Below are 113,459 nucleotides of genomic sequence, written 5' to 3'. Positions count from 1 at the left end.
TTCACCACGCCTTGCTGGTGTGCCGCAACCAGTTGGTGCAGCCGCCGGATCTTCATCTGGTGGACATGCGATCCTCGGGTATTCGCCAGGAAGAGGCTACCCATACTCCAGCCGCCCTCAGCGGTCCCGTGGACTTGGAAACGGCCCTCAATGCGTTATTCGAACAGAATATTCCCGACCTTTACGAGCATATTGAAGAGACGATCTTTCGTGCTGCTTACCGGTACTGCCATGGCAACCAATTGCAAACTGGGCGCCTGCTCAATATCAGCCGCAACATTGTCCGGGCGCGACTGGAAAAGATTGGTGAGTTGGGAGCGTCAGCGAGAATTTAACTGATCTATCCGCAACTAAAGCAATGGTTGTTTTTGATCGTTCATGCGAGTAGGCGATTGGTTGTACCTGACGCCTCAGTCGCTATGGTGCAAGGTTATATCCTCATGTTTTTTTAATATTTATTGTTATATGGCGCGAGCAGTAAAGTACTGTTAATTCCTTCATGGCCGCCATTGGAAATTGTCTATGAACATCCCGCGCGGACACCCCAGCCCGATTTTGACATTGCCTCAGGGCGATAAAGATCCTCTTTCAATCCGAGCGAAAGCGCTGGTATTTGCCGACCCCCGGTCTCGGCAGTTGCTGGAGTATCTGCAGCGGGTGGCGCCCAGTGACGCGCCAGTGTTGATCAATGGAGAGACGGGCACCGGTAAGGAGTTGGTGGCGCGCTACATCCATTCGAGCAGTGGCCGCACTGGCGCTTTTATTGCGGTCAATTGCGGTGCGATCAGTGAGACCCTGGCTGAAAGCGAGTTTTTTGGCCATGAGGCCGGTTCGTTTTCCGGAGCTGTCGGTCGGCGAGCCGGCTGGTTCGAGGAGGCAGATGGAGGGACACTGTTTCTCGATGAGATTGGTGATCTGCCGCTGCCTTTGCAAGTTAAATTGCTGCGTGTCCTACAGGAACAGGAAGTGGTTCGGGTCGGCTCGCGCAAACCGATCAAGATCAACATCCGATTGGTGACGGCTACCAACGTCAATTTGGAACAGGCCATTGAAGCTGGCAATTTTCGGCTCGATCTGTTCTATCGAATAAACGTCGCCCAAGTGGAAGTTCTGCCGTTAAGGGCACGTCCCTTGGACATTCTGCCGTTGGTGGAACACTTCAGGAAACTCTACAGCGCCCGCCTTAAAATCAATGAGCCTATGCTTTCGGAGTCGGCTACTCAGGCGCTGCTCGATTATCCCTGGCCGGGGAATATCCGAGAGCTCGAGAACGTTGTTCACTTGGCTTTACTGGTGGCCGGCGACAGACCGGTCCGCCCCGAGCACTTGAAGTTCTCGGCAGGCCTTAGTGCATTGCAAGGCGCAAGTTCCAACGGGGTGCAAAAGCTTCCTCAGGAAGTGCTTCGCGAACAGTTTTTGCGATTGTTCGACGTTCCAGGTGATTCGCTCTTGCACGATATTGAGGAGCTGATGGTTCGCGAGGCTTTTGCCTACTGCGATTTCAACCAGTTACGCACCGCGCAACTGCTGGGTATTACCCGCAACGCCATGCGCACCTTACTGGTCAATCACGGCATGCTCAAAGGCCGAGCAAAACCCTGATCTGCGTTCAACCTTGTTTGACCTGGCTGGGTGGGTTACCTATACGGCGCAGCTGAGGCAGCAACTGCGCGCCCAGGTGAATCGCTTCCTCCAAATGGGGAAAACCCGACAGAATAAAACTGTCCACCCCCAACTGGTGGTACTCCTCGATTCGCTCTGCCACCTGCGCATAACTGCCGACCAACGCTGTTCCTGCGCCGCCGCGTACCAAGCCTACTCCGGCCCAAAGATTGGCTGACACCTCAAGTTCCCGAGCGCCGCGCCCACGGCCCTGCATCAACTGCGTCTGCCTGCTTTGCCCCACCGACTCATACGCCGCCATCTGCCGTTGTGCATGGTCAATGGTATCCGTCGGGATTTCTTCCAACAGCCGTTCCACGTGGGCCCACGCCGCGTCGTCAGTGACAGCGGCGAACACGTGCAGACGCAGACCGAAGCGCAGCGTACGGCCTTGGGCGGCAGCCAGGTCACGCATGCGTTGGATGCGTTCGGCGATCATCACCGGCGGTTCGCACCACATCAGATAAGTTTGCCCATGGGCCGCACCGACACGCTCGGCGGCTTCGGAGGCGCCGCCAAAGTAAATCGGCGGCACTCGTGCGCCCGGCGCAATCGGCGTTTGAATGCCGCTGCGGTAGTAACGTCCCTGATGCGCAGGCGGTTGGGCTGCCCATACGGCCTGGAACACCTGCAAAAACTCTGCAGTGCGTGCGTAACGCTCATCGTGTTCGAGAAAATCCCCGAGGGAGCGCTGTTCAAAACGGCTGGAGCCGGTCACCACATGCAACGCCAGGCGGTTCTCGCTGAGCAGTTGCAACGTCGCCGCGCGGTGGGCGGTATAGGCTGGCAGCTCGGTGCCCGGTCGCAGCGTCAGGAGGAATTTCAGGCGGCGCACCTCCTGGGCCAGCACCGCAGTGATTAACCACGGGTCTTCAAACCCGGCAGCGGTGGGCACCATGATGCCGTCGAAACCGGCCTGCTCGGTGGCGCGTACAATCTGGCGCAGGTAGTCCAGCGTCGGTGCACGCTCGCCTTGCTGGAACAACCCGACCTTTGGCAAGCCGCTGCTGGTGAGGTGACGGCCATCGCCATTGGTGGGTAAAAACCAGTCCAGTTGGATCGGTGGGCGTACATCATCAGTCATGGTGCAGGCGCTCCTTGCGCAAACCCTGTTGGAAAAGCAACGGTAAAACCTGTTCGCCAAAGCGCAGTACTTCGCTGACTGACGGCCCGCCCTCCAGGATCAGGTGATTCAAGCCAATTCCGTGCAGTTCTTGCAGGCGTGTGGCGACTTGTTGCGGGGTGCCCACCAGGATCAGCGGTTGGCCGGCTTCCCGTTGCAGCAGGTTGGGATGCACTTCCCACTGGCGTAGCGGGTGGCGTGCTCGGGGCAGGGTGGCCAGGGGTTCCTCGGGCAATTGAGGAACCGATAATAAAGTGGCGGCGGTCTCCCAGGCGAGGTCTTCGCTGTCGCCGAGGATCAAGCCAAACGTGCAGGCAAAGTCGAGCGTAGGTTGGACCTGCCGCCAGCGCTGTATCTCCTGGGCCAGTCGTAATGGGTGGCCAGGCGCTAACAGGCAGGTCCGCGCATGTGCCGCCACCAACGCATGGCTCTGGGTGTCGTCCAGTAGCAACGATGGGGCGGGTATTTCGCGGCGGGTGAAGCCGGCGTTCTCCAGTTGGAAATAACGGCCCTGATAGTCGAACCCTTCGGTGTTGGACGCCAGCAGGTGTTGCAGCAGTTCCAGATATTCGCCAATGCGTTCGCTGCGTTGGTCGCGGTTGAGCCACTCCCCAAAGGCACTGTGTTCGCTATTGGGTAAATGTAGCCGTACACGGTGGCCGCTGATCGACTGCAGGCTTTGCAGGGTAGTGGCCAGCGCGGCTGGCAGCATCACTTCCGGCGGCACACTCACCGACAACTGCACGTTGCGTGTATGCGCGCACAAGGCTGCCGCCACGCCCAGGCTGTCGGCACATAACGCGCCGCCGGGAATCCAAAGGCCATCGAGCCCGGCGTATTCCACAGCCTGGGCCAATTGAACCCATTGTCCCGGCCGCGCCGCCCAGTCAGGGGTACACAGGGGCATCAACCAACTGAATTCTAGGGGCATGCATAAGCTCCATTATTCATGGTTTTTTCCAACCCAAGGCCGGGGCGATATCCTGGGCCAGGATTTCCAAACGTTTGAGTATTTGTGCCTGGGTCGAGCTTTCGGCCTGAACCACAGCAATCATGTAGTCAGCATAAGGCAGCAGCGACGGGTCCTGTTGCAAGCTTTCGATCACTTCATCGGGATGGCCGTGGTGCACGTTCATCAAGCGCAGGTGTTCCTGCAAATCCAAGGCTTCGTCGATCAGGCCCTCACGTCGCAGGCGCGGGATATGCCGCTCGATATCCACCGACAGTTCGGCCTGGGCGCTGGCGCGGTCGATGGCGGGGAAAATCGCACGCACCACGCCGATACGCGGTGCGCGGTCAGTGCGGGACCAGGCTTGCAGGTAGGCGTCCGCCAAAGGCTTTTGCACGGTGAGCGGATCATGGGTGGCGGTGCCCAGCAGCAGTCCATTGCCTTGTCGGGCGGTATAGACCGCGCCGTCAGTGCTGCCGTGGGAATGCCAAAGGCGTTCGCCCAGACCGATGGCAGGCGGTTGCAACGTCAATTCGCCGGTCAGCGGTTTACCTTCCAGAAGGCGCTGTAAACGTTGCTGACGCTCGGCAAAATCCGCCTGGCGCCGGCTTGGGGCGCGATCAAAAGCGCTGAGGTTATCGAGGTTGGCGCCACCACTGCCCAGGCCCAATTGCACCCGCCCGCTGCTCAGGGCGTCCAGCACACTGGCGTCTTCGGCCAGGCGGATCGGGTCTTCGAATGGCAACACAATCACCCCGGTGCCCAGTTCGATATGCCGCGTGCGTTCGGCAACGGCCGCCAGCAGCACCAAGGGTGAAGGAAGACGACCAAAGCCATTGCTCAAGTGGTGCTGGGCAATCCAGCCACCGTCGAAGCCGAGGGCTTCAGCCACTTCGAATTGTTCGATCAGGTCGCGGTAGACCTGCTGCGGGTCATCACCAAAAGCGTGGCTGAGGAAACCCAATTTGAACGTCATGACGGGACTCCTGTGGGTTGCCAGCCCAGTGCGGGTGCGATGTGTTCGCGGATGATCTCCAGGGCACGGATCGCCTCGCGCAGCGGCGTGCTGGTGGTCTGTACCTGCAGGATCAGTTGGTCGTGGGCTGTCAATGGCGGGCCTTGCTGCAATTGCTCGATGATCTGCTCCACCGGGCCGTGCAACACGCCGAGGCGCTTGAGGGTGGTGTCGAAGTCAACGTCCAGCGTGCCCTTGAGTACGCCGATGCTTTGCTGGCGTTGCACATAGGCCTGGATATCGCGGCGTGTGGCGTCGTCCGGTGCGGGGAGCAACGCCTGCACCCGTGCGACCCGGGCGGGCGTGCCGTTGTCGCCGGTCCAGGCGTTGCGGTAGCGGTTCACCCGTTCAACACCGGCTTCGGCAGGCAAATGCGGATCGGGTGCCATGATCAGGCCGTGGCCACGTTCGGCTACCAGTTCCACCCGCGAGGTGGCTTCCCACACACGCTGGCTCAAGCCGCTGGTGCGTGGCAGGAGGCGGGAACCGCTGTCGGTCAGCGGCGCGTTGCCAAACGCATTGAGCAACTGTTGAAGGTGCTGCTCGTAGTCACGATGCCGTGTTTCATGCTCGCGGCCGAAGGCGACGAAGGTCTCAGGATCAAAACCCGCACCCAGCCCCAGTTCCAGTCGGCCGTTGCACAGCAAGTCCAGCACGGCGGCGTCTTCCGCCAGGCGCAGCGGCGCCTCCTGGGGTAATACGATAATCCCGGTGCCGAGGCTGATATGCCGTGTGTGCTGGGCGACGGCCGCCAACACTACCAACGGCGACGGCAAGCGCCCCTTTTCACTGGCGAAGTGGTGCTGCGCCAACCAGCCACTGTCAAAGCCCAGCGCTTCGGCAACCTTGAACAGTTCCAGGGTGTCGCGGTAGACCTTGGGATCAGCGCTCGGGCTATAGACCCGGCTCAGAAACCCGAGGGAAAAACCTGCACTCATGGTTTCACCTCATGGGCCAACTGCTTTTGCAGTGCTGGCCCTGCGCTGACGGATTCCGGCAGGCCACTGAACGGGCTGATGGTCAGGTAGCCCTTGTTCAGCCACACCGCTTCATCGTTCTGTTGCGCAGCGGTAGCGGCGGGGCTGTATTGGAAGCCGATGCCGGGTTTGCCGGGCAGGTTGAACTGCTTGAGATCATCGGTGTACAGCGCCTCAAACCCCACATAGCTGCCAACGCGGGTCAGTTTGACGCCTTTTATCTGCGCATCCTTGGGCAGGTTGATATTCAAGCCCAGGCCCGGCGGCAGCAGCGCGCCATCGGGTTGGCGATGCTGGTCGAGGGCATGCACCAGTGTGGCTACCAGTCGGGCGGCGCGCTGCGGGTCTTTCTCCTTCAGATCAGTACTCACCGCCAATGCCGGAATGCCCCGCTGCAACGCCACGCTCGCGGTATTGAAGGTGCCGGAGGCCATATTGATCGCGCCGAGGTTATTGCCGGGGTTGGGGCCGACGATCACCAAGTCGGGATGTGGCAGGACTTTGTTCAGGCCCATCAGCAGTGCCATCACCGGCGTGCCGCTGATTTCGATCTGGACTGCTTTGCCGGCGCACTCGGTGCTCTGGCATATGCCGTTGTCGGTGGTGCTGATGTAGTAGCTGTCGGGGTAAGCGGGGTCGGTATCTTGCCCAACACTCACTTCGCGACCGAAGAAGAACGAACCGCCTCGCGCGCTCTGATCACTCTGAGGCGCGGCGATTTTCACGTTATGGCCCTGGGCTTTCAGCTCGGTGTAGAGTGCGCGAATGTTCGGATGCTGATAGCCGTCTTCATTGCTCAGCAAGATGTTCAAGGCGAAGGCTTTGGGGGCGATTAAGCTGGCGAAGGCGAGCATCCAGGCGCTGCGTTTCATGCCCTCTCTCCCGTAAAGCGGTTGTCCGGGCGCGGCAGGCCGAGGTTTTCGCGCAGGGTGGTGCCCTCGTATTCCTGGCGAAACAGCCCACGCGCCTGCAGCAACGGAATCACCTGATCGACGAACACGTCGATGGCGCCAGGGAAGTACGGGAAGAACACATTGAAGCCATCGCATGCCCGCGCCTGGAACCATGCCTCAAAGTGATCGGCAACGTCCTCGGCGGTACCCACGACAGGGTTGCCGCCGGCCAGGCGCAGGTACAGCTGGCGGATGCTCAGGTTCTCCGTGCGCGCCAATTCCAGCACCTTGTCCCGACGACTGCCGCGCTGGCCCACGGGGGTTTCCGGCAATGGGCCGTCAAGGTCATGGCCGGAGAGGTCGATGTCATCGCCCAAGGTGTCGGCCAGCAGGCGCAGGCCCAGCACCGGGTCGATCAGCGCCTGGAACTCTTCGAACAGCACCTTGGCGTGTTCACGGGTATCGGCAATAAACGGTGTGACGCCGGGTAGGATTTTGACGTGATCCGGGTCGCGGCCGAGGGCAGCGGCACGTGCCTTGATGTCCTGGTAGAACGCCTGGGCGCCTTCCAGGTTATGCGAGTGGGCGAAGATCAGTTCGGCAACCCGGGCGGCGAGTTGTTTGCCCGGCTCCGATGCCCCGGCCTGCACCAGTACCGGGTGGCCCTGGGGCGGGCGAGCCACGTTGAGCGGGCCGCGTACGGCAAAGTGCTTGCCGCGATGGTTGAGGGTGTGCAATTTGGCCGGGTCGAAATACTCGCCACTGGCTTTGTCGCGAGTAAAGGCGTCGTCGTCCCAGCTGTCCCACAGATCCTTGACCACGTCATGGAACTCTTCGGCACGCTGGTAGCGGTCACCATGGTCGACGTGGTTTTCGCGGCCGAAATTCCACGCTTCATCCGAGACCACCGAGGTCACCAGGTTCCAGGCGGCACGTCCCTTGGACAGGTGATCCAGGGACGCGAATTTGCGCGCGATATGGTACGGCTCGTTGTAGGTGGTGGTCGCGGTTGCGATCAGCCCGATGTTGTTTGTGACGGCAGCCAGGGCCGACATCAACGTCAGCGGTTCGAAGTGTTCGGCGCGGGCCGTACGGCTCAGTGCATCGTGATGGTGGCCCCACAAGGCGACCACATCGGCAATAAACACTGCATCGAACTTGCCGCGCTCGGCGGTTTGCGCAATGTGTTTGAAATGGTCGAAATCCAGGCTGGCATCGGCTTGGGCCAACGGGTGGCGCCAGGCGGCGACGTGGTGGCCGCTGTTGGCGAGGAAGGCCCCCAGTTTGAGTTTGTCGGTGCGGCGGGTCATGAACAGGCTCCCATCAGGGGCAGGTGCGGAGCGGGTGAACCGGCTCCGCAGGCTGGCTTAAAAGTTGTACGTCACGCCGGTGTACCAGTAGCCGCCGGTGGTGCCGTAGGGCGAGAAGTTGCCATAGGGAAAGCCGCCCGAGCTGCTGGCCAGGTCAGTGCGTTCCGGGTACTTGTTGAACAGGTTGTTGGCGCCTGCATTCAGAGTGATCGCCGGAGTCAGGTGGTAGTCGATGTTCAGGTCGGTGATCCACGCTGGCGAGAACGTGCGGTCGAAGGATTCGGCGGTGCCGTACTGGGTGTACTCGCCGTAGCGGGTCAGGTTGAGACCGATCTCGAACTTGTCGACGGTCCAGGTGGTGCCCAGCAGCAGTTTGGATTGCGGCAAACCGTACTTGAGGTTGCCCTGGCGCTGACGGTCATAACCACCGGTTGGGCCGAGGGCTTGTTGGGCCACGCTGGAGGCGTGGATGTCGTCGATCTGCGTGGTGTTCCAGTTGAACCCCAAGGTGTAACGCAGGTTGCCGTAGGCACCGATGCTCTGGCGGTAGTCTCCGACGAGGTCGACGCCACGGGTGGTGGTATCGAGGGCGTTAGTGAAATAGGTCACCGCCTGGTTCGGGTTGAGACCCGCTGCTGCGAGGATTGCGCTGATTTGCGGTGTGCCGCCCAGGTAGCCGGTTTGCGCGATGCGGTCCTTGATTTTAATCTGGTAGGCATCAAGGGTGATGCTGGTGGCGTCCGTCGGTTGCAGAGTCAGGCCCAGGCTGAAGTTGGTGGACTTCTCAGGTTTGAGAGTCTCGGCACCGAGCGCCTTGGCCACGTCGGAGTTGACTGCAACGTTACGGTAGTCGAACAGCTGGCCGTTGACGCTGGTTTGCGAGGTGGAGCTGTAAATCTGCTGGGCCAGCGAAGGCGCACGGAAACCGGTGCTGAAGGTGCCGCGTACTGCCAGGATCGGTGTGAGTTGGTAGCGGGTGGAGAACTTGCCGTTAGTCGTGGTGCCCGAGCCATCGTTGTAGTGCTCGTAGCGACCGGCCAGGTCGACGTGCCATTTATCGGTGAAGTCCTGGCCGATCTCACCATACCCGGCGAGGCTGGTGCGGCCTTTTTGCGCAGCATCCTGCGGGGTGGTACCGGCACCGGAGATGGTGCCCGGTGCGATCAGGCCACCGCTGGCTCCGGTGGTGAAAGGGCCGCTGGCGTAGGAGGCGAGGTCACCCTTGCCGATCTTGTAGTTCTCGTAGCGTTGCTCCAGGCCCCAGGAAATTTGCGTGGGTTTGTGCAGGCCGAGGTCAAATGCGCGGGTCAGATCGAGGTTGTTGGTCCATTGGCTGAAGGTCTTGACGCCGGTGTCCACCGAGGTCGGCGAGTCCGGGCCGTAGCTCAGGTTGTAGGTGTGACGCAGGGTCGCTTCGGCATGGTCCTGGCCATAGGTGCTGGACAGGTCATAGTCCCAGCCGGCGAGTTCGCCCTTGCCGCCAAACGCTACCTGGAAGTCATTTTCGATAAAACGCAGGGTGTCTTCGATGCCTTCGGGGAAGGGGGTGCGGATGCCATCGAAACTGGCGGGCTGGTGGAAAGCCAGCGGTTTTTCCGAGTTGCGGCGGGTGTAGGTGGAGAATGAGTAGAGCGTGAGGGCATCGTCCACCGGCAGCTCGGCGTTGTACCCGAAACTGAAGTTGCGTGCCTCGGGCAGGCCGGTGCCGTAGTAGGTGTGTTGCAGGCTGGTGTTGCCGGCCGAGTCGGTATAGGGCGCGTTGTCGGAGCGGTCGGAGATCTTCTGTTTCTTCACGTCCAGGGCGAGGTTGATAAAGCCGTCGTTGGGCAGCGCCAGGCCGACATTGCCGGTTTGGCGCGCGGTTTCGCCGTCGCCGTTTTCATAGTTCTGGCCGTAGCTGGTGGACAGGCTGCCGCCGTGGTCGGTCTGCTTGAGCACGATGTTGACCACGCCACCAATCGCATCCGAACCATACTGGGCCGAGGCGCCGTCACGGAGCACTTCGACATGATCCACCAGAGCGGTGGGGATCATGTCCAAGTCCACCGGTTGCGAGCCGGAGTTGAGGTAGGTGCCGTTATTGAGCAGCGCGCTGTTGTGGCGACGCTTGCCGTTGACCAGTACCAGCACCTGGTCGCCATTGAGGCCACGCAGGCTGATCGGGCGCACCACCGACGTTGAGCCGAAGCCTGACGATGCTGGCTGATTGAGGGATGGCAGTACCTTGCTCAGGGCGCGGGTGAGATCGCCTTGCCCGGTGGCCAGCAGTTGTTTGGAGGAGATCACGTCCACGGGTGACGGGCTCTCGGCCAGGGTGCGCGCCTGGCCACGGTTGCCGATCACCACAACGGTGTCCAAGGGGTTATCGCTGGCCGGCGCGTCGGCGGCGAGCGTCAGGCTGCTGTAGCTGGCGGCTTCGTACAGGGCAATAAACAACAACGTGTGGGCGAAGGCCTTACTGGGTCGGCGACCTGTGGCGCGTGATGCATTCATGATGGGAAATACTCCAGTGGTTTAAGGTGTTGGGCCTTGATAGAGGACGGCTTGTTGAGTTCAAGCTCTGGTGGGAAGGCTGGAGAGCAAGGGCTATGCCATCTGTTAAAAGTGTTTAAAAACATAGGCTTACTTGTTATTAAGCGGGGTGTTGGTGTTTTTTTAACAGGCCGAAGGGCAGGGTGTTGGTTTTTGTGCAGGGGCTTTTATCGGCAACCGGGTAGTGAGCCGTAAGGCTTGGGTGGTTGTGCTTGGCACACGACTTGCTCTCCCCACGCGACACCCTGAACCCAAGGAAGCTATTTCTGTATGCCTAGACCCGGCCCGCGCAATGCCCTCACCGATATCCCAGGCCTCACGGTCGGCCACGCCACGGACCTGCGCGTCGACACCGGCGTCACAGTGATTCGCCCCAATGGTTTCTGGACCGCCAGCATCGACATTCGCGGCGGTGGCCCTGGCGGGCGCGAAACGGCTGCGCTTGAGCCGGAAAACATGGTCGGCCAGCTCCATGCTCTGGTATTTGCCGGCGGCTCGGTCTTCGGCCTGGGGGCGGCGGATGCGGTGGCGGCGAAACTGTCCCACGACCAAGTGGGCCTGCACCTCAAACCCGGCGCCCCAGCGATTCCTATCGTGCCCGCAGCGGTGTTGCATGACCTGGCCAACGGCGGCGACAAAGACTGGGGGTTGGAACCGCCATACCGACGCTTGGGCTTCGAGGCGCTGGCCAATGCGGGTGAAGACTTTGAGTTGGGCTCGGTGGGTGCCGGTCGTGGTGCCATGGCCGGGGTGCTGAAAGGTGGGCTGGGTACCGCGTCCCTGAATCTGGGGAACGGCTTGATCGTCGCTGCATTGGTGGTCGCCAACCCAATAGGCTCGGTGTACATGCCCGATGGTCAGACGTTCTGGGCGTGGCCTTGGGAAGTGGCGGGAGAGTTCGGTGGCCAGCGTCCTGAAGCCGAGATGGACTGCAGCGACCCGATGCCGGAGCTGTCACGCCTGGATTCGATGGGCCGTCTGCAAGCCGGGGCCAATACGACTCTGGTGGTGGTCGCCAGTACCGCTCGGCTCACTGTGGCTGAGTGCAAGCGCGTGGCGATCATGGCTCAGGACGGGATTGCCCGTGCGGTGCGTCCGGCGCATTTGCCGTTTGATGGGGACACTGTATTTGCCTTGGCGTCGGCGGCGGTTGAGTTGAGCGATGGCCCACGGCGGCAGGTAGAGATTGGTTGTATTGGCTCGGCGGCTGCGGATTGCGTGGCGCGGGCGATCGCCAGAGGGGTGTTCAGTGCCAGGGGCTAGCCGCGATCAACTGTAGGAACCGGCTCCTGCTGTTCAGGTGAAACGTGATAGGCGCGTCTGTGCCTTTGCCGCCAACGCCGGCAACCTCAACGCCTTATACACCTGCACCAGACTCCGATTCGTCGGCACATCCCACCCGTCATACCGGCGCCGCAATTCCAGTGTCTGCTGCGCACCCAACCAATCCCCGGCCTTCACGCGTGCATCCAGCTCCACCAGGGCAAACAGATCGCGCTGTGCGTGGCTGCCACCAATCTCATTCAGCCGGGGAAGGGCGATCGTCAGTTGCGCCAGCGACTGTTGCCAGTCCCCGCGTGCATGGGCCAATAAGCCCTTCGCCAACGGCAGGGTCACTTCGCCCCACACTGGCCGTGCGTCGAAGCTGTACTGCCGCAGCGCCGCCAGCAACCTATCCGCCTCCGGCTTGCCCGCCCGGGCCAGGCCATACAGGTACTGCACGCTCAGGAACGGCTGTACCGTATCGCAGACCCGACGTTGCAGATAGGGTGCCAGCGCCTGCCAGCGCTCTCCCACGTTGATGCCGGCCAGTTCCAATCGGGCGAGCAAGGACACGGCGCCGACCTGGTCCTGAGAGTATTCCGGGAGGATGCCCCACACGTGTTGGTCGTAAATCTCCAGCACGCGCTGATCCTCGCCCCGCGCCAGGTAGAACAACGCCAGGTGCCACCAGTTGTGGGTGTACATGAACGAGTTCAAACCGTCCCAGTGATGGGTCACGCTTTCCAGGAACGCCGTGCCTTCCTCGATACGTCCCTGGGTCAGCATCACATGGGCCAGGGCGTGCTGGGCCCAAGGCTCCGAGGGTTGCAGGCGCAAGGCTTGCAGCGCGCTGGCTTCGGCTTCTTCGAGCAGGTGGCATTGCTCGTAGGCGAAGGCCAGCAGGCCGTGGCTGTGGGCAATATCGGGTGCGCCAGCGGTGGCCTTTAGGCCGATGCGCAACAGGGCGGGCCAGTTGCCGCGGTTGAATTCCAGGTACTGGTTGAGCTTGGCGGCAAACAGGTCGCGGGGGTATCGGTCGAGCAGGTTTTCGCTCAAATGCAGGACTTGATCGAGGTCGTCCTTGATCCAGGCTTGCAGCACGCCAAGGTACAGCAGGGCGCGCGGGTGAGCGGCGTGCGCCGCACGTTGGCGGTATTTTTCCGCGAGTGCCGGGCCCTCGGGCGACTCGATGAACATCAGCAGCAAGCCGGCAAACGCATTGGCCAGCGCGGAGTCGGGATCGGCATCGGCGGTGGCAAGGATGCGTTCGGCACGGGGCTGGTAGCCGAGGAAGCCGCCTATAAAGTCGTCCAGCCCTTGGAGGGTGGTGGGGGCGGTGGTGTCGATGGGGTTGCCCAGGTAATCCAGTGACATAGTGGCGAGGCTCGTTTATTCAGATGATGGTTACAGGGGCAAACCTTGTGCCATCGACCAGCGATGAACCCCTGTGGGAGGGGGCTTGCCCCCGATAGCGACGTGTCAGTTGGCTCATTCATTGATGACCGACCGATATCGGGGGCAAGCCCCCTCCCACATTTGAAATGCTTTGCTGCTGCTTTTTGCACACTCAGGCGCAGCTCTGTGGTTTTTTCATCAGCGCGATCACCACCAACCCCAGCAATACCCGCCCAACCGGCCATGGCACAACGCTTGCAAAACCCTCGTTATATTGTTCAATTCGAGGAGACTCCATGCGCTCATTCTCTTTCCGCCGTGCCCTCACGTCCGTGGCAATGTGCACCACGTTGTTGGCCGGCCAGGCTCAAGCGCAACCCCAGGAGGGCGGGGTGCTCAACCTGGTGGCCCAGCCGGAGCCGCCCTCGCTGATGCACGGCGTAGTCAGCCATGTGTCGACCCAATACGTGAGCGGCAAGGTGCTCCAGGGCCTGCTCACCTTCGACACACACCTTGCGCCCAAACCGGTATTGGCCAAAGCCTGGACTATCTCCCCTGACGGCCTCACCTATACCTTGGACTTGCAGGACGGCGTGCACTGGCACGACGGTCCAGCGTTCACCGCCGATGACGTGGTGTTCAGCTTCCAGACCTTCTACCCCGAGGTGGACAAGCGCCTTGGCGGTATCATCACCGAGTACGTCGAGAGCATCACCGCCAAAGGTACGCTGCAGGTGGTCTTCCACCTGAAGAAACCTTTCGCACCGTTGCTTTCGGCCTTGGGCAGCGGCTTGCGCCCGGTGGTGCCGAAGCACCTTTACGAGAACACCGACTTTCGTAACAACCCCTACAACCTAAAACCGGTGGGTACCGGGCCGTTTGTGTTCGTCGAGTGGAAACGAGGCGCCTATATCAAGCTGGCCAAGAACCCCAACTACTGGAAAAAGGGCCTGCCGCACCTCGACAGCATCATCTTCCACGTTATTCCTGATGCCTCTTCGCGTGCCGCCGCGTTCGAGCGTAACGACGTGCAAGTGCTGCGCAGCGGCGATGCGGATTACTCCGACCTTAAGCGCCTGACCGCCTTGCCCGATGTGCAGTCGTCGGAAAAGGGCTGGGAGTTGTACGCGGGTCTGGCCTTCCTGCAAATCAACACGCGCAAGCCACCGTTGAACAACCCCAAGGTGCGCCAGGCGATCCTGTATGCGCTGAACCGACAGTTCATCGTCGATAACATCTTCTTCGGCTCGGGCAAGGTCGCCCAGGGGCCGTTTGTGTCCAGCTCGCCTTACCACGATCCCCAGTTGCCGCAGTACGCCTATGACGTGAAAAAGGCCAAAGCGCTGATTGCCGAATCCGGCGTGGATGTCGGCGCGGTGCGCATTCGCCTGCTCAATGGCGAGAAGGGTGGTGCCTGGGAGCGCCTGGCCGAATACACCAAGCAGTCCTTGCAACCCCTGGGTTTCAAGGTGCAGGTGGTCACGTCCGACGCGGCGACCTGGTTCCAGCGCGTGAGCGACTGGGACTTCGACCTGACCTACAATTTTATCTTCCAGATCGGCGATCCCTACCTGACCAGCGCCTATCTGTTCCGCTCCGACTACATACTCAAAACTTCGCCGTTCGCCAACGTCAGCGGCTACAACAGCGCAGAGGCCGATGCCTTGTGGGCGAAAGTCGCCGATACCCCGGAAGGCCCGGAGCGCAAACAGCTCTACAGCCAGCTGGAGAACGTGCTGAACACCGACCTGCCCATCGCACCGATCTTCGAAATGCGTTACCCGACGCTGTTTCACAAACAGGTGAAAAACCTGCTGCAGACCGCTACCAGCCTTAACGAGGACTACGAGAGCGTGTACCTCGAGGCCCTGGCGCCATGAACGGCGTGCTGTATCTCAGCGGGCGGCTCGTCAAGGCGCTGCTGATGGTGGTGGCGGTGCTGGTGCTGAGTTTCCTGCTGATTCGACTGGCGCCGGGCGATCCTGCATTGCTGTTGGCCGGAGAGGCAGGAGTGGACGATGTGCAGTTTATCGAGCAACTGCGCCAGACCATGGGCCTGGATAAACCGCTGCTCCAGCAGTTGCTGATATACCTGGGCAATATCGCCCACTTGGACCTGGGTTATTCCTACCGAAATCAGACCTCGGTGTGGTCGCTGATCGCCGAGCGGTTGCCGGCGACGCTGGCATTGATGGGCTCGGCCTTTGTAGTTTCTTCCGTGCTCGGCGTGACCTTAGGTGTGCTGGCGGCGCGGGCACGGCAGAAGCGGCATTGGCTGGACGGTGTGATCGCCCATGGTGCTTTGTTGCTGTACGCGATGCCGCCGTTCTGGCTGGCGATGCTGATGATTTTGCTGTTCTCCGTAAGTCTGGATTGGTTGCCGGCGTTCGGTATGGAGACCGTGGGCCGGGACTTCTCGCTGCTGGATCGCCTGCGGCATCTGTTGTTGCCGTGCCTATCCCTGAGCGTGCTGTTTCTGGCCCTGTATATCCACCTCACCCGAGCCGCCGTGCTCGATGCTCTTGGTCAGGAATACGTGCGCACTGCTCACGCCAAAGGCCTGCGTCCACGACGGATCCTGTATGTACATGTGTTGCGCAATGCACTGCTGCCGGTGGTGACTTTCGCTGGTTTGCAACTCGGCCAACTGGCCAGCGGTGCGTTACTGGTGGAGGTGGTGTACTCCTGGCCTGGCATTGGCCGCTTGATGTATGACTCATTGGCCCAGCGTGACTACGGTGTGTTGATGGGCGGCTTTCTGGTGATCTCGATTTTGGTGGTGGGCTTCAATGTGTTGACCGATGTGATTTGCCGTTTGCTCGACCCACGTATTGGCGCTGGAGGACAGGGCTGATGGCGGTGCTCACACGCTTTATTCACCAGCCGTCGGCGCTGGCCGGCGCGTTGTTTTTGCTGGTGTTAGCAGCACTGGCGACTGCCGCGCCGTGGCTCACCAGTAGCTCGCCCTGGGAAATGAACACCCAGCCGATGCTACCGCCGTTCCACGATTCGGCGCACTGGCTGGGCAGCGATATGCTTGGCCGCGACCTCGGCAGCGGCTTGCTCTACGGCGCCCGTGTGTCCCTGGCCGTGGGGGTGTTGACCAGTCTGGCGACCTTGCTGGTGGGGCTGCTCGTCGGCGCTGTCGCCGGTTATTTCGGTGGATGGCTCGACGGCGCGCTGATGCGGATCGCCGAGTTCTTTCAGATCATTCCGCAGTTAGTGTTGGCGGTGATCCTGGTGGCGGTGCTGGAACCGTCCCTGGGGTCCATCGTGCTGGCGATTTCGCTGGTGGCGTGGCCGGGCGTCGCGCGGCTGGTGCGCAGCGAATTCCTTACCCTGCGACAACGTGAGTTTGTGCAGGCGGCGCGGGTGCTGGGGCAATCGCCGTTGGGCATCATTTGCCAACAAATCCTGCCGAATGCCTTGGCGCCGTTGTTGGTGACCATGACCTTTGTGATGGCCACTGCCGTTCTCACCGAAGCCGCGTTAGCGTTTCTCGGCCTGAGCGACCCTGAGGCCATGAGCTGGGGTTACATGATCAACGCGTCCCGTGGGCTGCTGCGGGATGCCTGGTGGATGAGCTTCCTGCCGGGGTTGGCGATTGTGCTGTGCGTGCTGGCCGTGAACGGGGTGGGCGAAGGCTTGCGCGTGGCCTTTGAACCGGGGAGGTCGCTATGACGTTGCTCAGTGTGGAAAACCTGCGTATCGCCTTGCCGGCCGGTGCCGACCGCAGTCACGCGCTGTATGACCTGTCGCTGCAATTGCGCAGCGGCGAATGCCTATGTGTAGTGGGCGAGTCCGGCTCGGGCAAGTCGATGTTGGCCAAGGCATTGTTGCGGCAGTTACCGACGCCGCTGAGCGTGGAAAGCGGGCGCCTGGTGTTTCGTGGTGAAAACTTGGCGAAGCTCAGTGAAACCGCGATGCGTCAGCTGCGCGGGCGAGATATTAGCATGGTGTTCCAGGAGCCCATGAGCGCGCTGAACCCGCTGTTGCGCGTGGGTGAGCAGATCGATGAAACCCTGCACGCCCACGGGGTGAAATCGGCCCAGGAGCGTCGCCGACGGGTGGTGGAATTGTTGGGTTACGTCGGCCTGCCCGAGCCTGAACGCCTGCGCCTGGTCTATCCCTTTGAACTCTCCGGTGGTCAGCGTCAGCGCGTGGTCATCGCCATGGCATTGGCGTTCGATCCCTCGTTACTGATCGCCGACGAACCCACCTCGGCCCTGGATGTGACCACCCAGGCGCAGATCATCGATCTGTTACGCAAGATTCAACAGGACAAAGGCATGGCGCTGTTGTTCATCACCCATGATTTCGCCGTGGTCGAGGCAATTGCCGACCGCGTGCTGGTGCTGGAAAAAGGTCGACTGGTGGAGCAGGGCAGCGCCCATCAAGTATTGCGCAAGCCTCAGGCGCTTTATACCCGGCAACTGTTGGCAGCGGTCTCGGCGCAACCGCGGGCCCCGCGCACCACGGTGGACGGGAGTGTGGTACTCAAGGCCGAGCAACTCAATAAAGTGTTTCGCAGCAACAGCGGTTGGTGGCGTAAGCGTGCCACCCAGGCCCTGGCGCAGGTTCAGTTGACCCTGCGCGAGGGTGAAACCCTGGGCATTGTTGGGGAGTCAGGCTCGGGGAAATCCACTCTGGGGCGTTGCCTTGTTCGGCTGCTACGTGCTGAAAGTGGTCAAATTCAATGGTTGGGCCAGGATGTAACGGCGCTGTCAGAAGGGCGTTTGCGAGCATTGCGTAGCGATGTGCAGATGATTTTCCAGGACCCGTTTGCCTCGCTCAATCCGCGCCAGACCGTCGGCCGTATCGTCATGACCGGCCCGCTGGTGCAGGGACACTCAAAGGCCGAGGCCGAGCGGCGCGCGCGGTCAATACTGGAGTTGGTTGGGCTGCCCGCAGCCGCGTTCGAACGCTATCCTCATCAGTTTTCCGGTGGTCAGCGCCAGCGTATCGGTATCGCCCGTGCCTTGGCTGTGGATCCGAAAATACTCATCGCGGACGAATGCGTTTCCGCTCTGGATGCGCTGATCCAGGTACAGATTCTCGAGTTGCTTGAAGACCTGCAACGTCGGCTCAAGCTGAGCATTGTGTTCATCACCCACGACTTGCGAGTGGCCGCCAGATTGTGTGATCGCATTGCCGTGATGCAGGGCGGGCATGTGGTGGAGCAGGGGGAAACGGCAACGCTACTGGCCCATCCGCAACATGCTTATACCCAGACCTTATTGCGTGGTTTTTCCAGAACAGCCCACCCTTCGACGGTCACTCCTCAACACCTTGAATCCCAAGAGGCTTGTCCCACTCATGGCTGATTTACACGCATTTTCTGATTTACCTCTGGTGCGGGGCGAGCGGGTGGAAATCCGACCCGGACGGCACCTGAGCATCGTTTATCAACCTGGCACGCATCAGGCAGACACAGTCCTGTTCTTCGGGCATGGCGGTGGTGGTCACAAGGATCAATGGCGCGAGTTATGGCAGGCGTTGGCCGAGCAGGGATACAGCCTGGTGGCGTGGGACCTGTTGGGGCACGGCGATAGCGAAAAGCCGCGCCGGCCGCAGGCCTATGCCTGGTCGGAACTGGTGGAAGATCAGCTGGAAATACTGGGCCGCTACGCTGCACGGCGGAATATCCTGGTCGCCCATTCCTTTGGTACCGGACTGGGGTTGAGTGCCTTATTGGAGCTTCCACGCAGGTTGCCGCAGGTGACCATAGATGGCGCCCTGCTGCTAGGCACACAACTGCATCGCCCGTTGAGCCATGGTGGTCTGATGTCGCTGCCTGCCTGGGTGTTGGAGCTGCTGCGGCCGTTGCTGGCCAAGGGCTTTCGTCAGCGTGCGTGGCACCCCGCAGCCGATCCCCGGCTGGTGGCCTACGAGGAACACCTGACCCGTCGCAATCGTCTGTATGTGTTCAAGTCTTTACTGCAAAATGCCCAATGGCCCGACGCCGATGCCCTGGCCCGACTGACTTTGCCGACTTATGTGTTAGCGGGAGACAGCGACGGACTGACTCCCTCCAGTGGGGGGGAAGCGCTCGCCCGACAGCTGCCAACGGGTAGCTTTGAGGTGTTGGAGCGGTGTGGTCATCAATTGATGTTGGAGCGGCCTGCGCAGGTGCTGGCGGCGTTCCAGAGGCTGATGAAAAAACTTGATCAGCGTCCAGGTTCGTCCGATTGAGTTGGTTTCAGCTGGTGAACACGTGAATGCCGGCCTTATTGATTGGTACTCTATCCAGCGCAGCGCTTTAAATATAACTCTGATGAGTAGTTGTTTTTTGGCTAAGGGTAGAATCCCGTAGCCTTGCTTAGGATTACCCTTTTTTCGCTCTTGAAACGCCCTAAAAACAAGTCCAGAATTGAGTCTTTTCCTGCTTCGGTAAGAAAAGAAACCCCTTAGATTTCAATGGGTCGGACGCCAAATGCGAGTCTCGTTTCCCGCTCCAATTATTGTTCTACAGGTTTCTATTGAAGTCTGCAGAAACTGAAAAAAGAGGCTTCGGCCTCTTTTTTAGTTCCAGTAAGCTCCACTCGAAAACACTACCATCCACGTTTTCTTAGTACATTTTTTAGTACATTAATCCGGCGCTTGGTAGATCACTTTTTCGTGGGACTCGCCTCTCTGGAAACCGTACAAATCTCCTCCATCCAAACGAGACGGAGATTGTACGATGGCTCTCACCGATACCTCGGTCCGACACGCCAAACCCCGTGCCAAGGACTACACCCTTCCTGATTACAACGGCCTCGCTCTTTTCGTGAGTACGAAAGGCGCCAAGTGCTGGCACTTCCGCTTTTCCTGGGCGGATAATCAACCCCGTATTTCTCTCGGTACCTATCCTGAAATTAGCTTACGAGATGCTCGCGCTCTGCGTGATATTGCGAGGGCACTGGTCGCTAGGGGCATCGATCCGCGTGTCCATCGGCAGCTGGAGCGTAATGCCAGGCGCCTGGCTACGGAAAACGCCTAGAAAGCGGTTGTTCAGCATTGAAAGTGGTACGCAAAGTTGAACATCGTGTTTCTGGTCGTGGGTCTCGATAGTCCGGTCGGACCCAGAACCTCCCGCTTCAATTGGCCGCCGAGTCGGCTGACAGCGAGGGCGCTCAGGTTGAGATGTAGAGGGGGCGTCTTACCTTCGCTGTTCATGGCCGGTTAAGCCTTTAGGCCAGGTCGGTGATCAGTCGTTGGGCAGGTGCAGTTGCACTTCCATGGCGTCATGAAGAAGTCGGACGACCTCGATCACGTCGTCGTTTGCCACACGATAGAACACGATATGGCGTGGGCTGTTGACCGTCCCATGGGGGTGTTTGGCCTGCTGGCGTGAATAGATGAGGTGATAGCTGCGAAGGCCCGGTGCAAGCTCATCGCGGTCGTGGCTGCCAATGCGATAAGGCGTGTCGGCAATCGCTTGCAGCGCAGCGAGGATCAGTGCCTGGTAGCGCTGGCGTGCTCGATCGCCGAACTGCGTCTGGGAGAGCCTGAGGATGTCGACAATGTCGGCGCGCGCCGCGTTGGAAATCCGATACTGCGGCATGCTCAGTGTTTTTCCCTCGCGGGGAGGGTGGCTTCCAGGCTCAACCCCTCGAGGTAGTGCTCCAGATCCCCTTCGTTCAACTGCGTGAAGCGCCCGTGCTCAAGGTCCATGATGCCGATCGAGGTCGCCTGACGCAGGGCCTCAATTTTGGCGGTGTCTTCGGCGACGCGTTGCTCCAATAGCCGCAAACCTTCTCGCATCACTTCGCTGGCATTCTGATAACGGCCGGACTGAACCAGTTCATGGATAACCTGTTCCTGGTGAGGGGTGAGCACAACGTTTCGCGTCGCCATAATTAGCTCCAGCTCTGGGCAAACAGGTTCTTTCGACCATTGGCATATTATGCCATTTTACCAAGGTACACATAGCTTGAGAGCTGTATCTGACGAACTGGGTCGCACGGGGTCATCCTTCGCGCCGAACAGCGCGTGCTGGCTCGGGACTGTATGCGCACAAAGTCCAAAAAGGCTGTTGCAGGCGAGACGTCGGGGACGGCTTGATTAGTGTGGGCCTTGGCCTTTCAGTTTGGCCAGGCCTTGTTTGATGTGTCCGGCGTTCTCTCCGATTGTTTGAAGTGCACCGCGTACATTGTCGCCAGTGTCTGTCGCGCCGTGGCGCTCAGCCCTCAGGGTTAATTCCATCACGGCCGCCTCTAAGGCGAGCTGGTTTGGGTACACGCCATCCCTTTCGGCCGTTAGGCTGGATTAGCAGAAAAAGACCATCACCATCGAACAGACCGTATGGGCGATCTTTAGGTTTGGCCGTCCGGCAAGCAGCGTCAGTGAGGGGAGCAGTGGTACGTGGCATAAGTATACAACCCATTATCGAACTGGCTTGTATCTCTAAAGCTATACCTAAAAAGCCTGGAACTCGACAGAAACCGACGGAACGCCATAAACGAAAAAACCCGCCAAGTGGCGGGTTTTAAAGGGTTCCATGGACTTTACTGGCTGTCAGTGGAACTAGAGATGGTGCCCGAACCCGGAATCGAACCGGGACGCCCTTACGAGCGGGGGATTTTAAGTCCCATGCGTCTACCAGTTTCGCCATTCGGGCGGTAGCGCGTTGTTGCAGGGTTGGGAATATATAGATCCAGGCGCTTCGACGCAAGGTCGGGCTGCCGCTTTCTTGCATGGACGGCGTATGAAAAAGCTTGGCAGATCAGTGATCTACATCGGCTTTAACAGGCGAACCAGAGGATTCCTACGGTACGGGAACAAGCGGCATAAATGACAGTCATAGCGATATGCCATCCCGGCAGTCTGAAAAGGAATCAGTTGATGCTCAGTGTTCGCAGGCGCTATTGGATGGTTATTGCAGGTGTCGTGGGACTGTTGGCCGGTACGGCACAGGCTGGGAGTGCGGTGAAGTGGGGGGATTTCAGCGCGTCAGGCGGTGATCGGTTGACGGGGGCTTCGCTGGAAGCGGGCAATCAGTATGTGTTGAAGGCGTCGAGCATTTCGGTGGGGGATATTGAACAGCTGCAGGCTGCGCAGAAACGTACCGAGAGTGAGGTACAAGGCCTGAAAGGCAAGCTGGAGGGGCAGGACCGCGCGTTCGATGAGTTCAAGCGCAGGGACGGTTCGAGCGCCAGTTCCAGTGACAGCCAGTTGGCGAGCCTCAAGCGCACGGTCGAGGATCAGAACAGCACGATCGAACGGCAGAAAAGCGATATCGACGGTTTGAAGCGCAGCCTGGATGATCTCAAGCGCAGCGTGGATACCTTGAGCAGCAAGGTCAAGTAGCCTGGCCGCATGCGACATGCGGTCGGTCATGAGCCTGGATGCGGGTGTAAGGTAGGGCGTGCAACGCTGGGAAATCTCAGGAAAGCGAGGTGACTATGAGCGCTCCACTGCTGAAGAAGCTGCACCTGAATGGGTACGACATCGTGCAGGTCAATTTCGGGCCATGGCGGGTGTGTACGCCCCAGGATCGGCTGGCGTCCTTCAATTCCCGTGAACAGGCACTGGCGTATGCCGCCACGTTGCCGGGTTACCAGGCACGCAACAGGCCGGTGTCCAATGATGATTGATTGAAAACGAAGCCCCGGTTTGTCCGGGGCTTCTGCGTTTCTGGCTTATACGAAAGGCTGTGCGCCGAAGCCGCGGGGCAGGCGTTGTCGCCCTGGCAGGTCGGTCAGGCGCTGCGTCCAGGCACTGCGCCAGTCGGTGCTGGTGTGGGTCTTGGCCTGGCGCGAAGCACGGCGTGCGGCGTTGCGCTGGTTGCGGCGCGCTTCCTTGTAGGCATCGGTGTTGCGGCAGGTGCGGCACTTGACCCGATTCAGCTCGGTGCTGGAGGGCAGGTTATTGCCGTGATGGCCGCAGGCCAAATGCCCGGCCACCTTGAAGTGAATGACCATGTAAGCGTCTCCTTCTTATTGGGTACGCACATCGGTAAACCCACAATGCACGCGGGGAGGGCGGGGCTGAAAAGTCCCGGCACCTGAGGTTACGACCCCATGGGCGCAGCAGCGTTCGGTTTTGCCCCCGGACCTGTTCAACACCCCCGCCTCGGCGCTACCCTGCCACGCCACTGATCATGAAAAGGAGTGTGTGATGAGCGTCGAAACCCTGCCCCTGGAAGGCAGTTGCCGTTGTAACCGGGTGCGCTTCAGCGTGAGCCAGGCGCCGGTGATTACCATGGCGTGCCACTGCACCGGCTGCCAGAAGATGACCGCCAGTGCGTTCTCCCTCAGTGCACTGATTCCCGCCAGCGCGTTCACGGTGACCCAGGGCTGCCCGGTGGTCGGCGGCCTGCACGGGGTCGATCGTCACTATTGCTGCCCGCACTGCATGAGCTGGCTGTTTACCCGCCCCCATGGCATCGATGAGTTCGTCAACGTGCGTGCGACGTTGTTGGATAATGCCGCGGAGTACGTGCCCTTTATGGAAACCTGGACCCGCGAAAAACTGGCCTGGGCTACCACGCCGGCAGTCGAAAGCTTCGAGCAGTTGCCGCAACCCGAGGACTTTGCACGGTTGCTGCAGGCCTATGCCGAATTCAGCGCTCGCTGAGTTCAGTCAATCAAGGCGAGCAGGTCCGTATCGCCCACGTCCTGCCCGGCCTGGGTCAGCAGCGTGGTGGCCTGGCCTCGATGGTGGGTCTGGTGATTGAAAAAATGCACCAGCAGGGCGCCGAACGGCTTGCTGGCCGCCGCGCCGCGCATGTTGTGGTAGTGCAGGCGATGGTCGAGGTCGGGTTCGCGCAGGGTGTGCACCCAATCGATGATCAATTGGTCCAGCCAACGCCGCCGGGCGGCGAGTTCACCCAGGTCGACGAACGCCAGTTGCTTGAGGTCCGACGGCGCGGCGATGCTGTTCAGCGGCGCCAGCGCCGCGTAGCCGGCGGGGTACAGGGCAAAGCGTTTGAGCCAGACGGTGTCGCCCAACGTGAGATGGTTGAGCGTGCCGAACACCGAGCCGAAAAACGCTTGGCGGTCCACGCGCAACTCATCGTCCGTAAGCCTGGCAGCCGCGTCATAGACCTTGCGGTTCATCCACTGGTTGTAGGTCGCCAGCAGCGTCATTTGTTCGATACGGTCCACGTGCTTTACCCCTCGTTGGCAATGGTGCCGCCATCATAAGGCAATTACCTGGACGACCCGCCACGGCAACTGCACCTGGAGCAGCAGGCCAGGCCTAAAACCTGAGCGTCGCACCGGTGGTCAGCCATTGATTACGTTCACCGCCCAGGTCGCGCCCGAGCACCAGGTCGACGTCGACAAATTCCCCGAAGTGCAGGCGCGGCCCTGCTTGCCAGGCCTGGTCACCGCCTTCCTGGCCGTAACGTTCAGCGATCAGCGTAAGGGCATCCATCAGTTGATACTCGACGCCGGTGCCCCAGGTCAGGCGCTGGGTTGGCTCGCCGTCGTTGTAGGCATGGGCCCAGCCGGCATTCAGGTTCAAGCGCAGGGGTGCCAGCGGTTGCCAGGTCAATGGGAGCGTGAAGTCGGCGCCGTCGAACCCGTGTCGTCGATCAAGGGCAAGATGTGCCCCGGCGGAGATCGCCATTTCCAGCCCCAGGTCTTGCCGTGACAGCACCTGCGCCTTGAGTTGCGGACTCACCTGGGTCTCGCCCCGGCCTGCGCTGTCGGCCCGTGACAGCGCCGCGCCCCACTGCACCGAAGGCAGTGCGCTGAACGTGCACGCGGGAGACAGCGTTGCCGTGTGCGTGCTGCCGACGTGCCGGTCGGCGTTGTACCAGGCGTCGAGATTGCAGGCACCCGGTGCGTTGATTGCGCCGTCATCGACCACATAGGCGCCACCGGCGGCATGGGCCTTGGACACCAGGGCGATTAACAGGATCGAACCCAGGGTGATACCTATAAACAGCAGGTTGCGCCGCAGCGCCCGCTGTTTTGCCGGCGGCAACAGCAGCAGGGTCTGGCGCGCGCCGCGATAGTGCCGCGCACGGTATTTGGCAAACCCGTCCGGGCGCTTCGGGGTGTGTTTGTTGTGCATGATGCACCTCGCTTGAATGTCAGTTCTCTACGGTCAGCACCGAAATGCCGCTGGCCCTGGCTTGGCAGACCAGCTCCGACGTGTCGTCACCACCCGGCAGCGCGATGACCACATCCGCGCGGCTGTCGGTCAGCATGAAATGGTTGCGCTGGCGCTCCGCCTGCTTGCCGTGGCGTTGCCAGTTGGGCGGGTAGCGCACCACGTCGATGCCGAGTTCCCGCGCCCAGTCCTCGATGGCGCTGCCGAGGAACTGGTTGCCGCCGTGAATCAGCACCTGCACCGGGCGCAGGCGGTGGTAAGCGTCCAGCACTTGGCGGGACTTTTTGCAGTCGGCGTAATGACGACCGGCACAGATCAAGACGCGCATGATCCTATTCCTTGTAATGCACAGTGGCGGCCGGGCGACCGCCACCGTTTAAACGGCGGGGGAACTCAGTACCACTGCTTGAAGCGGCGGATGTAGAGGGTTTTCATCAGTTGGGCCACGCAGCAATAGCTGAGCAGCGTGCCGACCAGCCACGGGAAGTACGCCAGCGGCAGCGGTTGCAGGCCTACCAGGGCGCCCAGGGGCGAGAACGGTACGTAGATGCCCAGCGCAATCACCACGCCGGTCATCATCAGTACCGGCCATGCGGCCGTGCTCTGGAAGAACGGAATCTTGCGGGTGCGCAGCATGTGCACCACCAGGGTTTGCGAGAGCAGGCCCTCGATAAACCAGCCGGACTGGAACAGGGTCTGCATTTCCACGCTGTTGGCGGCGAACACGTACCACATCAGGGCAAAGGTGGTGATGTCGAAGATCGACGAGGTCGGCCCGATCCAGATCATGAAGCGGCCGATGTTCCTGGCGTCCCACTTGCGTGGTTTGGCCAGGTACTCCTTGTCCATCTTGTCCCACGGCAGGGCCAGCTGGGAGATGTCGTACATCAGGTTCTGCAGCAGCAGATGGATCGAGAGCATCGGCAGGAACGGGATGAATGCACTGGCCACCAGCACCGAAAACACGTTGCCGAAGTTGGAGCTGGCGGTCATGTTCAGGTACTTCATGATATTGCCGAAGGTTTCGCGGCCTTTGAGCACGCCTTCTTCCAGCACCATCAGGCTTTTCTCGAGCAGGATGATGTCGGCCGATTCCTTGGCGATGTCCGTGCCGCTGTCCACCGAGATACCCACGTCGGCATCCCGCAATGCCGGTGCGTCGTTGATGCCGTCGCCGAGGAAGCCGACGGTGTGGCCGTTGGCTTGCAGGGCCTTGAGCACCCGGGATTTCTGCAGCGGCGTGAGCTTGGCAAATACCGTGCGTTCTTCCACATGGCGCGCCAGGGTGGCGTCGTCCATAAGCTCGATCTCCACCCCCAGCAGCGGCCGGCCTGGCTCGAGGCCGACCTGGCGGCAGATCTTGCTGGTGACCACGGCGTTGTCGCCGGTGAGGACTTTGACCGCCACGCCGATCTGCTGCAGGGCTGCAATCGCCGGGCCGGCGGTTTCCTTGGGCGGATCGAGGAAGGTCAGGAAGCCCTGGATCACCAGGTTGCGCTCATCGGCGGTGGTGTACTGCTGGCGGGCCAGGGCCTTGGGAATGTTGCGCGTGGCCACCACCAGCACGCGGAAGCCGTCTTCGTTGTAGTCATTGGCGATCGCCAGCAACTCCTCGCGGCGGCGCTCATCCAGAGGCACGGCACTGCCGGCCTCCATCACGTGGGTGGCAATGTCCAGCATCTCCTCGACAGCGCCTTTGCACACCAGCAGATGGTCGTGGGCAGCGTCCTTGACCACGATGGAGAGGCGACGGCGCACAAAGTCGAAGGGCAATTCATCGACCTTGCTGTAGGCAAACGGCACCTGGAACCTGGGGTTCTGCTCCGAGAACTGCACCACGGCCTGGTCCATCAGGTTTTTCATGCCGCTCTGGTGGTAGCTGTTGAGCCAGGCCAGGGACAGCACCGCATCATCGCGCTGGCCGAAGGCGTTGACGTGATGCTCGAGGATGATCTTGTCCTGGGTCAGGGTGCCGGTCTTGTCGGTGCACAGCACGTCCATCGAGCCGAAGTTCTGGATCGCGTTGAGGCGCTTGACCACTACTTTGCGCTTGGCCATCGCCGTGGCGCCCTTGGCCAGGTTGGCGCTGACGATCATCGGCAGCATTTCCGGGGTCAGGCCCACGGCGACCGCCAGGGCGAACAAAAATGCATCGCCCCAGTCGCCCTTGGAGAAGCCGTTGAGGAAGAACACGATCGGCACCATCACCAGCATGAAGCGGATCAGCAGCCAGCTGACGCTGTTCACCCCGCGATCGAATGCGGTCTGTACCCGGGAGCCGACAATCGCCTTGGCCAGGGAGCCAAAGTAGGTGCGCGGCCCGGTCGCCACCACCACGGCTTTGGCGCGGCCGCTGACCACATTGGTGCCCATGAAGCAGATGTTCGGCAGGTCCAGCAGGTTGCCCTGGTCGGCGGCGACCGGCCCGGCGGATTTTTGCGTGACGTCGCCGAGGGTGTCGTACTTCTCCACCGGCAAGGCTTCGCCGGTGAGCACCGCCTGGCTGATAAACAGGTCCCGGGACTCAATCAGGCGGATGTCGGCAGGGATCATGTCACCGGCCGACAACTGCACGATATCGCCGGCCACCAGCTCGCGCATCGGCACTTCGCGCAGGGTGGGCTGGCTGCCCACTTGCTCACGGCGCAGCACCGTGGCAGTGGTGCGGACCATGGCTTTCAAGGCTTCGGCGGACTTGGCCGAACGGTGCTCCTGCCAGAAGCGCAGCAGGCTGCTGAGCAGGACCATGGTCATGATGATGACGACCTTGGTGGGGTCGGCTTCCTCGCCGTCCTGCATCGGCAGCCAGCAGTCGGTGAAAAAGCTGATGCCGCCCAGGGTCAGCAACACGTAGATGAACGGGTTGTTCAGGGCCTGCAGGAATTGCACGATGGCGTGAGGCGGTTTGTCATGGGCCACTTCGTTGTGGCCTTCCCGTTGCAGGCGGGCAGTGGCGTCCAGTTCGGTCAGGCCATCCTGGGTGGCGCGTACGTTGGCCAAGGTGGCCGACAGGCCGTTGTGGGCTTCGCGGGCGGCACGCATCGACAGTTTGGTGTCGCTGGCGGTGCCGGTTTTCTTCTGCAGTGGCGTGTTTTTTACGGCGCTCATTGTCTGTGCTCCTGTCGCCAATTCTCGACAAAACATACCCGGTACTTACCTGAATACAGGCGAGCGAAAGCATGCCGAGTCGCTGACTTCGCGATCGGTTTAAATAAGATGCTTGGATAACTTCTACTGGCGCGTTAGTTATAAGGCGCGCAGCGAACTACAACTGGAAAGTTTCATAAAGAACTCCAGGGACTTGATCAGGAAGTTATTGTTTCAGCGGGATTGAACGGCGCGGGCGCTCTGCACTATCCCAGGCTGAAAAGCGGCGGTCTCTGCGGGTCTTTGGGGGAGGGGGCAACGCCGGGCGTGCGTCGTGGCAGAAAAACCACGCGGGCATGGCAACGCTTGGCTCGCAAGGCTGCGGCCTGTGTGGGTACATCGGGCAAAGCAAGGGTTGGGAAGGTCATAACACACCTCGGGACCGGACGGGCGACCGGCGAGGCAGTTACGGCGGAGCATCAAGCTCCAGCGCAGCTTACCGGACCGGGGAGGCGAGTCCTGTCATGTTCTGGATTGGGCGCCCGATGCCCGCCAGGGCGGTGCTCGGACAGCGACTGGATACTGTGTCCATTGGCTTCTTTTGTGAGGGTTAAAAAAGGCCCCAGTTGCGGGCAGGGGCAATCTACTCAGGCAGTTACAAAATGTCAACGTATGATTAATTAAATAGCCCGGTGTTCAGAGTTCATTCAGACAAGAGACACTCGAAAGTTACCCGATATATAACTTCATACGCCCTGTGCGGCGAGAACGGCCAGATAGATCAATACCAACCCGCAGGCGCCATAACTGATGCGTTGCCACATGGGCGATGCATTCTTGCGCAGCAGGTTCACCAGTGCGGCGATCAGAAAACATGACAGCACCGAAGCCAACATGAAGCCGGCGAAAAACATCAGCGTCTGCCCATGGCTGGGCGTAGCGCCGACGATGCCTGACAGCGCGCTGCCCAGTGCCCCCCAGTAGACGATGTTTTTCGGGTTGGCCAGGGAAATCGCCGCGCCCACGGCCAGCGCATTTTGCCGAGTACTGGCCGGCGCATCATCGGCTTCGGGCAAGTGCCAGGCGTCGATCAGGCTGCGTACGCCCAGCCACGCCAGGTACAGCGCGCAGATGATCGTCAGCGGCACGCGCACGGTGTCATGTTGGATCAACAGTGCGATGCCGGTGAGGCCGATCACCGCCCACACGGCATCGCCTACCAGCGAGCCAAACTGCACAAGCAGGGCTGGCGTAAACCCGTGCAGCAAGCCACGGCGCAAGGTCTCCGCCAGCACCGCGCCGGGGGAGAGGCAAAACACAAAACCGAATACCAGTGCGTAAAAAAAGATCGTCAGCATGCCCGCGTCCTTTCAGGAAAGTGCGAGAGCATACGCTGGCAGAGGGCTGGGAATCCATATCGTCGCAGCGGATCCATCCAGCCGTCAGGGTGTGTTCATGTCCAGCAGCGCTATGCGCTCGAGTTCGACCTTCAGCTCGCCAGGGCTGAGGCGGGCAAAGGGCAGGGCGAAAAACGCCCGGCAACGGCTGGCGATGGTCTCCAGCGTGGCATCGAATGCCGCCTGGATGCTGGCCTGGTCACCTTGAACCTCCGAGGGATCTGCCAAGCCCCAATGCGCCTTCACCGCCGGCCCGAAATACACCGGGCAGGCTTCGCCCGCCGCCTTGTCGCAGACGGTGATGACCACATCCGGCGGGCTGCCTTCAAACGCGTCATTGCCCTTGCTGTACAAGCCTAAGGTGCTGATGCCCGCTGCCTGCAACGTGCTCAGGCTGCGCGGCAGGACCTGGCCCTTGGGAAAGCTGCCGGAGCTGACCGCGGTAAAACCCTGGGGGGCCAGGTGGTTGAACATCGCCTCGGACAAGATGCTGCGACAGCTGTTAGCGGTGCACATGAACAGGACTTTCATTGCGGTTTCTCCGTTAGATGCTCAAGCGTAACGCGAGGGCGGCGAGGGTGATCAGCAGCACCGGCAAGGTCAGCACAATCCCGACCTTGAAGTAGTAGCCCCAGGTGATGGTGATGCCCTTGCGCGCCAGGATATGCAGCCACAACAGGGTGGCCAGGCTGCCGATGGGGGTGATTTTCGGGCCCAGGTCGCTGCCGATCACGTTGGCGTAGATCATCGCATCCTTGACCACGCCCACGGCATGGCTGGATTCGATGGACAGCGCACCGATCAATACCGTCGGCAGGTTGTTCATCGCCGAGGACAACAAGGCCGTCAGCACGCCGGTGCCCATGGCCGCACCCCACACGCCGTAAGTGGCAAAGGTATCGAGCCAGGTCGCCAGGTAGGTGGTGAGGCCGGCGTTACGCAAGCCGTAGACCACCAGGTACATCCCCAGGGAAAACACCACGATCTGCCACGGGGCTTCCTTCAGCACCTTGCGCGTGGAGATCTTGTGGCCCTTGGCGGCGATCACCAGCAGGAGCACGGCGCACACCGCGGAAATCGCGCTGATGGGAATGCCCAGGGGTTCCAGGGCAAAGCAACCGATCAGCAGGATGCCGAGCACCCACCAACCGGCGCGGAAGGTGGCGCGGTCGTGGATCGCGCTGGCGGGGTCTGCCAGGTCGGCAGGGTCGTAGGTCTGCGGAATATCGCGGCGGAAGAACCACAGCAGTACCGCCAGGGTGGCGGCGACACTGACGACGTTGACCGGCACCATGACCGCGGCATATTCGTTGAAGCCGATCTTGAAATAGTCCGCCGAGACGATGTTCACCAGGTTCGACACCACCAGCGGCAGGCTCGCCGTGTCGGCGATAAACCCCGCGCCCATCACAAACGCCAAGGTCGCCGCCGGCGAAAAGCGCAGTGCCAGCAGCATCGACATCACGATGGGGGTGAGGATCAGCGCCGCGCCGTCGTTGGCAAACAGTGCCGACACCAGGGCGCCGAGCAGCACCATATAGGCAAACAAGCGCCGGCCACGCCCGCGCCCCCAGCGCGCCACATGCAGTGCCGTCCAGGCAAAGAACCCGGCTTCGTCCAACAGCAGGCTGATGATGATCAGTGCGACAAACGTCCCGGTGGCATTCCAGATGATGTGCCAGACCGCCGGGATATCCGCCAGGCTGATCACGCCACAGGCCAGGGCCAGGATCGCGCCCATCGTGGCGCTCCAGCCCACTCCGAGACCCTTGGGCTGCCAGATGACCAGGACGATGGTGAAAATAAAAATGGCGACTGCGACAAGCATGAATTAACGCTCCGGTGGCTCAGCAGCAGGTGCTGTCTCGTTGTGGTCTGTCGCCCATGGCATCCAGACGCTGTGTGTCGTTGTGCAGCCATGGCTGGTTGGCTTGCAGGGTGATGTCCAGCACCTGGTTCACCCAATCGGGCAGTGCCGGGTTGACGCGGTAGTAGATCCATTGGCCCTGGCGACGATCCAGCAGCACACCGCAACTGCGCAGTTGCGCCAGGTGACGGGAGATTTTGGGCTGGCTGTCGTCCAAGGCATGGATCAGTTCGCACACGCAAAGTTCGCCTTCACGCTGAATCAATAGCGTCAGGCGTGCGCGCGTGGCGTCGGCCAGGCATTTGAACAGGGTGGGCGGTGTAAGGGGTTCCGACATGACCATTGCCTACATACATATGGAAATTCGAATATACGTATGTCCATATGTTTCGGTCAAATCCTGTTTCAATTGATATGGATCAAACCTCGGTAAAACTGCCACAAGTGGTTGAAATTAAAATGAAACACGAATGTCCTAAAGTGCCTCCCCATTGCTGATGAAGGAAGACCCGCGTGACCCGAGCCACTCGCAACCTGCGCAAAACCCTGGATTCCGTCGCGGAAAATAACGAAACAGCGGCATTCGACCTGATGCGTGCCGTTGAAAAGCTCGGCGATGAAGTGCTGCGCCAGCGCTTGCTCAACACCATTCACCGGCTCAACCAGGACGCTCACGAACTGCGTGAAGCGCGGGACTCGGTGGAGCAGGTGTCGGTCAGGCTCGCCTGAGCAAGATCGTTCAAGACAAGCTCCATCTTGCGCTGGCATGCTTATGGACTGTCTGTCGATGAGCCGTTTCCATGCCTGCTGCCTTACCTCATTACGCCTTCGCTCGCGGTGCAATCGCCGTCATTCCCCTGTCCCTGGCCTGTGCACCCTGGGGGCTGCTGGCCGGTTCCATGGCCATCGATGCGCAATTCACGCCACTGCAAGCCCAGGGCTTGTCCGCCATTGTGTTTGCCGGCGCTGCGCAGTTGGTCGCCATTGGCATGGTCAAGAGCGGTGCGAGCCTGATTTCCATCGTGTTGACCACCTTGCTGCTGACCTCCCAGCACCTGCTGTATGGCATGCACCTGCGCCCGATTCTTTCGCCGCTCAAGACCCGCTGGCGCATGAGCCTGGGCTTTCTGCTGACCGATGAGTTCTTTGCGCTGGTCAACCACTATGACCGTGAAACCTTCAATCGCTGGTACGCCCTGGGCGTTGGCCTGACGTTTTATATCGCCTGGAACCTGTTCACCCTGGCGGGTATCGTGCTTGGCAAAAGCATCCCTGGCCTTGATCAGTTGGGGCTGGAGTTTTCCATCGCCGCCACCTTTATCGCGCTGATCACCCCGGTGGTACGCGATGTGCCGACGGTGGTCTGCGTGGCGGTGTCGTTGTTGTTTTCGGTATGGCTGAGCTTCCTGCACTGGGAGTCGGCGGTGGTGGTGTCGGGTGTGCTCGGCATGAGCGCAGGGTTTTTCTGCAAACGCCTGGGGGTTGGGCAGCGATGATTTACCTGATGATTGTGGCCATGGGCCTGGTGGTTTTTTTCAACCGCTATTTGTTTATCGAGCCGCGCCTGCCGGTGCGCCTCAGCCGTGGGGCACGGGAGTTTCTCGGGTTTGCGGTGCCGGGCATGCTCACGGCGATCTGCGGGCCGATTATTTTCCTGGCTGATCACCAGCTCAACCTGAGCCCGGCCAATCCGTACTTGCTGGCCGGTATCTGCGCCGTGGCGCTGATGTTCTGGACGCGCAACGTATTGATGACCGTGCTGCTGAGCATGGCGTTGTTCTACCTGTTTTGCTGGTGGCTCTGAAGCGCAGGCGAAAAAAAGCCCGCGGGAGGGCGGGCAGAAGGACACTTCTAAAAATGAGCCAGGCCACTATAGGCGGCATATTCTCCCTCCACAGTGAAACAAAATTCATGGGGGCGTCAGTCAGCCTTGCGGCAATGGTACAGTCGCGTTTTTTTTACAACGAGGCAAGGGCATGCACAAGGTGGTAATGGGCGCATTGGTATTGACGGCACTGGCCGGTTGCGCGGGCTCGAAGATGAACGAGGCACGCCTGGGGGCTCCCTACAAGGCCATGGCATCGGACAAGGCCACGCTGGTGGTTGCCGAGTGCATCCAGTTCGGCTGGCAGGATGAAAGCGTGTTTGGCGTCGACGCCGGAGGCTTCAAAGAGCCGAACGGGGCCGGTGGTTTCACCGTCTATACCACCGGTGGCGATTACTTTGTCGACGTGCAAAGCGCCGGTGCCGGTTCGTCCGTCAAGTACTACGCCGTTGAAGATACGATGCCGGCCAAGCGTCGTTTGGCCGCACTTGCGACCTGTCTGTAATCCGTTGCCTTAGTCATTTCAGGAAACGCCCGGCGGGACAGCCGCCGGACATTCGCTTATGATTCAATCCGCCCGCCCGACATAATGGCTCTTTACCAGTACACGGACGTCGAGGCCTTACCGTCGGGCGGGCACCTTTAGTCTTTATCGCGGCATAAAACCCAAATGCCAGCGCCGGGGAATCTTCAGCGACACCAGCCCCAACACGCCCGCCAATACACCGCTGACCACCAGCGCCCTCAGCCCCATGTGCTGCTCCAGCAACGCGCCAATCACCGCGCCGACAAACATCCCCGCCCACGGAATCAGTTGCACCCGCCAGCCGTTGCGGCGCTCCCCCAGCATCCAGCGTCCCAGCCCGCGCCCAAAGCGTGACAGTGCGCCGGTCACGTAGGTCAGCCCCACCGGCAAGCCGTTGACCTCTTCCACGGCTGCGTTGAGCATGCCCATCGCAATGATCGCCGCCAGCAGCGCCGGCAAGGTGTCGGTGAAGGGCAGCAAGGCTGCGCCGCAGAGCAAGGTGGCGATACACAACAACAGGGGCAGCGCATGGCGCCGGCTGAGACGGCCGACCACTACGCCCAAGGCGTTACCGGCGACGAATGTGGCGACCAGCAACAGCAGGCGTGCGGTCAAGCCGAGATCCCCCACACTGATGGCCACTGCCAGGCGCGTGGTGTTGCCGCTCATGAATGAAACAAAGTCGCCGCTGGCCATGAAGCCGATGGCGTCAGTCATGCCCGCCAATACCGAAAGGCTGGCCACCAGCATCAGGCCGACACGGCCGCGCCAGCGCTTTTGATGGGCCAGTGCGGCATTGGCATAAGGCTTGTTGGGCGAAGGCAGCATAGGGCCGGGTTCCTCGGTGAGATTATCCGGCCACTACCCTAGGACGCTTTGATTGCGCGCGCAATGACCTCAGACACACTCCAGGCGCCAACCCTCAGGTTGCCAGAGCAAACGGTGGGTTGGCCCGAGCGCCTGGATGAACGCTTCATCATGGGATACAACCATCATTGCCCCGCTGAAGCCCTGCAGCGCCTGTTCAAAGGCGATCACCGATTCCAGGTCCAGGTGGTTGGTGGGCTCATCAAGCAACAGCAGTTGCGCGGGTGTTTCACCCCACAGGGCAATCGCCATCGCGGCTTTCAACCGCTCGCCGCCGCTGAGGTGCGCGGTCGGTTGGGTGACCCGCCGGGCATCCAGTTGCAGCAAGGCCAGGCGCGTACGCAGTTCGGCTTCGGGCAGCGGTGTGTCGAGCAGGTTGAGCTGTTCGACGAGGGAGCGTCGGTCATCCAGCAGCGCCTGGTGCTGGTCGATATACGCGCAGGGCACCGGCACCGTGCACTCACCGCTGGCGGGCTGCAATTGGCCGGCCAGTACCTTGAGCAGGGTGGATTTGCCGCAGCCGTTCGGTCCCTGCACGGCCACGCGCACCGGCCCTGTGAAGTTGAGTGTGAGGGCGGGATGCTCCAGCCAGGGCAACCGGACCTCCGTCAAGGCCACCACCTGACGGCCATTGGGCACGATCGACCCCGGCAAGGCCAACAGGGTCGGCGTTTCATCCACCACGCGCTCGTAGGCTTGGCGCACCTGCTCATCCAGCGCGTGTTTGTACGCGTGATGGGCACTGCGCACGGTGCCGACGACTTCGGTGGCGGCGCTTTTCCAGCGCGCCTTGGTAAACCGATCCACATTGGCCGTCTCGGCGTGCTTGCGGGAGCGCGCCGCCTGGCGTTGCAGGCTGTCATGATCTTTCTGCACGCGCCGGCGTTCGCGGTTGCGTTCAAGGCGTGCGTGCTCCAGCGCCGCGACGGCGGCGTGCTGTTCGGTGTCGCGCTGCAGGCGATAGGCATCATAGTTGCCGCCGTAGACGAGAGGGCCGAGTGGGGACAGTTCAATGATGCGCCCGAGGGTGTTGAGTATTTGCCGGTCGTGGCTCACCACCACCAGGCCGCCGCGCCATTCCTGCAACAGGTGCAGCAGCCACCTGCGGCCGGCGCTGTCGAGGTGGTTGGTGGGTTCATCGAGCACCAGCAGTTGCGGTGCGGCCAGCACGGCGCCGATCAGCCTGAGCCGCGCCAGTTGCCCTCCACTGAGTTGATCGGCCGGCGTATCCACACCCAGCTGCGCAAGGCCTGCCGTATCCAGTGCGGCGCGCAAGCGTTCGGCAAGGTCCCAGCGATTGTCGATCAACTCAAGGTCATCGACCTGCGCTGTCCCTGCCGCCATGCGTGCCAGTGCCGCCAGCACGGGCGTGGTGCCCGTCAGCTCAGCGACGGTGTCTTCCGCTGCAACCGCCATGTCCTGGGGGACATAGGCCACGCTGGCCGAGCGCTTGAGCGAGCCGGAGGAGGGGGGCAACACGCCGGCGATCAATTGGGCGAGGATACTTTTGCCCCGTCCATTGCGTCCCACAATCCCGATGGGCGTGTGGTCGATGGACAGGTTCAGGTCGTCCAGCAGGGTCTCGCCATTGGCGAACTGGAAGCACAGGTGTTGCAGGGAAACCAATACGGGCAGCCGGTTGACGTCAGTCATCAGCACCTCCAAAAAATGTCGGACAGGCCAACAAGCGCGCCAGGCGGCTCGTTGCAGGTACATTCTGGAAGGCTTAGTGATTCACGTCGGCGGTCGTCCCGGAAGTCAGAAGGGAGCCAGAGCCTAACCCGCCTTGGCATTGCCGGGCAAGTCGGCGGCCAGTTGTTCAAGGAACATCGCCAAGGCGACTTCCTCGGCCTTCAGGCCTTTGCGCACCCGCGGCTTGGGCAACCTGGACAATTCGCCCAGGCTGAAATGCTCGAGTACGGCCGGGTGGATATAACACTTGCGGCACACCGCAGGCGTATTGCCCAGTTGCCTGGCGACATCCTTGACCATCGCCACCACATGCCGCTTGGCGTCGGATTCCGGTTGCCATTCCAACTCCCGCAGCACCGCCAGCGCCATGGCGGTGCCGGCCCAGGTGCGGTAATCCTTGGCAGTGAAGTCGGCACCGGTAAGGTCGTGCAGGTAGGCGTTGACGTCATGGGAGCTGACGGTGTGCCGCTCGCCGTCTTCATCCAGGTACTGGAACAGGTTCTGCCCCGGTAACTCCAGGCAGCGCTTGACCACCGTGGCCAGGCGCCGGTCCTTGACGCTGAGCTGGTGCTCCACGCCACTCTTGCCGCGAAACTGGAACTGGATTTCGCTGCCTTTGACATCCACATGGCGGTTGCGCAGGGTGGTCAGCCCGTAGGATTTGTTGTCTCGCGCATATTGGGTATTGCCGACGCGGATCAGTGTGGCGTCCAGCAGCATCACCACCGTGGCCAGGACTTTTTCGCGCGTGAAGCCGGGTTCGGCGATTTGCGCTTCGAGCTGCTTGCGCAGTTTCGGCAGGGCGTTGCCGAACTCCTGCAGCCGCGCGTACTTGTCGCTGTCACGCACCTCACGCCAGCGCGGGTGATAGCGGTATTGCTTGCGTCCACGGGCATCGCGGCCGGTGGCTTGCAGGTGCCCGCGCGGGTCGGCGCAGATCCACACGTCGGTATACGCCGGAGGGACGGCGAGGGCGTTCAGGCGCTTGATCTCATCGGCATCCCGGATGCGCTCGCCCTTGGCGTCGAAGTACTGGAACTTGCCGCGCACTCGCTTGCGGCGGATGCCGGGCTGGGTGTCGTCAACGTAATGCAGGTCGCGGGGCAGGTCGGCGGGCAGCGCGGAGTCGGGCATGGTGCGGGTTCCTTGGCAACGGATCAGGCCGGTATTCCTGATTGACCGCAGCCGTGTGCGGTCGTGCCAAAAGGTTTCTTATGCCAGCACGGCCACCGCCTTGATCTGCGCCCACAGCGCCTGGCCGGGGTGCAATTGCAACTGGTCGCGGGAGAACCGCGTGATCCGCGCCAGCAACGGCGTGCCATCCGCGTCCAGGCGAACCAGCACATGGGCGCTGTTATCCGCCGCGATCTCCTGGGTAACCGTCACCGGCAGGCGGTTGAGGATGCTGCTGTGCTCTCCGGCTTGCAGGCTGAGGCTGACGTCGCGCGCCTGTACCTTGACCCGCAACGCCTTGCCCAACGCCAGCGGTGCATGGGCCACGCGCAGGTGCTGGGCGCTGTCGGGCAGTTGCAGCGTGAGCAGACGGTAGTGATCGTCATAGGCGCTGACGCTGCCGTTGATCACCACGCCCGCGTCGTCCCCCAACGCCAGGGGCAGGTCGAGACGCGCCAGGGTGTCGCCGATGGGACCACTGGCCAGGGCCTTGCCGTCGCTGAGCAACACGATGTGATCGGCCAGGCGCGCCACCTCGTCCTGGGCATGGCTGACGTACAGCACGGGGATGTCCAGCTCGTCGTGCAGGCGTTCCAGGTAGGGCAGGATTTCGCTTTTACGCTTGCTGTCGAGGGCGGCCAGGGGTTCATCCATCAACAGGAGTCTTGGGCTGGTGAGCAGGGCACGGGCGATACCGATGCGCTGGCGTTCGCCGCCGGACAAGTGTTGGGGGTGACGCTCCAGCAGATGGCCGATCCCCAGTAACTCCGTGGCTTGAGCCATGTCGACGCGGCGTTGCGAGCGCGGGATGCGTTTGAGACCGAACTCCAGGTTGGCCCGCACCGACAGATGGGGGAACAGGCTGGGCTCCTGGAACACGTAGCCAAGCGCACGCTTGTGCGGCGGCACGAACAGACCGTTGCGGCTGTCTTGCCAGACTTCATCGTTGATCTGGATAAACCCATCTTCGGCCCGCTCCAGCCCGGCAATGCAGCGCAGGCAGGTGGTCTTGCCGGAGCCGGAATGCCCGTACAGCGCAGTCACCCCTCGGCCGGGCACATGCAGGTCCACGTCCAGGGCAAAGCCTGTGTACTTCAAGTTCAGGCGCACATTGATCATCGGCATCAACTCCAACCCATCCTGGTTTTACGACTGGAGTAGAGCGCCAGCAACACGAGGAACGCGAACACCACCATGGCGCCGGCCAGCCAATGGGCCTGGGCATACTCCATGGCTTCGACATGATCGTAGATCTGCACCGAGACCACGCGGGTCTTGTCGGAGATATTGCCGCCGATCATCAGCACTACGCCGAATTCTCCGACGGTATGGGCAAAACCCAGGATGGACGCGGTGATAAACCCCGGGCGCGCCAGGGGCAGGATCACCGTGAAGAAGGTATCCCAGGGATTGGCGCGCAGGGTCGCGGCCACCTCCAATGGGCGCGTGCCGATGGCGGAAAAGGCGTTCTGCAACGGCTGCACCACGAACGGCATGGAATAGATCACCGAACCGATCACCAACCCGGCGAAGCTGAAGGTGAGGGTGCCCAGGCCCAGCCATTGGGTGAACTGGCCGAAGTAGCCGTGGGGGCCCATGGTCAACAGCAGGTAGAAACCGATGACGGTGGGTGGCAGCACCAATGGCAAGGCTACTACCGCGCCAATGGGGCCGCGCCACCATGAACGGGTGCGCGACAGCCACAGAGCAATCGGAGTGCCGATGATCAGCAGGATCACGGTGGTCAGTGACGCCAGTTTGAGGGTCAACCAGATTGCGGAAAAATCGGCACTCGACAGGGGCATTTACTTGCTCAGTTCATAACCGTAGGACTTGATGACGGCAGCGGCTTTCGGCCCTTTGAGGTACTCGACCAGTGCCTTGGCTGCAGCGCTGTCCTTGCCCTTGTTGAGGATTACCGCGTCCTGTTTGATAGGGTCGTGAAGGGCGGCCGGGACGATCCAGGCCGAGCCGCTGGTGACTTTGCCGTCTTTATAGATCTGCGACAAGGCCACAAAACCCAACTCGGCGTTGCCGGTGGAAACGAACTGAAAGGCCTGGGTGATGTTCTGGCCTTCGACGAGCTTGTCCTTGACCTGCTCGGTCAACCCTTCCTTGGCCAATACCTGGGTGGCGGCGAGGCCGTAAGGCGCGGCTTTCGGGTTGGCGATGGACAGATGCTTGAATTCATTCTTCTTCAACACCTCGCCCTTGGCGTCCACATAACCTTCCTTGGCCGACCACAGCGCCAGGGTGCCCACGGCGTAGGTGAAGCGCGAGCCTTTGACCGTGTCGCCTTCGCTTTCGAGCTTTTGCGGGGTGGTGTCGTCGGCACTCAGGAACACTTCGAACGGCGCGCCGTTCTTGATCTGGGTGTAGAACTGCCCGGTGGCGCCGTAGGCTGCGACCAGTTTGTGGCCGGTGTCTTTTTCGAAGTCGGCGGCAATCGCCTGGATCGGTGCGGTGAAGTTGGCCGCTACGGCCACCTGGACTTCATCGGCGTGGGCCGCTGCGGTCGCGAGCAACGCAACCAATGCCGCCAGGCACGTGGGTACAAAGCGAGGGGTATTGAAAGTCATGAACGGCTCCGTTTGAGAAGGTGCAGAACCTGGTGCCGATTATAGGGACGGGCGCTGCCAGGCGCTGTATGTATAGGTATATAGCGTAAAAATGGCAAGCAGAAATCCATCTGCGGAATCAATGTCTGCGCGCGGTCGAGATTTCCTCCCGTCGATACCCCCATGGCTGACAGCCAGGCGCTGGTCGCAACGCGATAGTGAGCGGCGTATTGATCTGAAACGGAAGCACATCATGGGCAAGGAATACGCTTACATCGACGTGGGCGCGACAAACACCGAGAGCAGCGAGGCTTACACGCAGGCATGGATAGAGCGTGTAGTGGCTCAATCCACGCTGGAACCCCAGGCCAAGGCACTGATCCGGGCAGACGCCCTGATCCCCGTCGAATTCTCGATATTCGATTCCGATGACAGCCAGCGACAGCCGATCATCGTCGAGCACGATTCGTTGCCGCTGTGGCACATCCTCAACGATCGGTTTCCCTGGCAGGCATATGCAGGCAAACAGCAAAACACCGACAGCGTACAAACCAAAGTCCTGATGCCGTATTTCTATGGCGAGGTGGCACGGGAGCTGAATTTCACGCGATTTTTTCTCGGTCGCATCCACGTCGGTGGGCAGATCCACGCGGGCTTTTGGGTGCAGCATGAGTTAGTGATGCCGTACCAGGCGGTACTCAAGACCGAGGTGGTGGTGCTATCGGTGTGGAACACCTACGCCGAAATGATGGCGGAAATCTGGTTCGACCTGCCTCCCACATCCCGGGGGGCCAACCAATGGCCCAAGGCGATCAGCCTGGAGTGGCCGGGCATGCGCATTGGTGCGCAATCAGGCAGCCGCTTCGAGTATTCAGCCGATACGAGCCAGAACCGGCTGTGGCTCAAACCCTTCGAAGAGCCGGTGGGGGTTGCGATCTTGAGTATCCTTCCGCGGTGGACACTCAAGGACGTGCAGCTGCCAGACATTCACATAGAGCCCAATCAATTGCTCAAGGTGACCCTCGGCAATCTTCCCGGCGGTGCACCGGCGCTGGAATACTCGATCACCGTAGCCCAGGAATATCGAGCGTCAGGACGCTGGCAATATTATCTTGCGGTCTATTTGAATCACCGTTGTCCCTGGGTGAACTGCGGGGTGATGGATGAAGAGGGCGTGATCCGCGCACAGAGTGACCAGCAGAATGTCTGGTTCGTGCGCAGCGACGCCTCCCAGGCGTCTTTTTCGATACAGATACTGCCTGGGGACCTGGCACAGTGGCTGGAGGGCGTGCCGACGTCGATACAGCCGGTTACGCCCCCCAAGGCCTGGCAAAAATGGGACAACCTGCTGAGCAGTGTGTGGAGCGCCGAACTCTCCAAGGACTATATCCAGAACCTTATCGAGCGCTGCCTGAACAAGTCCGGGCTGCCGCAACGGACGCAGGATCGGTTCAGGGACGAAAAACGGTTTCGCTATAAGTACCAGGTGGGCTACCCGGTCTATTCGGCGGGCATGACCGCCTATGCGCCACCGCGCTACAAGCACTTTTCTTTCCTCCAGGTGCTGACGGGCGAGCCGCAGCGCACGGCGTACTTCCAGGAAACCATCGCCAACATCCATGTCAGCGGGGAACCGCTGTCGAGCGTGGAAGTGCGCACCCTGGGCCGCTTGCGCGACATCCTGTATGAAACCTTTGTCGCCGATATCGACGAACTGGCGCGCAACACCGACTACAAACAACTGTTTGGCGAAACCTGCGAGGCCTTGGCCAAGGTCCGCGCGGCACAATTCCTGGTCGATGATGCTGAGCAGGATGTGTCCCTGCGTGAACTCGCCCATCGTTTTCTCAAAGGTGAAGTCAAGCCGCGCCTGCTGCTGTTCCGGGAAAAAGTGGTGCCCAATGCGTTGGTGCTCAAGCTCAGTTCACAGAAGGCGCTGCTCATCTCACTGAACATGGCAGAGCTCACTTGGGCGGTGTGGCAGCCCAGCGGCGTGGCGGGGCAACCCAGTGACGACTTGATGCGGTTTATCACGCACCACCTGCCATTTCCGGAAAAACTCAGCGTGGAGCGCTCGGATTTCTATCCGCAGAAAAAGCGCTACGGCTATCACTACCGCCGCGTGCCACCGCAGCCGGTGTCTTTCCGGGAGGTGACGAACATCAACGATGCGCTGTATGAGATCGGTATCAGCGAACTCAAGCACATGATGAATTACGCGGTATTTTCCTCCGATGAAGAGCGGCGCCTGGCGAAATGGGGCATGTTCAAGGTCGCTACCCGCGCGGTGTCCAGCCTGGTGATAGCGGCGGTCGGTCCCGCATCGGGCGTCGGGGCGTTGCTGTTGTCCGGCGGTGTCGGCCTGATCGCCAATGTCGCGGACGCAAGCTTCTCCTACCAACTGGCCCGCAGCATGGACCGACCCGAGGATTACGCCGCCTATGTGTATGAGTGCAAGTTGGGCGTCTTGCTGGGCGTGGTGGAGCTGGTCGCCGACGTTACCCTGGCCCGGGGGCAACTGCGCACGCTGTTGAAACGGTCGGCACAGACCGGGAAGTTGCTGTTGCCGGCCTTGAGATCCCGTGAGCGCACGGACACCCCTGTTTCCTTGGAGCAGGCGAGCGCCTCCACGTTGTTCCTGCCCACATCGGCGGACCTGCTGGGCATGCGCGGACGTCTGGAAAAACTGTATCGCGACGCCAATAAGCTGGCCGAATTGGCGGGCGACTTCGAGGCTTCGACTACGGGCGGCTTCGTTGAGTCCAAGCGCTGTGCGGACTACCTGTCAAGCCAGTCCTGGGACGTCCAGGCTATCGGCGTCTTGCTGTTCGCCGAACCGGACGACCCGCGTCCCCAGTGCCATTTTGCGCTGTCGGTTCGCAATGAAAGTGATGCGGCGGTGCTGGACACGGGGTTGGGGCGCCTGGACCCTTCGGCGCAGCAACTGGCCTATTTTGATTCCATCGCCGGCTGGGAGCAGCGCGTGCAGCAAGCACCGGCGTCGAGCGGCAAATTGGTGGTCTACAAGCTCTACGCCAATGTCATCGAGGCCAGTCATGAGCTCAACACGGTGTTCCGGCTGGGAGTGAGTTGGGGGCGTTTCTTCAATACCGGCAGCTATTCGGTCCTCGCGTGTCCGCAGCGCTTTATCACCGCCATCCAACGGCAACTGCCGAGGCTATGGGATGTACTTTCCCGGGAGCTGCCACGGGGCGCGTCGCAACTGACGACGGCGCTGCAAAACACGCCGCAGCCGTTCGATCATGCCGGCCTGTTGCTGCAGGTCAGTAACCTGCGAGGCTTGATCGATGAGTCCGAGGATATGTTGCGCCGTACCGTTGGAGTGCCGGTCGTTGGTAACCTCAGGGCGCAACTGCTGGGGGCTTTCCGGAGCTGGCGCCACGAGTCGCTGGAAGAGTATGTGGAGCTGATGGATAGCGTTATCGCAGAAGAGGCGGAGTTGGTGCGCGGAGCGTTGGCTCACCTGGACCAGTTGCAATCGGGCCTCGCCAGCCCGATTGCCACGGCGGAGAACGCCCTGGTCGATTGCGTCGACTGGATCGCACTGCGGGCCGGCCAGGAAGACGACGACTGGCGCAGTTTGCTGCGCAGCGAAATCGAACGCTATGTCACGGGGGATCGCGCCCGTGCGGACCTGTGTACAAGGGCGCAACTCGACTACCTGCACCAGACGCTGGCCGCCCATCGCGAAGTGCAGATACACCACGTCCTGGGGGCCAGCTACGAACGACTCTCCATGAGCACCGGCCAGGCGCTGTTTGCTATCGGGTTGAAGTTGATCAACGCCATGGCTACCCATCGGCAGTCCGATTGCTTCTTCGCCCTGATCATGACCTGCCAGCCCTACGAGAACAGTAACGAGCACTTCGCCCGGATCATCTACGGTATCCACGCCCTGCGGCAAAAGCGCTTCATGGTACTGACCCAGGCCCATGAAAACCGCCTGAGCGGGCTACGAGCTGCGGAACCTGTACCGCTCTAGTCCGGCGTGCGGCTAAGCGTCTTGAGGGCTTGCGCGGCCAGCAACGTGGTCAGTTCGCGCGTCGACAGTGCGTGCTTGAGCCCGACGGCCTGCCCGGCCCACTGAGAGCCAAAACCGGCTTCCTCCCTGGCCTTCAATGGCATCAGCGCGCCGCCTGCCAGGGGGAAGGCCGGCGCCGCCGGGTTCACCGGGCCCAGCTCACGCATCAGGCGATTCAAGAGGCCACGGGCAGGGCGCCCGGTGAACAGGTTGGTCAGCGCTGTGCCACTGGCCTGGGCCGTCAGCAAGGCCAGATGGTGGGCCCGGCTGAGCGTCGCCTCCGGGGTGAACAGGTACGCGGTGCCGATCTGCACCGCCGAGGCCCCGAGGACGAAGGCCGCGGCAATACCGCGTGCATCGCCGATTCCGCCGGCGGCGATTACCGGGACGCTCACTGCGTCCACCACTTGCGGGACCAAAGCCAGCGTGCCGATCTGGCTGCTCAGGTCCGACGTCAGGAACATTCCCCGATGCCCGCCGGCCTCATACCCCATGGCGATAATCGCGTCGCAACCGTGCCGTTCCAACCAGATCGCTTCCTCGACCGTGGTGGCCGAGGACAGCACCTTGGCCCCGGTCGCCTTGACACGTTCCAGCAGGCTTTTTTCCGGCAGGCCGAAATGAAAGCTCACGACCTCGGGGCGGTGTTGCTCCACCACTTCGCAACTGGCCGCGTTGAACGGGGCGCGATTGGAAACCGGAGTCGGCGCATCAAAATCGGCGCCCAGTTCGCGGTAGTAGGGTTCCAGCAAGGCCTTCCAGTGGCGATTGCGCTCCTCGTCCGGCTCCGGCGGCTGGTGGCAGAAGAAATTGACGTTGATAGGCCCGCTGCTGGCATGGCGCACGGTGGCCAGGGTTTCGTGCAGTTGCTCGATGCTCAGCATCGCCGCAGGGATCGAACCCAGCGCGCCGGCCTGGTTGGCGGCAATCACCATGGCGGCGCTGGTCGCACCGGCCATCGGTGCCTGGATGATGGGCACGTCGATGCCCAGCAGATCGAGAATGCGCATGTCTGGCCAGGTGCTCATGGGATGCTTCTCCAGCGTCAGTCGGGGTTTTCGCTGTTTTAGCAGGGTGCCTGGCACCCGGCCAGTCTGTTTTATTCACTGGACGAGGGACGTTTTTCGTGCGCGTCAGTGGTCTCTTTCACGCTCCAGCAGCTGCCGCTTGCGTTCAACCCCCCAGCGATAGCCGGATAGATCGCCATTGCTGCGCACCACCCGATGACACGGAATCGCCACCGCCAGGCTGTTGGCCCCGCAGGCCTGGGCCACCGCGCGAAAGGCCTTGGGCGCGCCGATGCGTTGGGCGATCTGCCCATAGCTGGCCGTGCTGCCCACCGGAATCTCGCGCAGGGCCTGCCACACCCGCTCCTGGAACGCGGTGCCACGCAAGTCCAGTGGCAAGTCCAGGCCCAGGGCCGGCGCCTCGATAAAGCCCACCACGTGCGCGATCAATTGTTCGAAACGGCGGTCGGCCCCCACCAGGTTGGCGTTGGGGAATTGGTCCTGCAGGTCGCGCACCAGTTTGTCCGGGTCATCCCCCAGCAGAATCGCACACACGCCACGGGCGCTCTGCGCCACCAGGATTGCACCCAGCGAGCATTGCCCGACGGCGAACAGAATATCGTTGTTGGTGCCGCCGGCCTTGTAGTCGCTGGGCGTCATGCCGAGCCGTTGGTTGGCCGATTCATAAAAGCGGCTGTTGGAGTTGAAGCCGGCTTCATACAACGCATCGGTTACCGAATGCGGGCCCTTGAGCCCCTCGCGGACCTTGCGTGAACGATGGGCGCTGGCGTAACCCTTGGGCGTCAGGCCGGTCACGCCTTTGAACACCCGGTGGAAATGGAACGGGCTCAGGCCGGCCCGGCTCGCCAGCATGTTGAGGCTGGGCGCGGTATCGGCGTGTTCGATCTGCCGGCATGCGTCAGCCACCAATTGCGCATGCTGCGCAGCCAGTTGTGTCTGGTCACCGGCTGCGCGTTTGCTGGCGCGATAACCGGCGGCCTCGGCCTGTGCCGGGGTGTCGAAAAATTCGATATTTTCCGGGCGGGGCAATCGCGAGGCGCTGCTCGGGCGGCAATACACACCGGTGGTTTTTACGCCGTAGACGAACAGCCCATCGGCTTTCGGATCGCGGGCAAGAATCGCAGCCCAGCGCGGATCTTGTTCGGTAGTCATGGTTGGCACTCTTGACGGATCCTGGCCAGAGTAGCCGTGCTGCAGTGGCCTGGCACTCCGAAGCTTGCGGTCAAATCAGCCGGCGGTGCGAAAAGTGAGGTTGATACGTTGCGGGCCCATGATCGGGTGCACGCCTTCCTTGATCGGCATCACCCCATGAAAGCGCAGCCGATCGACCCCGCCCCAGACCACCACATCACCATGGAACAGCGAGACCTTGCGGGTCTTGTCACTGCGGGCGTGGCCACCGAACAGGAAAACTGCCGGCAACCCAAGGGATATCGACACGACGGGCTCGCTGTAGCGACGTTCATTCTTGTCCTGGTGCAAGGACATTTTCGCGCCCGGAACATAACGATTGATTAGGCAGGCGTCGGGGGCAAAGTCGACAAACCCGGCGTCTGCCGCGGCTTCTATGGCCAGTTGGCGCAAGGTGTCCGGCAGCGCTGGCCAGGGTTGCCGGGTGCGAGGGTCCAGGGGCGTGTAGCGGTAGCCGCTGGTGTCGCTGGTCCAGCCCAGCGCGCCGCAACTGCTCAAGGCGGCCGACATGGTAAAGCCCCCGGGCGTAACCATTTGCCGAAACGGCGATTGCGCCAGCACACGGCGCAGTTCTGGCAGAAGGCGTTCAATCCAGGGCAGGGCATAGCCCCTTAGCACGTAGGACTGTTCGCCGATCTGCTCACGCGCTGCGGGTTGTTGCAGGGCGTCATCGGCGAACAGGTCATCAGTGGGGCCGGGCATTGCCTTACAGCGCCTTGCTCACGTTGATGTCGGTGATGACATCACTGGCATCGTGGATTTTCGCCAAGGCCTGCAATGCTTCTTCCACGCTATTGCTCGTCAGTTGGGCGAACTCGAAGCGGCGTTCGCCGTTGAGCTTGTACTTGATCACGTATTTGGTGGTAGCAGTCACGATGATTTCCTGTGGCGTCTTCGAGTCAGCTCAGCTTGGTGCTGGTGCGACGTACGATGCGAATCTTGTGGGACAGCGCCGGCTTGCGGGTGACGCTGATTGCGCGGCGTGTCACCACGTCCAGGGTGATATTCCAGAACCCGGTGCTGGGTGCGGTGATCTTGGCGGGGAATTTGTCGAACGCGCCGCCGTGGTACGTGTGGCGGCCGCCATTCTTGAAACTGCGAAAATTTGCGTCGCTCATCAGGCGAATATTACAGGTCTGCGAGCATTCGATGACGACAATGTCCCCCTCGTTGAGGTGCTCGCGCTGGTGAATAAATTTCATGAGGGTGTCTCCAGAAGGGCTTTTTCTGAAAAATCAGAATGATACGTAGGTTAAGATGGAGTTTATCAGCCCCAGCGCGTTTATTATCGGCCCGTCTTCAACGGCGTCGACAATTTAAAACAGTTATTTACCGAGTTATCAGGGATAAATCCTACGTGGGCGGGAGAAAATTACCATCTCCGCTGTCGTAGGGTCTTTATTGGAGGTTTTGTATGAAGTGGAGTGTGTTGGTTCTGGCCTTGGCGATAGGTGGGTGTGCTTCGGTTGCAGATATCAAGCAGACCCCGCCGACGTTGGTGGTCATTTCCGGGAAAAAACCCCAGGAGTACGCGGCGTGTGTGGTAAGGAAGCTGTCGACCACCCGTCGGCCGCCGCAGATTGAACCGCATAAAGACGGTGTGCAGGTCATCGTGCCGCAGAAGTTTTCCGCCGCCCCTTCGGCTATTTTCGAAATTGAAGAGCGCTCCAGCGGTAGCAGCATCAAGCTCTACGAGAGCATGTCCAACGTGCCGATCCGCCCGGGAGATGTGAAAAAGGCCGGGGAAGAGTGCATTTCCGGTTGATGCCGCTGGGGAAAGCCGATATGAAACGTGAACACGTGAAGGCCCGTCATGCCGAGGGTGAAATCTCGGCCACCCATGTCATCCAGAACCCCGCCGACCTGGGCGAGTGGATCGTCTTCTTCAAGAAAAGCGGCGGTCGCAGCTTTTTTCTGGTGGATGATCAGGATGAAGTCGAATCCTTTGCCAGTCTTGACGAGCTGAGCGAAATCCTTCGGGAGCTGGGGATCAAATTCGCTGAGATCCACCTGTAACCCCCCCGGGTTACTTGCAGACCACCACCACACTGCGACTTTTGTAGTTGCCCACATCCTGGCCCAGGGTCTTGTCGCTTTCCTTCAGCGACGGCGTGCCTTCGGTGCCGACAATGCGATAGCCGGTGCCTGCGCAGGAGGCATCGGCTTTTTCGTAGCAACTGGCCCAGGAGTTGGCTTCGCCTGAACAGTCGATGGTCAGGCCTTGCTCGCCGTTCTTGAGGTAGACATCGGAAGTGGTGGTGCAGCCGGCGAGTGCCAGTACCGCAGTCAGTGCCAGAAATTTGTTCATGTGTGTTCGTCGTCAAGGGTGTGGGAGGGGCGCTGACACTGTCGTGGGGCGTGCCTGGAAGATTATAGCGAACTGCCATCTAGGTACAGGCAAAACCAAAAAAGCCCCGTGAGTCGGGGCTTTTGGCGCAGGGCTGCCGGCTTACTTACCCTTCGGTCTCTTGCTCGACGCGTGGCCCGCTTCGTCAACAAACACTTCGGCGACCGCGATCGCCATGCTTTCGGTCTCGAAAACGCCCGCGACGCTGTCTCCGTGGAAGTTGATCAGGTGCCAGCCGTCTGCTCGCTTGGTGATCAGGTAGCCGTTCACGCCTTTTGGTTCTGACATCTATTAACAATCTCGTGGTCTGATTCAAGGGAGCAATGATAGCCCCAATTGTCCCGGTGCCGCGCAAGTTATTCCAGGTCAGTGTTCTGGCCTGAAAAGCGTGCTAAAAGGGTTGCAACCCCTTTTAAGCATGAGGAGATGACTTTTCTTAGCGTGGCGGTGAAGTCGCTCTTTGTAAGATCAGCGGAACTTACGCCGACATTTTTTCTCTATGATGACATCGCAACGCCAGCAGGACCCATTGTAAGGTGACTGCGGCCTGATTAGACTGCGCCGAATTCCGTACGCACAGCCCTTTGTAAGGACTTATATGATCAAGAAATGCTTGTTTCCAGCAGCCGGTTACGGCACTCGCTTCTTGCCAGCGACCAAGGCCATGCCCAAAGAGATGCTGCCGGTGGTAAACAAGCCACTGATTCAGTACGGCGTCGAAGAGGCATTGGATGCCGGTCTGAACGAAATCTCTATCGTCACCGGTCGCGGTAAGCGCGCACTGGAAGACCATTTCGACATCAGCTACGAGCTGGAAAACCAAATCAAGGGCACCGACAAGGAAAAATACCTGGTCGGCATCCGCAAGCTGCTGGACGAGTGCTCGTTCTCCTACACCCGCCAGACCCAGATGAAAGGTCTTGGCCACGCTATCCTGACCGGTCGGCCATTGATCGGTGACGAGCCGTTCGCCGTAGTACTCGCGGACGACCTGTGTGTGAACCTGGAAGGCGACGGCGTACTGACCCAGATGGTCAAGCTGTACCAGAAATACCGCTGCACCATCGTTGCGGTTCAAGAGGTCGATCCTCAAGAGACCAACAAGTACGGCGTGATTGCCGGTGACGACATTGGCGATGGCCTGATCCGCGTACGCGACATGGTCGAGAAGCCGGCGCCTGAAGATGCACCGTCGAACCTGGCGATCATCGGTCGTTACATTCTGACCCCGGACATCTTCAAGTTGATCGAAGAAACCGAGCCAGGCAAGGGTGGCGAGATCCAGATCACCGACGCCCTGTTGAAACAGGCCAAAGACGGTTGCGTGATCGCCTACAAGTTCAAGGGTCGTCGTTTTGACTGCGGTGGCGCCGAAGGCTACATCGAAGCCACCAACTTCTGCTACGAGCACTTCTACAAGACTGGCAAGGCTTACTGATTCACGCTTGCCTGCCTTTGAAAAGCCACCTTCGGGTGGCTTTTTCGTTTTTCAGCCCCATGTAAGTCGGTATGCTGATGTCCTGCCGAGGAGAATGAGATGGCCTACGATTTTGACCTGTATGTAATTGGCGCCGGTTCCGGCGGTGTTCGCGCGGCGCGCTTTGCTGCGGGCTTTGGGGCCAAGGTGGCCGTGGCGGAAAGCCGCTACCTGGGCGGTACCTGCGTAAACGTTGGCTGTGTGCCGAAGAAACTGCTGGTGTACGGTGCGCATTTTGCCGAGGACTTCGAGCAAGCCAGTGGCTTTGGCTGGTCCCTGGGTGAAGCGAGTTTTGATTGGGCGACCCTGATCGCCAACAAGGATCGCGAGATCAACCGCCTCAATGGCATCTACCGCAACCTGCTGGTCAACAGCGGCGTGACCGTGCATGAGGGGCATGCGCGCCTGGTTGATCCGCACCAGGTGGAAATCAATGGCGAGCGCTTTACGGCCAGGCACATCCTGATCGCTACCGGGGGCTGGCCGCAGATTCCGGATATTCCGGGGCGTGAGCACGCCATAGGCTCCAATGAGGCGTTCTTCCTCAAAGAGTTGCCCAAGCGCGTGCTGGTGGTAGGTGGCGGCTATATCGCGGTTGAGTTCGCCGGGATTTTCCATGGCTTGGGTGCGCAGACGTCATTGCTGTATCGCGGTGACCTGTTCCTGCGTGGCTTTGATGGTTCAGTGCGCACACACCTTAAGGAAGAGTTGACCAAGCGCGGCCTCGACCTGCAATTCAATGCGGACATCGAACGCATTGAAAAGCAAGCCGATGGCAGCCTCAAGGCCACCTTGAAAGACGGTCGCGTGCTGGAGGCCGATTGCGTGTTCTATGCCACCGGCCGGCGTCCGATGCTGGATAACCTGGGCTTGGAAAATACCGGCGTGAAACTGGATGAGCGCGGTTTCGTCCAGGTGAACGACCAGTACGAGACCACCGAAGCGTCGATCCTGGCGATCGGTGATGTGATCGGCCGTGTGCAACTGACGCCGGTGGCCCTCGCCGAGGGCATGGCCGTAGCGCGTCGCTTGTTCAAGCCCGAGCACTACCGCCCGGTGGATTACGCGATGATTCCGACAGCGGTATTCAGTCTGCCGAATATCGGTACGGTCGGCCTGACGGAGGAAGAGGCGAAGAAGAACGGACACAGGGTGCAGATCTTCGAAAGCCGGTTCCGCCCGATGAAGCTGACCTTGACCGAGTGCCAGGAAAAAACCTTGATGAAACTGGTGGTCGACGCCGACACCGACAAGGTGTTGGGCTGCCACATGGTCGGTCCGGACGCAGGCGAGATCGTCCAGGGCCTGGCGATCGCGCTCAAGGCCGGAGCGACCAAGCAGCACTTCGATGAAACCATCGGCGTGCATCCCACGGCGGCGGAAGAGTTCGTCACCATGCGCACGCCTGTGGCCGACTGATCAGGCTGGCGGTGTTGCCTCTGGCGCCGTCGCAACGGCGGCGGCCAGGCGCAACGCTTCGATAGTGGCGTGGGCCTTCATAAGCTCCAGTTCCAGGCGCTTGTTGGTGTGCCCGTGCTCAGCCAGCGCTTGTTGGCGTGACTCACTTTCAAGCAAGGCCACCCGCAGGCGCTCCTGAAGGAGAGTGCGCTCGCTGTCGATCTGGCTCACGTGCTCGCTCAGTTTCAGTTGCTGGGCCTGGCCTTTGCGGGTTTCCTCCTGCAGCGCAGCCAATTCCTTTGCCGTCACTCGGTGCTCGATCAGCAGGCGCTCGTTGTCGCGGTGCAACTGGGTGATTTCGTCCTGGCGAACCATTGCACTTTGCTGGGCTTGGCGCAGCTCTGCCTGTACTTGCTGCAGCTGGCCTTCGTGGCGCCGCTGTTCCTGCTCGCGCTGCTCCTTGATCGCATTACGGTAGTGCTCCAGCGCCTCGCGGGCGTGCAGGTGCTTTTCTTCCAGCGAGCGAATCTGCTCGTCCTTGTCGTTGATCCGCAATTCGTAATCACCGCAGGCTTGGCTGAGCCCGGCGTTGCGCGTTTGCTCGGTTTGCAGGCTGGTGCTGACGGTTTGCAGGGCGGCGCTTTCTTGCGCCAGTGCAGCCGCCTGAATATCGAATTGTTGCTTGAGCTCGCCGTGTGCTTCTTCAAGTGCCTCGACCTGGGCGAGCAGGGCGGTTTTTTGCTGTTCGAACTGCGCCAGGGCCAGGTCAATCGGCTCTTGAGCTTTGTCCTTCAAGCGCTGCGCCAGGCGTGCAACCAGTTCACCCAGTTCGTCGTCAATCGGCGCTTCGGTGATGGTCAGGCGGGCTTCGCTGTCGTCCAGCTCCTTCAAATAGCGGTGGATCGTGGTTTTCGAGCCGGTATTGCCCATCTCGATGCGTACCGCGTCGATGCTGGGGTTCTCGCCGCGGGCAAGGATCGCCAAGCGTGCCGTTTGAACTACTGCTTTATTAATGCCGCCGCGAGCCATGGGGTCTCCGTCGATTTAGTACTGTGGTATGTATTATGTAGATACATACTATATCATGAATAAAAATCTGTTCAAATTCATGATTTAACAGATGGGATATTGGCGTATTATCCCGTGTCATATGCGCCTGGAGCGCTTATACCTCTGCCAGCAGTACGAATAGGCCTCCCATGAGCGATCTGGACCGTTACCTCAACGCCGCCACCCGCGATAACACGCGCCGCAGCTATCGTGCGGCGATCGAACACTTCGAAGTCAGTTGGGGCGGATTTCTGCCGGCCACCAGCGACAGCGTGGCTCGTTACTTGGTGGCGCATGCCGGCGTGTTGGCAGTCAACACCTTGAAGTTGCGGCTCTCGGCATTGGCGCAATGGCATACCAGCCAGGGCTTTCCCGATCCGACGAAGGCGCCGGTGGTGCGCAAGGTGCTCAAGGGGATTCGAGCGGTACACCCGGCGCAGGAGAAGCAGGCCGAGCCGTTGCAACTCAGGCATCTGGAGCAGGTCGTGGCCTCCCTCGAGGCTGAAGCGCGAGAGGCAGTTGATGCACATGACCAACCGCGATTGCTGCGCGCCAAGCGTGACACTGCGCTCATCCTGCTGGGCTTCTGGCGCGGCTTCCGTAGCGATGAGTTGTGCCGATTAAGTATCGAACACGTACAGGCCACACCCGGTGCAGGCATCAGTCTGTACCTGCCGCGCAGCAAAAGTGACCGCGACAACCTCGGCAAGACCTATCACACGCCGGCGCTGCTGCGCCTGTGTCCGGTGCAGGCCTACAGCGAGTGGCTCAGCGCCTCGGCGCTGGTGCGCGGTCCGGTATTCCGCGGTATCGATCGCTGGGGAAACCTTGGGGAGGAGGGCTTGCACCCCAACAGCGTGATCCCGCTGTTGCGCCAGGCGCTTGAGCGCGCGGGCATCGCCGCCGAGCAGTACACCAGTCACTCGCTGCGTCGGGGTTTTGCCACCTGGGCCCATTCCAGCGGCTGGGACTTGAAGTCGTTGATGAGTTACGTCGGCTGGAGCGACATGAAATCCGCCATGCGCTATGTTGAAGCGACGCCCTTTCTCGGCATGACATTGGCCACTCAACCGCTGCTTTGAGATTTCTTCTATTAATACCGTCACCTGATAGGGAAAACCAATCGTCAGCATCAGGTTTGCCAATGAGCCATCCGCCGGGAGAGTGGGTAGGATTCACCTCATCAACTTCTTAACCCCTGACGGAGAGTCAACGATGCCTATCATCAACAGCCAAGTAAAACCGTTCAAAGCAACTGCATACAAAAACGGCAACTTCGTAGATGTGACCGACGCTGACCTGAAAGGCAAATGGTCGGTCGTGTTTTTCTACCCAGCCGACTTCACCTTCGTTTGCCCAACCGAGCTGGAAGACCTGGCTGACAACTACGCCGAATTCCAGAAGCTGGGCGTGGAAATCTACAGCGTGTCCACCGACACCCACTTTGCCCACGCTGCCTGGCACAACACTTCGCCAGCCATCGGCAAAATCCAGTACACCATGATCGGCGACCCGACCCTGACTATCTCCCGCAACTTCGACGTCCTGATCGAAGAAGCTGGCCTGGCTGACCGCGGTACCTTCGTGATCAACCCGGAAGGTCAGATCAAGATCGTTGAACTGAACGACGGCGGTGTTGGCCGTGACGCTTCCGAGTTGCTGCGCAAAATCAAGGCCGCTCAATACGTGGCTGCCCACCCAGGCGAAGTCTGCCCAGCCAAGTGGAAAGAAGGCGAGGCCACTCTGGCGCCGTCCCTGGACCTGGTCGGCAAGATCTAAGTCTGTGAAGACGTATCAAGGGCGGAACTCCGCACTTAAGTAAGCTGCATCCGCCCTCAGAAACGCCCGGGCGATAGTCGCTCGGGCGTTTTTTTGTCTGCAATAAACCGAATTAATAGGAAATCGCCCGTATGTTGGACGCCAATCTTAAAGCTCAGTTGAAGTCATACCTGGAACGGGTCACCCAGCCGATCGAGATCGTCGCCTCCCTCGACGACGGCGCGAAATCCCAGGAAATGCTTGCCCTTCTGCAAGACGTAACCAGCCTCACCACGCTGATTACCCTGAAGACCGATGGCGATGATGCGCGTAAGCCATCGTTCTCCATCAACCGCCCGGGTGCCGATATCAGCCTGCGTTTCGCCGGCATCCCCATGGGCCATGAATTCACTTCGCTGGTGCTGGCCCTGCTGCAAGTCGGTGGCCACCCATCGAAGGCCAGTGTCGAAGTGATTGAACAGATCCGCGCCCTCAAAGGCGAGTTCAGCTTCGAGACTTACTTCTCGCTGTCCTGCCAGAACTGCCCGGATGTGGTCCAGGCGCTGAACCTGATGGCCGTACTCAACCCGAATATCCGCCACGTCGCCATCGACGGCGCGCTGTTCCAGGCTGAAGTCGACGAGCGTCAGATCATGGCGGTGCCGAGCGTCTACTTGAATGGTGTGAACTTCGGCCAGGGCCGCATGGGCCTGGAAGAAATCCTCGCCAAGCTCGACACCAGCGGCATTGAAAAAGCCGCCGAGAAAATCAGCGCCAAGGAGGCCTTTGATGTGCTGGTCGTCGGCGGTGGCCCAGCCGGTTCCGCAGCCGCCATCTACGCCGCACGTAAAGGCATTCGCACCGGTGTTGCCGCCGAACGCTTTGGTGGCCAGGTGCTGGACACCATGTCCATCGAGAACTTTATTTCGGTACAGGAAACCGAAGGGCCGAAACTGGCCAGCGCCCTGGAAGCCCACGTGCGTCAGTACGACGTGGACATCATGAACCTGCAGCGCGCCAGCAGCCTGGTGCCGGCGAAGAATCCCGGTGACCTGCACGAAATTCGCTTTGAAAGCGGTGCGACCCTCAAGTCCAAGACCGTGATCCTGGCCACCGGCGCCCGCTGGCGCGAAATGGGGGTGCCGGGCGAGCAGGAATACAAGGCCAAGGGCGTGTGCTTCTGCCCGCACTGCGATGGTCCGCTATTCAAGGGCAAGCGTGTGGCGGTGATCGGCGGCGGTAACTCCGGCGTTGAAGCGGCCATCGACCTGGCCGGTATCGTCAGCCATGTGACCTTGCTGGAGTTCGACAGCAAGTTGCGCGCCGATGCGGTATTGCAGCGCAAGCTGTACAGCCTGCCTAACGTTGACGTGATCACCAGCGCGCTGACCAGTGAAGTCAAAGGTGATGGCCAGAAAGTGACAGGCCTGGCCTACAAGGACCGCGATACCGGTGAGTTCAAGACCCTCGACCTGGAAGGCATCTTTGTACAGATCGGCTTGCTGCCCAACACCGACTGGCTTAAAGGCACTGTGGAACTGACCCCCCGTGGCGAGATCATTGTCGATGCCCGTGGCGAAACTTCACTGCCAGGGGTATTCGCCGCCGGTGACGTGACGACCGTGCCGTACAAGCAGATCGTGATTGCAGTAGGCGAGGGCGCCAAGGCTTCCCTGAGTGCTTTCGATCACTTGATCCGTACCTCCGCTCCGGCCTAAGCCCAGGTCCTGAAACGAAAAACCCCATGAGCGATCATGGGGTTTTTTGTTGTGCGTTAGAAACTTACAGCGGCGCTGGCTGAATAATCTCAACCCAGTACCCATCCGGGTCCTTGATGAACGCCAGGCTTTTCATGCGGCCATCGGTCAGGCGTTTCTGGAAATCGCAGCCCAATGCTTCGAAGCGTTCGCATGCGGCGACGATATCGGGCACCGAGATGCAGATATGGCCAAAACCACGCGGGTCGGTGTTGCCGTTGTGGTAGGCGAAGTCGGCATCGTTTTCGGTGCCGTGGTTGTGGGTCAGTTCCAGGATGCCTGGGATCGACTTCATCCATTGGGTGCGCGCGGCGGCGTCGGCCGGGATCTGGGATTTGTCCACCAGGGCCAGGAAGTACAGGCTGAATTCGGCTTCCGGGAAGTCGCGCTTTTCAACCAGGGAAAAACCCAGGACCCGGGTGTAGAAGTCCAGGGACTTGGTGATGTCCTTGACCCGCAGCATGGTGTGGTTGAACACGAAGTTAGAGGTGGCGGTATCGGGTTGGGCGGTGACGCCCGGGAAGGTGTTCAGTTCGTGCAGGCTCATGGGCCCTCCAGAAAAAAATGGGGCAAACGCGGCTCCAGGTGCGAGGAGCGTTCCCTTGGCTTGCGGCTGGCGTCCGTGCAGCCGGGCTATGATACGCAAGGCCCGCTTGCTGCGCCAAATGAAAAAGCGCGCGCAGGTCTTGCGACCGGCCGGTGGCGGGGCTCACACTTTGTCGCTTGAACCTTGGGTGTCTTTTGCAATGATCGAATGTCGTATACCGCTGTTGAGTGCTCTGTGTTTGCTGTTGACCAGCCCCTGGGTGTGGGCGGGCGACCCGGAAATTCATTGGCCCAGCGGCTGGCAGGTCGAGGAAGTGGTGCCCGACGGCGCCGCGTCGGCCACCCCGCAGCCGGTCTCGCGGCAGCGTGCGATCAAGAACGACGAAAATGGCAACACACTGATGGTGATGGAGTTGACGGGGACGCCGATCGAAGCCGGACATAACGTTAATCTTCAGGGCGTATTGTTGGAGATGCGCAAGTCCATCCAGAAGGATTTTGCCCAAGGCGGTTACCAGAGTGTGTGCAGCAAGATGCACTCGACAACACTGAGTCGTCTTGAAGCCGTGGAAACTACGTGTGTGATTACCGAGAATGGACGGCACGTGCTTTCACAAACATTGGTCGGGGCTGTTGATACCGAAAAAGCGTATGTTTTTTCATACGCAGGTCAAGCCGACGCTTACGAAGCCAGCAAGGACGAAGTCAGTTCGGTGCGCGCCAGCCTCAAACTTTAAGTGCGTTTCGCACGTCGATTCTCAACAAAGTGAAATGTTATTTAAGTTCTGTTTCAAACCCTTGAATAAAAAAGCCCCGCATGTGCGGGGCTCTTTGTTAGTGCGTTGTGATCAGCCGCGAAGCCAGGAATCTACAGTGGCGGCGCCATACTGTTCTTTCCAGGCCTTGAGGCCGCGGTGGTTACCGCCCTTGGTTTCGATCAGTTCGCCAGTGTGCGGGTTGTGGTAAACCTTGACCACGCGCGCACGGCGCTGTTTGGGTGCGCTGGCGGCGGCAGCGCTGGTCTTGCCCGGGTTTGGATCGAGGATCAGGATAATGTCGCGCAGGCTTTTGCCGTAGGTTTTCATCAATCCTTGAAGCTTTTCTTCGAATTCGATTTCTTTCTTCAGGCCAGCGTCGTTCTTCAGGGATTCCAGCTGGGCAAGCTGCTCTTGAAGGGCTTTTTCTGCTGCGCGAAATTCGGCGAGTCTGGACAAAATCTGTACTCCAATAGTGTATTTGGCTGATGTCAACTACAGACAAAGCTATAAGCCAATAGCGTTAAGGCGACTCACAGAAGAAGTCGTCCTGCGAGTTCTGCACAGGCAAGAAAAATTGTAGTAGTTAATCCGCCACGAGTAAATCACGTCTTTTGTCTTATTAACATTATTTCAACGCCGCTAGTGCATGGCTATTCAATGGCTGGTCAGGTTTTTAATGAATTCATCGCTGGGTAATGGCTTTCCAAACAGGTAGCCCTGGAGGAAATCCACCCCGTGAGCGGCCAGGTACTCGCATTGCTCGGCGGTCTCTACACCTTCTGCAACGATGCCCAGGTCCAGCTTGCCGGATAATTCGATGATGCTGTCCAGAATATGCCGCGATAGTGCATCGGCCCCGATCATGGCGACAAAACTCTGGTCGATCTTCAAGTAATCCACATTGAAGTTGCGCAAATAGCCCAGGCTGGAATGGCCGGTACCAAAGTCATCGATGGCAATCATCACACCCAGTTGATGCAGGGCGTCGAATAGTCGGCGGGTAATATCCGTGGGCTCGATCAGTTCGCGCTCGGTCAGCTCCAGCACCAAGGTCACCTGGCCCGGTGCAAAGGCGGCGAGAAACTCACGGCAATCCTCCACCAGGGCAAGGTCGTGGCAATGGCGCGCGGTGATATTCACACCGATATGGAAGCCCGAGCTGAACTGCGCCGCATGGGGCGCCAGTTGGGCGGCGGTCTGGCGCAGCAGGGCGCGGGTCATCGGCACGATCAGGCCGGAGTGTTCAGCCAGCGGGATAAACAGGTCGGGCCGGACCAGGCCTTCCTTGGGGTGCTGCCAGCGCATCAGCACCTCGCAGCCGGCCCACTCGCGGGTGTCACCGCGTACCACCGGCTGGAAGTACGGGATGAACTCATTGGCCCCCAAGGCCCGCTGCAGCTCATGGGTGGGCGCCGAGGAACGCTTTTGCAGCCAGTGCGCAAGCAGGCCCGCGAGCACGCCAAAGAACACCACCAGGCTGAACAGCGCCGGGTAACGCGCCTGCATATAGCGCCACACCTCACCGGCCGGCATGCCGGCGTCGACGCTGTAGCGATAACGCTCGGACGCCAGATGATGATGGGCCACGGCAAATACCGGGACGGCGGTGTCGTGCACATTGCCATCCGCGCCGAGCCAGTGAGGTCCGACTTGCAGCACAAGCTGGGCATAGCGGCTGATCAGGCGCAGGGCGTTGGTCAGGTGATAGCCGTCGATGGAGGCAAACGCCGCTTTGTCGCCATCGACCAGGCGGTAGACCAGCAACGCGGTATCCGGTGTAACCGGGTTGCCGTTCATCAACCACAGGCGGCCATCGACGTAGTCATCCGGGTTTACCGGTGACTCGTAGTTGCTGCCGAACAGGGAGCTGCAATAGATGTTTTTCTGCCAGGACAAGGTCGTCGCCCGCACAAACGGCCGGCGCGTGACCTGTTCACGTAGCGCCAGTTGCGCGCCACTGTCACACGGTTGTCCGGCCAGTGGCAGCAAGGTCTGGGCGGCGAGGGCGGTATTGTCGAGCATCAGGTCGAATTGACGTATGGCTTCCTGGGCGGTTTGCGCCGTGCTTTGTTCGAGGGTGCGCTCGGCTTGCCAATACAGGATGGCCGCACCCAGCAGGATCGGCAGCACACCCGCCAACAGGCTGATCGCATAGCGGCTGAGAAGTCTTCGCGGGCCTTTGACAGTGAGGGGCATGGGTTCAGGCCTGTTGCGCAGGGGGCGGGCTTTACCGGCAGGCCGGCGGGGAATGTTCCGATGATAGATGGCCCGTTTGGAATTTGCTCGCCCTGACAAGGTTTTGCGCAATCTCGATAAAGGCCAGGGTCGCCGGTGACGACTGCCGCCGATCCAGCACCGCCAGGCCGATCTGGCGCGGCACACGGGGCGAGAGCGGTCGCTTCACATAGCGCAGATCAAGTGCCTGGGGCAGCGACGCTTCGGCGACGATGCTCAGTCCATCGCCACGGCTGACCGCTTCCAGGGTGCTCAGCAGTTGCGCGCAACGGTAACGCACCTTTGGCCGCAGTTGGCCGGCGTCGAACAGGCGGGTGACCAGTTCCGCGGAGCCGGCTTCGGTCAGGATAAAGGCATCGTTACACAGGTCCTGCAGGGCCAGCGTGTCCCGCGCAGCCAATGGATGATCTGCCGGCAGCAGCGCCACCATCTGGTCCTCGAACACGGCAAAGGTGTCGTAGCGCTCCTGTTCCAGCACCACAAAGCCCACATCGATCCGTCGCTCATCCAGCCACTGCAGCACCTGGCGGTCGGGCCCTTCGTCCACATGCACCTCAATCCCCGGATGGGCGCTGCGAAACTGGCTGAGGATGGCGGGCAGCAGGCGAATCGAGGCGGTCGGTCCGAACGAGCCGATGCGCAAAGTACCGCGCCGCATGCCCCGGGCATCGGCCGCTTCTTGTTGCAGGGTGTTGGCCAGGCCGAGCATGGCACGGGCACGTCCGAGTAATTGCCGGCCGATGTCGCTGGGTTCTACCTGCGACAGGTGGCGCCGAAACAGCTCTACACCCAGCTCCTGCTCCAGGGCCTTGATGGCATGGGACACCGCCGACTGGCTGATGCCCAGGCGGTGGGCGGCACTGGTGAAGCCCTGCAACTCGGCGACCAGCGAGAAGATTTCCAATTGGGTCAGGGTCATGAGTGAAAGCTCATTTTACGATGATCAGTTATTAGCTGAAGAATACGCGAATTCTCCCCCCTTGAGCCCATCCCCATGCGCCTCGCCTCCGATCACCTGACTTATTGCAAACTCGCCGCCGTCACCATGATCTGGGGCGGTACCTTTGTCGCCGGGCGCTTCCTGGCCGACCACCTCAATCCGCTGCTGGCCGCCAGCCTGCGTTTTATCCTCGCCAGCCTGGCGTTGTTGATGTTCATGGCCTGCGCGCGTATTCGACTGTTACGCCCGAACCTTCGGCAGTTTGCGCAACTGGCGGTGCTGGGCTTCTGCGGGATTTTTTTCTACAACCTGTGCTTCTTCTATGGGTTGCAGTACATCAATGCGTCGCGGGCTTCGTTGATCGTGGCGTTGAATCCGGCGGTGATCGGCCTGGCGAGCTGGCTCTTATTCAAGGAGCGGCTGAGTCGGATCAAGCTGCTGGGGATCCTGTTGTGCCTGGTCGGTGCCGGGACGGTCATTGTCAGCAGTAACCCGCAGGTGTTGCAGGCCACCGCCGATGCCTGGATCGGCGACCTGCTGATCCTCGGCTGTGTGGCAGGGTGGGGCGTTTATTCGCTGTGTGCCCGTGGGCTCAACCAAAGCCTGGGGCCATTGCAGACGGTCACCTGGTCGGTGCTGCTGGGCACGTTGATGTTGACCAGTACCGCGTTTGTTACCGCAAGCGTCAGCGTAGAAGCGCTCGGCCGCTTGCAGCTCACCCAGTGGCTCAGCCTGGCCTACCTCGGCGTGTTGGGCTCGGCGCTGGCGTATATCGGTTACTACGACGGCATCCGACGCATTGGCGCGACGCGCTCCGGCGTGTTTATCGCACTCAACCCACTGACGGCGGTGATCTGCGGTGCCTTGCTGCTGGGGGAGCAACTGACGGCGCCCATCCTGGCGGGCGGGGCCGTCATCCTGCTGGGGATCTACCTGTGCAACAAACCCCTTGCACAGCCCAGGGCAATGGGGATTTGATAAGAGTACGGACAAATGCAGTTACGCTGTGTAGAATCGATTTACGCATACAAGAATATGGACTTGCGCTCACGCAAGCCTCGGCCGTCAGAGACTGATGTAACCATGAAGCTACTCGGCTCCCCCCTCATCTTTGGTGACTTCCTCGCCCGCAGTGTGCGAGGCCTTTCCTGCGCGCCGCCCTCCGACCTCATCCTTGCTCGCACATAACCAATTGCTACCCACAAGAATGATGAGGCGCCGGCCATGACCGACCACTACGAAAACCCAATGGGCCTGATGGGCTTTGAATTTATCGAATTCGCATCGCCGACCCCGGGCACCCTGGAGCCGATCTTCGAGATCATGGGCTTCACCAAAGTCGCGAATCACCGCTCCAAGAACGTCCAGCTGTTCCGCCAGGGCGAGATCAACCTGATCCTCAACAACGAGCCCAACAGCATCGCCTCCTATTTCGCCGCCGAGCACGGCCCGTCGGTGTGCGGCATGGCGTTCCGCGTCAAGGACTCGCAAAAGGCCTACAACCGCGCCCTGGAACTGGGGGCCCAGCCTATCCATATTGAAACCGGCCCGATGGAACTGAACCTGCCGGCCATCAAGGGCATCGGCGGCGCGCCGTTGTACCTGATCGACCGTTTTGGTGAGGGCAGCTCGATCTATGACATCGACTTCGTCTACCTCGACGGCGTCGAGCGCAACCCGCAAGGCGCCGGCCTCAAGGTCATCGACCACCTGACCCACAACGTGTATCGCGGGCGCATGGCCTACTGGGCCGGCTTCTACGAGAAACTGTTCAACTTCCGTGAAGCGCGCTACTTCGATATCAAGGGCGAATACACCGGCCTGACGTCCAAGGCCATGAGCGCCCCGGACGGCATGATCCGTATCCCGCTGAACGAAGAGTCGTCCAAGGGCGCCGGGCAGATCGAAGAGTTCCTGATGCAGTTCAATGGCGAGGGCATCCAGCACGTCGCGTTCCTCACCGACGACCTGGTCAAGACCTGGGACGCACTCAAGAAGATCGGCATGCGCTTCATGACCGCGCCGCCGGACACCTACTACGAAATGCTCGAAGGTCGCCTGCCGAACCACGGCGAACCGGTGGATCAATTGCAGGCGCGGGGCATCCTGCTGGACGGCTCGTCCATCGAAGGCGACAAGCGCCTGTTGCTGCAGATCTTCTCGGAAACCTTGATGGGCCCGGTGTTCTTCGAGTTCATCCAGCGCAAGGGCGATGATGGGTTTGGCGAGGGCAACTTCAAGGCGCTGTTCGAGTCCATCGAGCGGGACCAGGTTCGTCGTGGTGTGTTGACCGCCGACTGAGCATGAAAAAAGCCCGACCGAGGGACGCCTCGGTCGGGCTTTTTGTCGCTTGGCATTCAGGCCCGGCGCTGGCGCACCAAATGCTTGAACCCTTCGAACACCAGGACCATGACCGCCATCCAGATCGGGATGTAAGTCAACCATTCGCCTGCCTTGATGCCTTCACCCAGCAGCAGCGCCACTACCAGCAACAGCACCGGCTCGACATAACTGAGCAGTCCGAACAGGCTGAACGCCAGCAGGCGGCTGGCGATGATATAGCTCACCAGCGCCGAGGCGCTGATCAGGCCCAGCATCGGGATCAACCCGTACAGCTTGGGGTGGGCATCCATCACCGCGAAGCCCTGTTCGCCGCTTTGCACAAACCACCAGGCCACCGGCAGCATCAGCGCCATGTCCAGCCACAGTCCGCCAAGATGGTCGGTCTTGAGGTATTTGCGCGCAATGAAATACAGCGGGTAGCCGATGATCACCACCAGCGTCGCCCAGGAGAACCCGCCGGCCTGGAACAACTCGTTGAGTACCCCGAGGCCGGCAAAAAACACCGCGATCTTTTGCAGGTAGGACAACTGTTCGCCCCATACCAGGCGCCCGGTCAGCACCATGGTCAGCGGCAGCAGGAAGTAACCCACCGATACATCCAGGCTGCGCCCGTTCAGCGGCGCCCACATGAACAACCACAACTGCACGCCCAGCAAGGCCGACGACAGCACCACACCGCCGATCAGCCGCGGGTTGGCTGCGAGTACTTGCAGCAATTCCCACACCCGCCGCCATTCGCCGCTGACGATCATGAACACCGTCATGCACGGCACGGTCAGTAACATGCGCCAGCCGAAAATTTCCAGGCCGCTCAATGGCGTCAGCAATGACGTGAAGTAATACATCACGGCAAACAACACCGAGGCCGACACCGATAACACAACACCTTTAGACACGCTGTCCTCGCGAAAACCGATTTCAAACAAGTAGGGGGAATTTCAACAGGGGATTATGGTGCTTTTGAAGCGGGAAGGGTGCGCTGTTTTGGGGCGTTTTTCAGGAAAATGTCTCGCTGCCGCTGTCTGGGTCTGCCTGGTAGGGGCAGTCGGGGTGTTGTTGTTGTTGTTGTTGTTGTTGTTGTGGTGGTGGTGGTGGTGGTGGTGGTGGTGAGCGGGCTTGCCCCGCGCTGGGCTGCGAAGCAGCCCCAATAACTGGCGACGAGGTTTTCCTGGAAAAACGCGACGGCTTTAAAGGGCTGCTGCGCAGCCCAGCGCGGGGCAAGCCCGCTCACCACAGCAAGCCCGCTCACCACAGCAAGCCCGCTCGCCGCAGTAAGGCCGCTGCGCAACCCTTACTTGGTCAATCAGGCTATGCGCGCGCCACTCGGCCCGAGACAAAATGGCCCACATCATTGAACCCCGGCGTAGATGAATGCCCCGGCGTTACCAACGAATCAATGAACGCTTCATCCTCAGCCGTGATCTTCACGTCCAGCGCGCCGGTGTAGGCATCCCACTGCGCCTCGGTGCGCGGCCCTACGATCGCCGAGCTCACCGCCGCGTTGTTCAGCACCCAGGCGATGGCAAACTCGACAATGCCCACGCCACGGCCCTGGGTGTATTGCTGGATCTGCTGGGCGATGCGCAACGACTCCACGCGCCATTCGGTTTCCAGGATGCGCTTGTCCTGGCGTGCCGCACGGCTGCCGGCTTCGGGAGTCACGTCCGGTGCGTACTTGCCGCTGAGCACGCCGCGCGCCAGTGGGCTGTAAGGCACCACGCCCAGGCCGTACGCGGCAGCGGCGGTGATCTGTTCGACTTCAGCCTGGCGGTTGACGATGTTGTACAACGGCTGGCTGATCACCGGCCTGTCCACGCCCAGGCGTTCGGCGATGCGGATCACCTCGGCAATCCGCCAGCCGCGATAGTTGGACAGGCCCCAGTAACGGATCTTGCCCTGGCGAATCAGATCGCCGATGGCCGATACCGTCACCTCCAGCGGGGTGTCGTGATCTTCGCGGTGCAGGTAGTAGATGTCGAGGTAGTCGGTATCGAGGCGGGTGAGGCTGGCTTCCAGCGCGTTGAAGATGCGCTTGCGGCTCAGGCCACTGCGGTTGGGCAGGCCCTCGGTGGGGCCAATGGCGACTTTCGACGCCACCACCCAATCCTGACGATGGCGAGCGATGGCCTCGCCGACGATTTCCTCGGAGCGCCCGCCGGTGTAGACATCCGCCGTGTCGATAAAATTGATGCCCTGGTCCCAGGCCTTGTCGATGATGCGCAGCGAGTCCTCGGTGTGGGTCTGTTCGCCAAACATCATGGTGCCCAGGGTCAAGGCGCTGACCTTCAAGCCGGACTGGCCCAATGTGCGGTAAATCATGCAAAGCTCCTTGCGGCTGTGAGACACGGCCTATGCAATAGCAGACTCGACGGCTCTGGAACAAGCCCTGCGCGCGTTTCTTCATGCACTCAGCAAGGCCTGGCAACGCACTTGTAGAAACCGGTGCAGCACTTTCACCCGCTCCGACACTTGCAGGCGGTGCGGGCACATCAGGTTGAACGGCGTGGGTTCGCCCTGCCAGTCCGGCAGCAGGTGCACCAGCCGTCCGGCCTTGAGGTCCCGGGCGATATCGAGGTTGGCCTTGTAGGCAATCCCGTGGCCGGCCAGTGCCCAACGCCGCACAATCTCGCCGTCATCGCTCAGGTAGTCGCCCGTCACTTCGACTTCCTGCAACGTGGTGCCCTGGCGAAAGTACCAGGTGCTGTTGGCCCGGCCCTGGCGCATGTACCGCAGCGTATTGTGTTGCGCCAACTCCGCCGGGGTGTGCGGCGTGCCGTGGCGCGCCAGGTAGTCGGGGCTGGCGCAGGGCAGGCGTTGGTGATCGGGCACCACCGGCAGCGCCACCAGGCTGGAGTCCCGTGGGACGCCGAAGCGCAGGGCGATGTCGACGGTGTCGCGGAACAGGTCGGCATTGCTGTCGTTGAGCAGTAGTTGCAGGCGGATGTGCGGGTGTTCCAGCTTGAACTCATCCAGCCAGCCCAGCACCACATTGCGGCCGAAATCCGAGGGTGCGGCCAACTGCAACAAGCCGGTCAGGCCCTGGCTCTGCTGCTTGAGCGCTTGCTCGCCTTCGGCCAAGGCGGCCAGGGCCTCGCGCACGCTGTCGAGGTAACGCCGGCCTTCTTCGGTCAGGCGCATGCTGCGGGTGGAGCGTGCCAGCAGTCGGGTACCCAAGCGGCTTTCCAGGCGTTTGAGGGCGATGCTCGCCGCTGCGGGGGTGAGGCCGAGCCCGCGTGCGGCGGCAGACAGGCTGCCGGTGTCGGCGGTGCGCGCGAACACTTCAAGGTCGAGGATTGAGCTCATTTGTAAAAATCCTTTAAATATCTTGTCGTTTTACCGGGATTTTTCGTCGATTGCCAAGCTGGGAAGATGAACGCTCACTTTCTGACCCAGGACACTACCCCATGAATTCCTCACTCAACGGCAAAACGGTCATCGTCATTGGCGGCAGCAGCGGCATCGGTGCAGCCGTGGCCAAGGCCGCAGCCGCACGCGGTGCCCAGGTGGTGCTGGCGGGGCGGCGGCTATCGTCAGGTAGCGACAACGGCCTGCGCAGCGAACCGGTGGACGTCACCGATGCCGCGTCCCTACAACGGTTGTTCAAAACCGTCGGGCGGTTTGACCATCTGGTGTACACCTCCGGCCCCTCGGTACGCGCCAAGGCCTTGGCCGAAACCGACCTGGGCGAGGCTCAGGACAACTTCAACGTGAAACTCTGGGGCGCCTTGCGGGCGGTCCAGCACGCGCTGCCTTTCCTCGATGAGCACGGCAGCATCAGCCTGACCTCCGGGCAACTGGGGCGTAAATGGGTGCCGGGGCAGTTCATCAAAGTCGGTATCAATGCCGCCACTGAAGCCCTGGGCAAGCAGTTGGCAAAAGAATTGGCACCGCGTCGGGTCAACGTGGTGAGCCCTGGGGTGATTGATACCCCGGCGTATGCGGGGTTGGCCGAGGACCAGCGCCTGGCGATGTTGGCCAAGGCGGGGGACGCGCTGCCGGTGGGGCGTGTGGGGCAGGCCGAGGACGTGGCGGCGGGGTATGTGCTGGCCATGGAAAATGGCTTTATGACCGGTGCTGTCATTGATATCAACGGCGGCGGCCTGCTGTAAACGCAGATCCATTGTGGGAGGGGCAAGTCGAATCGGCGCACCGCCCCTCTCACATGGACCGCGTTATACCTTCAAGGTCCGCGTCATCCGCAACGCCAGCACACTGCCCGCCACAATCACCGCCGCCAGCAGGTACAGCGCCACATCCGTGGAGCCGGTGGCATCCTTCACAAAACCGACGATATACGGGCTGAGGAAACCGGCCATCTGGCCCATGGAGTTGATCAACGCCAGGCCACCGGCCGCTGCGCCTGCGCTGAGCATGGCGGTCGGCACCGGCCAGAACATCGGCAGGCCGGTGAGGGCGCCCATGGTGGCGATGGTCAGGCCGAGGATGGCGATGGCCGGGGTGGTGGCGAAGTTCACTGCAATCACCAGGCCGATGGCGCCCATCAGCATGGGCACCACCAAGTGCCAGCGACGCTCCTTGCGCAAGTCCGCCGAGCGGCCCACCAGCAACATGAACACCGCTGCCAGCAGGTACGGAATCGCACTGAGCCAGCCGATCACCAGGTTATCGCTGAAGCCCAGGTTCTTGATGATCGACGGCAGCCAGAAGTTGATGGCGTATACGCCACTCTGGATGCAGAAGTAGATCAGGCCGAACGCCCAGATCGCCGGGTTCTTGAACACTTCGGCGAGTGAATCGCTGGTGGTTTTCGGCTTGTTGGCCAGGTCGGTGGCCTGGTCGGCTTCCAGCACGGCGCGTTCGTGGGGCTTGAGCCACTTGGCATGGGCAAAGCTGTCGCTGAGCAGGAAGTAGGCGAGGGCGCCGAGGATCACGGTCGGGATGCCTTGCAGCAGGAACATCCACTGCCAGCCCGCCAGGCCGCCCTGGCCGGCGGCGAAGTGGTTGAGGATCCAGCCGGAAAACGGGCTGCCGAGCAAACCGGACACCGGGATCGCCGACATGAACAGCGCCATGATCCGCCCACGGCGAAACGTCGGGAACCACTGCGAGAGGTACAGCACCACACCCGGAAAGAAGCCGGCTTCAGCCGCACCGGTAAACAGGCGCAAGGTATAGAAATGCGTCGGCGTGGTGACGAACAACAGGCAGGTGGACAGCGTGCCCCAGACGATCATCATCAAGGCAATCCAGCGCCGTGGACCGAATCTGGTCAGCGCCAGGTTGCTCGGCACGCCACACAGCACGTAGCCGATAAAGAAGATCCCGGCACCCAGGCCGTACACGGTTTCGCTGAATTTCAGCGCATCGAGCATCTGCAACTTGGCAAAGCCAACGTTGACCCGGTCGAGGTAGTTGAACAGATAGCAGATGAAAATGAAGGGGATCAGGCGCAGGGTAATGCGCTTGTAGATGGCGTTTTTATCGTCATCGGTGGCCAGTGTGACAGCGGCGCTCTGTGACATGGGAGTCTCTCTTTATTATGATTTTTCGCGATGCGAAGGTAACGTTGATCGCCCAACGAGTCTCGGCCAGGTGGCGGGGTGCTGTCTTTGTGCTTGCGCACAGTGATGCATGCTTTGCGCTGTGCCGATGAACAACCACGCTTTCAAGGACTTTCTTTCAAGGAGATGGCCGCATGTTCGAGCTGGATCATGACCTGGCGCAGGATATCGTCAATCGCACCATGGCGATCCTGCCCTATAACGTCAACGTCATGGACAGCCAGGGCCTGATCCTCGGCAGCGGCGAACCCGAGCGCATCAACACCCGCCACGAAGGAGCACAATTGGTGCTGGCCAACGGTCGCGTGGTCGAGATCGACGGGCAGACTGCCAAGCACCTCAAGGGCGTGCAGCCGGGCATCAACCTGCCGCTGATGCACGATCAGCGCCTTATTGGCGTACTGGGCATCACCGGCGAGCCCGAGCTGTTGCGCACCTATGCCGAATTGGTGCGCATGACCGCCGAAATGCTCGTCAGCCATCGTCATCAGCAAGCCGAGCAGCAATGGCGACGCCAGCGTTGCGATGATCTGTTGGCGTTGCTCCTCGCCGACAGCGGCGACTCACCACGCCTGGTCGACGAAGCCCAGCAATTGGGCCTCAAGCCGCAGCTGGCACGCACGCCGTACCTGTTCGAACTGGGGGCGGGCCAATCGGCGGAGGCCTTGAACACCTGGCTGACCTCGCGCTATCCGGACAGTTGGTGCGTGAGCTCGGCGCAGTTCTCGCTGCTGTGGTGCCGACCGGCGGCGCAGCAGGTGGACAATCCACGGTTGCTGGAAAAGCTCCAAGGCCTGGGCTGGAACATCCTGCGGGTGGCCGTCGGCGGCCAGGCGGATGGCCTGGCCGGATTGCGCCGGTGTTATCGGCGGGTTGGCGATTTGCTGGCCTACGGTCGCGATGTACTGCCGCACTCGCGGCTGTTGACCCTCAACCGCTACCGCCTGCCCGTGATGCTCTGGCGTCATCGCAACGACGATGCCCTCGACGAACTGCTCAACCCCTTGCGCAAGGTGCTGGCCAAGGACAGCAACGGCCAACTCCAGGCCACGCTGCGCAGTTGGTGTGAACACGACGGGCAAAGCCAGGCCTGTGCCGACGCCCTCGGCATTCACCGCAACAGCCTGCGTTACCGCATGGAGCGCATCGCCGAACTCAGCGGCGTCGACCCGCTGACCCTGGATGGCATGCTGGCGCTGTACCTCGGCGTGCAACTGCTGCCCCAGGCTTTGTCGGAATGAACAACAAACCTTACCCGCACTTGTGCATCGGACCGGCGTCAGCGGCGGTGCCAACTGGCAGCATGGGCGTGATAAAAACCGGAGAAAGCCCATGAAAATCATCATCGCCCCCGACTCGTTCAAGGACAGCCTGAGTGCCGAGGGCGTCGCCCAGGCCATTGCCGCAGGGTTGGCGCAAGTCTGGCCGGACGCACAGCTGATCCAGTGCCCAATGGCGGACGGTGGTGAAGGCACGGTGGACGCGGTGCTCGCCGCCTGTAACGGCCAATTGCGCCGCCAGGCGGTGCGCGGGCCTTTGGGCACCGCGGTGGAAGCACGTTGGGGCTGGTTGGCCGACAGCCACACCGCGATCATCGAAATGGCCGAAGCCAGCGGCCTGCAATTGGTAGCGCCAGGCCAGCGCGATGCGTGCACCAGCAGCACCTACGGCACCGGCGAGCTGATTCGCGCGGCCCTGGACCTGGGTGCCCGGCGCATCATTCTGGCAATTGGCGGCAGCGCCACCAACGACGGCGGCGCGGGGGCGATGCAGGCCCTGGGCGTGCAACTGTTCGACGCTGCGGATCAGGCCTTGCCACCGGGAGGCCTGGCCTTGTCACGACTGGCACGTATCAACCTGGAAAAACTCGACCCGCGCCTGGCCCAGGTACGCTTTGAAATCGCCGCCGATGTGAACAACCCGCTGTGCGGCCCCCACGGCGCCTCGGCGATTTTCGGCCCGCAAAAAGGCGCCAGCCCCGAGCAGGTGCAACAACTGGACGCCGCCCTCGGCCACTTCGCCGATCACTGCGCCAAGGTCCTGCCCAAGGACGCGCGCGACGAGCCCGGCAGCGGCGCCGCCGGCGGCCTGGGTTTTGCCGCCAAGGCGTTCCTCGGCGCGCAGTTCCGCGCGGGCGTGGAAGTCGTTGCCGAACTGGTGGGCCTTGACGACGCCGTACGCGGCGCCGACCTGGTCATCACCGGCGAAGGCCGCTTCGATGCCCAGACCCTGCGCGGCAAAACCCCCTTCGGCGTGGCCCGCATCGCCCGGCAACACGGCGTCCCGGTGATCGTCATCGCCGGCACCCTGGGCGACGGCTACGAGCAGATGTATGCCCATGGCGTGGCGGCGGCGTTTGCCTTGCCAAGCGGCCCGATGAGCCTGGAGCGGGCCTGCAGTGAGGCACCGCGTTTGCTGCGCGAGCGCGCGGCGGATATTGCGCGGGTGTGGCGTGTGGCGGCCAAGCGCTGACGCATCACGCCGAACATGGGACAATCCGCGTCATTTATCGACACGGAGAGTCCCCATGCTGCGCCCCGTACTCCTGGCCCTGCTGCTGACCGGCAGCGCCACCCAGGCCTTCGCTCAACCGCCCGCTGAAACCGTACCGCTGCTGCGGGAAATCAAGAACTGGGTCACCGGGTGCGATAACCTGCGCAATTGCCATGCCCTCAGCGCGCCCAGTGGCGTCGATGAAGAAGACTACAGCTCCCTGACCTTGCATATCTGGCATCAGGCCGGTCCCGAAGGGTATCTGCGCCTGCGCTTCGACCACCGTGGCGAAGCGCTGGACCTGTCGACCTTGCTGTTGGACGGTCAGCCGTTGGGCCTGGAGCTGACCCGGGATCTGCATGTGGAACTGGACGATCAGGGCGGCGATCCCGAGGTGCAGTCTTACGGTGTGATCGAGGACGCTGCGGCGCGGCGCTGGTTGCAGCGTTTGCGCAATGGCCAGCGCCTGCAATTGCCGGGTGATGAGCAGGCCCATGTGTCGCTGAGCGGCCTGAGCGCTTCGCTGCTGTTGATGGATGCGGCGCAGGGGCGGTTGGATAACGTGACGGCCCTGGCACGCCCCGGAAAAGCGCCGGCCCGTGAGGTGCCGCCACGTTTGCCAACACCGGTGCTGCGCAAGTTCCCTGCGCCGCCGGCGTTGACCGCGCAGGAACAGGCCGGCCTGGTGGCCGCTGCAGTGCAGGCCGTGACGCCGGAGGAGGGTGAGCCCGAGGCAAAGGCCGGGGCGCTGACGGCGCAACAGGCGATGACGGTGGTGCGTTACGACTGCGCGGCCTACAACTGTGAGTTCGACGTGGTCAGCCGCCAACGTCAGGCGCCCTATGCGCAAACGCCCCTGGAGATTGAGCCCTTGCCGTTGGACGGCGCTGCGCTGCAAGGCTCGGTGGGCTATGACGAAGCCACCGGCACCTTGAGTTATTTCTACAAGCAGCGCGGCATCGGTGACTGTGGCGGTGGTGGTGTCTGGGTGTTTGACGGCAAGGCGTTCCAGCTCAGTGAGTTTCATAGCATGCCGCGCTGCACCGGTGTCGGTTACGGCGACTGGCCGTCGTTATGGACGACCGTGCCGGCGCCCTAGCCAGGGAGCAGGCATGGCCTCTACACTGGCCGGCCACGTGTCTTTCAAAGGATGAAACCCATGCACGCACCTGAACCCCATATCGTGATCCAGCGCTTTACCGAGGCCCACCTTGAAGGTGTGGCGGCGCTCTATAACGAACCGGCCGTGTGCCGGCAGGTGCTGCAGATGCCGTTCCAGTCGGTGGATGTCTGGCGCAAACGCCTGGTCACCGACAACGAGCGGCGCCTGCAACTGGTGGCGGTGCACGGCGGCGAGGTGATCGGCCAACTGGGCCTGGAACAGTACCTGCGCGTACGCCAGGCCCATGTCGGTTCGTTCGGCATGGGTGTGGCGACGGCCTGGCAGGGCAAGGGCGTGGGCTCGCGGCTGTTGACGGCCGCGCTGGACGTGGCCGACAACTGGATGAACCTGCACCGGGTGGAACTCACGGTGTACGCCGACAACGACGCCGCGCACCACCTGTACCGCAAGTTCGGCTTCGAGGTCGAAGGGCGCTTGCGTGACTACGCCCTGCGCGATGGGGTGTTTGTCGACACCCTGAGCATGGCGCGCCTGCGCCAGTCGGCTTAATCCGCGAGTGCAAACGCCACCGCAGCCTGCGCATGCAGCTCGGTGGTGTCCAGCAGCGGCAGGTCGCTGTGTTCGGGCTTGACCAGCAGGCTGATTTCCGTGCAGCCGAGGATGACCGCCTGGGCACCCCGTGCGGCCAGGGACTCGATGACCCGCAGGTAAACCTGGCGTGACGCATCGCTGATCACGCCGACGCACAATTCCTCATAGATAATCCGGTGCACGGCGCGGCGCTCCTCCGCGTCCGGCACCAGCACGGTGAGGCCCTGGGCGGCCAGGCGCGACGTGAGAAAATCCTGCTCCATGGTGAACGCGGTGCCGAGCAAGCCGACGGTCAAGGTACCGGCCGCCACCGCCGCCGCAGCGGCCGCATCGGCGATATGCAGGAAGGGAATCGACACCGCCGCCTCGATACGCGGCGCCACCAAATGCATGGTGTTGGTACACAGCACCACGCATTCGGCGCCGCCGGCCTGCAAACGGCGCGCGGCGTCTTCCAGGATCAGCGCGGTGTCATCCCAACGCCCGGCGTGCTGGGCCTGTTCCACCGGGCCGAAGTCCACGCTGTACATCAACAGCTGTGCCGAGCGCAGCGGGCCGAGCTGGTCGCGCACGCGCTGGTTGATGATGCGGTAGTACTCGGCGCTGGACTCCCAGCTCATGCCGCCGATAAGGCCGATGGTGCGCATGCGATGCTCCTGACAGGGAAAGTCGCTTCACCTTACCCATCAGCCGCTGAATAGTCATACGCAGTTGCCCGCCAAATGACCGGAGCAGTTTCACATGTCCAGGTTGACCCATCCCGGCCGGGGTTGCTCCGCGGCAATGGCGTGGATGGGTTTGCCCGTGGCCTGCTCCACGCGCCGCGCCACCTCCGGGTCGTCGGCGAACGGCAACATGCTGGCTTCGTCCAGGCTCGTCTCGGACTGCCCGCGCAGGCAATACTCCACTGCAGCGTACAGGCACACCACGATCAGCACGCTCCACATATCAGGCGATCCGCGCATCGAGCCGGGCCACGTTCAAGTCTGCGACCCGCACCGTGCGCCACGTGTTGTAGGCCATCAGCAACATGCCCGTGAGGAAAAACACGCCCCCCGCAAACCGCACCACAAACCCCGGATGGCTGGCCTGCAAGGCTTCGACAAACGAGTAGGTGAGGGTGCCGTCGTCGTTCACCGCTCGCCACATCAGGCCTTGGGTAATGCCGTTGACCCACATCGACGCGATGTACAGCACCGTGCCGATGGTTGCCAGCCAGAAGTGCAGGTTGATCAGCGCCACGCTGTGCATCTGCTCGCGGCCGAACAGCTTGGGGATCATGTGGTACAGCGAGCCAAAGGTGATCATCGCCACCCAGCCCAGGGCGCCGGCGTGTACGTGGCCGATGGTCCAGTCGGTGTAGTGGGAGAGGGCGTTGACGGTCTTGATCGCCATCATCGGGCCTTCGAAGGTCGACATGCCATAGAACGCCAGGGACAGCACCAGGAAACGCAGGATCGGGTCGGTGCGCAGCTTATGCCAGGCACCGGACAAGGTCATCATGCCGTTGATCATGCCGCCCCAGCTCGGGGCCAGCAGGATCAGCGACATGGCCATGCCCAGTGACTGCGCCCAATCGGGCAAGGCGGTGTAGTGCAAATGGTGCGGGCCGGCCCAGATGTACAGGGTGATCAACGCCCAGAAGTGCACGATGGACAGTCGATAGGAGTACACCGGCCGGCCCACTTGTTTGGGCACGAAGTAATACATCATCCCCAGGAAGCCGGTGGTCAGGAAAAAGCCCACGGCGTTATGCCCGTACCACCACTGCACCATGGCATCGGTCGCGCCGGAATACACCGGGTAGGACTTGAACCAATCCACCGGGATGGCCAGGTGATTGACCACGTGCAACATGGCGATCACCAGGATAAACGCGCCGAAAAACCAGTTGCCCACGTAGATATGTTGGGTCTTGCGCCTTACCACCGTGGTGAAGAACACAATGGCGTAGGCCACCCACACCACGGTCATCCACACCGCGCCGGAGAACTCGATCTCGGCGTATTCCTTGGTGGTGGTGTAGCCCAGGGGCAGGCTGACCAGCATGATCACGATCACCGACTGCCAGCCCCAGAAGGTAAACGCGGCGAGGCGGTCGGAAAACAGGCGTACCTGGCAGGTCCGTTGCACCGCGTAATAGCTGGCGGCAAATTGCGCGCTGCCGGCGAAGCCAAAGATCACCAGGCTGGTGTGCAACGGCCGCAGCCGGCCGAACGTGGTCCAGGGCAAGTCCAGGTTCATCTCGGGCCACACCAGTTGCGACGCGATCCACACCCCCATGGCCATGCCCACCACGCCCCACACAAGGGTGGCGATCACGAATTGGCGGACGACTTTATAGTTATAGGCCTGCCCGGTTGTTGCTGTGCTCATGCTCAGTCCTCCCACGGTTCCAAGTGGCGGGCACTGTAGGAAACGCGGGAAAAACAAAACAGGCTCAGAAAAACCTCATTACAGCGGATCAGTCGACAAGCACGCCCACAGGCCTGTCAGCGTTAATCGTACGGTGAGTGGCCGCATCTGCCATGATCGGGCATCGCAACCTGGCACACCCAAGGAAATCCGCAATGGACGATGTACAGCAACTGGGCGAGATGCTTCGTCATTACGCCGATAGCGAAGCGCACAAGAAGCAGCAGTTCGATGTGCAGTCGGCCCGTTGGGCGCACAAGCTCGACGAGCTGTTCGGGCAGATCGAGCAATGGCTGGAGCCGGTCAAGACTGTCGGCCTGCTGGAGGTGCACCGTGAAGCCTATGTCGCCAGCGGGCCGGGCGTGCCGGTGGAGACCTCGACCTTCAAGACCGAAAAGCTGCTGGTGCAGATCACCGGCAAGACCGTGGAGTTCGTGCCTGAAGTCATGGGCGTGGGCGGCGTGATCTCGCTCTCGGTGATGGGCTTGACCGCTGCCCGCCACGGCAGCGTGTCGCTGGTGCTGCCGGCCGACAAAAACGACTGGCTGTGGAAGAAAACCAATGGCCTCAAAGACCCGGACACCTTTGGCTTCGACGCCAATTTCCTGGCCTCGCAGTTGCAGAGCCTGATTCCGCGCGAACGCGGCTGAAGCGTCTACTTCAGCGCCGGATCGCCAGGGTTGAGTTGTTTCCAGTCCTGCATGACCCGTTGCGCCCTGGGTTCCTGGCCACTTTCCAGGTAGTACTGGATCAGCGACAGCCGCGCATTGCGGTGATACGGCTGACGCTGGAGCACGTCTTCCAGTTGCTGGCAGGCCTGCTTGACCTCGGCGCTGTCATGCAAGGCCACCGCCAGGACAAACCCATACTGGGCGTTGGCCGGGTCCAGGCGCGCGGCATTGCGCAGGTAGCCCATGGCTTCTGCGGCAGCGCCGCTACGTATCAGCATCAAACCCTGGGTGTGTTGCAACAGCGCGGCGTCGGGATGCTCGGCCAGTTTCCGGGTGATCAGGCTGCGTGCTTCTTCGGCGCGACCATTGGCTTCCAGCCACTGCGCCAATGTGACCAGCGCCGGGAAAAAATCAGGATCGCGTAGCAGGGCAGTGCGTAGCTGGGCCTCGACCTTGTCATGACGGCCGCTGGCCTGGTAAAGCATCGCCAGGTTGAGGTTGGCTTCGGCGCGTTCCAACAGGCTCGACTGCACCTGCTCGTACTCGACGATCGCCTTGCCCCAGGCCGCACCCTGGCCTGGCACACTCAACAGATCGCGCGCGGCGAGGATGCGCACGGCACGCACCGGATCCTCGAGCAAGGGGCCAAACAGCGCGACACGTTCTGCTGGCGGCAACAACGCACTGACCGCGCGCACGGCACTTTCGCGCACTTGCGGGGCGGTGTTGGCCAGGTCCTTGGTCGCCAGTCTCAGCGCGCGTTCACTCGGATAGTTGGGCAACTCCATCAGCATCGTTGCGCGCTGGATCGCCGGCAGGTTGCTGCGCGCCAGCTGATCATGCAGGGCCTGGGCGGCACCCGGCTGGCCGCTGCGAATCAGCGCCATGCTGTCTGCGTAGCTGGGGGCGCGCAGCACATCACGCGCGCCGGCGGGGATGCTGAAACTGTGGTCGTGCCGGAAGTCGTTGCCCATGTAAAACTTACCGGGCATATGACAATCGACGCAGAACGAACCGGGTTGGCCAGGCGGCAGTCGTGTGTGTTCGATGGACGCGTAGTCTTTTGCCTGCAAGCCACGTCCGTCCACCGTGGCGATCGGGGTCTTGCCCGCCGGGTTATGGCACTGCAGGCACACCCCATTGCCCGGTGCCTTGAGTTCAGCGCTGTGGGGGTTGTGGCAATTGCTGCAGCGCACGCCTTTTTCGGCCATTTTGCTTTGGGCGAAGGAGCCGTGTTCAAACACCTCATCCTTGATCTTGCCGTCCAGGGCATACAGCTCACGGGTCAACACGCTGGGCAGATAGTCGTCCATCAGGCGCTTACCCACGGTGAACCCATCGCCCAGGGGCGCACGGCGTGCGTGGCAGCGCGCGCAGGTTTCGAGTTCGACGGTGGCGTCCTTGTCTTTCAAATCCACGGCAAACCCGGCGTGCACCGCATCAGTGTTTTTGGCGGTCCACTGCAAGTGGTTGGAGGCCGGGCCATGACAGGCCTGGCAGCCCACGCCAAGGCTGTTCCACTGGCTGTCGAAGCGGTTGTTGACCGCGTCGAAGTTACGCTTGTAGCCGGTGGTGTGGCATTCCACGCACATGAAGTTGGCGTTCTGGCTGGGTTTGCTCCAGTGCAACGGATTCTTGAAGGTGACGCCCTGGCCCGGATAGAGATGAAACCAGCGGCCTTTGCGGGTATCCCAGGCCACGCCCAAGGCCTGCAAGCGACCGTCGCCGACATCGATCAAATATTGCTGTAACGGCGCAATCCCAAAGGTATAGGCCACCTTGAAGTCGGCCACCTTGCCGTCGCTGCCGGGGGTGTTGACCCAGAACTCATCGCCCCGTTGATAGAACCTTGTGGTTTCACCTTCGGCGCTGAACGACGCACTGTTGAAATCCGCCGGGACCGTCTGCGGCGTGGCGGGCTGCATCGCCAGTTGGTGGTGCGAGCCTTGCCAGTCCTTGGCCTGGGCCTGGTGGCAGCCCTGGCACTGTTGTTCGTCGACCCACTGTGCAGGCGGAGGGATGATCGCCGGTTTGGCCACCACCACGGGCGCCGGAGCCGGTAACCGAGGCGTACTGGCCTGGAGGAAAAACCAGATCCCGGCCATGGTCACCAACAGCAGCACAATCAGGACGGGGTACAGGTAACGACGGGATGAGTCACGGTGGGGTACGACAGGTGCTGGTTTGGGCTTGGGCATTCCGACTTCCGCTGTCTTGATGCATGGACGCTCTACGGCGTGCTTAAGCTTCGTGCAGCTTTGACGCTGGCCGCAGTCCTGTCAAACAGGCAGGCGAAAAAAGCGCTATCTCGCCAGGATTGGCTATACCTACAGCTCAGTGTTCCGATGATGATCGCCAGGGAGTTCAATGATGAAACACAGGCTATTGATCAGCACGTTGTGCCTCGCCTCAATCGCAGTGGCAGGCTGTGCCAGCAAGGTTACGCAGCCGGACGAGTACTCGGGTTTTCTCTCCAACTACAGCCAGCTCAAGGAAGCCAGGTCACCGTCGGGCGCGGAAGTCATGCGCTGGGTCGATCCCAAGCTGGACCTCAGTCGCTACAACGCGGTGTACATCGAACCGACCCAGTTCTACCCCAAGCCCCAAGCCACCTCGAAAATCCCCGACAGCACCCTCAATGGCATCAACGCCTATTTCAACCAGGCACTCAAACGCGAACTGGGCAAATCATTGCCTCTGGCCAACGCCCCCGGTCCTGGCGTGATTGTGGTGCGCGCGGCGATCACGGCGGTGAGCAGCAAGACCGAGGCCCTCAAGCCGTATGAATACATTCCGGTTGCCCTGGTGGCGGCTGCGGTGAGTACCGGCACCGGCATCCGCGACCAGGAAACCACCCTCGGCACCGAGGCGCAGTTCCTCGACGGGGCCAATGGCAAGGTGCTTGCGCAAGTGGTGCGCAAAGGCACCGGCAAGCCACTGGCGAACGACTCGCAGGTGATGAAGGCCGACGATGTCAAAAGCGTCATTGATGGCTGGGCATCGGACCTGCATCAGTCTTACCTGAAGCTGAAAAAGCACTGACGCTTAAAACGCATTCCTGGCCGGTTTGTTGTAGTAGCTGAGCAGGGCATCGTAGCGGCGGGTGACGAGGTAATAGTCGTCACTCAGTTGCTGCGGTGGGGCGTGTTCGTGCCAGTGTTGGGTGAGCGTGCGCAAGGCTGACAGGTACGCGTCGGCCGGCTCGTTCAGGGTGTACCAGAGAAAACGGGCTTCTTCGTCGAGCTTGCCGCTCGGATGGGTACGCACATAGGCGCGGGCGCTGTCTGCCGCCTGTTGCACGGTGTCGGCCAAGGCTGCCACGGTAGGCGGCGTCAGGCTGGCGTTGCGCATGCCTTGCTCGATCTGGTTCACGGCCTGGCGCGCGGCGATCATGTAATTGAGCACCTGCCAGTGCAAGTCCCGGCCAAAGCGTGCCTCGATCAACGCCAGCTGCGCCGGGCGCACCGCCATGTCGGCCTGCTCCAGCGGCGTGCGCAGGGCGGTCGAGGCCGCCAGGTAGTCCTGGCCTTTCTCGGCCAGTTGCAACGCATACTGTTTTCTCACGGCTTCGACGAGGATTTGCTGCGCGGCAGACGCCCACTCCGGCAGCGTGACCCGATCAGCCAACGAGGTGAAGCTGTTCAGGCTGGCCGCGTAGGTCGCGGCGGGCCCGAGCAGGGGGCTGTCGGGTTGCTGGCGCCGCAGTTTCAGGGTGTACAGCTCAGAGCAGACCGACGCGCGGATATAGCGGGCATCGGGCTCGCTGCGGTCGCCGAATTTATCGTAGCTGCGCACTTCCTCCTGCCCGGTACTCATGAAGTAGTAGGCCAGGCGTGTTTCCCGATCGACGCGGTTTACGCAATCAATGATCGGCGCAATGGCGCTGGCCGCCGCGGTGTAGGGGCTGTCGCGCTGGTCGAGCCACAATTGCGCGTATTGCAGCGGTTTGGTGGCGCCGGCCACGCCGAGCAAGCCCAGGCCGAGCACCAGGCTGATAGGCACCAGCCATTTAGGATTCATTGCGTAGCCTCCTGACCATACCACTGCGCCTCGGTGGCGGGGGCCTGGCACGCGGTGTCGGTGCGCGGCATGCGACTGCACAGGCGTTCGGTCCAGGGTTGCAGGCCCTGGTTGCGGGTGACGCGGTGCTGGCTGTCGAGCAGAGCCAGGCCCGCGTACAGCGCAATCCCCAGGATCACCAAGAGTGCCATGCCCAGTGCGGCCCAGCGCGGATTGCGCGCGGTCCACGGGGTGTGACTGTTCATCAAGGGTCGCTTGATCACGCCGATAAGCGCCAGCACCGCCACCAGTGTCAGGCTGGCAAGCGGGCTGAAGATATACCCCAGCGTGGCCGCGAGGATCAGTCCAGGCAGCAGGTCCCGTATCGGCAACAATGGCAAGTGCGTAGGGCTGAGCCAGCGGGGCAGGCGTTGACTGAGCTGCTCATCCAGCACGCGGTACTGATGGGCCAGCGGGCGCCAGGCCTGCCAGGCCACGCCGGCGCCGATCACTGCGGCGAATGCCCACAACACGCCGTAGCCCAGCGTCGGTACCACGTTGCCGGCCAGGGTTTCGGCCTTTGCCAGCGCGCCGACCAGGCAACTCAACACCAGCGCGACGAGCCACGGCCAGGTGTCCATCGCCGTGTCCCAGCCTTGCCAGAAATACACAGTGCCGCCAGGCATCGCCTCGGCTTCGGCCACGTGGTCGGCGTAGATGTCGGCACTGAGCGCCTGGCAGGCTTTCCAGTCGTGCTCGTTGAAGCGCAGGGCGAAGGCACGCCGCTGGCCCAGGCTCAGCGGTGCCAGCAGCAACCGCGCGGCCCGTTGTTGCGGGGTGTTGGGGGCTTCGGCCGCCAGGGCACGCTGGCGCGCCATGAAGATTGGCGCTTGCTGGCGCCGCAACAGCAGCGTCCACTCGTCTGCCGGGCAGTCATGGCCCGCGCCGCCGTGCCAGTGCTGGCCGGCGCAGACTGCCTCGAATACGGCGCTCGACCAGTAGTGACTCTGCGCCAGCAGCCGCGCCAGCCACTGGTTGAACCACTCGGCATGTGGATGATTGTTCACCCACGGGTGCTCGTCGCGCGCTGCATAAGCGGCCAGGAACGCCGCCTCATCCTTGTGCCCCAGAGCCTCGCGCAGCGGTTGCTGCAAGGCCGCGCGGTGCTTGCGCTCGAGCTTTTCGACCAGCTCGGCGGGCAACTCCAGGCGCTGCCAGGCGGTCAGCCAGTTGAACGTTTCAAAGGCCCAGCGCGTGTCTTCGGGGTTGAGGTCGCCCTCGATGTCGCGCAACAGCAGGTGGATTTCGAAGTGCAGCGCGCCGCCATTACCGAGCGCCGCCTGGTAACGCTCGGCCAGGGTCTCGCCATGGGTCTCGATGACGACTTCGTCGGCTTCCTGCGGGTCCTCGCTCCACGTCAGCGCGGCCTCATAGGCTTCGCGCAGGCGCTGGAAACCCTCGGGGTCGTCATCCGGCCGGGTCTTCTTCAGCAGCGCAGCGTAAGTGCGCTTGATCGTGCGGCTATCGGCATCCGGTGGCAGGCCAAGGACATTCCAGCAAGTCATGTGCGGTGCAACTCCCTAAACAATCGCGCGCACATTACCTGTTTTACGGGGTGATAAACCAGCGGTAGTAGGGGTTGGCGCTGTCCTGCTGCAGCACATCGCGAATATCCCGGCCCCAGGCGTCACGGTCGCCATCATAGGCATGCAGGCTGGCGCGGTAGAACTGCAGCAGCCGTTGCTGCTCGGCGGCCAGAGTGCGGATGAAGGCCGCATCGGCGTTGACCAGCGGTGCGGGCACGCGCAGGTCGAGCAACGCCGGCAGCACCCGAGTAATTTCTTTGCTGCGTACCCACGGCGCGTACTCGATGCGCGGTTGGTCGTCGGTGACCGGCAGCGCATCGCCGGCAAAACGCTCGAGGCCCTCGTGATCGGTGACCCAGGTGGCGAGGAGCGTGGCGGCCGAATCGATACCGACGTCAGCCAGTGCGCCGCTTACACCCGGTTGCGCGAACCGTTGGCGAATGCGCTCGGCGTCCAGTTCGATGGGATCGTGGGAGCCCACCAGCAGCATCTCGTGGAATTCGCTGGTCCACAGCGAGGCGTAGGGGAACACGTTGAGAAAACTGCGCACCAGCGCGCGGGAGTCGTCGATGTTTTGCGTCGGCAGCGGCAGCCACTGCGCCAGCAGGCCATGTGTGTCCAGGCGCGTGGCTGCCAGTTGGTAGAAGTCCTGGGAATACAGGTTGACCACGCCGGCGGCGGAGGGCGGCGGTGGCTCCAGGGTGATCAGGTCATAGGTCTGCGGGTTGCGCAGCAACTCCTGGCGACCGTCGCGCAGGCGTACGTCCAGGGCCGGATCACGGCCGGCGTCGAAATTGCCTTTGAACAGTGACGCGGCCTGCACGACAGATGGCAGCAACTCGGCCACCACTCGCCGTTCCAGCCCCGGGTAGCGCAGCAGGGCACCCGCCGTGATGCCGGTGCCAAAGCCGATCACCAGCGCCGACTTGGGCTCGGCGTTGTGAATCAACAGCGGCAACAAAGCCTGGATGCGCATATAGCGCAACGACGGCATGGCGTCGCCGGTATTGGACACCCCTTGGATATACAAGCGCTGGAACGCCCTTGCACCTTGGCCCTGGGTGACCACTGCCACGGTGGCGCCACGGCCTTCCTGGTAAAACGCGAGGCTGGCATTGCGCGCAGCGGGCAGCAGCCTGGCGAGGTGATCCACCGGGGTCAGCAGCGCCACGGCCAGCGACAGCAGCCCCAGTGCGACCACGGCCTGGCGCCGGCCTTTTTTCACCCCATGGCCCTGGCGCACGGCCACGTAACCCACAGCGCCGGCAATCATCGCCAACAGGCCCAGGGTGCGCACCAGCCCCAGCCAGGGAATCAGCACAAAGCCGCAGAGCATCACCCCGACAATTCCGCCCAGGGTGTTGAGCGCTACCACGGCACCCACGTCACGCCCGACATGGCGGTGGCCGACACTCAAGCGCAACGCCACCGGGAACGCAGCACCCAGCAGTAACGTCGGTACAAACACGATGCACAGCGCCGCCACCGCAAAGCGCGCGCTCATGCCGGGTAATTCACTCCCACCCAGGCTCGCTACCCACGCCTCGGCCTGGGTTTGCAGCAGCACCAGCCAACGCCCCAGCACGGCGATTTCAACCAGCGCCACCAGCCCTGCACCGGCAATCAGCAGGCCGAAGATACCCCATGGATCGCGCAGGCGTTCAACCCGGCGCGACATCAGTTGGCTGCCGATGAACAGCCCGGTCAGGTAGGTTGCCAGCACCACCGCGAACGCATAGGTGCGGGTGCTCATGAACGGTACGATGGACTGTGACCACACCACCTCATACCCCAGCGCTACGCCACCGGCGATGGCGTACAGCACCAGGGCCAGGCGCGCCGGTTGCACGGTCCGCGCGGGCGCGGGCGCGGTGGCTACGGGCAGGTGCTGACGCACAGACAGCAGTGCAACGCCTGCGGCGACCAGGTTGAGCAGCGCCGCGACCAACGCACTGCCGCGCACGCCAAACTGTGCGATCAGCACAAACGCCGTCAGTAACGTCCCGGCAATCGCCCCGGCGGTATTGGCCGCGTACAAGCGCCCACCGGCTTGGCTCAAGCCCTTGGCATCGAGCGCCAGCGTGCGAACCAGCACCGGCAGCGTGCCGCCCATCAACAGCGCCGGCAGCCCCACCAGCGCAAATGGCAGTCCCCAGGCGAGCACCCCGATACGCTGCTCCAGCCAGGCAAACGGTTCGGCCGCGATGCCCAGGGCCAGCGTGGCGCCCACCCCCAGCACCGCGACCAGCAATTCCAGGCCTGCATATAACAGCAGCGGCCGCGCAAAGCGGTCCGCCAGATGTCCAAACACCACACTGCCCAGGGCCAGTCCGGCAAAAAAAGCGCTGATACCGGTGGTCAGCGCATACACCTCTACACCCACCACCAGCGACAGCTGCTTGATCCACAACACCTGATAAACCAGGGCTGCGCCACCGGAGATAAACAGGAGCAGGGCAGGCAAGAGGATCGAGGGGGCGCGGGTCGCTTCAAGAGGTTTGCTTGCAGTACGTGAGGTCATTACCGAATTCCACAGAGTGCTCAACATCCTGCGGGAGGGGACAAGTCGACTCGTCGACTCGCCCCGCTCGCATTTTCAGCCCGCAGGCGCCGCTTTCATTTTCGCTTCAATTTTCTTGTCGACCGCCTCACGGATCTGGTCGATGCCGAAGCTGGCCGGCTTCTGGCTGGGCGGGTACTCGATAAAGGTCTCGAGGAACTTCGCCGATTTGGTCACCGCCACCGCACCGAGGTAGACGTTCTTGGTGCTCCAGTCGTAGTACTGGTCGGAGACCACGTCCGCGCGCTCATAGGGGTCCATCCTCAGGTTGAAGATCTTCGGCACCCGAAGCTGCACGAACGGCTCGCTCCAGACGCGGAAACCACCCGGTTGGCGCTGCTCGGCGAACACCACTTTCCAGTTGTCGAAGCGCACGGCCACCAGCGCGCCGTCATCGTTGAAGTAGAAGAACTCGTCGCGCGCACCCTTGGGTTGCTGGCCGGTGATGTACGGCAGCTGGTTGTAGCCATCCAGGTGCACCTTGAAGTTGGTGCCGCCTGCCGTCGGCGCCCAGCCCTTGAGCAGCTTGTCCTTGACGTCGCCATCACCGGCGGCGGCCAGCAGCGTGGGGAACCAGTCGAGGCCCGAGAGCATTTCGTTGGAAACCTCACCCGGCTTGACCTTGCCTGGCCAACGGATGATTGCCGGCACGCGGTAGGCGCCTTCCCAGTTGGAGTCCTTTTCGTTGCGGAACGGCGTGGTCGCCGCGTCCGGCCAGGAGAACTGGTTCGGCCCGTTGTCGGTGGTGTAGACCACTATGGTGTTGTCGGCAATCTTCAGCTCGTCGAGGGTTTGCAGGAGCTTGCCCACATCGCCATCGTGTTCGAGCATGCCATCCGCGTACTCGTTGCCGGGCATGCCGCTTTGGCCCTTCATCGAGTCACGCACGTGGGTGAACACATGCATGCGCGTGGTGTTCATCCACACGAAGAAGGGTTTGTTGGCTTCGGCCTGTTTCTTGATGAACGCCTGGGCCGCCGCGGTGGTTTCATCGTCGATGGTTTCCATGCGTTTGGTGGTCAAGGCGCCGGTGTCTTCGATCTTGCCGTCGGCGAAGCTGTGGATCACCCCGCGCGGCGTGTTGGCCTTGACGAACTCCGCGTCGTCCTTGGGCCAGTAAGGGCGCTCGGGTTCTTCTTCGGCATTGAGGTGGTACAGGTTGCCGAAGAACTCATCGAAACCGTGGTTGGTCGGCAGGTATTCGTCGCGGTCACCGAGGTGGTTCTTGCCGAATTGCCCGGTGGAGTAGCCCAGCGACTTCAACGCCTGGGCGATGGTGATATCGCGCTTTTGCAGGCCGATTGGCGCCCCCGGGATGCCCACCTTCGACAGGCCGGTGCGCAACGGCGTCTGGCCAGTGATAAAGGACGAGCGCCCGGCCGTGCAGCTGTTCTCCGCGTAGTAGTCGGTGAACATCATGCCTTCTTTGGCGATACGGTCGATATTCGGGGTCTTGTAGCCAACCACGCCCATGGAATAGGCACTGATATTGGTTTGCCCGATGTCATCGCCGAAGATCACCAGGATATTCGGCTTGTCGGCGGCCCAGGCGGATGCCGAGGTGCCGATCACCGAAACCGCCACCAGGGCGAGCTTCGGCAGCCACTTACTTATGCGAGTCATAAGACTTGCTCCTTATAGGGCTTGAGTCGCATTGCCTGCGACCAACGTGTATTACAGTCCATCGCGACGTCTTTTCTTATTGCACCTGCGGTTGCACAGCCGGCTCGAAGGGGTAGATACGGCGCCATTCGCTCGCCATGTCCACCACCGTCCAGTTCTGTGTCTTGGCCAGGTCCAGGGCCTTGTCCAGGCGCCCCACCTGAGAGTTGCGGTCATAGGCCCACTCGCGCTTGGCGTCGGTGTGGTGGACCAGGCCCATAAACCGCTTGCCCGAACCTGCGGCGGTCCACTGCAGCATTTGCAGGTCGCCGTCGGAGTTGCCGAAGGCCAGGATCGGCCGGCGGCCGATGATCGAGTCGATGCTTTCCGGCTTGCCTGGGCCGTCGTCGTTATGCGCCAGCTTGGCCGTACGCAAGACCTGTGGATGGCCGTCCTTGAGCTGGAACTGGGTGACAAAATTCGAGCCGATCACCTGTTCCGGCGGCACGCCATACACCTCTTCGGCAAAGGCGCGCATGAACGCGGTGTCACCGCCGGAGACGATGTAGGTCTTGAACTGCTGGCTGCGCAGGTAGTCGAGCATTTCCAGCATCGGCTGGTAGATCATCTGCTCGAACGGCTTGCCGGTCTTGGGATGACGGGCCTGCTTCAACCAATTCCGGGCATTGTCGATAAAGGCCTCGGTGCTGACCCCGGTGTGGGTGGCACCGATGATTTTCAGCAGGCCGTCCATGCCGCTCTGGGCGAGGGCCTGGTGATCGTTCTCAAGCACAGCCTTGAACGGCTGGGTGGTTTTCCAATCCGGATGCTGCGGCGCCAGGCGCTTGACTTCATCGAAGGCAAACAGCACTTCGAAGTACGCCGGCTGTTCGGTCCACAGGGTGCCGTCGTTGTCGAACACGGCGATGCGTTCGGCGGGGTTTACATAGTCCTTGGAGCCTTCGACCGTCACGGCCTGGACGAACTCGATGATCTGTTTTTTGCTCGGGCCTTCGTTCCATGAGGGCAGCGGGTCGGCCGCGAGGACGGGCAGATTCAACAGAAGCAGCAGGGGCAGGGCAGAACGCAGCGACGTCATGGGAAGTCCTTTTCGTGACGAGGGTTCAGTGCAAGCAAGCGTAGTTGACGACCCACCCGGCGCAACGTCGCGCACAGGTTTCTCCAGCGCGGCAGCAGGCGCGGCCATAGTGCGTGCAGCCAATAGCCGCCCAGCACCAGCATCAGCCCGCCGGCAACCCAGGTCACCACATGCCGCGACAACTGCCAGCGCGTGTGTTGCCCGAGGGCCTCGAGATCGTCGGCGATGGAGAAGGCCGGAATGTAGGCGCTGGTGGCACGGGCCTCGATGCTCAGCGCTGGAACCTGCGTGACTTGCAGGCGATGGTTGCGGCTGTCCCACCACTTCACGCTGATGGCCGGCAGGGTGTAGTGCCCGCCCTGCGTCACGCGGTACACCAGGCGATCGATGCGCTGGCCGCCCGTGATGTGGCCACGCCCGTCATCGAGATTGCTGATGTCGGGGGCTTGCAGATACAGGCGCAGTCCTTCGATCTCGGCAGCGGCCGGTGGGGGCAGCGACAGCCCCGGTGTATCGTCGGCCTGCAGGCGCAGGGTGCGAGTGAGGCTGTCGCCGACGTTGAGGTCACTGGCTGCGAGGCTCTGACTCAAGCGTAGTCCGCTGGCGACCAGCACCGGCTCGCCCGGAGCAAAACCTGCTGGCTGGTGGGCCTCGAAGGACAGCGCTTCGCTCTGCGCACTCAGGGGCGTGACGGCTTGCCCTGGCTGGGCACTGACGGTCAGCGCGGGCAGCGTGAAGCGTTGCGCTACGCTCGGGGTAATACCGTAGGCGTAGCGCATGCCGTAGAACGTCCGCCCATCGATCACCTGGGTCGTATGCTCGGCCTCGCCCCCCGGCTGCTGCACCCTCGCGCCATTGAGCTTGAGCACCGGCAGGGTCGCGGCAGCGGTGAACCAGGTGTCGGTGAGTACCTCCACCTGCACGTGCAGTTGCTCGCCCACCACCACCGAAGCCCCTGGCAGCAGTTGCACGTGCACCTTGAGCTGCGGTTCGGCCGCCGACAACGACCCGGCGAGGATCAGCAGCACGCCGCAGTAGCGCCTCATGGCTGTACCGCCTGGTCCTGCAGGCTGAATTTGCGGCGCAGGAACGTCGCGGGCGAGGTGGTCAGGTTCTGCAGCCACAGCGCATCGCTGTTGGCCTGCTCGGTCTTGATCACCTGGCTGTGGCCCTTGCCGGGGGCCTTGTCGAACTTGATGTCATCCGGCTTGACCTCGGGCGGGTTGTCCGCAGCGTTCTGGGTGTCTTGCTTCAGGGCGATGGCCAGGGCGAGGTTGGCACTGGCCTGGGGGAACACCGGCTGGCGTAGCAGTGCCTGTTGATAGGCCGCGATGGCTTCATCGAACTTGAAGCGACGCACGTGGATGTTGCCCAGATAGAACGCGCCCTGGGCGGTCTCGAGCGCGGCGAAGGTGGCGTGGGCCAGGTCGTAGTCGGCGGCGTTGTAGGCGGCGATGCCTTTCCAGTAGGGATCGACAAACAGCGCCGCGGCCTCGGGGTAATGGTGGTGCTCGAACGCCCAGCGGCCTTGCTGGTCGGGCGTTAGAAACGGATGGGCGTCGGCCTGGGTGGGCTGCCAGAACACACCCAGCAGCAGCACCGCCGCCCAGTTCAGGCTCCAGCCGCGCCGTACGCTGAACAACGCCAACAGCAACAACGGCCAGCACAACCAGTAACCGGCGTCTTTCCACTGCAACAGGCGCTGCTGCTCGTCGGCGTCCTGGAAGTGCGCTTGGGCGTGGAGTTCGATCCAGTCCAGGTCATCGTCATTCAGCGTCAGGCTGCCCAAGTCCGCGTCGGTGGCTGCAGCCAATTGTTTGAGCGTGGGGCTGCTGCCCAGGGCCAGCACCAGGACTTGCAGGGAACTGTCGGCCAAATGCTGTTTAAGGTGCGCAAGTTGCGTGGTGTCGGCGCCATCGGTGACCAGTAACAGGGTGCCGGGTGAGTGGCCCAGCAGGCGCTTTGCCTGGTCGATTACCCCGGCTGCATCTTTGCCGGGTTTGTCGATCAGGTCGGTGCCCAGCGCCTGGATAAAGGTCTCCAGCAGTGCGGGATCGTCGGTGGCGGGCAATACCAGATGAGCACTGCCGGCGTACACCAGCAGTGCGGTGCGTGCTCCTTTTCGCCGCTGGATCAGGTCACGCAGCTTGTGTTGGGCGGCAGTCAGACGCGTGGGCGGTACGTCGGCGGTGTCCATGGACGGCGACAGGTCCACGGCGATGATCAGCGTGGCGCGGTTTTCCAGGAAGTCCGGGCGGTCCTGTTCCCAGGTCGGTCCGGCAGTGGCCACGGCGCCGATCACCAGCAACGCGCTGAGCAGGTGCACCGGGCGCAGGCGATGGGGATCGCTGGGTGTCAGCAGCAGATGCACCAACAGGTGCGGTGCGATGTGGTCCCGCAGGCGCCGTTGCAGGTCGCGGCTGCGCCGCCAGATCCACGGCAGCAGTAAGCCGACAAGCGCCAGCAGCAGCCAGGGCGGGCGCAGGAAGTGGACGTCACTGAGATTCATCAGCGGTCCTCCGATGCGACCAGCCGGCGGCCACCAGGTGATACAGCGCCAACAAGGCCAGCGCCGCTGACAACGGCCACCAGAACAGATCGCGCTTGGGCTGATGGCTCAGGGTCTTGACCTGATGCGGGGTGATTTTATCCAGGGTGGCGTACACCTGGGCCAGGCTGTCACGGTCCTCCGCGAGGAAATAACGGCCGCCGGTGGCCGAGGCAATGGCTTGCAGCGCGCTCAGGTCGACCTTGGCTTCGCCGCTGGCCTGCGGGTCGCCAATCGCGATGGTGTGGATGATCACGCCCTTGGCGGCGGCCATGTCGGCGGCGTGGTCGGGCGGAATTGCGCTGCTGGTATCGTTGCCGTCGGTGAGCAGGATCAGCACTTTCTGCAACTCATGGGCCTGGTCCAGCAGCTTGAGGCCCAGGCCGATGGCATCGCCGATGGCGGTATTCGGTCCGGCCATGCCGATGCCGCTGTCGTCCAGCAGCCGCGCCAGGCTGGTGTGGTCCAGAGTCAGCGGCGCCTGGGGATAGGCGCCGCTGCCGAACAGGATCAGGCCGATGCGGTCATCCTTGCGTTGCTGGATAAAGCCATGCACAACCTGCTTGACGGCGGCCAGGCGATCGATCCTGTGCCCGTTGGCGTCGTTGAAGTCCTGGGTTTCCATGGATTGGGAAATATCGATGGCGAGCATCAGGTCGCGCACCGGTTGCTGACGTTCGATGGGCTTTTCGACCCACACCGGGCGGGCGATGGCCGCCACCAGAAAGGCCCAGACCAGCAGGTTCAGCAGCAGTTGGGCGCGATTGTGCTGCGCGCCGCCGTTGGACGGTACAGCGCCGACGGCCTGGGTCATACCCCTGAAAAACGGCACACGCACGGCGCTGCGCGCCTCACGGTAGTGCGGCAGATAGCGGTAAGCCAGCCATGGCAATGGCATCAATAACAGCAGCCAGGGGTAATCAAGCTGCCACATGGTGATGCTCCACCCAGGCTTTGCACTGGGCCAGCAAGTGTTCGTCCGCCGGCGCGGTGCCGTAGGCCAGTTCAGCCAGGCGCTGGCTGAGGTCATCGGCCACGGGTACACCGGCATGGCGTTGCAGGAAGGCTTGCCATTCGACGCCACTCAAGGTCGGCACGCGCTGGCGTTCCTCTGCGCCCAGCGGCATCGACAGTGCGACGCGCTTGAGCAATTCGGGCAGCTCGCGCATATCCTGCAGGACGTTCAAGCGCGCCAGGGCTTCGCGCCGATACGCATCCCGTCGCCAACGCAGCCACCTGCGGCCGGCCAGTATCAGCACACCCAGCACGAGCGCGCCCAGCAGCACGCCCCAGCCCCAGGTCTGCGGCCAATAACTGACCGGCGCAGGCAAGTCCAACTCCTGGAGCTGCTCGATACTCGGCACCGGCGTGGTCACCGGCGTTTCCCCAGCGCGCTGCGCAATTGATCGGCGGCGGGCAGGGCGGTGCTGATCGCCAGCAGGGGCACCCGACTGCGGCGCAACAGGCTCGCAACCGCTTGCAAACGCCCGCCGAGAAAATCGCCCAGGGGTTGGCGCACCTGGCGCCGGCTCACCTGCAGCGCAACCTGCAACTGGCCCTGGGTCACGAACAATTGCCCGCGACTGGGCACGTTGAGCGCCAGCGGGTCGTACACCTGCAGCGCCACCACATCGTTGTGGGCAGACAACTGCTGCAGCAACTGCGCCGTCCGCGGCCCGGCTCCGGCGAAGTCACTGACCAGGCAGATCAAGTGATCGTGGCCCGCCAGCGCCAGGCACTGTTGCAAGACCTTGTCCAACTGGTTGTCGCCGTCGACGTCGGCATTGCCCGCCGCTAACGCGCCATTCTGTTCGGCGATACGGCTGCACAGCGCCTCCACACGCTTGCGGCTGCGCAACGGCGCGACACTGTCGATGCGTACGTCATTGAACACCAGGCCGCCGACCCGATCCCCGGCGCCAAACACCATCCACGCTGCCAGCGCTCCCAGTTCGGCGGCGACCGCCGACTTGAAGCTGCGCGCCGAGCCGAAAAACATCGACATGCGCTGGTCCACCACAATCAGCGCCGGGCGGTCACGCTCTTCGGTAAAGGTGCGCACCACCGGTTTGCCGGTGCGCAGGGACGCGCGCCAGTCCAGATGGCGCAGGTCGTCCCCCGCCTGGTAACGGCGCAGCTCGTCGAAATTCAAGCCGCGCCCGCGCAGGCGTGAGGCATGGTTGCCGGCCAGGATACTGCCCTGGGGCTGGCGCGCGACAAAACTCAGGTTCCGCACCTGGCATTGCAAGGCCATCAGTTGCGCCAGGCTGACGTAGACGAAGCCATCGGCGTTCATGCGGGGATCGCCACTTTGCTCAGCAGGCGGTCGAGTACCTGATCGGCGCTGACACCATCGGCCACGGCGTCGTAGCTCAGTTGCAAGCGATGACGCAGCACCGGGTGCGCCACCGCCTGCACATTCGCCGGGGTGACAAAGGCCTGGCCCTGCAACCAGGCGTCGGCCCGCGCGCAGCGGTCCAGGCCGATGCCACCCCGGGGGCTGGCGCCGAGGCTGATCCAGCGCGCCAGGTCGGCATCGTAGTCGGCGGGGTGGCGAGTGGCGTTGATCAGGTCGACCAGGTAACGGTCGATGGCGGGCGACACTTGAATGGCGCCGACCTCTCGGCGGGCCGTAAATATCACCTCCTGTGCCAGGGTAAAACCCACGACGGCCAGGGCTGAAGCGGCTTGCTCTTCTCTGCGCAGAAGGCGCAGCACCTGGCTTTCATGCTCGGCACTGGGGTAGTCCAACAGCACCTTCATCACGAAGCGGTCCATCTGCGCCTCCGGCAGCGGGTAAGTGCCTTCCTGTTCGATGGGGTTTTGCGTGGCGACCACGATAAACAGTTCCGGCAACGCGTGACTGGCGCCGGCCACGGTGATTTGCCGTTCTTCCATGGCCTCCAGCAACGCCGCCTGGACCTTGGCAGGGGCCCGGTTGATCTCGTCGGCAAGGATCAGGTTGCCGAACAGGGGGCCAGGCTGGAAGCGGATCTGGTTCTGGCCGTCGACCTGGTGCAGCACTTCGGCACCGGTGATGTCCGAGGGCAGCAGGTCAGGGGTGAACTGGATACGGCTCATTTTTGCGTCCAGGTGCCGGGCCAGCGCCTTGACCGTGCGGGTCTTGGCCAGCCCCGGCAGGCTTTCGAGCAACAGGTGCCCATTGGCGAGCAGGCCGATCAGGATCTGGCGGATCACGTGTTCCTGGCCGAGGACACTCTCGGCGATGCTGGCCTGCAGGGCTGTCAAATCGTTGAGCGCGGTCATGGCAATCATCCTTGAGGCGTTTCATGGCGCAGCGGTCGTTGTCACCATACGTACTGCAGGCGCAAGGTCCAGGTGTTCACATCCGGCGAGCCGCGGCGCTCGGAGACCGTGTCGGAGTAGGCGAGCAATCCGCCGAACTGCGGTGACAACATAAAGCCCAGGCTGGCACCGAGCAGGCCATTTTCCTGTTTGTTGTCCTGCCAGTCGCCGTCTATGCGGCTTTCGCCGCCACGGCTATAGGTCGCGTCCAGGGATGCCCATAGTGCGCGGTTGAGGGTGTAGCTGTAGTGGCCTTCGATGGCGTACAGCGGCTTTTGCTCAAGCTTGCTGTCGCCGTGGTAGTCCTTGTTGTCGCCGAACAACGAGACCCAGGTGTTGATCTCCAGCCAGGTCGGACCGATCGGAGTGCCGAAGCCCAGCTCGGGCTTGACTACCCAACGGTTGGAACCGATGTTGATGACGCGGTCCTTGTCGTAGTCGCCGGTGGGCGCGGTGATCCACAGCGCTCCGGTGAGGAAGGTCTCGGGTTTCCAGCTGGCGAACTCCTCGGCGGTCAATGCCGGGCCGCCAAAGATGTTATGCGCGAAGACGACCTGGGCATCGCCCATGCCGCCGTTGTGCTTGGTGCCGTCGAAGAAGCGCGCATTGTCGAAAGAGGCCGAGACATCGGCATACGGCTGGATGAACTGGATGGCGCTGTTGCGCCCATCAATGCCAAACGAGCGGGCGTAGCGAAACAGATAGAGGTCGGCATTCAACGACAGACCCGTGATCGGCAGCGTGGTGTCGATGGGGGTATTGGTGTCGACCCGATTGTAGTAGCCGAACACCATGTTCAAGTCGGTCGGGGTGTTTTGCCAATCCCTGGCGTTATCGGCAAATCCCAAGCCTGGCACCAGGGCCAGTGTCGAAGCACAAACCGCACTCAGTCGGGCACGTGAAATCATGGCGCTACTCCTTGTCGGCCTGATATCTGGGGCTACATGCCCGGTCTACCCCTGTTGCGACCGGGCAGGCAGTGCTACTTCAACGGGGTCAAGGGCGGCAGTTTCCATTGACCATTACCCACCTCAGGCTTGGGCAGGTAAATCCGCAGTACCGCGTAAAACGGGCCGGGTGGCGCGGGCAGCCAGTTGCTCTGCTCGGCTTTCGGTGGCTCGTGGTGCTGCAACGCCAGGGTCAGCCCGCCGTCGGCGTCGCGCTTGAGGCCGGGCAACATGTGCGAGTTGATCAGGTAGCGTTTCTTGTGGTTTGGCACCAGCAGCTTGGTCTTGGCGTCGTACATGGTCAGCGACCAGAACGCATCGGCCGGTGGCAGTTGGTCCTTGGCGAAGTGCACGGTGTAGCTATGGCGTGCCCCATTGGCGGGCTTGCCCTCGCTGTCGACGAAGTAGCTCAGGTAGGCGGCTTCATCGCTGGAGTTGCCGAAAATCCCCATGTCGGCACCGGCATAGCGGTACAGGTAGTTATTGTTCAAGTGCTCGCGACTGCCGAACAAATCGCCACTGGAAACCTGATGGGTGTCGACCTTGTCCTTTTTGAACGCGGCGAACTCGGCGCGGGCATCGGAGATCCCGTCTTCCAGAGCCTTGCGCTGTTCGGCGGTCAGCTGGTTGACCTTGAAGGGCGCGCCTGGCGCGATGCCGATCCTGGCAAAGCGCGCGAGCAGGTCTTTTTCACTGTCCTGGGGCGCCGCGAAGGCCAGCATGAAGTTCAGGTAGCGAAACAGCTGCGGGCCTTCGGTCATGGTCGCCATGGGCTTGGGCCATGCCACTTTCGCCGCCTTGGCCGGCGCGGCTTGCTTCACGTAGCTGCTCAGGGGCTGCACTTTGTAGCCGTTCTGGATCTGCTTGACCCTGTTCAGGTCCTTTTCGTCGAACAACTGCGTACGGTAGAGGGCATAGGCGATGTTGCTTTCGCTGTACACCACCCGATCCACGTTGACCGGTTGCTGACCTTTCCAGTCAGGGCCGGCGATCATGTAGTGGCCGCCATTGTTGCCGGTGCTGCGGGTGCCCAGGTAGGCAATGTTCTGCGTATAGAGGTCGATCAACTGCACTGAGTAGTAACGGTTGTCTTCGATCTTGGGCAGGGTCAGGACCTGGGGCTCGCTGCGCAGGTCCAGCCAGACGAACGAGTAGGGCGTGTCCGAGTTCGGGGTGACGAAAGCGGTGTCCTTGGGCGTGAAGACCTGGGCGGTGTTGCCGATGTGGTTGAACGGTGCCTTGAAGTTGGCACCGCCCTTGTCGACGGCTTGGGTGTAGAGCGTCTTGTACATTTCCACCACCGGGTAGCCATACAGGTAGGCTTCCTTGGCAATGGCCCGGGCTTCGCTGGGGGTTGCGGTGAAATCGGCCCAGACGCCGGTACTCATGAGTATCGAGAGGCTCGCCAACAGCAGGCGCGTCGGTTTTCTGATCATGTTGTTGCGTCTCTTAGGGAACTGGGGTGATGTCGTCGAGTTTCCAGCTTTTATCGAAGTAGGCCTCGGTCGGCGCATACAGTCGGAAATAGCTGAACCAATGTTTGCCGGGCAGAGTTTGCACCCAGTTGCGCTCGAAGTCTTTTGGCGCGTGCGGTCCGAAGTAAAGATCGATGGATCCATCGGGGTTTTTCTGCAAATCCTGGCGTGAAGACAGGTCGGCCTTGCGTTGCGGGTTGTCGATCAGGCAGCGGCTGTCGATGTCGTAGACCGTCATCGACCAGAATTGCCTGGCCGGTGGGTTGGCGCCCACGTGCAATTTATAGTGCTTGCTGCCGTCGAGCCATTGGCCGTTTTTATCGGTGTAGGCACCCAGGTAGGTCTGGCCGAGGCCCGGTGTTTTCGAGACCATGCCCTTGGTATTGGTGACGGCCTCATAGAACCAGGCGCTGCGTCCCAAAGCTGGTCGTAATAGCCCAGGCGCTGGGAGGGCTCGGCGATATTGAGTACGGTGTCCCATTGCCGGTCCTTCCAGTATTGGGCCTGGGGGAAACGCTTGGCGAACGCATTGGCCTTGGCGATCAGCTCGCCCATCTGCGCACCTTGCTCCAGGGCCTCGCGCTGGTGGTCGTTGGGGTTGAACGGGCGGCCTTTTTCAATACCCAGGCTGGCGAGCATGGCCATGTAGAACCGGTCACGTTCGTTGACCGGTTCTTTTTGGATGATCCCGTGCAGGCGCTGCCAATAGGCCATGCCCCGTGGCTGGGTGCCGGACCAGGTTTTTCCACCCGGGGACAACAAACGGGTCGACCCGGGTTTGGCGCGCTGGGCGTAGGGGTACATCTTGAACCGCTCAACCAGTGCCTTGCCCTTGGCCGGGTCGGGGTCCAGCACGCGAAACCCGACCAGTATGTTCATGGTTTCTGATTTGGCCACGTAATACGTGTCTGCATCGGCAGGTGGCTGTTGGCCTGGAGGTATCACCAGGTATCTGCCGCCCTTGCCTTGATCCGGGCCGGTCTCGCCCATGTCGATAATTGCGCGTTGCCAGAAATCGCCAATGCCACCAGCGGTGGGCCCTGGCGGTAGCTCAATCACCAGCGGGCCGGTCTCATTCAGGTCGACAAAGCCGAGGATATAAGGCGTGGTCGCGTTGGCGGTGATCACACCGAGCTTGTCTTCGTAGCTATTGAGCACCATCAGGTCGCCACTTCGGGCACCCAGTTTATGGCTGAACTCTTCCTGCCACTGAGCGTAGGACACCAATGGCAACGCCCACAGATAACTCTGGGTTGCCTGTTGAAAGTCCAACTCGCCATACAACTTGGCTATTTCACTGCGCGCCGGTAGCTCACCTTCCATGGTGATCGCCCCGATGCGGGTCTCCAGGGCCTGTGCCTGCACGCCCGCAGCGCAGCCCGCCGACAGGGCCAGGAGGCTGAAACCGGCATTACGAAACAAAGCGTTCATGTAATTTCCTTATTTTCCGAACGCGACGTTGATCCCGGCAAATACGGTGAACTGCGGCAGGCCATCGCCCTTGCGGGCCACTGTCCACTGCGGTTCGACGAAGGCATTGAAGATGTTGCTGCCGGTTTTCCAGGCCTTGCCGGCCCCCAATCCGATGGGGATGTAGTGGGTATCGTTTTTCAGGTCGAAGGTCCAGGTGCCGGTGGAACGCAGGTACCAGCCCTTGGGCAGGTTGTGGATGATGAAGGGCTGGAAGGTGGCGCTTTCCACATGGGCGCGGTCGTGGTCACCGGCGAATGAGCTCTGGTACTGCACCAGCGCACCCAGCAGGCCCCGGGGCGAGGAATCAATGGCGATGGCCGCCAACCCGGCCTGCCATTTGCCGGTGCCCAATTCATCCTGCTCGGCGGTGGGAGCGGTGATCTGTGGGCCGATGCCCAACTGCACGCCATCGGTCTTGAGCAGGAAGATATCGAACAGGTTCAGGTCGCCGATACCGGTGCTGTAGCCATGGTGGGGATCGGGCCGGGTGCTGAGGGGCAAGGTGGCGCGCAGCAATTGCGGTACACCGATAAAGTCCGAAGGGGCGATGGGTAAGGTGCCACGCAACAGCAGGTCGTTGGTATGCACGTTGCTGTCGTACAGCTTTGGGGTGTAGTAGTCCTGCAGGTTAGCGCCTGGCGCCAGGTTCAACGGGTTGTTGCTTTTGTTTGCGGTATCGGCGTTGTCCGCGAGTGCAGAAAACGCCGGCAATACGAAAACAGCCAGCATCGATGCCGGAGCAAGCGGTGACCTGAGCATGACGACTCCCCAATTCCATGGCGACTTACCCGAAAACGTCTTTGCGCTCGAGCTGTCCTGACTGACAAAGGCTGTAGGACATGTCGATTGAAGTTAGCAGGGAAACTCAGATGCGCTAGCGATCCGAATGAATCAGTTGTGGGCCGGGCAGTCATTCATCGCGGTTGGCGATAAAGGCAAGCGAGGGAGGTGCCGCCCGAGAGGGCGGCAGCAAGGATGCCGGACTCAGGCAAGCATCGATTTGACTTTGTCGCGCAATTGATCGATGGAGAACGGCTTGGCGATCACCTGCATGCCGGCAGGTACATCGATGTTGTCGGCATAGCCGCTGGCAAACAGGATCGGCAGGGTGGGCCGCACTTCACGCACCTTGGCTGCCAATTGCTTACCGTCCATATCCGGCAGGCCGACGTCGGTCATCATCAGGTCTAGGTGCTGCGCGGCATTTTCGACAATCTTCAAGGCTTCTTCAGCGTCTGCAGCTTCAAGCACCAGGAACTCCAACTCTTCGAGCACATCAACGATCAACATGCGCACGATGGCATCGTCTTCGACGACAAGGAGGGTGGAGGGGGCTGAAGACATAATGAGGGTTCCCGAAAAAATGGAGGTGCAGGTCTTTAGCGGTTGAAAGACCATTCTCTAATGAGTCGCGTCAATCTCGGCAAGTTCCCACAGCAGGCGAGTATTGTGACGGCAACGGGCCAGAATGTCCCGTTTGGGAAAGAGAAGCAGGGGCATTTTTTGACTGACTGAGCATGGGCCCCCTCAATGTTCGCCGTGCACCTACGCCTCACTCCTTCAAGCGAGGCGAGGAGGCTCAGCGGACTCAATGCACGAAACAATACTTCATAGCGGCGTAAAGACCAGATGCGCCACGGCCAAGTCGTCAACCTTGTCGTAAACCACGTCGCGAGAATGGAACTCACTGACGTTGTACTCGATCGTCCCGCGTTTTGTGCCATAGGGATTTCGTGTTGGGGCACTCAATCCGCTACTTAACACTTTATCCAATCCCTCTTGCATGGATTGCAATGTTTGAAACTTTACCAATCCCGCGTTTGGGTCGTAGAAAAACCAATCCGTAGTTCCATCCTTGACCCTGATGCCGGCAATTAATCCATGGTCTTTTTCACCGATTCTGAGTGTCTTCGATGTAGGGGAGTTGGTGAGATCCTCAATGATCTGCGCGACATTCAATTTCTTGAAGGGTTGATCCAAGTGATAACTTCTCTTATGACCGGCGACGTCCTGGAAAGACCTCAGCGTCTTGATGAATTTTTGCGATTGCTGCGTGAGCGGAGAGGCCGCTGCGCGGTAAAGATTCGTCAGGAATAGATCCTCCTTTCCTTGCTCGATAGCCATGGCCATCGTATTTGCCATTGCGGCGCATTCGCCGCGTGACGCTGGGTCGACATGGGCGAGGTAGTGATGCTGTGAGGCAGGAGTCAACTGCACACCCGGAGCCTTGATGTCGGCATTAAGCAGTTGAGAGGCGTACTTGGCTTCCTCAATTGCCTTTAATTTTATTTGCTTAGCGAGTATGCCAATCTCCTCCGCTGTCAGGCTTGGGTCGGAAATCAGCTCGATGAGACCCCTGCCGCTAATATTGGAATGGTAATTACGAAGTTTTGTCACTTCCCCATGGTCGTAGCCGCGATTAAAGTCGGAACGATTCTGCGGCTGTTGCGCCCGTTCCAGGTTTTGCTTGAACCCCTCATGATGAGACCCGTTCAGAGGGGTAGCATCGTTGATAGTTGTCACCCTGCCATTAATGGGGGTGAAGTCTTGCAAGGGGGCGCCAAAGGGTTGCTGCTTGACCGCGTCGTAGGCATACCAGTTCCCGTCCCGGTGTACGGCGATCCCGTCGATATTACCCTCGGCAGCCTTGAACGATCCGATGGTTGCGGTGCCGTATTCCTTGTTTGCCGCCTTCAACAGGTCATAGCTTCCGGATGCGCCACGCACCTTGTTGATCAGTACCTGCCCGGAATCGCCGAGAAATCTTGCGCCGCGCGTGGCCAGCTCGGCGGCTCCCGTCGCCGCGCTCCTCACTCCGCTCAGCGGGTTGAGCGAGCTGATAAGGCTACTGCCGATGACGCGCCCCGCCTGCAATGCCTTTACGGCAGCGGACGCCGAGGTTGAAGCCACCTTGGCGACCTTTGCGACTGCACCGTAACCCGCTGTCAGCAGCCCCAGCGCATCGAGGCCAAGGTCCATAAGCCCGGCTTCATAGTCACCGTCACGAAAGTTGACAATGGCCGATCTCAAGGGAATCAAGTTGAGAAAAAACTGCCTCAGTCGCTCATCATTTTCTTTCTGCTGATCGAGTGTGGTGCTTCCATTGGCTTGCTGCCATTGGCTTCCGATATCAAGGTGCTCAAAAAAAGCGCCTGCCAGGTCGTGTGTTCGGGCAGAGGTGAAACTCGATGGGGGACGAGAAGGGGCCTCTGGCGGCTGTTCTTGCCCGAGCCGGTCCTGGTGCCCAGGGGTGAACTTTTCGACTTTGGTCAATATATTCGCGTCGCGCCATTCACCCCGCGTAATGGCTGCCTCACTCTGTCGCTTGACGATGCGTTTGTTCCGGACATCGATCTCATAAACACTGACCTCGGTTTTTCCGTCAACCTGCCTTTCGGTTCTTACCAGCAATTCATTGAGCTTGGATTGGAAGGTGGGCGGATTTATGAAACCCCTGCCAATCTTGTATTGGTTGTATTGAAATAAATCGATTTTACCGAACTCCAGGTTTTTCCGATCTTCCAGTGGGAGCTCGGAAATCATGTGTTTTACCTGGGTCTGAACGCCTTCTTTGAGTGATTCGATCGCCGATTCGTATTGTCCTAGAAATATCCCATTGACGTTGAGCCTGGGCTGCCTATTGATCGCATTGATCGGCAGGCCGGGGTCGTCGGTTCTCCAGTTGACGTTAATGCCCATCATGGCCATGTCCAGCATCGAGTGCTTGCCAGGCAGTTGCCTGGCCTCGTCATCGGAAACGGTTGAGAGACTTTTTGACTCAAAGTCGATGCCCTCGCCAAAGTGCTCCTTGAGCTTTTCCAGGGCGATGGCTTTTCTGCTTGGAATCTCGGCCGTCAATGATTGGGAGGCCTTGACTCTGGCGCTTAACTGCTCATTGAACGCGGTCCGGATGCTGTCCACTTCCTGAGGGGTGTAGGAGGCATCGTCCTTCTTTGCGACCAGTCCGTTGGACACGCCCCAATCCAGCAACAAGGGGGTGATGATGTGCTCCGCCGGATCATTCAGGGCTTGTGCGGCACTCATGACCTGGCCGTAGCTCATCCGGGATGCAGTCCCTGGGGCACTCGCCTCGACCTTGGCCACCGCCAGGCAGAAACTCACCCAGGCCTGGCTGCCGTTGACCAGCGAGTCGGGAATATCCTTGACCAGGAACTGGGGCGCTGTACGTGACAGCACCAGGTGAGTGGCCAGCTTGGCTGTGGCTGGCGTAGCCCGGCCTTTAGCGACCAGGTGATCACCGAGCCCCTTGACGATGGCTGACGGTGGCAGGCCCCAATAGTCTTGATGGCCCAAGTCAAAGCCGGCGATTGAATTTCTCACAGGCAACACGACGGACTCACGATCGAGACCGATGTGAAGGGCGGCCAACACGTAATCGCTGATGCTGGTGGGCGTGGCGATACCATTCAGCCCGTCCTGGATCGTTTGCCCTATGGTCTGGGCCATGGGGGACTTGAGCAGGGTGTCCAGCGCCCTCGCGGGGTCTTGCAGTTCGACATCCGAAAGCGCGCTGGCCTTGATAAGCGCACCCAGCGCGCCTTTGGCCAGCTCTGCCCGGGCTAAGGAGGGCTCTGCCTGGGTATTACGGCGCAGGATGCTGGACTCGACGATGACCCGTATCTTGCGGCGTTGTTCCTGGGTCAGGGGAAGGGGCCAGGATAAGCCCCCGCCGAGATCACCCAGCGGCGGTTCCAGGGCGCGGGCGTTCGCGGCATCAGCCAAGTGAACCAGGTCGGCTCGGGTTTCAGGGATAGGTAAATCATGGTGCTTGATAAAGCTTTCCAGGTTGACACTGGAGTCGCTGCCCGGAGCGCCGGACGCGTGAAAGGCCGAGTGTGGATCAATGACTGTTTGAGTGGTTTTCAAATGTGACAACACGGCTGCTGGAGTCGCGTCCTCTCCCAGGCTCTTCGTCGCCTCGGTGAGCTGGTGCGCGAGGTTTTTCCAGTTCTGTGCGTTTGCCTGCGCGCGTGCTTGTGGTGAAAGAGGCTGCGATTCATCCACGGAGCGTCGTGCAGGTGTGGAAGTTGGGTCGCTGTGTGTGGACAGGGTGTTACCAGGGGTGGCCTGCGACTGAGCAGGCGTCGATGCGATGGAGTGATCTATAACCTGGGGCCGTGGCTGGAGGCTCAATGAGGATGCCATCTTCATTACCTTTGGTTGTTGGTCCTCCCTGGACCTGCTTCAGACCTGCATTGAGTGTCGGGAGCGCACCAAGGTGTTCCTCCGGCATTGGTTCCATAAATGTCGGGCGTCGGCGGTGGCAAGTTGGGGGTGTTCATGGGTTTAAACCTTAATCCGCGTCAGAAACGTAGCCCTCTACCGACACTTTGGGGCAAACTCCCGGTTTTTCCCTATTTGGCCAAGGCATGCCCATGACTCCCGCGTCGTCCGTCGATGAAAAGAGCTTTCGTACACTGCTCAGCCGAAACGTGGCATTGCCCCTGGGTGTGGGCGTGCTCAGCGCGGTGTTTTTCGTCTGTCTGATCACCTATTTGCTCTCGGTGATTCAGTGGGTGGAACACACTGACCGGGTCATCAACAACCTCAACGAGTCGTCCAAGCTGACCGTCGATCTTGAAACCGGCATGCGTGGTTTCCTGATCACCGGGGACGAGCACTTCCTTGACCCGTACGAAGTGGCCAAGCCGCGCATCATTGCCGACCTGCGTAACCTGCAGGAACTGGTGGCGGACAACCCGCAACAGGTGGACCGTCTGAAACGCCTGGAAGCCCTGCAAGCCGAATGGAACAAATACGCCCAGTCGATGATCGACCTGCAACGCGAAAGCGGTGACTACCGCAATGCCGTCAAGTCCGGCCGCGGCAAGCGCCTGACCGACGAAATTCGCAAGGAATACGAAGACGCGGTGGCGATGGAGCAACAGTTCCGGATCACTCGCAACGAACAAGTCACGCGCACCACGGTGATCAGCGTCACCCTCTACCTGTTGTTCGTTCTCGGCCTGAGTGGGATCCTGGCCTATATAGGTAGAAAAAATTTACTTGCCCTGTCAGACAGTTATAGCGCAAACCTCGCGTCACAACAGAAGATCGCACAACGCCTGGAGCGGCAGGCGTGGCTGCGTAACGGCCAGACCGAACTGGCCGAACAGGTGCTCGGCCAACTCACCTTGAACATGCTCGGGCGCAATATCCTGCAGTTCTTTGCCCAATACATGGGCTCGGCGGTGGCGGCGCTGTATGTACGCGAAGAGCACGGCGGCCTCAAGCGTGTGGCCACCTATGGCTTCTCCCGCGAGCAGGAACAGCTGGAGCAGTCGATCTACAGCGATGAGGGCATCGTCGGGCAGGCCGCCCAGCTCGATCGCCTGATTCGCCTGGACGACGTGCCGGTGGACTACTTCAAGGTCAGCTCCGGCCTGGGCGAAGGCTCGACCCGCAGCGTGCTGGTGGTTCCGACCAGCGATGACGACCGCGTCAACGGTGTGATCGAACTGGGCTTTTTGCGCCCGCTGGAGGAGCGCGACGTCGAACTGCTGGAGCTGATCGCCGGCAATATCGGCACCTCCATCGAGGCCGCCCGTTATCGCCAACGCCTGCAGGAAGTGCTGGCCGAAACCCAGCAGCTCAACGAAGAACTGCAGGTCCAGCAGGAAGAACTCAAGACCGCCAACGAAGAACTCGAAGAACAGTCGCGCATCCTCAAGGAGTCCCAGGCTCACCTGGAAACCCAGCAGGCCGAGCTGGAGCAGACCAACGAGCAACTGGCCGAACAGACCCAGACCCTGGCCGAACAGCGCGACGCCATGGACCGCAAGAACGTCGAGCTCAACCAGGCCCAGCTGGAGCTGGAAGATCGCGCCGATGAATTGCAGCGCTCCAGCAAGTACAAGTCCGAGTTCCTCGCCAATATGTCCCACGAACTGCGCACGCCGCTGAACAGTTCGTTGATCCTGGCCAAGTTGCTGGCGGAAAACCCCCAGGAAAACCTCAGCGCCGAACAGGTCAAGTTTGCCGAGTCGATCTATTCGGCGGGCAATGACCTGCTCAACCTGATCAACGACATCCTGGATATTTCCAAGGTGGAAGCCGGCAAGTTGGAAGTGCGCCCGGAAAACTCAAGCGTCACACGCCTGGTCGATGGCCTGCGCGGGATGTTCGAACCGTTGGCCGCCGACCGTAAGCTGGGGTTCCAGGTACAGGTGCAGGCCGATGCACCGATCATGCTGTTCACTGACCGCCAGCGCCTGGAGCAGATCCTCAAGAACCTGCTCTCCAACGCGATCAAGTTCACCGAGCAAGGCGAGGTCAGCCTGTCGGTGTCCCGCGCGCCGGGGGAAGGCATCGCCTTTACCGTGCGCGATTCGGGCATCGGGATTGCCCCGGACCAGCAGGAAAGCATCTTCGAGGCGTTCCGCCAGGCCGATGGCACCACCAACCGCCGTTACGGCGGCACGGGCCTGGGCCTGTCGATTTCCCGTGACCTGGCCGCGTTGCTGGGCGGCTATATCAGCGTGACCAGTGAGCCTGGCAAAGGCAGTACCTTCACCTTGGTGCTGCCGGAGCAGTATGTCGAACGCGAGGAAGATGCCGCGCCGATCGAACAACCGCGCCAAGTGGTGACAGCGCCCGCACCCACGCCCATCGCAATTTCGCCGCTGCCGGTGGCCGACGCCAAGCAGATCCCGCGCTTTGCCGATGACCGCGACAAGGCGCCGTTCACCACCCGCTGCATCCTGGTGGTGGAGGACGAACCGAACTTCGCCCGCATCCTGTTCGACCTGGCCCATGAGTTGGGTTACCAGTGCCTGGTGGCCCACGGCGCGGACGAGGGCTACAGCCTGGCCGAGGAGTACATTCCCGATGCAATCCTGCTGGACATGCGCCTGCCGGACCATTCCGGGCTGACCGTGCTGCAACGCCTCAAGGAGCACGCCAACACGCGCCATATCCCGGTGCACGTGATTTCCGTGGAAGACCGCGTCGAAGCCGCCATGCACATGGGCGCCATCGGCTACGCGGTAAAACCGACGACGCGCGAAGAGCTCAAGGACGTGTTTGCGCGCCTTGAGGCCAAGCTGACCCAGAAGGTCAAACGCGTGCTGCTGGTGGAGGACGATGACCTGCAGCGCGACAGCATTGCCCGCCTGATCGGCGACGATGACATCGAGATCACCGATGTCGGCTACGCCCAGGCCGCCCTGGAGCTGCTGCGCACCAACGTCTATGACTGCATGATCATCGACCTCAAGCTGCCGGACATGCTGGGCAACGAGTTGCTCAAGCGCATGGCCACCGAAGATATCTGCTCGTTCCCGCCGGTGATCGTCTACACCGGGCGCAACCTGACCCGCGATGAAGAGGCCGAACTGCGCAAGTATTCGCGCTCGATCATCATCAAGGGCGCCCGTTCGCCAGAGCGCCTGCTCGACGAAGTCACACTCTTTCTGCACAAAGTCGAATCCCAGCTGTCCCATGACCGCCAGAAGATGCTCAAGACCGCCCGCAGTCGCGACAAGGTCTTCGAGGGGCGCAAGATTCTGTTGGTGGACGACGATGTGCGTAACATCTTCGCCCTGACCAGCGCCCTGGAGCATAAAGGTGCCGTGGTGGTGATCGGGCGTAACGGCCGCGAAGCCATCGAGAGACTCAATGAAGTCGACGATATCGACTTGGTGCTGATGGACGTGATGATGCCGGAGATGGACGGCTACGAGGCCACCGCCTTGATCCGCCAGGACCCGCGCTGGAAGAAACTGCCGATCATCGCGGTGACGGCCAAGGCCATGAAAGACGACCAGGAGCGCTGCCTCGCGGCGGGTTCCAACGACTACCTGGCCAAGCCGATCGACCTGGATCGCCTGTTCTCGCTGATTCGCGTGTGGCTACCGAAGATGGAACGCATTTAAGTGGAGCAACGTTTTTTGGAGAAGAGCAGCGATATTGAGCTGCGCCTGTTGATCGAGGCGATTTACCTCAAGTACAGCTACGACTTTCGCGACTACTCCGGCGCGTCGGTCAAACGTCGCGTGGCCCATGCCTTGCGCCAGTTTGACTGCGCGACCATTTCTGCGCTGCAGGAGCGGGTGTTGCATGACCCGGCAGCGTTCATGCAGTTGCTGCAGTTCCTGACGATCCCGGTGAGCGAGATGTTTCGCGACCCGTCGCACTTCCTGGCCATTCGCCAGGAAGTGGTGCCGCTGCTCAAGACCTACCCGTCGATCAAGATCTGGATTGCCGGCTGCAGCACGGGGGAGGAGGTGTACTCCATGGCCATCCTGTTGCGTGAGGAAGGTCTGCTGGAACGTACGATCATCTATGCCACCGACATCAACCCCGCGTCCCTGGATAAAGCCAAGCAAGGCATCTTCTCCCTGGAGAACGTGCGGGCCTACACCGCCAATTATCAGCAGGCCGGGGGGCAGCGTTCATTTGCCGACTACTACACGGCGGCTTACGATTACGCGATCTTCGACAAATCGCTGCGTGAGAATGTGACGTTTGCCGACCACAGCCTGGCGACCGATAGTGTATTCTCAGAAACTCAATTAATTTCATGCCGTAACGTACTGATTTACTTCAATAAAAAATTGCAGGATCGAGCGTTTGGGTTGTTTCACGAGTCGCTGTGCCATCGCGGCTTCCTGGTGCTCGGCAGCAAGGAAACCCTGGAGTTTTCGGGGTACAGCACGCAATTCGAGCCCTTGGTCAAGCAGGAACGGATCTACCGCAAATCATGAACGACGTTGCCGCCAGCCCGATTCGCGGGATTGAAGCCATCGTCGTCGGCGCCTCCGCCGGCGGCGTCGAGGCGTTGCTGAGTATTTTCAGCGAACTGCCCGAGACCTTCGGCCTGCCGATCATTGCCGTATTGCACCTGCCGGATGAGCGCCGCAGCCAACTGGCGGAAGTCTTTGCGCGACGCCTGTCGATTCCGGTACGGGAAGGGCAGGATAAGGAAGCGATCCAGGCAGGCACGTTGTATTTCGCCGGGCCCGGTTACCACCTTTCGGTCGAGCAGGACCGCAGCCTGTCCCTCAGCCAGGAAGAGCGGGTACACCATTCACGGCCGGCGATCGACTACCTGTTCGCCTCCGCCGCCGATGCCTATGGCAAGGGCCTGCTGGCGATTTTGTTGACGGGGGCCAACCAGGACGGCGCCCACGGGCTGGCCCATGTCAAGCATTCGGGCGGCACCACGGTGGTCCAGGACCCCAGCGAAGCACGGATTGCCGTGATGCCGCGGGCGGCCCTGGCCCTGCACACCCCTGACCATATTCTGACCCTGAGCCGCATTGCCGCATTGCTGGCTTCCCTGGAATCCTCCCCATGTTAAGTACTGTCCAGGCCAAACTGCTGATCGTCGACGATCTGCCGGAAAACCTGCTGGCCCTCGAAGCGTTGATCAAGCGCGAGGACCGTCAGGTCTTCAAGGCATTGAGCGCCGATGAAGCCTTGTCCCTGTTGCTGGAACACGAGTTCGCCATGGCGATTCTCGATGTGCAGATGCCCGGCATGAACGGGTTCGAGCTGGCCGAACTGATGCGCGGCACCGAGAAAACCAAGAACATTCCGATTGTGTTCGTCAGCGCCGCCGGCCGTGAACTCAACTATGCGTTCAAGGGCTATGAAAGTGGCGCCGTGGACTTCCTGCACAAGCCGCTGGACATTCACGCGGTCAAGAGCAAGGTCAATGTATTCGTCGACCTGTACCGCCAGAGCAAGGCGATGAAGCAGCAAGTCGAAGCCCTGGAGCGCAGCCGCCGCGAGCAGGAGCTGTTGCTGACGCGCCTGCAGGCCACCCAGGCCGAGCTGGAGCAGGCAGTGCGCATGCGCGACGACTTCATGTCGATCGTCGCCCATGAGGTGCGTACGCCCCTTAACGGCCTGATCCTCGAAACCCAGCTGCGCAAGATGCACCTGGCCCGGGATAACGCCGCTGCGTTCACCCTGGACAAGATGCATGCCATGGTCGACCGCGATGAGCGCCAGATCCAGAGCCTGATCCGTCTGATCGAAGACATGCTCGACGTCTCGCGTATCCGCACCGGCAAACTGTCGATACGCCCGGGGCGCTTCGACCTGGCGCAATTGGTGAGCAACCTGGTGGAGAATTTCGCACCGCAGGTGGCTGCCGCCGAATCGTCGATGCACCTCGCGGCCGAGGGGCCGGTGGTGGGCAACTGGGATGAGTTCCGTATCGAGCAGGTGGTCACCAACCTGCTGACCAACGCCCTGCGCTACGGGGCCAAGAGCCCGGTGGAGGTGCGCGTGTATACCGAGCATGGCGAAGCCAGGGTAGAAGTGCGTGACCACGGGATCGGCATCAGCGAAGAGAATCAGAAGCGTATTTTCCAGCAGTTCGAACGTGTGTCAGCCAGCCAGGTTGCCGCGGGACTGGGCCTTGGGTTGTTTATTTCCGAGCAGATCGTAGCCGCCCATGGCGGCACCATCGAGGTCGAGAGCCAGATAGGCCAGGGCGCCTTGTTCCGGGTGTGCCTGCCCCTTGAACCGTCGGCATGAAATCAATCGTCATCCCGACGCAACCTCTACGTGACCCCATGGTCGTAATTGCAGCAATTGACCGGACAAAGGCTTCCCATGAGTGAAGATGCACAAGATGTCGTACTGATCGTCGAGGACGACGAATCCATTATGTTTGTGCTGGGTGAGTACCTGGCCGGCCTGGGGTATCGGGTGTTGAAGGCGATCAACGGGGAGCAGGCCTTTGAAATCCTCGCCACCAAGCCGCACCTGGACCTGATGGTCACCGACTACCGTTTGCCCGGTGGGATTTCCGGCGTGCAGATCGCCGAGCCGGCGATCAAGTTGCGCCCGGAATTGAAGGTGATCTTTATCAGCGGCTACCCCCAGGAAATTCTCGACTGCAACAGCCCGATCACGCGCAATGCACCGATCCTGGCCAAGCCGTTTGACCTGGATACCTTGCAGGAGCATATACAGCGGTTGTTGGCCTGAAGGGCCAGGTGGTGCATCAGGCTCTTCCTGAGCCTGAATGACACTGCTTGGCTAATGGCCATTTACGCCCGAATCATCTCCCGCACCTTCGCCGTCAACAAATCAAACGTAAACGGCTTGGTGATCAACTGCATTCCCGGATCCAGGAACCCGCCACGCACCGCCGCATGCTCGGCATACCCGGTAATGAACAGCACCTTCAAGTCCGGTCGAATCTGCCTACCGATCTCTGCCAGCTGGCGCCCATTCATGCCGGGCAAGCCGACGTCGCTGATCATCAGGTCAATGCGTTGGCTGGATTCGATAATCGGCAGTGCGCTGTCAGCATCGCCCGCTTCGACAAAGGCGTAGCCCAGCTCACTCAACACCTGGCTGACCAGCACGCGCACCGCCGGGTCGTCCTCGACGATCAGCACGGTTTCCCCGCTGTTGGCAATCGGCAGCAGGGCAGGGTCCACGGTCACATCGGGGGTGATTTCGCCGACGAAACGCGGCAGGAACAGGCTCACCGTGGTGCCTTTGCCTACCTCGCTATGGAGAGTCACATGTCCGCGCGACTGGCGCGCGAAACCGTAGATCATCGACAAGCCCAGGCCGGTGCCCTGGCCAATGGGCTTGGTGGTGAAGAAGGGGTCGAATACCCGGCCCAACAGGCTTTCCGGAATGCCGCAGCCGGTGTCGCTGACGCTCAGTTCCACGTAGTCGCCGGGCTTGAGCGTGCCGTAGGCGGCGGTGAAGACGCTGTCGAGGTGACGGTTGCAGGTTTCGACAACCAGGCGGCCCCCGCTCGGCATGGCATCCCGGGCGTTGAGCGCCAGGTTGAGCAGGGCACTTTCCAGTTGATTGGGGTCGGCCTCGGCGGTCCACAACTGAGTGTCGAGGCGCATGTCCAAGGCGATGCTTTCGTTGAGGCTGCGTTGCAGCAGCTCGCCCATGGACGTCACCAGCTGGTTGATCTGTACGGGCTTGGAATCCAGCGATTGGCGCCGCGAGAACGCCAGCAGGCGGTGGGTGAGGCCGGCGGCGCGGTTGGCGGAAGTCACGCCGAGATCGATCAGGCTGTCCAGATCGTCCAGCTTGCCGCGGGACACACGCCTTCGCAGCAGCTCCAGGCTGCCGATAATGCCGGTGAGCATGTTGTTGAAGTCATGGGCGATACCGCCGGTCAATTGGCCGACGGCTTCCATCTTCTGGGATTGGCGCAAGGCTTCTTCATTGCTGCGCAACTGCGCCGTGCGTTCTTCGACTTGCTGCTCCAGCGTCTCAAGGGTGCGCTGCAGACGCAGTTCGCTCTCGCTCAGATCGATCAACCTGTCCCGTGCTTCATATTGCCGACGCCGTCCGCGCAGGGCGGCGCTCACCAGGCTGATCAAGGTTACGGGGTGGAAGGGGCGCTCCAGGAACGTCACGTTGCCCAGCAGGCCGCTGAGGTGGGATGAACCGTTCTGCTCGCTGCCGCCGTGATGGGTCATCAGCACGATGGGCAGGTCGGACCAGGCGGGTTGCTGGTGCAGGTATTCGAGCAGGGGTTCAAGGTCCGCGCCGCGCAAGGCTTCGGCTGCGATGATGAGCATGCCGGCGCCTTGCTCCACGGCCTCGCACAATGCGGGCAGGCTGCTGGCAATCACGCCGGTGTAGCCGGCTTCCTTGAGCATCATCAGCGCCAAAGAGCCATCACGGCCCATGGGCGCCAGGACGATTGCGCGTTCGGATACGGGTGAAAGGTTGGTCACACGGCCTCATCCTTGAGCAAAGGCGAACCGGCGCCCATGTAGGTCGGGATACCGCGCAAAACCCCTTGGAAATTGTCCAGCGGTTCCCCGACGGTCATGCCGCGGCTGCTGATACGGTATTCACGGATAGTCGACTCGTGGGCGCCGGTGCGTTTCTTGATAATCGAGATGGCGCGGCGCACCTTGCCCAGCGCCTCGAAATAACGCAGCAGAATCACGGTGTCGGCCAGGTAAGTGATGTCGACAGGGGCCTGCATGTCGCCCACCAGTCCATGTTGCGCGACAGTCATGAACGTCGCCGCGCCACGGCGGTTGAGGTACAGCAGCAGTTCATGCATATGCAGGATCAGCGCGTTTTCTTCCGGCATCGCCGCCTGGTAGCCGTTGATACTGTCAATGACCACCGTCTTGATCCCGCGCTCGTCCACGCAACGACGCACGCGGTGGGAAAACTCGCCAGGGGACAGCTCGGCTGCGTCCACCTGTTCGATCAGCAGGTTGCCGGTGGCCTGCAGGGCGGCGAGGTCGATGCCCATATTGTTCATGCGCTCGAACAGCAGGCCCAGTTCTTCATCGAAGATAAACAGCGCGGCCTTTTCGCCACGGCCTACCGCCGCTGCGGCGAAGATCATCGAGATCAGCGATTTGCCGGTACCGGCCGGGCCGAGAATCAGGCTGCTGGAGCCGGTCTCGACGCCGCCGCCCATCAAGGCATCCAGCTCGCGAATGCCACTGCTCAAGGTCTGGCGTAGGTAACCGCCACGATGCTCGGCCGCGACCAGGCGCGGAAAGACGTGGATGCCATCGTGCATGATGGTGAAGTCGTGAAACCCACCCCGATATTTCTGCCCGCGATATTTCACCACCCGCACGCGACGGCGTTCGGCACCGTAGTTGGGGGTCAGTTCTTCCAGGCGAATCACCCCGTGGGCCACGCTGTGCACGGTTTTGTCGAGGGATTCGGTGGTCAGGTCGTCGAGCAGCAGCACGGTGGCGTCGTAGCGCACGAAGTAATGCTTGATCGCCAGGATCTGGCGGCGATAGCGCAGCGAGCTTTGCGCGAGCAGGCGGATTTCCGAGAGGCTGTCGATGACCACTCGGGTCGGCTTGACCCGCTCCACCACTTCGAATATCTGCCGGGTTGCTTCGCCCAGCTCCAGGTCCGAAGAGTACAGCAGGCTCTGCTGATGCTCGGCATCCAGCAGGCTCTCCGGCGGGGTCAGCTCGAAGATATGAATATTGTCGTCCAGGTCCCAACCGTGGGACTCGGCGCCCTGACGCAACTCACGCTCGGTTTCGGACAGTGTGATGTAGAGCGTTCGCTCACCCGCTTTCGCCCCGGCCTGCAGGAAGTGCAGGGCGACCGTGGTTTTACCGGTGCCAGGTTCACCTTCCAGCAGGAACAGGTGGCTGCGCGATAGCCCTCCGGCAAGAATGTCGTCGAGACCTTCGATGCCGATGGCTGCTTTTTCGGTTAACAACGCTTTGGATGTAGACAAGAAGTGCCCTCAGGTCACATACGAGTAGAGGATGCGCATCCAGGTGGACGCGCCATATTCTCTTGACCGTAGCGCTTTGTGGCGGTTCAAACTGATGCGCGATTATTGTGCCTACAGGCCTTGCTGCAGTGCCGGATCGTCAGGGTTTTGCTGTTCGAGTTGGGCGAGCAGCACCTGCACATTCTGCAATTGGCCGCTTTCTTTCCAATAATTGACCAGCAGCACCCGCGCCTTGCGATTGGCCGGGTGGCGCTGGACGATTTCCTCCAACTGGCGCTGGGCCGCCTCCAATTCCTGCTGGGCATGCAGGGTCGTGGCGAGGTCGTAGCGGTAATCCTGATTGTCCGGTTCCAGCTCCACGGCCTTGGACAGGCCGAGCAGGGCGTAGGTGCGCTCGCCATGGTGCAGCAGCCACATGCCCAGGGCATGTTGCAGGTAGGCCGACTCAGGGTGCGCCGCCAGTTGTCGGGCCAGCAGTTGGCGGGACTCATCGGTCTTGCCCTGTTTATCCAGCAACTCGATCTGCGCGACCACCGCTTGCAGGTTGTCCGGCTGCAAGCGCATAGCCTGTTCCAAGGCGTTTTGCGCTTCCGGCAGCAGGGCGCTGTGAATGTACAGGCGCGCCAGTTGAATCCAGCCTTCGGCCGTTTCCGGCTGGGCCTTGAGCTTTTTCACGAACTCGTCCAATACCTGCTGCAATGGCCCGAAGTACAGGCCCAAGGTGTCGGGCGACAGGCCGAGCAGGGCATTGGCGGCGGCAAAGCGTACGCTTTGTTCGGGATCATCGAGCACCGGGCCCAGCAGCAGGGTGCGCTGGCCGCTGGGCACCAGGCCGACAATGCTGTGGATGGCCGCTTCGCGCACCTGCGGGGCGTCGCTGGTGAGGTCTTTGTCGGCGAGCTTCAAGGCCTGGGGGCTGGGGTAGTTGGGCAATTCGGCATGCAGCGCGGCGCGGCGTTCGGGTGACAGGTCCGGCCGGCCCAATTGCTGATACAACACGCGCGCGGCGCCCGGCTCACCGTTACGCGCCTGCTTCAAGGCTTTCGAATAACCGTGGGCAATGGCCGCAGGCACGGCCACCTGGGTGGTGCGGGAGAAATACCAGGTGATCAGCACAATCAACAACAGGGCGCACAGGCCGACGATGGAGTAACGGCGTGACTTTGACATGCAGGCGTCCGAAAAGCTGAAGAAGCAAAGCCGCAAGCTTCGGCCAGACCACGGCAGGTGTCAAACCCGCGTCAGGTCAGCACGTATTCCACCGGTTCCAGGGCCGGCGGCAGGTCGGTTTCGCCGAGGGCGGCGAGCAGCTCACGCTCCAGGGTGCGCAGGATCGCATTGCAGGGCAGGTCGTTTTCGTCAAAGCCGAAAGGGTCTTCCAGGTCGTCGCCGATCTCATCGAGGCCGAAGAAGGTGTAGCTGACAATGGCGGTAAACACCGGCGTCAGCCAGCCGAGGGGTTCGGCCATGGCGAACGGCAAGAGAATGCAGAACAGGTAAATGGTGCGGTGCAGCAGCAAGGTATAAGGGAAGGGCAGCGGCGTGCTTTTGATGCGCTCGCACGCGGCCTGTACCTGGCTGAGGCTGACCAGGCGGGTTTCCAACTGGATGTAACGCCATTCGCTGAGGGTGCCTTGCTCGGCCAAAGCGGAAAATCGCGCGCCGAGCTGTTGAAGCACCCGGTCAGGCGGGTTGGGATGACTCGCTTCCACGCTGGCCCAGGGCTCGATCGCCCGGGCTTCGTCTTCGTGGCGCAAACGCGCGACTAGCCCGTGGGCGAAGCCGCCCAGGCCGCGTAGCAGGCGCCCACGCTCCGTCGGGTCAGTG

At 61.4% G+C, this 113,459-nt stretch carries 105 protein-coding genes, 1 tRNA gene and 2 pseudogenes (2 of these 108 cut by a window edge); 39 read left to right on the top strand and 69 right to left on the bottom strand.

Going from position 1 to position 113,459, the window contains the following annotated elements; all coding sequences use genetic code 11:
- Together AC07OP_RS18900 and AC07OP_RS18895 are read left to right on the top strand one after the other, a co-directional pair.
- Positions 1-335 carry the 3' portion of a sigma-54 interaction domain-containing protein gene (locus AC07OP_RS18900; RefSeq protein WP_495102137.1) on the top strand. It extends 733 nt beyond the left edge of the window, so the window shows 335 of its 1,068 coding nt (coding positions 734-1,068); its start codon lies off the left edge, out of view; the stop codon is at positions 333-335.
- 187 nt (positions 336-522) lie between these two features.
- Complete coding sequence (locus AC07OP_RS18895) at positions 523-1,602, top strand: sigma-54 interaction domain-containing protein (RefSeq protein ID WP_141155009.1); 1,080 nt, start codon at positions 523-525, stop codon at positions 1,600-1,602.
- Positions 1,603-1,609: 7 nt separating this feature from the next.
- On the opposite strand, the gene AC07OP_RS18890 is transcribed toward AC07OP_RS18895, so the two are convergent.
- Genes AC07OP_RS18890 through AC07OP_RS18860 form a run of 7 tightly spaced genes read right to left on the bottom strand, consistent with a single transcriptional unit; the run spans position 1,610 to position 10,422 of the window.
- A complete protein-coding gene (locus AC07OP_RS18890; protein WP_141155008.1) occupies positions 1,610-2,746 on the bottom strand; it encodes an LLM class flavin-dependent oxidoreductase in 1,137 nt (378 codons plus the stop codon).
- Positions 2,739-3,716: an LLM class flavin-dependent oxidoreductase gene (locus tag AC07OP_RS18885; protein WP_065941410.1), complete on the bottom strand. Its 978-nt coding sequence runs from the start codon at positions 3,714-3,716 to the stop codon at positions 2,739-2,741. The genes AC07OP_RS18890 and AC07OP_RS18885 overlap by 8 nt, the downstream gene beginning before the upstream one ends.
- Positions 3,717-3,732: 16 nt before the next feature.
- A complete protein-coding gene (locus AC07OP_RS18880; protein ID WP_495102136.1) occupies positions 3,733-4,710 on the bottom strand; it encodes an LLM class flavin-dependent oxidoreductase in 978 nt (325 codons plus the stop codon).
- Positions 4,707-5,687, bottom strand: coding sequence for an LLM class flavin-dependent oxidoreductase (locus AC07OP_RS18875; protein ID WP_141155006.1), 981 nt, complete (start codon positions 5,685-5,687; stop codon positions 4,707-4,709). The genes AC07OP_RS18880 and AC07OP_RS18875 overlap by 4 nt, the downstream gene beginning before the upstream one ends.
- The gene (locus tag AC07OP_RS18870) at positions 5,684-6,598 is read right to left on the bottom strand and encodes a 5'/3'-nucleotidase SurE (protein ID WP_495102135.1); all 915 of its coding nucleotides are present in this window, start codon (positions 6,596-6,598) and stop codon (positions 5,684-5,686) included. Before AC07OP_RS18870 ends, AC07OP_RS18875 begins: the two co-directional genes overlap by 4 nt.
- Positions 6,595-7,929: an LLM class flavin-dependent oxidoreductase gene (locus AC07OP_RS18865; protein ID WP_495102134.1), complete on the bottom strand. Its 1,335-nt coding sequence runs from the start codon at positions 7,927-7,929 to the stop codon at positions 6,595-6,597. Before AC07OP_RS18865 ends, AC07OP_RS18870 begins: the two co-directional genes overlap by 4 nt.
- Before the next feature lie 57 nt (positions 7,930-7,986).
- Positions 7,987-10,422, bottom strand: a complete 2,436-nt coding sequence (locus AC07OP_RS18860) for a TonB-dependent receptor plug domain-containing protein (protein ID WP_115488684.1) — start codon at positions 10,420-10,422, stop codon at positions 7,987-7,989.
- Between the two features lie 309 nt (positions 10,423-10,731).
- Between AC07OP_RS18860 and AC07OP_RS18855 the strand changes: the two genes are divergently transcribed.
- Entirely contained in the window at positions 10,732-11,724 is a 993-nt protein-coding gene (locus AC07OP_RS18855) for a P1 family peptidase (RefSeq protein WP_115488683.1), read from the top strand.
- Between the two features lie 33 nt (positions 11,725-11,757).
- Here AC07OP_RS18855 and AC07OP_RS18850 read toward each other — a convergent pair whose 3' ends face one another.
- A complete protein-coding gene (locus tag AC07OP_RS18850; RefSeq protein ID WP_141155003.1) occupies positions 11,758-13,098 on the bottom strand; it encodes a tetratricopeptide repeat protein in 1,341 nt (446 codons plus the stop codon).
- A 317-nt stretch (positions 13,099-13,415) separates the two neighbouring features.
- Here AC07OP_RS18850 and AC07OP_RS18845 point away from each other — a divergent pair, with 317 nt between their 5' ends.
- The 6 genes from AC07OP_RS18845 to AC07OP_RS18820 all read left to right on the top strand — a co-directional run bounded on the left by AC07OP_RS18845 (position 13,416) and on the right by AC07OP_RS18820 (position 20,101).
- Positions 13,416-14,999: an ABC transporter substrate-binding protein gene (locus AC07OP_RS18845; RefSeq protein WP_495102133.1), complete on the top strand. Its 1,584-nt coding sequence runs from the start codon at positions 13,416-13,418 to the stop codon at positions 14,997-14,999.
- Positions 14,996-15,973, top strand: a complete 978-nt coding sequence (locus AC07OP_RS18840) for an ABC transporter permease (protein WP_495102132.1) — start codon at positions 14,996-14,998, stop codon at positions 15,971-15,973. Before AC07OP_RS18845 ends, AC07OP_RS18840 begins: the two co-directional genes overlap by 4 nt.
- Positions 15,973-16,800 (top strand): ABC transporter permease, encoded by an 828-nt coding sequence (locus AC07OP_RS18835; protein WP_495102131.1) that lies wholly within the window; start codon positions 15,973-15,975, stop codon positions 16,798-16,800. The genes AC07OP_RS18840 and AC07OP_RS18835 overlap by 1 nt, the downstream gene beginning before the upstream one ends.
- Entirely contained in the window at positions 16,797-18,443 is a 1,647-nt protein-coding gene (locus AC07OP_RS18830; RefSeq protein WP_495102130.1) for a dipeptide ABC transporter ATP-binding protein, read from the top strand. Before AC07OP_RS18835 ends, AC07OP_RS18830 begins: the two co-directional genes overlap by 4 nt.
- Positions 18,436-19,311, top strand: coding sequence for an alpha/beta fold hydrolase (locus AC07OP_RS18825; RefSeq protein ID WP_495102129.1), 876 nt, complete (start codon positions 18,436-18,438; stop codon positions 19,309-19,311). The genes AC07OP_RS18830 and AC07OP_RS18825 overlap by 8 nt, the downstream gene beginning before the upstream one ends.
- Before the next feature lie 490 nt (positions 19,312-19,801).
- A complete protein-coding gene (locus tag AC07OP_RS18820; RefSeq protein WP_495102128.1) occupies positions 19,802-20,101 on the top strand; it encodes an Arm DNA-binding domain-containing protein in 300 nt (99 codons plus the stop codon).
- 207 nt (positions 20,102-20,308) lie between these two features.
- On the opposite strand, the gene AC07OP_RS18815 is transcribed toward AC07OP_RS18820, so the two are convergent.
- The 5 genes and pseudogenes from AC07OP_RS18815 to AC07OP_RS18795 form a co-directional block, all read right to left on the bottom strand.
- Positions 20,309-20,665: a type II toxin-antitoxin system RelE/ParE family toxin gene (locus AC07OP_RS18815; RefSeq protein WP_020295092.1), complete on the bottom strand. Its 357-nt coding sequence runs from the start codon at positions 20,663-20,665 to the stop codon at positions 20,309-20,311.
- A gap of 2 nt (positions 20,666-20,667) precedes the next feature.
- Positions 20,668-20,958: a type II toxin-antitoxin system ParD family antitoxin gene (locus AC07OP_RS18810; protein WP_020295091.1), complete on the bottom strand. Its 291-nt coding sequence runs from the start codon at positions 20,956-20,958 to the stop codon at positions 20,668-20,670.
- Positions 20,959-21,165: 207 nt separating this feature from the next.
- Positions 21,166-21,342, bottom strand: a complete 177-nt coding sequence (locus AC07OP_RS18805; RefSeq protein WP_486363881.1) for a death domain-containing protein — start codon at positions 21,340-21,342, stop codon at positions 21,166-21,168.
- Positions 21,287-21,472 (bottom strand): annotated as a pseudogene (locus AC07OP_RS18800) (integrase arm-type DNA-binding domain-containing protein); the annotation flags it as partial. The pseudogene AC07OP_RS18800 and the gene AC07OP_RS18805, both read right to left, overlap by 56 nt.
- Positions 21,473-21,634: 162 nt before the next feature.
- Positions 21,635-21,721, bottom strand: a tRNA-Leu gene (locus AC07OP_RS18795).
- 251 nt (positions 21,722-21,972) lie between these two features.
- Between AC07OP_RS18795 and AC07OP_RS18790 the strand changes: the two genes are divergently transcribed.
- The gene (locus AC07OP_RS18790) at positions 21,973-22,410 is read left to right on the top strand and encodes a hypothetical protein (protein ID WP_495102127.1); all 438 of its coding nucleotides are present in this window, start codon (positions 21,973-21,975) and stop codon (positions 22,408-22,410) included.
- 95 nt (positions 22,411-22,505) lie between these two features.
- Positions 22,506-22,697 (top strand): hypothetical protein, encoded by a 192-nt coding sequence (locus AC07OP_RS18785; RefSeq protein ID WP_027606617.1) that lies wholly within the window; start codon positions 22,506-22,508, stop codon positions 22,695-22,697.
- A gap of 45 nt (positions 22,698-22,742) precedes the next feature.
- On the opposite strand, the gene AC07OP_RS18780 is transcribed toward AC07OP_RS18785, so the two are convergent.
- Positions 22,743-23,024: a hypothetical protein gene (locus AC07OP_RS18780; RefSeq protein WP_146476314.1), complete on the bottom strand. Its 282-nt coding sequence runs from the start codon at positions 23,022-23,024 to the stop codon at positions 22,743-22,745.
- Positions 23,025-23,220: 196 nt separating this feature from the next.
- On the opposite strand from AC07OP_RS18780, the gene AC07OP_RS18775 reads away from it, so the two are divergent.
- The gene (locus tag AC07OP_RS18775) at positions 23,221-23,679 is read left to right on the top strand and encodes a GFA family protein (protein ID WP_065927465.1); all 459 of its coding nucleotides are present in this window, start codon (positions 23,221-23,223) and stop codon (positions 23,677-23,679) included.
- Positions 23,680-23,681: 2 nt separating this feature from the next.
- On the opposite strand, the gene AC07OP_RS18770 is transcribed toward AC07OP_RS18775, so the two are convergent.
- From AC07OP_RS18770 to AC07OP_RS18735, 8 genes are all read right to left on the bottom strand, one after another.
- Positions 23,682-24,209, bottom strand: coding sequence for a DinB family protein (locus tag AC07OP_RS18770; RefSeq protein WP_495102126.1), 528 nt, complete (start codon positions 24,207-24,209; stop codon positions 23,682-23,684).
- A 94-nt stretch (positions 24,210-24,303) separates the two neighbouring features.
- Positions 24,304-25,125, bottom strand: coding sequence for a PA4824 family protein (locus AC07OP_RS18765; RefSeq protein WP_495102125.1), 822 nt, complete (start codon positions 25,123-25,125; stop codon positions 24,304-24,306).
- A gap of 19 nt (positions 25,126-25,144) precedes the next feature.
- Positions 25,145-25,492 (bottom strand): DUF2493 domain-containing protein, encoded by a 348-nt coding sequence (locus AC07OP_RS18760; RefSeq protein WP_065927468.1) that lies wholly within the window; start codon positions 25,490-25,492, stop codon positions 25,145-25,147.
- Positions 25,493-25,557: 65 nt separating this feature from the next.
- Positions 25,558-28,272, bottom strand: coding sequence for a magnesium-translocating P-type ATPase (gene mgtA / locus AC07OP_RS18755; RefSeq protein WP_495102124.1), 2,715 nt, complete (start codon positions 28,270-28,272; stop codon positions 25,558-25,560).
- Positions 28,273-28,997: 725 nt separating this feature from the next.
- Positions 28,998-29,609, bottom strand: a complete 612-nt coding sequence (locus tag AC07OP_RS18750) for a LysE family transporter (protein WP_092357932.1) — start codon at positions 29,607-29,609, stop codon at positions 28,998-29,000.
- Positions 29,610-29,693: 84 nt separating this feature from the next.
- Complete coding sequence (locus AC07OP_RS18745) at positions 29,694-30,179, bottom strand: arsenate reductase ArsC (protein WP_495102123.1); 486 nt, start codon at positions 30,177-30,179, stop codon at positions 29,694-29,696.
- A gap of 13 nt (positions 30,180-30,192) precedes the next feature.
- Positions 30,193-31,476 (bottom strand): arsenic transporter, encoded by a 1,284-nt coding sequence (locus AC07OP_RS18740; protein ID WP_065941578.1) that lies wholly within the window; start codon positions 31,474-31,476, stop codon positions 30,193-30,195.
- Between the two features lie 19 nt (positions 31,477-31,495).
- Complete coding sequence (locus AC07OP_RS18735; RefSeq protein WP_495102122.1) at positions 31,496-31,852, bottom strand: metalloregulator ArsR/SmtB family transcription factor; 357 nt, start codon at positions 31,850-31,852, stop codon at positions 31,496-31,498.
- A gap of 176 nt (positions 31,853-32,028) precedes the next feature.
- On the opposite strand from AC07OP_RS18735, the gene AC07OP_RS18730 reads away from it, so the two are divergent.
- From AC07OP_RS18730 to AC07OP_RS18715, 4 genes are all read left to right on the top strand, one after another.
- Complete coding sequence (locus AC07OP_RS18730) at positions 32,029-32,244, top strand: hypothetical protein (protein ID WP_025856028.1); 216 nt, start codon at positions 32,029-32,031, stop codon at positions 32,242-32,244.
- A 71-nt stretch (positions 32,245-32,315) separates the two neighbouring features.
- The gene (locus AC07OP_RS18725) at positions 32,316-33,011 is read left to right on the top strand and encodes an AzlC family ABC transporter permease (protein WP_027606606.1); all 696 of its coding nucleotides are present in this window, start codon (positions 32,316-32,318) and stop codon (positions 33,009-33,011) included.
- Positions 33,008-33,319: an AzlD domain-containing protein gene (locus AC07OP_RS18720; protein WP_495102121.1), complete on the top strand. Its 312-nt coding sequence runs from the start codon at positions 33,008-33,010 to the stop codon at positions 33,317-33,319. Before AC07OP_RS18725 ends, AC07OP_RS18720 begins: the two co-directional genes overlap by 4 nt.
- 172 nt (positions 33,320-33,491) lie before the next feature.
- Positions 33,492-33,845, top strand: coding sequence for a hypothetical protein (locus AC07OP_RS18715; protein WP_027606604.1), 354 nt, complete (start codon positions 33,492-33,494; stop codon positions 33,843-33,845).
- Positions 33,846-33,989: 144 nt separating this feature from the next.
- On the opposite strand, the gene AC07OP_RS18710 is transcribed toward AC07OP_RS18715, so the two are convergent.
- The 6 genes from AC07OP_RS18710 to modA form a co-directional block, all read right to left on the bottom strand.
- Positions 33,990-34,694, bottom strand: a complete 705-nt coding sequence (locus AC07OP_RS18710; RefSeq protein ID WP_495102120.1) for a YoaK family protein — start codon at positions 34,692-34,694, stop codon at positions 33,990-33,992.
- A gap of 69 nt (positions 34,695-34,763) precedes the next feature.
- Entirely contained in the window at positions 34,764-36,386 is a 1,623-nt protein-coding gene (locus AC07OP_RS18705) for an ABC-F family ATP-binding cassette domain-containing protein (protein WP_495102119.1), read from the bottom strand.
- A 123-nt stretch (positions 36,387-36,509) separates the two neighbouring features.
- Entirely contained in the window at positions 36,510-37,559 is a 1,050-nt protein-coding gene (locus AC07OP_RS18700) for a DNA topoisomerase IB (RefSeq protein WP_495102118.1), read from the bottom strand.
- A gap of 78 nt (positions 37,560-37,637) precedes the next feature.
- Positions 37,638-38,717 (bottom strand): molybdenum ABC transporter ATP-binding protein, encoded by a 1,080-nt coding sequence (gene modC, locus AC07OP_RS18695; protein ID WP_495102150.1) that lies wholly within the window; start codon positions 38,715-38,717, stop codon positions 37,638-37,640.
- Positions 38,718-38,722: 5 nt separating this feature from the next.
- Positions 38,723-39,403, bottom strand: coding sequence for a molybdate ABC transporter permease subunit (gene modB / locus AC07OP_RS18690; protein ID WP_495102117.1), 681 nt, complete (start codon positions 39,401-39,403; stop codon positions 38,723-38,725).
- Positions 39,404-40,177 carry a molybdate ABC transporter substrate-binding protein gene (modA, locus tag AC07OP_RS18685; protein WP_495102116.1) on the bottom strand — a complete coding sequence of 258 codons (774 nt, stop codon included), beginning with the start codon at positions 40,175-40,177 and terminating at the stop codon, positions 39,404-39,406.
- Between the two features lie 232 nt (positions 40,178-40,409).
- On the opposite strand from modA, the gene AC07OP_RS18680 reads away from it, so the two are divergent.
- Positions 40,410-44,159, top strand: a complete 3,750-nt coding sequence (locus tag AC07OP_RS18680) for a hypothetical protein (RefSeq protein WP_495102115.1) — start codon at positions 40,410-40,412, stop codon at positions 44,157-44,159.
- Here AC07OP_RS18680 and AC07OP_RS18675 read toward each other — a convergent pair.
- The 5 genes from AC07OP_RS18675 to AC07OP_RS18655 all read right to left on the bottom strand — a co-directional run bounded on the left by AC07OP_RS18675 (position 44,156) and on the right by AC07OP_RS18655 (position 47,619).
- A complete protein-coding gene (locus tag AC07OP_RS18675; RefSeq protein WP_495102114.1) occupies positions 44,156-45,226 on the bottom strand; it encodes an NAD(P)H-dependent flavin oxidoreductase in 1,071 nt (356 codons plus the stop codon). The genes AC07OP_RS18680 and AC07OP_RS18675 overlap by 4 nt on opposite strands.
- 105 nt (positions 45,227-45,331) lie before the next feature.
- The gene (ada, locus tag AC07OP_RS18670) at positions 45,332-46,378 is read right to left on the bottom strand and encodes a bifunctional DNA-binding transcriptional regulator/O6-methylguanine-DNA methyltransferase Ada (protein WP_115487275.1); all 1,047 of its coding nucleotides are present in this window, start codon (positions 46,376-46,378) and stop codon (positions 45,332-45,334) included.
- A 75-nt stretch (positions 46,379-46,453) separates the two neighbouring features.
- Complete coding sequence (gene alkB, locus AC07OP_RS18665) at positions 46,454-47,119, bottom strand: DNA oxidative demethylase AlkB (RefSeq protein WP_115487276.1); 666 nt, start codon at positions 47,117-47,119, stop codon at positions 46,454-46,456.
- 4 nt (positions 47,120-47,123) lie between these two features.
- A complete protein-coding gene (locus tag AC07OP_RS18660; RefSeq protein ID WP_090403985.1) occupies positions 47,124-47,291 on the bottom strand; it encodes a hypothetical protein in 168 nt (55 codons plus the stop codon).
- A gap of 25 nt (positions 47,292-47,316) precedes the next feature.
- On the bottom strand, positions 47,317-47,619 hold the full coding sequence (locus AC07OP_RS18655; RefSeq protein ID WP_003173824.1) for a DUF1883 domain-containing protein: 303 nt from the start codon (positions 47,617-47,619) through the stop codon (positions 47,317-47,319).
- A gap of 212 nt (positions 47,620-47,831) precedes the next feature.
- On the opposite strand from AC07OP_RS18655, the gene AC07OP_RS18650 reads away from it, so the two are divergent.
- Positions 47,832-48,182, top strand: a complete 351-nt coding sequence (locus AC07OP_RS18650) for a hypothetical protein (RefSeq protein ID WP_115487277.1) — start codon at positions 47,832-47,834, stop codon at positions 48,180-48,182.
- A 20-nt stretch (positions 48,183-48,202) separates the two neighbouring features.
- Positions 48,203-48,433 (top strand): hypothetical protein, encoded by a 231-nt coding sequence (locus tag AC07OP_RS18645; protein ID WP_027606591.1) that lies wholly within the window; start codon positions 48,203-48,205, stop codon positions 48,431-48,433.
- Positions 48,434-48,443: 10 nt separating this feature from the next.
- Here AC07OP_RS18645 and AC07OP_RS18640 read toward each other — a convergent pair whose 3' ends face one another.
- Positions 48,444-48,725, bottom strand: a complete 282-nt coding sequence (locus tag AC07OP_RS18640) for a hypothetical protein (protein WP_027606590.1) — start codon at positions 48,723-48,725, stop codon at positions 48,444-48,446.
- A 141-nt stretch (positions 48,726-48,866) separates the two neighbouring features.
- Positions 48,867-49,052, bottom strand: a complete 186-nt coding sequence (locus AC07OP_RS18635; protein WP_017528082.1) for a hypothetical protein — start codon at positions 49,050-49,052, stop codon at positions 48,867-48,869.
- Between the two features lie 310 nt (positions 49,053-49,362).
- Between AC07OP_RS18635 and galU the strand changes: the two genes are divergently transcribed.
- Positions 49,363-50,202: a UTP--glucose-1-phosphate uridylyltransferase GalU gene (gene galU, locus AC07OP_RS18630; RefSeq protein WP_003212579.1), complete on the top strand. Its 840-nt coding sequence runs from the start codon at positions 49,363-49,365 to the stop codon at positions 50,200-50,202.
- A 99-nt stretch (positions 50,203-50,301) separates the two neighbouring features.
- Positions 50,302-51,660, top strand: a complete 1,359-nt coding sequence (gene gorA / locus AC07OP_RS18625) for a glutathione-disulfide reductase (RefSeq protein WP_115487278.1) — start codon at positions 50,302-50,304, stop codon at positions 51,658-51,660.
- Here gorA and AC07OP_RS18620 read toward each other — a convergent pair whose 3' ends face one another.
- Positions 51,661-52,668: a DNA-binding protein gene (locus AC07OP_RS18620; RefSeq protein WP_495102113.1), complete on the bottom strand. Its 1,008-nt coding sequence runs from the start codon at positions 52,666-52,668 to the stop codon at positions 51,661-51,663. It lies immediately after the preceding gene.
- A gap of 170 nt (positions 52,669-52,838) precedes the next feature.
- Here AC07OP_RS18620 and AC07OP_RS18615 point away from each other — a divergent pair, with 170 nt between their 5' ends.
- From AC07OP_RS18615 to ahpF, 3 genes are all read left to right on the top strand, one after another.
- Positions 52,839-53,771 (top strand): site-specific integrase, encoded by a 933-nt coding sequence (locus AC07OP_RS18615; protein ID WP_495102112.1) that lies wholly within the window; start codon positions 52,839-52,841, stop codon positions 53,769-53,771.
- A gap of 133 nt (positions 53,772-53,904) precedes the next feature.
- Entirely contained in the window at positions 53,905-54,468 is a 564-nt protein-coding gene (gene ahpC / locus AC07OP_RS18610) for an alkyl hydroperoxide reductase subunit C (protein WP_003173835.1), read from the top strand.
- 131 nt (positions 54,469-54,599) lie between these two features.
- Positions 54,600-56,165, top strand: coding sequence for an alkyl hydroperoxide reductase subunit F (ahpF, locus tag AC07OP_RS18605; RefSeq protein WP_027606586.1), 1,566 nt, complete (start codon positions 54,600-54,602; stop codon positions 56,163-56,165).
- A gap of 64 nt (positions 56,166-56,229) precedes the next feature.
- On the opposite strand, the gene gloA is transcribed toward ahpF, so the two are convergent.
- Complete coding sequence (gene gloA / locus AC07OP_RS18600; protein ID WP_115487281.1) at positions 56,230-56,751, bottom strand: lactoylglutathione lyase; 522 nt, start codon at positions 56,749-56,751, stop codon at positions 56,230-56,232.
- A gap of 199 nt (positions 56,752-56,950) precedes the next feature.
- Here gloA and AC07OP_RS18595 point away from each other — a divergent pair, with 199 nt between their 5' ends.
- Positions 56,951-57,487: a DUF4946 domain-containing protein gene (locus tag AC07OP_RS18595; RefSeq protein ID WP_495102149.1), complete on the top strand. Its 537-nt coding sequence runs from the start codon at positions 56,951-56,953 to the stop codon at positions 57,485-57,487.
- Positions 57,488-57,598: 111 nt separating this feature from the next.
- On the opposite strand, the gene AC07OP_RS18590 is transcribed toward AC07OP_RS18595, so the two are convergent.
- The 3 genes from AC07OP_RS18590 to AC07OP_RS18580 form a co-directional block, all read right to left on the bottom strand.
- A complete protein-coding gene (locus AC07OP_RS18590; RefSeq protein ID WP_115487283.1) occupies positions 57,599-57,964 on the bottom strand; it encodes a histone-like nucleoid-structuring protein, MvaT/MvaU family in 366 nt (121 codons plus the stop codon).
- 198 nt (positions 57,965-58,162) lie between these two features.
- Positions 58,163-59,704, bottom strand: a complete 1,542-nt coding sequence (locus tag AC07OP_RS18585) for an EAL domain-containing protein (RefSeq protein ID WP_495102111.1) — start codon at positions 59,702-59,704, stop codon at positions 58,163-58,165.
- A gap of 31 nt (positions 59,705-59,735) precedes the next feature.
- The gene (locus AC07OP_RS18580; protein WP_495102110.1) at positions 59,736-60,662 is read right to left on the bottom strand and encodes a LysR family transcriptional regulator; all 927 of its coding nucleotides are present in this window, start codon (positions 60,660-60,662) and stop codon (positions 59,736-59,738) included.
- A gap of 75 nt (positions 60,663-60,737) precedes the next feature.
- Here AC07OP_RS18580 and AC07OP_RS18575 point away from each other — a divergent pair, with 75 nt between their 5' ends.
- The gene (locus AC07OP_RS18575; protein WP_495102109.1) at positions 60,738-61,661 is read left to right on the top strand and encodes a DMT family transporter; all 924 of its coding nucleotides are present in this window, start codon (positions 60,738-60,740) and stop codon (positions 61,659-61,661) included.
- Between the two features lie 246 nt (positions 61,662-61,907).
- Entirely contained in the window at positions 61,908-62,984 is a 1,077-nt protein-coding gene (gene hppD / locus AC07OP_RS18570) for a 4-hydroxyphenylpyruvate dioxygenase (protein WP_027606579.1), read from the top strand.
- A gap of 56 nt (positions 62,985-63,040) precedes the next feature.
- Here the strand turns inward: hppD and rarD are convergent, their stop codons facing one another.
- The 3 genes from rarD to AC07OP_RS18555 all read right to left on the bottom strand — a co-directional run bounded on the left by rarD (position 63,041) and on the right by AC07OP_RS18555 (position 66,329).
- Positions 63,041-63,922, bottom strand: a complete 882-nt coding sequence (rarD, locus tag AC07OP_RS18565; protein ID WP_495102108.1) for an EamA family transporter RarD — start codon at positions 63,920-63,922, stop codon at positions 63,041-63,043.
- Positions 63,923-64,334: 412 nt separating this feature from the next.
- A complete protein-coding gene (locus AC07OP_RS18560; RefSeq protein ID WP_495102106.1) occupies positions 64,335-65,345 on the bottom strand; it encodes an aldo/keto reductase in 1,011 nt (336 codons plus the stop codon).
- A gap of 81 nt (positions 65,346-65,426) precedes the next feature.
- Positions 65,427-66,329 (bottom strand): LysR family transcriptional regulator, encoded by a 903-nt coding sequence (locus AC07OP_RS18555; protein ID WP_495102105.1) that lies wholly within the window; start codon positions 66,327-66,329, stop codon positions 65,427-65,429.
- 101 nt (positions 66,330-66,430) lie between these two features.
- Between AC07OP_RS18555 and AC07OP_RS18550 the strand changes: the two genes are divergently transcribed.
- Entirely contained in the window at positions 66,431-67,135 is a 705-nt protein-coding gene (locus AC07OP_RS18550) for an SDR family oxidoreductase (RefSeq protein WP_495102104.1), read from the top strand.
- 63 nt (positions 67,136-67,198) lie between these two features.
- On the opposite strand, the gene AC07OP_RS18545 is transcribed toward AC07OP_RS18550, so the two are convergent.
- Entirely contained in the window at positions 67,199-68,509 is a 1,311-nt protein-coding gene (locus AC07OP_RS18545; RefSeq protein ID WP_115487291.1) for an MFS transporter, read from the bottom strand.
- Between the two features lie 173 nt (positions 68,510-68,682).
- Here AC07OP_RS18545 and AC07OP_RS18540 point away from each other — a divergent pair, with 173 nt between their 5' ends.
- The 4 genes from AC07OP_RS18540 to AC07OP_RS18525 all read left to right on the top strand — a co-directional run bounded on the left by AC07OP_RS18540 (position 68,683) and on the right by AC07OP_RS18525 (position 72,713).
- Positions 68,683-69,789 (top strand): sugar diacid recognition domain-containing protein, encoded by a 1,107-nt coding sequence (locus tag AC07OP_RS18540; protein WP_495102103.1) that lies wholly within the window; start codon positions 68,683-68,685, stop codon positions 69,787-69,789.
- A gap of 91 nt (positions 69,790-69,880) precedes the next feature.
- Positions 69,881-71,020, top strand: a complete 1,140-nt coding sequence (locus AC07OP_RS18535; RefSeq protein ID WP_495102102.1) for a glycerate kinase — start codon at positions 69,881-69,883, stop codon at positions 71,018-71,020.
- Between the two features lie 55 nt (positions 71,021-71,075).
- Positions 71,076-72,140 carry a DUF1176 domain-containing protein gene (locus AC07OP_RS18530; RefSeq protein WP_495102101.1) on the top strand — a complete coding sequence of 355 codons (1,065 nt, stop codon included), beginning with the start codon at positions 71,076-71,078 and terminating at the stop codon, positions 72,138-72,140.
- A gap of 60 nt (positions 72,141-72,200) precedes the next feature.
- Positions 72,201-72,713, top strand: a complete 513-nt coding sequence (locus AC07OP_RS18525) for a GNAT family N-acetyltransferase (protein WP_115487297.1) — start codon at positions 72,201-72,203, stop codon at positions 72,711-72,713.
- On the opposite strand, the gene AC07OP_RS18520 is transcribed toward AC07OP_RS18525, so the two are convergent.
- The 3 genes from AC07OP_RS18520 to ccoN form a co-directional block, all read right to left on the bottom strand.
- Positions 72,710-73,402: an aspartate/glutamate racemase family protein gene (locus AC07OP_RS18520; RefSeq protein WP_115487298.1), complete on the bottom strand. Its 693-nt coding sequence runs from the start codon at positions 73,400-73,402 to the stop codon at positions 72,710-72,712. The two genes, AC07OP_RS18525 and AC07OP_RS18520, sit on opposite strands and share 4 nt — an antisense overlap.
- Positions 73,403-73,492: 90 nt before the next feature.
- The gene (locus tag AC07OP_RS18515) at positions 73,493-73,702 is read right to left on the bottom strand and encodes a hypothetical protein (protein ID WP_065941548.1); all 210 of its coding nucleotides are present in this window, start codon (positions 73,700-73,702) and stop codon (positions 73,493-73,495) included.
- 1 nt (position 73,703) lies between these two features.
- Positions 73,704-75,131, bottom strand: coding sequence for a cytochrome-c oxidase, cbb3-type subunit I (gene ccoN / locus AC07OP_RS18510; RefSeq protein WP_115487299.1), 1,428 nt, complete (start codon positions 75,129-75,131; stop codon positions 73,704-73,706).
- A gap of 194 nt (positions 75,132-75,325) precedes the next feature.
- Here ccoN and AC07OP_RS18505 point away from each other — a divergent pair, with 194 nt between their 5' ends.
- A complete protein-coding gene (locus tag AC07OP_RS18505) occupies positions 75,326-75,820 on the top strand; it encodes a hypothetical protein (protein ID WP_495102100.1) in 495 nt (164 codons plus the stop codon).
- Between the two features lie 5 nt (positions 75,821-75,825).
- On the opposite strand, the gene AC07OP_RS18500 is transcribed toward AC07OP_RS18505, so the two are convergent.
- On the bottom strand, positions 75,826-78,039 hold the full coding sequence (locus tag AC07OP_RS18500; protein ID WP_495102099.1) for a multiheme c-type cytochrome: 2,214 nt from the start codon (positions 78,037-78,039) through the stop codon (positions 75,826-75,828).
- 172 nt (positions 78,040-78,211) lie between these two features.
- Between AC07OP_RS18500 and AC07OP_RS18495 the strand changes: the two genes are divergently transcribed.
- The gene (locus AC07OP_RS18495; RefSeq protein WP_495102098.1) at positions 78,212-78,883 is read left to right on the top strand and encodes a DUF3313 domain-containing protein; all 672 of its coding nucleotides are present in this window, start codon (positions 78,212-78,214) and stop codon (positions 78,881-78,883) included.
- A gap of 3 nt (positions 78,884-78,886) precedes the next feature.
- On the opposite strand, the gene AC07OP_RS18490 is transcribed toward AC07OP_RS18495, so the two are convergent.
- The 17 genes and pseudogenes from AC07OP_RS18490 to AC07OP_RS18410 form a co-directional block, all read right to left on the bottom strand.
- Positions 78,887-79,861, bottom strand: a complete 975-nt coding sequence (locus AC07OP_RS18490; protein ID WP_495102097.1) for a DUF3829 domain-containing protein — start codon at positions 79,859-79,861, stop codon at positions 78,887-78,889.
- Positions 79,858-81,405 (bottom strand): J domain-containing protein, encoded by a 1,548-nt coding sequence (locus AC07OP_RS18485; RefSeq protein ID WP_495102096.1) that lies wholly within the window; start codon positions 81,403-81,405, stop codon positions 79,858-79,860. The genes AC07OP_RS18490 and AC07OP_RS18485 overlap by 4 nt, the downstream gene beginning before the upstream one ends.
- Before the next feature lie 43 nt (positions 81,406-81,448).
- Positions 81,449-83,947, bottom strand: a complete 2,499-nt coding sequence (locus AC07OP_RS18480) for a fused MFS/spermidine synthase (RefSeq protein WP_495102095.1) — start codon at positions 83,945-83,947, stop codon at positions 81,449-81,451.
- A gap of 75 nt (positions 83,948-84,022) precedes the next feature.
- Positions 84,023-85,609 (bottom strand): arylsulfatase, encoded by a 1,587-nt coding sequence (locus AC07OP_RS18475; RefSeq protein ID WP_495102094.1) that lies wholly within the window; start codon positions 85,607-85,609, stop codon positions 84,023-84,025.
- A gap of 76 nt (positions 85,610-85,685) precedes the next feature.
- Positions 85,686-86,687: an HAD family hydrolase gene (locus AC07OP_RS18470; protein WP_495102093.1), complete on the bottom strand. Its 1,002-nt coding sequence runs from the start codon at positions 86,685-86,687 to the stop codon at positions 85,686-85,688.
- The gene (locus tag AC07OP_RS18465) at positions 86,684-87,733 is read right to left on the bottom strand and encodes a hypothetical protein (RefSeq protein ID WP_495102092.1); all 1,050 of its coding nucleotides are present in this window, start codon (positions 87,731-87,733) and stop codon (positions 86,684-86,686) included. Before AC07OP_RS18465 ends, AC07OP_RS18470 begins: the two co-directional genes overlap by 4 nt.
- Positions 87,730-89,196: a VWA domain-containing protein gene (locus AC07OP_RS18460; protein ID WP_495102091.1), complete on the bottom strand. Its 1,467-nt coding sequence runs from the start codon at positions 89,194-89,196 to the stop codon at positions 87,730-87,732. The genes AC07OP_RS18465 and AC07OP_RS18460 overlap by 4 nt, the downstream gene beginning before the upstream one ends.
- Positions 89,183-90,169: a vWA domain-containing protein gene (locus tag AC07OP_RS18455; protein ID WP_495102090.1), complete on the bottom strand. Its 987-nt coding sequence runs from the start codon at positions 90,167-90,169 to the stop codon at positions 89,183-89,185. Before AC07OP_RS18455 ends, AC07OP_RS18460 begins: the two co-directional genes overlap by 14 nt.
- Positions 90,156-90,611: a DUF4381 domain-containing protein gene (locus AC07OP_RS18450; protein ID WP_098479494.1), complete on the bottom strand. Its 456-nt coding sequence runs from the start codon at positions 90,609-90,611 to the stop codon at positions 90,156-90,158. Before AC07OP_RS18450 ends, AC07OP_RS18455 begins: the two co-directional genes overlap by 14 nt.
- Positions 90,608-91,531 carry a DUF58 domain-containing protein gene (locus AC07OP_RS18445; RefSeq protein WP_495102089.1) on the bottom strand — a complete coding sequence of 308 codons (924 nt, stop codon included), beginning with the start codon at positions 91,529-91,531 and terminating at the stop codon, positions 90,608-90,610. The genes AC07OP_RS18450 and AC07OP_RS18445 overlap by 4 nt, the downstream gene beginning before the upstream one ends.
- A complete protein-coding gene (locus tag AC07OP_RS18440; RefSeq protein WP_098479496.1) occupies positions 91,528-92,502 on the bottom strand; it encodes an AAA family ATPase in 975 nt (324 codons plus the stop codon). Before AC07OP_RS18440 ends, AC07OP_RS18445 begins: the two co-directional genes overlap by 4 nt.
- Before the next feature lie 41 nt (positions 92,503-92,543).
- Positions 92,544-93,449, bottom strand: a complete 906-nt coding sequence (locus AC07OP_RS18435) for a transporter (RefSeq protein WP_495102088.1) — start codon at positions 93,447-93,449, stop codon at positions 92,544-92,546.
- A gap of 74 nt (positions 93,450-93,523) precedes the next feature.
- Positions 93,524-94,924 carry a DUF1254 domain-containing protein gene (locus AC07OP_RS18430; protein ID WP_495102087.1) on the bottom strand — a complete coding sequence of 467 codons (1,401 nt, stop codon included), beginning with the start codon at positions 94,922-94,924 and terminating at the stop codon, positions 93,524-93,526.
- A 13-nt stretch (positions 94,925-94,937) separates the two neighbouring features.
- Positions 94,938-96,394 (bottom strand): annotated as a pseudogene (locus tag AC07OP_RS18425) (DUF1254 domain-containing protein).
- A gap of 9 nt (positions 96,395-96,403) precedes the next feature.
- A complete protein-coding gene (locus tag AC07OP_RS18420) occupies positions 96,404-97,195 on the bottom strand; it encodes a hypothetical protein (RefSeq protein ID WP_495102086.1) in 792 nt (263 codons plus the stop codon).
- A gap of 225 nt (positions 97,196-97,420) precedes the next feature.
- Complete coding sequence (locus AC07OP_RS18415) at positions 97,421-97,780, bottom strand: response regulator (protein WP_495102085.1); 360 nt, start codon at positions 97,778-97,780, stop codon at positions 97,421-97,423.
- A 264-nt stretch (positions 97,781-98,044) separates the two neighbouring features.
- Complete coding sequence (locus AC07OP_RS18410; protein WP_495102084.1) at positions 98,045-101,461, bottom strand: Mcf1 protease effector domain-containing protein; 3,417 nt, start codon at positions 101,459-101,461, stop codon at positions 98,045-98,047.
- A gap of 371 nt (positions 101,462-101,832) precedes the next feature.
- On the opposite strand from AC07OP_RS18410, the gene AC07OP_RS18405 reads away from it, so the two are divergent.
- From AC07OP_RS18405 to AC07OP_RS18385, 5 genes are all read left to right on the top strand, one after another.
- A complete protein-coding gene (locus AC07OP_RS18405) occupies positions 101,833-105,330 on the top strand; it encodes a response regulator (protein ID WP_495102083.1) in 3,498 nt (1,165 codons plus the stop codon).
- On the top strand, positions 105,331-106,161 hold the full coding sequence (locus tag AC07OP_RS18400; protein ID WP_193603564.1) for a CheR family methyltransferase: 831 nt from the start codon (positions 105,331-105,333) through the stop codon (positions 106,159-106,161).
- Positions 106,158-106,757 carry a chemotaxis protein CheB gene (locus AC07OP_RS18395; RefSeq protein ID WP_495102082.1) on the top strand — a complete coding sequence of 200 codons (600 nt, stop codon included), beginning with the start codon at positions 106,158-106,160 and terminating at the stop codon, positions 106,755-106,757. The genes AC07OP_RS18400 and AC07OP_RS18395 overlap by 4 nt, the downstream gene beginning before the upstream one ends.
- Positions 106,751-107,944, top strand: a complete 1,194-nt coding sequence (locus AC07OP_RS18390; protein WP_027605877.1) for a hybrid sensor histidine kinase/response regulator — start codon at positions 106,751-106,753, stop codon at positions 107,942-107,944. Before AC07OP_RS18395 ends, AC07OP_RS18390 begins: the two co-directional genes overlap by 7 nt.
- Positions 107,945-108,022: 78 nt before the next feature.
- A complete protein-coding gene (locus tag AC07OP_RS18385) occupies positions 108,023-108,400 on the top strand; it encodes a response regulator (protein WP_027605876.1) in 378 nt (125 codons plus the stop codon).
- A gap of 62 nt (positions 108,401-108,462) precedes the next feature.
- On the opposite strand, the gene AC07OP_RS18380 is transcribed toward AC07OP_RS18385, so the two are convergent.
- The 4 genes from AC07OP_RS18380 to AC07OP_RS18365 form a co-directional block, all read right to left on the bottom strand.
- Positions 108,463-110,133: a response regulator gene (locus AC07OP_RS18380; protein WP_495102081.1), complete on the bottom strand. Its 1,671-nt coding sequence runs from the start codon at positions 110,131-110,133 to the stop codon at positions 108,463-108,465.
- On the bottom strand, positions 110,130-111,632 hold the full coding sequence (locus AC07OP_RS18375) for an ATPase domain-containing protein (protein ID WP_115487309.1): 1,503 nt from the start codon (positions 111,630-111,632) through the stop codon (positions 110,130-110,132). Before AC07OP_RS18375 ends, AC07OP_RS18380 begins: the two co-directional genes overlap by 4 nt.
- A gap of 111 nt (positions 111,633-111,743) precedes the next feature.
- On the bottom strand, positions 111,744-112,802 hold the full coding sequence (locus AC07OP_RS18370) for a tetratricopeptide repeat protein (RefSeq protein WP_065941534.1): 1,059 nt from the start codon (positions 112,800-112,802) through the stop codon (positions 111,744-111,746).
- A gap of 71 nt (positions 112,803-112,873) precedes the next feature.
- Positions 112,874-113,459, bottom strand: partial view of a bestrophin family protein gene (locus AC07OP_RS18365; RefSeq protein WP_495102148.1) — the 3' portion only. The gene runs 308 nt beyond the window's last position; only the last 586 of its 894 coding nucleotides appear in the window; its start codon lies off the right edge, out of view — the gene reads right to left on this strand; its stop codon occupies positions 112,874-112,876.

The organism is Pseudomonas sp. GW821-FHT09D08 (assembly GCF_059416305.1).
The sequence above is the reverse complement of the archived record's forward strand: the minus strand, read 5'-3'. Positions and strand labels throughout refer to the sequence as shown.

Coding starts and splice junctions, on each gene's coding strand:
- AC07OP_RS18440 (WP_098479496.1), bottom strand. CDS start 92,502: ATGACCGCGCTCAACGATTTGACAGCCCTGCAGGCCAGCATCGCCGAG.
- AC07OP_RS18635 (WP_017528082.1), bottom strand. CDS start 49,052: ATGTCAGAACCAAAAGGCGTGAACGGCTACCTGATCACCAAGCGAGCA.
- AC07OP_RS18885 (WP_065941410.1), bottom strand. CDS start 3,716: ATGCCCCTAGAATTCAGTTGGTTGATGCCCCTGTGTACCCCTGACTGG.
- AC07OP_RS18765 (WP_495102125.1), bottom strand. CDS start 25,125: ATGCACAACAAACACACCCCGAAGCGCCCGGACGGGTTTGCCAAATAC.
- AC07OP_RS18865 (WP_495102134.1), bottom strand. CDS start 7,929: ATGACCCGCCGCACCGACAAACTCAAACTGGGGGCCTTCCTCGCCAAC.
- AC07OP_RS18495 (WP_495102098.1), top strand. CDS start 78,212: ATGAAACACAGGCTATTGATCAGCACGTTGTGCCTCGCCTCAATCGCA.
- mgtA (WP_495102124.1), bottom strand. CDS start 28,272: ATGAGCGCCGTAAAAAACACGCCACTGCAGAAGAAAACCGGCACCGCC.
- modB (WP_495102117.1), bottom strand. CDS start 39,403: ATGCCCCTGTCGAGTGCCGATTTTTCCGCAATCTGGTTGACCCTCAAA.
- AC07OP_RS18815 (WP_020295092.1), bottom strand. CDS start 20,665: ATGCCGCAGTATCGGATTTCCAACGCGGCGCGCGCCGACATTGTCGAC.
- AC07OP_RS18655 (WP_003173824.1), bottom strand. CDS start 47,619: ATGAAATTTATTCACCAGCGCGAGCACCTCAACGAGGGGGACATTGTC.
- AC07OP_RS18740 (WP_065941578.1), bottom strand. CDS start 31,476: ATGCTTGTCGCAGTCGCCATTTTTATTTTCACCATCGTCCTGGTCATC.
- AC07OP_RS18640 (WP_027606590.1), bottom strand. CDS start 48,725: ATGAACAAATTTCTGGCACTGACTGCGGTACTGGCACTCGCCGGCTGC.
- ada (WP_115487275.1), bottom strand. CDS start 46,378: ATGACTACCGAACAAGATCCGCGCTGGGCTGCGATTCTTGCCCGCGAT.
- AC07OP_RS18830 (WP_495102130.1), top strand. CDS start 16,797: ATGACGTTGCTCAGTGTGGAAAACCTGCGTATCGCCTTGCCGGCCGGT.
- ccoN (WP_115487299.1), bottom strand. CDS start 75,131: ATGAGCACAGCAACAACCGGGCAGGCCTATAACTATAAAGTCGTCCGC.
- AC07OP_RS18525 (WP_115487297.1), top strand. CDS start 72,201: ATGCACGCACCTGAACCCCATATCGTGATCCAGCGCTTTACCGAGGCC.
- AC07OP_RS18870 (WP_495102135.1), bottom strand. CDS start 6,598: ATGAAACGCAGCGCCTGGATGCTCGCCTTCGCCAGCTTAATCGCCCCC.
- AC07OP_RS18675 (WP_495102114.1), bottom strand. CDS start 45,226: ATGAGCACCTGGCCAGACATGCGCATTCTCGATCTGCTGGGCATCGAC.
- galU (WP_003212579.1), top strand. CDS start 49,363: ATGATCAAGAAATGCTTGTTTCCAGCAGCCGGTTACGGCACTCGCTTC.
- AC07OP_RS18595 (WP_495102149.1), top strand. CDS start 56,951: ATGATCGAATGTCGTATACCGCTGTTGAGTGCTCTGTGTTTGCTGTTG.
- AC07OP_RS18810 (WP_020295091.1), bottom strand. CDS start 20,958: ATGGCGACGCGAAACGTTGTGCTCACCCCTCACCAGGAACAGGTTATC.
- AC07OP_RS18835 (WP_495102131.1), top strand. CDS start 15,973: ATGGCGGTGCTCACACGCTTTATTCACCAGCCGTCGGCGCTGGCCGGC.
- gloA (WP_115487281.1), bottom strand. CDS start 56,751: ATGAGCCTGCACGAACTGAACACCTTCCCGGGCGTCACCGCCCAACCC.
- AC07OP_RS18580 (WP_495102110.1), bottom strand. CDS start 60,662: ATGACCCTGACCCAATTGGAAATCTTCTCGCTGGTCGCCGAGTTGCAG.
- ahpF (WP_027606586.1), top strand. CDS start 54,600: ATGTTGGACGCCAATCTTAAAGCTCAGTTGAAGTCATACCTGGAACGG.
- AC07OP_RS18550 (WP_495102104.1), top strand. CDS start 66,431: ATGAATTCCTCACTCAACGGCAAAACGGTCATCGTCATTGGCGGCAGC.
- AC07OP_RS18370 (WP_065941534.1), bottom strand. CDS start 112,802: ATGTCAAAGTCACGCCGTTACTCCATCGTCGGCCTGTGCGCCCTGTTG.
- alkB (WP_115487276.1), bottom strand. CDS start 47,119: ATGCCCGGCCCCACTGATGACCTGTTCGCCGATGACGCCCTGCAACAA.
- AC07OP_RS18620 (WP_495102113.1), bottom strand. CDS start 52,668: ATGGCTCGCGGCGGCATTAATAAAGCAGTAGTTCAAACGGCACGCTTG.
- AC07OP_RS18850 (WP_141155003.1), bottom strand. CDS start 13,098: ATGTCACTGGATTACCTGGGCAACCCCATCGACACCACCGCCCCCACC.
- AC07OP_RS18395 (WP_495102082.1), top strand. CDS start 106,158: ATGAACGACGTTGCCGCCAGCCCGATTCGCGGGATTGAAGCCATCGTC.
- AC07OP_RS18535 (WP_495102102.1), top strand. CDS start 69,881: ATGAAAATCATCATCGCCCCCGACTCGTTCAAGGACAGCCTGAGTGCC.
- AC07OP_RS18780 (WP_146476314.1), bottom strand. CDS start 23,024: ATGGTCATTCACTTCAAGGTGGCCGGGCATTTGGCCTGCGGCCATCAC.
- AC07OP_RS18700 (WP_495102118.1), bottom strand. CDS start 37,559: ATGCCCGACTCCGCGCTGCCCGCCGACCTGCCCCGCGACCTGCATTAC.
- AC07OP_RS18485 (WP_495102096.1), bottom strand. CDS start 81,405: ATGACTTGCTGGAATGTCCTTGGCCTGCCACCGGATGCCGATAGCCGC.
- AC07OP_RS18615 (WP_495102112.1), top strand. CDS start 52,839: ATGAGCGATCTGGACCGTTACCTCAACGCCGCCACCCGCGATAACACG.
- AC07OP_RS18820 (WP_495102128.1), top strand. CDS start 19,802: ATGGCTCTCACCGATACCTCGGTCCGACACGCCAAACCCCGTGCCAAG.
- AC07OP_RS18775 (WP_065927465.1), top strand. CDS start 23,221: ATGAGCGTCGAAACCCTGCCCCTGGAAGGCAGTTGCCGTTGTAACCGG.
- AC07OP_RS18415 (WP_495102085.1), bottom strand. CDS start 97,780: ATGTCTTCAGCCCCCTCCACCCTCCTTGTCGTCGAAGACGATGCCATC.
- AC07OP_RS18445 (WP_495102089.1), bottom strand. CDS start 91,531: ATGAACGCCGATGGCTTCGTCTACGTCAGCCTGGCGCAACTGATGGCC.
- AC07OP_RS18875 (WP_141155006.1), bottom strand. CDS start 5,687: ATGAGTGCAGGTTTTTCCCTCGGGTTTCTGAGCCGGGTCTATAGCCCG.
- AC07OP_RS18790 (WP_495102127.1), top strand. CDS start 21,973: ATGGTTATTGCAGGTGTCGTGGGACTGTTGGCCGGTACGGCACAGGCT.
- AC07OP_RS18760 (WP_065927468.1), bottom strand. CDS start 25,492: ATGCGCGTCTTGATCTGTGCCGGTCGTCATTACGCCGACTGCAAAAAG.
- modA (WP_495102116.1), bottom strand. CDS start 40,177: ATGACTTTCAATACCCCTCGCTTTGTACCCACGTGCCTGGCGGCATTG.
- AC07OP_RS18895 (WP_141155009.1), top strand. CDS start 523: ATGAACATCCCGCGCGGACACCCCAGCCCGATTTTGACATTGCCTCAG.
- hppD (WP_027606579.1), top strand. CDS start 61,908: ATGACCGACCACTACGAAAACCCAATGGGCCTGATGGGCTTTGAATTT.
- AC07OP_RS18825 (WP_495102129.1), top strand. CDS start 18,436: ATGGCTGATTTACACGCATTTTCTGATTTACCTCTGGTGCGGGGCGAG.
- AC07OP_RS18385 (WP_027605876.1), top strand. CDS start 108,023: ATGAGTGAAGATGCACAAGATGTCGTACTGATCGTCGAGGACGACGAA.
- AC07OP_RS18860 (WP_115488684.1), bottom strand. CDS start 10,422: ATGAATGCATCACGCGCCACAGGTCGCCGACCCAGTAAGGCCTTCGCC.
- AC07OP_RS18505 (WP_495102100.1), top strand. CDS start 75,326: ATGGACGATGTACAGCAACTGGGCGAGATGCTTCGTCATTACGCCGAT.
- AC07OP_RS18715 (WP_027606604.1), top strand. CDS start 33,492: ATGCACAAGGTGGTAATGGGCGCATTGGTATTGACGGCACTGGCCGGT.
- AC07OP_RS18470 (WP_495102093.1), bottom strand. CDS start 86,687: ATGACGTCGCTGCGTTCTGCCCTGCCCCTGCTGCTTCTGTTGAATCTG.
- AC07OP_RS18500 (WP_495102099.1), bottom strand. CDS start 78,039: ATGCCCAAGCCCAAACCAGCACCTGTCGTACCCCACCGTGACTCATCC.
- ahpC (WP_003173835.1), top strand. CDS start 53,905: ATGCCTATCATCAACAGCCAAGTAAAACCGTTCAAAGCAACTGCATAC.
- AC07OP_RS18430 (WP_495102087.1), bottom strand. CDS start 94,924: ATGATCAGAAAACCGACGCGCCTGCTGTTGGCGAGCCTCTCGATACTC.
- AC07OP_RS18585 (WP_495102111.1), bottom strand. CDS start 59,704: ATGCCCCTCACTGTCAAAGGCCCGCGAAGACTTCTCAGCCGCTATGCG.
- AC07OP_RS18480 (WP_495102095.1), bottom strand. CDS start 83,947: ATGACCTCACGTACTGCAAGCAAACCTCTTGAAGCGACCCGCGCCCCC.
- AC07OP_RS18735 (WP_495102122.1), bottom strand. CDS start 31,852: ATGTCGGAACCCCTTACACCGCCCACCCTGTTCAAATGCCTGGCCGAC.
- AC07OP_RS18465 (WP_495102092.1), bottom strand. CDS start 87,733: ATGAGGCGCTACTGCGGCGTGCTGCTGATCCTCGCCGGGTCGTTGTCG.
- AC07OP_RS18880 (WP_495102136.1), bottom strand. CDS start 4,710: ATGACGTTCAAATTGGGTTTCCTCAGCCACGCTTTTGGTGATGACCCG.
- AC07OP_RS18555 (WP_495102105.1), bottom strand. CDS start 66,329: ATGAGCTCAATCCTCGACCTTGAAGTGTTCGCGCGCACCGCCGACACC.
- AC07OP_RS18545 (WP_115487291.1), bottom strand. CDS start 68,509: ATGTCACAGAGCGCCGCTGTCACACTGGCCACCGATGACGATAAAAAC.
- AC07OP_RS18710 (WP_495102120.1), bottom strand. CDS start 34,694: ATGCTGCCTTCGCCCAACAAGCCTTATGCCAATGCCGCACTGGCCCAT.
- AC07OP_RS18515 (WP_065941548.1), bottom strand. CDS start 73,702: ATGTGGAGCGTGCTGATCGTGGTGTGCCTGTACGCTGCAGTGGAGTAT.
- AC07OP_RS18490 (WP_495102097.1), bottom strand. CDS start 79,861: ATGAATCCTAAATGGCTGGTGCCTATCAGCCTGGTGCTCGGCCTGGGC.
- AC07OP_RS18680 (WP_495102115.1), top strand. CDS start 40,410: ATGGGCAAGGAATACGCTTACATCGACGTGGGCGCGACAAACACCGAG.
- AC07OP_RS18575 (WP_495102109.1), top strand. CDS start 60,738: ATGCGCCTCGCCTCCGATCACCTGACTTATTGCAAACTCGCCGCCGTC.
- AC07OP_RS18645 (WP_027606591.1), top strand. CDS start 48,203: ATGAAACGTGAACACGTGAAGGCCCGTCATGCCGAGGGTGAAATCTCG.
- AC07OP_RS18420 (WP_495102086.1), bottom strand. CDS start 97,195: ATGCTCAGGTCACCGCTTGCTCCGGCATCGATGCTGGCTGTTTTCGTA.
- modC (WP_495102150.1), bottom strand. CDS start 38,717: ATGATCAATGTGCGCCTGAACTTGAAGTACACAGGCTTTGCCCTGGAC.
- AC07OP_RS18530 (WP_495102101.1), top strand. CDS start 71,076: ATGCTGCGCCCCGTACTCCTGGCCCTGCTGCTGACCGGCAGCGCCACC.
- AC07OP_RS18840 (WP_495102132.1), top strand. CDS start 14,996: ATGAACGGCGTGCTGTATCTCAGCGGGCGGCTCGTCAAGGCGCTGCTG.
- AC07OP_RS18390 (WP_027605877.1), top strand. CDS start 106,751: ATGTTAAGTACTGTCCAGGCCAAACTGCTGATCGTCGACGATCTGCCG.
- AC07OP_RS18845 (WP_495102133.1), top strand. CDS start 13,416: ATGCGCTCATTCTCTTTCCGCCGTGCCCTCACGTCCGTGGCAATGTGC.
- AC07OP_RS18520 (WP_115487298.1), bottom strand. CDS start 73,402: ATGCGCACCATCGGCCTTATCGGCGGCATGAGCTGGGAGTCCAGCGCC.
- AC07OP_RS18475 (WP_495102094.1), bottom strand. CDS start 85,609: ATGACTCGCATAAGTAAGTGGCTGCCGAAGCTCGCCCTGGTGGCGGTT.
- AC07OP_RS18650 (WP_115487277.1), top strand. CDS start 47,832: ATGAAGTGGAGTGTGTTGGTTCTGGCCTTGGCGATAGGTGGGTGTGCT.
- AC07OP_RS18405 (WP_495102083.1), top strand. CDS start 101,833: ATGACTCCCGCGTCGTCCGTCGATGAAAAGAGCTTTCGTACACTGCTC.
- gorA (WP_115487278.1), top strand. CDS start 50,302: ATGGCCTACGATTTTGACCTGTATGTAATTGGCGCCGGTTCCGGCGGT.
- AC07OP_RS18720 (WP_495102121.1), top strand. CDS start 33,008: ATGATTTACCTGATGATTGTGGCCATGGGCCTGGTGGTTTTTTTCAAC.
- AC07OP_RS18750 (WP_092357932.1), bottom strand. CDS start 29,609: ATGCTGACGATCTTTTTTTACGCACTGGTATTCGGTTTTGTGTTTTGC.
- AC07OP_RS18435 (WP_495102088.1), bottom strand. CDS start 93,449: ATGATTTCACGTGCCCGACTGAGTGCGGTTTGTGCTTCGACACTGGCC.
- AC07OP_RS18455 (WP_495102090.1), bottom strand. CDS start 90,169: ATGTGGCAGCTTGATTACCCCTGGCTGCTGTTATTGATGCCATTGCCA.
- AC07OP_RS18460 (WP_495102091.1), bottom strand. CDS start 89,196: ATGAATCTCAGTGACGTCCACTTCCTGCGCCCGCCCTGGCTGCTGCTG.
- AC07OP_RS18855 (WP_115488683.1), top strand. CDS start 10,732: ATGCCTAGACCCGGCCCGCGCAATGCCCTCACCGATATCCCAGGCCTC.
- AC07OP_RS18540 (WP_495102103.1), top strand. CDS start 68,683: ATGTTCGAGCTGGATCATGACCTGGCGCAGGATATCGTCAATCGCACC.
- AC07OP_RS18560 (WP_495102106.1), bottom strand. CDS start 65,345: ATGATTTACCGCACATTGGGCCAGTCCGGCTTGAAGGTCAGCGCCTTG.
- AC07OP_RS18745 (WP_495102123.1), bottom strand. CDS start 30,179: ATGAAAGTCCTGTTCATGTGCACCGCTAACAGCTGTCGCAGCATCTTG.
- AC07OP_RS18785 (WP_027606617.1), top strand. CDS start 22,506: ATGAGCGCTCCACTGCTGAAGAAGCTGCACCTGAATGGGTACGACATC.
- AC07OP_RS18725 (WP_027606606.1), top strand. CDS start 32,316: ATGCCTGCTGCCTTACCTCATTACGCCTTCGCTCGCGGTGCAATCGCC.
- AC07OP_RS18705 (WP_495102119.1), bottom strand. CDS start 36,386: ATGACTGACGTCAACCGGCTGCCCGTATTGGTTTCCCTGCAACACCTG.
- AC07OP_RS18890 (WP_141155008.1), bottom strand. CDS start 2,746: ATGACTGATGATGTACGCCCACCGATCCAACTGGACTGGTTTTTACCC.